Here is a 113021-nt window from a genome sequence, read left to right on the forward strand (position 1 = left end):
GCGCGTTACTGGCCGCGGTGGTCGTAGACGCGCTGGACCTTTCCGACCTCGGTGCGCGCGATGTCGCCGTACTCGACGAGGTTCAGTTCGTCGGGCGTAAACGAGAGCACGTTCGAGAGTCGCTTTTGAATCCGCCCTTCGAGGTCCGACAGCGACCCGCCGAACTCCTCGACCAGTTCGACCGTGATTTCGACCCGGTCGAGGTTCCCCTCGCGGCGGAGGTCGATGCGGTAGTGCGGCGCGATTTGGTCGAACTCGAGGACGACCGACTCGACCTCGCTCGGGTAGAAGTTCACGCCGCGGACGATTATCAGGTCGTCCGACCGGCCCGTGATGTTGTCCATGCGGACGCAGGTTCGGCCGCACTCGCAGGTGTCGTAGTCCAGCGTGGTCAGGTCGCCCGTCCGATACCGGAGGACCGGCAGCGCGTCCTTCGCGAGGGTCGTCAACACGAGTTCTCCCTCCTCGCCCTCCTCGACGGGGTCGCCCGTGTTCGGGTCGACCACCTCGGGGTAGAAGTAGTCCTCCCAGATGTGCAGGCCGTCCTGCGCTTCGCACTCGACGGAGACGCCGGGACCGACGATTTCCGAGAGGCCGTAGATGTCGATGCCGGTCACGCCGAGTCGCTCTTCGATTTCGTTTCGCATCGGTTCGGTGCAGGGCTCCGCGCCGAAGATGACCGTCCGAAGCGGCAGGTCGCGGATGTCGATACCCATGTCGTCTGCGACTTCGGCGAGATAGAGCGCGTACGACGGGGTACACGCGATAACGTCGCTTCCGAGGTCTGAGAGTAGTTCCACCTGTCGCTGGGTGTTGCCGCCGCCGATGGGGATGACCGTCGCGCCGAGTTCTTCGACGCCCTGGTGGAGGCCGAGACCGCCGGTGAACAGGCCGTAGCCGTAGGCGTTCTGAACCACGTCGTCCGAACCGACGCCGGCCGCGACGAGACACCGCGCGACGGCCTTGCTCCACACGTCGAGGTCCTCGCGGGTGTAGCCGACGATTTTGGGCTTGCCGGTCGTACCCGACGACGCGTGGACGCGAATCACGTCGTCCATGTCGACCGCGAACATCCCCGTGGGGTAGTGGTCCCGGAAGTCCTCCTTCGTCGTGAACGGCAGTTTCGACAGGTCTTCGACGCTCTCGATGTCCGCGGGCGAGAGTCCGGCCTCGTCGAACGTCTCGCGGTAGAACTCGACGTTCTCGTACGCGTTCCGAACCGTCTCCCGCAGGCGACCGTCCTGCACCTCGCGGAGTTCCTCCCGCGAGGCGGTCTCCGTGCTATCGAATACCATATACGTTTGAAGTCGATGATAGAATATGATAAAAATGATGCGGTCACCCGACTGCACTGCGGGGCGAACCTATTTCGCGAGGGATACGTAATCGACTATCATGCGAGACGCATACATCGTCGGAGCGGGCCAATCGAAGTACGGCGCGTTTCCGGACGAGAGCTATCGGTCGCTGTTCGCGACCGCGTTCGAGGAGGCGCTGGGGAGCGCCGGCGGTGTCGAGGCGGCCGATATCGACGAGGCCGTCGTCGGGTCGCTCGGCGTCGGCGGGCGGCAACTCGGCTTATCGGGGCCGGCCGTGACGGAGCACGTCGGCCTCCACGGCGTCCCCTGTTCCCGAATCGAAAACGCCTGCGCCGCGAGCGGCTACGCGGTCAGACAGGCGGTGCAGGCGGTCAAAAGCGGGATGGCTGACGTGGCCCTCGCGGGCGGCTACGAGGTCATGACGGACATGAGCGGCGACGTGGCGAAGTACTGGCTCGGCGTCAGCGGCGAGACGGAGTGGGAGCGACTCACCGGGACGACGTTCGCGGGCGTCTACGCCCAGATGGCCTCGGCGTACCTCGACGCCTACGACGCCTCGCCGGACCACTTCTCGAAGGTCGCGGTGAAGAACCACGCGAACGGCGCGAAGAACCCGAAGGCGCACCTCGGCTTCGAGTGCTCGCTCGACGACGCGCGGAACGCGCCCGTCGTGGCCGACCCGCTGAACCTCTATCACTGCTGTCCGACCTCCGACGGCGCGGCCGCGGTTCTCGTCGCCAGCGAGGACGTGGCGAGCGCGTGCGACGACGCGGTCCGCGTCGCGGGCGTGGGTGCCGCCTCCGAGCGCGTCGGGCTGTTCCAGCGCGACAGCTACACCGCTATCGAGTCGTCCGAGCGGGCCGCCACGGCCGCCTACGAGATGGCCGGTCTCGGCCCCGACGACGTGGACTTCGCGGAGGTCCACGACTGCTTCGCCATCGCCGAGTTGCTGGCGTACGAGGACCTCGGCTTCTGCGAGCGCGGACACGCGCCTGAACTGGTCGACTCTGGGGCGACCGAACTCGGCGGCGACCTGCCCGTCAACCCCTCCGGCGGCCTGAAGTCGAAGGGCCACCCCATCGGCGCGACGGGCGCGGGGCAGGTCGTCGAGGCGTACAAACAGCTCGCCGGCCGTGCTGGGGACAGGCAGGTCGCGGGCGCGAACGTCGGCCTCACCCACAACGTCGGCGGGTCCGGCGGGGCCGCCGTCGTCCACGTCCTCGAAGGAGGCGCGCTATGAGCGCCGACGACCCAGCCCGAGCGACCCTCGGAATCGCCGGGGTCGGCGCGTACGTTCCCAGATTCTATCTCCCCGCGTCGGCCTACCGCGAGGCGTGGGGCAAAGGCGGCACGCCGGGCGTCGACCGGGTCGCCGTCGCCGACGCCGACGAAGACACACTGACGATGGCGACCGAGGCGGGCCGGCGCGCGCTCGACGCGGCCGGCGCGGACGCGAACGATATCGGACACCTCGCGTTCGCCACCACGACGCCCCCGAACGACGAAGAAGAAAGCGCAGTTCGGCTGGCCTCGCTTCTCGGTGTCGACCCGTCGGTTCCGACCCGGCAGTTCGGTGGGAGTACCCGCGCCGGCGCGGTGGCGCTGTCGGCGACGGTCGAGGCGACACAGAACGTGGGTGACGGCGCGAGCAGTCCAAGGCTCGTCGTCGTCGCCGACAGCCCGCGAGGAGCGCCCGAAAGCGACGAGGCGGCCGGTGCCGGGGCAGGGGCGACCGCACTCGTCCTCGCCGAAGACGGACCGCTCGCCATCGACGCCGTCGGCGAGTTCGGCGACCCCGCACCCGGCACGCGGTTCCGAGGGTTCGGGAACGCCGAGACGGAGTCTATCGGCGTCACGCAGTACGAGCGCGACGTCTACACGCGGACGGTCGCCGGGGCGGTCGAGGCCCTCGGCGTCGACGCCGCCGAACTGAACCCCGACGCCGTGGCGCTCACCGCGCCGGACGGGAAACTCCCGTACCGCGCGGCCAACGCGCTCGGCGTCGAACCGGCGCGAATCGCGGCCGGGAGCGTCGTCTCACGAACCGGAGACACCGGGGCCGCCGGACCGTTTCTCGGACTCGCGTCGGCGCTCGACTCCGCGGGCGACGCGGGAGGCGACGAGTCGGACGGTCGGTCCCCCGCGACCTCAGTACTCCTCGTCGGCTACGGCGGCGGCGCGGGGGCGACCGCGCTCGCACTCGGCACGGAGGCGACCACCAACTCCGCCGCCAGTTCCGTCGTCCCGGTCGAGGCCGTCCTCGACGGCGACGTGGAACTCTCGTACGCGGAGGCGCTCCGGCGGCGCGGGACCATCACCGGCGGGGAGCCGGCGGGCGGGGGTGCGTACGTCAGCGTGCCGACGTGGAAGCGGACGATTCCACAGCGACACCGCCTCGTCGCCGGCGAGTGCGCCGAGTGCGGCGCGCTCTCGTTCCCGCCGGAGGGCGCGTGTCCCGACTGCGGGTCGCTCGCGGGCTACGACGACGTGACGCTCCCCGGTACCGGAACCGTCGAGGCCGCGACCGCTATCGGACAGGGAGGCGCGCCGCCGGAGTTCGTCGAACAACAGCAGCGCGCCGGGTCGTTCCCGGTCGCCATCGTCGCCTTCGACGGGCCGGGCGGCGAGGCCGACGGCCGAACCGTGAGCGCGCCCGCGCAGGTCGTCCATTCGCCCGCCGGAACGCCCGCAATCGGCGACCGCGTCGAGGCCGTGCCCCGCCGCATCTACGAGCAGGAGGGCGTCGTCAGATACGGGTTCAAGGTCGTCCCGACCGCGGCGCGACGGTAGGTCAGGACACCGCCGAGGTCGTCGGGATCGGATCGGCCCTAACGAGGGCAAACGATTATGATGGTTCCCGAACCCCTTTCGGTGATGCAAGTGAGTGTACTCGGCGCGGGAACCATGGGCCACGGCATCGCGCAGGTGGCCGCGATGGCCGGTCACGAGGTGACGATTCGCGACATCGAAGCGGCGTACATCGAAGACGGACTGGGCGCCATCGAGTCGAACCTGCAGGGCGGCGTCGACCGCGACAAGGTGACGCCCGACGAGATGGCGGCGACGCTCGACCGGCTCTCGGGGACGACCTCGCTGGAGGTGGCGGTCGCCGACGCCGACCTCGTCGTCGAGGCAGTTCCCGAGGATATGGAACTCAAGCGCGAGACGGTCGCGGAGGTCGAATCCCTCGTCGACGACGACGCCGTCATCGCGTCGAACACGTCGTCGCTCTCCGTGACCGAGATACTGAGCGCCCTCGAACGTCCCGAGCGCGGCCTCGGACTCCACTTCTTCAACCCGGTCCACATCATGGGACTCGTGGAAGTCGTCGTCGCGGAACAGACGAGCGAGTCGACGCTGACGTTCGCCACAGAGTTCGTCGAAGGCATCGATAAGACGGCCGTCGAGGTCGGCGACTCGCCCGGCTTCGCCTCCTCGCGGCTCGGCGTCGCCCTCGGCGTCGAGGCCATGCGCATGGTGCAGGAGGGCGTCGCCTCGCCCGCGGACATCGATACCGCGATGGAACTCGGCTACAACCACCCGATGGGCCCGCTCGAACTCGGCGACGTGGTCGGCCTCGACGTTCGACTCGATATCCTCGAGTACCTGCGCGAGGAACTCGGCGAGCGCTTCCGCCCGCCGCAGATTCTCAAGCGAAAGGTCCGCGCCGGCAAGCTCGGCAAGAAGACCGGCGAGGGCTTCTACGTCTGGGAGGACGGCGAAATCGTCGGCGTGAGCGAGGATGTGATGGACCGATGAGCGATGACGACCCGAGCGCCGACGACCGAGAGGTAGGCGACCCCCGAGCCGACGGCGGAACGCCGACCATCGAGTCGGTCGCCGCCGAGTGCGAGACGGTCGACGCCGTCGTCGGTGACCGCGTCGAAGGCGTCGTCACCGTGACGCTGAACCGCCCCGACGCGCGGAACGCGCTCAACGCGACGCTCCGGGCAGAACTCAAGCGCGTCCTCGACGCCATCGAAGAGAGCAGCGCCCGCGTCGTCGTCCTCACCGGCTCCGACGAGGCGAAGGCGTTCGTCGCCGGCGCGGACGTAACAGAGCTCCGCGAGCGCGATATGCTCGAACAGCGCGAGGCGAGCAAGCGCCCGCGAGTGTACGAGCGCGTCGACGACCTCCGACAACCGGTCATCGCCCGCGTGAACGGCCACGCCCTCGGCGGCGGCTGTGAACTGATGCAGGCCTGCGACGTGCGCATCGCCCACGAGCGGGCGAAACTCGGCCAACCCGAAATCAACCTCGGCATCATGCCCGGCGGGGGCGGCACCCAGCGACTCGCGCGCCTCGTCGGCGAGGGCCACGCCATGCGACTCATCCTGACGGGTGAGCTCATCTCCGCCGAGGAGGCCGCAGACATCGGCCTCGTAGAGGAAGTCCACGGCGACGATACCTTCGACGACCGGGTGTACGAACTCGCCGAGCTGATGGCGACGAAGAGCCCTGTGGCCCTGGAGTTCGCCAAGAAGGCCGTCAAGGCCGCGTCGCGGACGGACCTCGAACAGGGCATCGAGTACGAGGCGGAGCTGTTCGTCCAACTGTTCGGCTCGCCAGACAAGGACGAGGGTATCGACGCGTTCTTCGAGGACCGCGAACCCGAATGGCACGAGCGCGAGCGATAGACGCCTTCGCCCGCTCGTTCGAACTGCTCGAACGGCTTCGAACCACCGTGACCGCCCGGCGAGAACTCGCAGCGCAGGCACGAGCGCTAGTTTCACGCCGTGAACACGTCTTCGGGAGCGGCCCGCCTGCGAGCGAGGCCGAATCGGGGGCGCAACGGCGGTAGACCAAGCGTTCCGTCCTTTCGAACGCGAATCCGTAATCGAGTGACGCCGCCGTGTCGGCAGTCGCTATCGAGACCGTCTCGCGTTCGAACCGAACACCGGGTCTCGAATCACCGATAAACGGCGGTTTCGGGACGAACGAGGCCCAGCGACGACGTATCCTCCCCACAGGACAGCAGACTGACGGTTCGTCTCCCACGCCACACTCCGTGACAGGTGTAATTTTGTAATTACTCGCGTTCCCACCGCGACAGTCTACAATGATATAATAAGTATATAACCACAATATGTTCGAGCAGTTCGAACAGCAATCGTTGGGATTGAATCGTCGTCTCAGAACCTCGAAAGCGTGAATCTCGGAGTTCGTACGAGAGAACGTCCGCTGAATAAGTTCGAAAGGTTCGAACGAACGTTCCGCATACTCGGTTCGCCGGCGGGACGAGACACCGGGTCAGGAGAAGTTGAGGTTGATCTCGACCTCGTTAGCCGCGCCGAGGAGGAGGTCCGCGAGGTCGCCGGTCAGTCGGTCACCCCGAAGCCGGTTCGAGGGCCCCGAGATGCTTATCGCCCCGACGGGGTGGCCCTCGTTGTCGGTGACGGCGACGCCGACGGCGTGGAGTTTCGGGACGATTTCCTCACGATTGAGCGCGAACCCGCGCTTACGAATCGTCGCCAGCTCCTCGAAGAGCGCGTCCGAGTCGGTTATCGTCTGCGGCGTCTTCGCCGGGAGACCGTGTCGGTCGACGATGTCGCGGACGCGCTCGTCCGGGAACGCCGACAGGATGGCCTTGCCCGCGGCGAGTTGGTGGAGGTACGAGCGCGTCCCCTCCCGCGCTGGCGTCCGGACCGAGTGCGCGCCGGCCGCGCCGTAGAGGTGGAACCCGCGGCCCTGCTCTTCCGTGACGCACCACACTTTCTCGCCGGTCTGCTCGGCGAGTTCGTCCAGTTTCGGCTTGGCCACCTCGTACAGCTGGTGCTGGTTGCGCGCGTAGATGCCGAAGTCGAGGAGCCGAAGGCCGACCCGGTAGCCGTCGTCGTCAGGAACGACGAACCCCTCGCGTTCGAGCGTCTTCAGATGCCGGTGGACCGTGCTCTTGGCCAACCCGAGCTCCGAGGCGAGCCCCGTCGGCCCCATCGGCCCCCCTGATTTGAGCTGTTCGAGGATACCGAGCGACGTGGCGGCCGTCGTCACCGGTCGGCGCTGTTCGTCGTCTGTCATCACCTATCTTCGGTGTTCATTCGTGATAAATCTTGTTCGAACAGTTCGAACGGCAGTTCCACTCGTTCGAACGACTCTGACGGCCGCTCGAACCGCGAATCGGCGATAGAGCAAAGTATCGTCCGATTGGATAGCAGACGTGCATGATTAAATTGGTGAATATGCTCGTCCGGGACGACGACTACACGCACGAGGAGTTCGTCGAGCGGTGGCGGGGGAGCCACGCGGACCTCGCAAGAGAGCTTCCGGGACTCGTGAAGTACGCGACGAGCGTCCCGACCGACCCCGAGCGGTCCGAGTACGACGGCATCGTCGAACTCTACTTCGAGGACATGGCAGCCCTGAAGGCGGCGTTCGACTCCGAGGCTGGCCAGCGCGTGAACGCCGACGCGGCGTCGTTCGCCGACATGGAACGGGGACCGACGCTCTACGTCGAAGAGACGGTCCACCTCGACAGGTCCTGAACCCATGAACACGAGCGAACGACTCGTCGAGAGCCTCGAACGGCTCGGCGTCGAGCGAATCTTCGGCTACCCCGGCGGCCGCGTCATCGAACTGTTCGACCTGCTGCCCGAGTCGGACATCGACCTCGTGCGCCCCCGCGACGAGCGCGAAGCGAGCGTCATGGCCGAGATGCACGGTCGGCTGACGGGCGAACCGGGCGTCCTCGCCGGGCAGGGGCCGTGGATAGGGAGCCTCGGCCTCATCGGACAGATGGAAGCGCGCCTCGCCTCGTCGCCGATGGTCACCATCACCGAGGCCTCCGAGCGCGGGAACTACTCGACGCTCGCGCCCTACCAGCAGTCCCGCGGCGACTACGGCGGCCTCGAACTCCCGAAAATTCTCGACGCCGTGACGAAGGAACACTGGTTCCCGCGGACGCCGACCGAGACGGTTCGGAGCCTCCAACTCGCGTTCAAACACGCCGTCGCGGGTCGCCCCGGCCCGACGGCCGTCATCCTCGACGGCGACGCCGTCACCGAGGCGTTCCCCGACGAGTCCGTGCCGCCGGTCTGGGACGACGAGACGCAGACCAGAACGTGGACCGCCGCGCCGACGGCGCGCGACGTCGCAGCCGCCGCCGAGGCGCTCGAAGCGGCCGAGCGACCGGTCATCGTCTCGGGCAACGGCGTCCACGCGTCGGGCGCGTACGACGAACTCGCGGCGGTCGCCGAGGCCTACGAGGCGGCCGTCGTCACCTCCTACCTCGGGAAATCGACGTTCCCCGAGACGCACCGCCTCGCCGGCGGCGTCATTGGCTCGTTCGGTCACGAGGGCGCGAACCGACTCGTCAGCGAGGCCGACGCGCTCCTCGTCGTCGGCTGTCGCATGAACCCGATGGACACCAACTGGCAGGCCCCCGACTTCATCCGCCCCGACGAGCAGACCATTATCCACGCCGACATCGACCCGCGGAACGCCGGGTGGGTCTACCCCGCCGACGTGGGACTCATCGGCGACGCGTCCGAATCGCTGCGCGAACTCGCGGCCGCCGGCGGTACCGACAACGACTGGGCAGCGGACCGAGCGCGAGAGGCCCGCGAATCGTTCCACGCTCCCGAATGCGAGTCGGACGCCGCTCCTATCCTCCCCCAGCGGGCCGTCAAGGAAATCGAGCGCGTCGTCGACGAGGATACCATCGTCACCGCCGACTCGGGGAACAACCGCTTTTGGTTGCTCAACTACCTGCAGGTACCTGCCGTGCAGACGTACTACGGTTCCGGCGGCGTCGGCGGCATGGGCTGGGCGACGCCCGCCGCGGTGTCGGCCGCGCTGGCAACCGACAAGCACGTCGTCGGCGTCGCGGGCGACGGCGGCTTCGCCATGACGATGACGAGCGTCGAGACGGCGGTCGAACACGGCGTCGCGCCGACGTTCGTCGTCCTCAACGACACCAGTCTCGGGATGGTCAGACAGATGCAGCACGCGCCCGACGACATCGCGGGCGTCGAGTTCCACGACACGGACTTCGCGCAGGTCGCGGAGGCGTTCGGCGCGACGGGCGTCCGCGTCGAGACGCCGGACGAACTCGGCGACGCGCTGGCCGACGCGAAGACGCACAGCCTCCCGACGGTCATCGACGCCCGCATCGACCGCAGTCAGGACATGGCCGCGACGCTCCAGTCGTCGTTCTACGCGTCGGTCGGCGGGCTTCACGAGTAGCACGCGTGACGAGTCGGCCGTCGCCGACCCGCTCGGTGGTCCGCTCCCCGGGAAACACTTTTCTCGCGCGCAGGTAGAACTACGATAGCATGTCATCATCGACCGTGATGGTTACGGGCGGGACCGGTTTCATCGGCTCGTACGTCGCGTCGGACCTCGTCGCGGCCGGCCACGACGTGGTCGCCTACGACCGCTCGACCGACCCGCGCATCCTCGACAGACTCGGCGTCGCCGACGACGTGACGATACGCCGCGGCGACGTGACCGACCCGACCGACGTGTTCCGGGCGGTGCGAGAGTCCGGCACGACGCACATCGTCCACCTCGCGGCGCTCCTGACGACGACGGCGCGAGAGAACCCGCGGGCCGCGCTCGACGTGAACATCCAGGGGACGAACAACGTCTTCGAAGCCGCGCGCGCCCTCCCCGAACAGGTCGAGCGCGTCGCGTGGGCGTCGTCGGCGGCGGTGTACGCCCCGCCCGCGAACTACGGCGGCGACTTCGTGAACGAGTCCGACCTCGTCTACCCCGACACGCTCTACGGGGCGACCAAGGAGTACAACGAGCATCAGGCCCGAGTGTACTACGAGGACTTCGGCGTCTCGCACGTCGCGCTCCGGCCGACGGTCGCCTACGGCCCGTACCGCGAGACCGGCGGGTCCGCGTTCCTCGCGAACATCGTCGAGAAACCGGCGCTCGGCGAGCCGTTCAGCGTCGACTACGGCGACCAGATTATCGACTGGCAACACGTCCGCGACATCGCGCAGGCGTTCCGCAAGGCGACGTTCGCGCCCGAAGACGACCTCACCCAACGCGTCTACAACGTCCGCGGGGAGTTGGCGACGATTCGCGAGGCCGCGGAGACGGTCCGGCGACTCCTCCCCGACGCCGACCTCACGGTCTCCGACGAGGGCGAACTCCCGTGGACCCAGGAACTCGACATGACGAAGGCGCAAGCCGACCTCGGCTACGACCCGGAGTACGACCTCGAATCCGGGTTCCGCGACTACCTCAACGTGCTGCGGAAGGAAAACGGGTTGGAGCCGGTCTGAGCCGAGACCCGACGAGCCAAATCCAACCGCCGAAACGCCGCCGCGGAGCCGGTCACGGCCGCCGAGCGTCGTCGGCACCCTCGGTCTCGGGACCGTCCAGCAGGTCGCGGATATCGTCGGGGGACAGCAGGTCGACGAGGCTCTCGCCCGAGTCGTAGCGCTCGCGCTCGGCGGGGGTGAGATAGTCCGCGAGGTCGCGTTCTGTGAGCAGTTCCTCGAGTCTGTCGTCGAGGTCGTCCGGGTCGTAACCGGGGATGACCATACAACCGAATTGTCGCGAGCGCCCTTATAACACGGCACTCGTCGCGTTTCCGACGAGTGCGGAGGGCGCGCCGCTTACTCACTCCACGACGACGCCGTCGTCCTTCGCGTTCGGCGCGCCGACGACGAACACCTCGCCCGCCTCGACGCAGCGCAGTTGCCGAACCTCCTCGGGCGAGACGACCACGAAGTCGCCCGGTTCGAGGTCGAGGGCGTCGGTCTCTTCGCCGTCGTCGCCGGCGAAGGCGAGTTCGAACGCGCCGGAGAGGACGTGATACAGCTCTTCTTGTTCGCGCTGGTAGTGCATCGGTCCCGACCCGCCCACGTCGAACGACCAGACCGACGGGCGCATCTTCCGCGGGCGAAGCTCGTAGCCGACGGCCTTGACTCGGGCGTCGGCGTTCTCCACGTCGTGCGGTTCGAGGTCGGCGAGGTTGACGCGCTCGTACATCGGCACGAGCTACGAAGCGCGGGGTAATAGGTATGCTGACGAGTGTCGCGGCGGTTCGCGTCGGACTACTGAGTCTGGGAGTATCGTTCGACCCACTCTTGGAGGCTGATTCCCATCGCGGCCTGCGTGATGGCGTTCGAGGACGCCGAGTTCGCGCTCTTGACGAGTTCGGCTTCGAGCGTCCGGGTCGGAATCTCGCCGATGAAATGGGGGATGGCGCGCTGGACCGCGAGCGGGCAGCCGACCTCGTGGGCGAGGGCGTAGCCCGAAAGCGAGTGCGGAATCTCCTGTGTCGCGTACTCGGGGTCGGGGTCGTCGAGCGCGTCGTCGTCCACGAAGTCGACGTACTCGTAGCACTTGCCCACGTCGTGGAGGAGACAGGCCGCGCGGACCACGTCGAAGTCCGGGTCCGCGCCGTGGAAGTCCCGCTGTTCCTCGGCGGCACGGACCGCGATGCGCGTCACGCCGCGGACGTGCTCGACGTTCGACACCTCGTGGATGTTCCACGCGTAGGGGATGTCTTCGATGTCGCGCCAACCGCCGCGGGCGAGACCGAGACACCACGCCTCGCTGACCCGGTCGCGGAGGCCGTCGTCCTCGATGTCGGCGAGTTCGGGGAAGGCGGCCTCGACCTGCGCGCGGTAGTCGTGCGACATCGCTCAGCGGTCCCCCGTCACGTCTTTCTGGACCGTCTCGCGGCCGACGAACCGCGGGCGGTCGCCGATGGAGAGGAAGTTGTCCACATCTTCGCGGGGCGCTTTCGCCTTCGGGTGGTCGGGGTCGTAGTCGCGCGAGGATTCGTGGCCGAGGCCCGCCCGGAGCGCATCGAGGCTCTCGAAGTAGAGTTCGGCGACACCGTCGAACTCGGCGCGTTCGGGGTCGGTCGGGACGACGCGGGCGTACCGGACCACGCCGGGAATCTCGCGGGCGAGGGGGACGTGCGTGTTCGCCCAGTGGTCGAGGAACTCGTCGTGGCTCATGCCGTCTTTGCGAACGAGAAACGCCGAGTGCTTGTAGAGGCCCGTCGTGTCGCCGCCGGTCTCGTCTTTCTCGACGACCTCCTCGCCGATGATTCGGGGGCGTCGCTCGACATCGAGGAAGTTGTCCACGTCGGCTCTCGCTTCTCTCGCCGTCCCTTTCGCCGGGTCGTAGTCGCGCGAGCCCTCGCTGCCGAGCGCGTCGTGGAGGGCGTCGAGGTCGTCGAAGTAGAGTTCCGCGAGACCGTCGAACTCGGAGGCTTCGGGGTCGACCGGAAGCACCGTCTGGTAGCGGACGACGCCTTCGATGTCGCGGGCGATGGGCGTGTGATTGTCCTGCCAGTACGTGACGAACTCGTCGTGACTCATCCCCGCCTTGCGGACAAGCAGGGCTACGTGCTTGTACATGCGTACACCTGCCGATTCACGTATAAGACAATAAATCATGAGGTATGTTCCCAACGCCTGTCTACAACAAATTAATGTGATAGTCACGAGTGGTGGACGTATGCCTTTCCACGAGCGGGGGTTCATGAGCGGGACCCGCGGGACGATGGCCGTCGACTGGGAACAGCGCATCGACGTGAAGCGGATGCGCGAGGAGCGGAAGGACCGCGCCCTCTCGCGGATGCGCGAGGCGGGCCTCGGGAGCATGCTCCTCATCGACGACCCGAACATCCGGTACGTGACCGGGTTGGCGATGACCGGCGGGTCGGGCGCGGACCACTACTCGCTGCTTCTGGAAGACGGCACGGTCGTCCACTGGGACACCGCCGACCACGCGAGCAACCAGCGGTACAACTGCCCGTGGCTGACCGACGTTCGCTACGCCTGTCCCGGACTGGGGAACGTCCCGCGGGCTTCCGGCCGCGACTCGGCCCGGTCGTTCCTCCTCGACAAGATGGCCCAGACCGTCGTCGACGCCCTCGACGAGTACGGCCTCACGAACGAGGCGATGGGCATCGACACCGGCCACGCGGGGTTGCTCGACGCCTTCGAATCGAAGGGCATCGACGCCCGGCCAGCGGAGTGCGCGGCGGTGATGGAGGACGCCCGAAAGACCAAGACCGAAGACGAAATCGAGTGTCTGCGGCAGGTCGCAGCCATCTGCGAGGCGGGCTTTCAGGCCATCGTGGAGAACGCGAAACCGGGCGCGCGGGAGTCGGAGGTGTGGGGCGACGCCGTCCGCGAACTCTGGCGGCACGGCGCGATGGCGCAGGGCGGCTACCTCACGTCGGGGCCGAACACCTGGCCGAAGCATCAGGCGAACACCACGGACCGGCTGATTCGCCCCGGCGACCTCGTTTACGCCGACTTCTACAACGTCGGCTACCTCGGCTACCGGTCGTGTTACTACCGGACCTTCTCGATGGGCGAACCGACCGACGAACAGCGCGACGCCTACGAGACGGCCCGCGACAACCTCTACGCCGTCCTCGACGAAATCGAGCCGGGGAAGACCACCGACGAAATCGCGGCGGCGTTCCCGGACATGGCGGGCGAACACGCCGACTGGTACGACGCGGACGAACACTGGCAGTTGACGACCAACCACTGGGCCCACGGCCTCGGCCTCCAACTGTACGAAGTACCGCTCATCTGGCGCGGCCTCTCGCCGGACCACCCCATCGAAATCGAGGCGGGGATGACGATGGCCGTCGAGACCCAAGAGCCGGCGGGGAGACAGGGCGTCCGCGTCGAGGAGATGGTCGTCGTCCGCGACGACGGCGTCGAACTTCTCAGCCAGTGGCCGGTCGAGGAGATGACGGTTATCAAGTCCTGATTCCTGACACGACAGATGGCCCGTTCACAAATTTTAAAAATTGTAGAATTTGTTGTCTAGATTCGTCTGAACACAGTTTCATCGGGCCAAATCTAGTCATGAGAGATTACGACACAGAATATCGAACGAGTAGTCAGTAGTATGGAATATCTATAACGGCTGATTACGGCGGGGGGAGGACTCCCTGTGTCCCCGCACCAAAGCCCAGCAGACCGACCGCCACTACTCCGCCTTGCCGTCCTCGCGGTCCCGTCGACGTGCGTCGGCGTCGCGGTCGTCGAGGTCACCGTAGCCGCCGCCGCCCGGCGTCCGAACCGTGACGGTCGTGCCGGCGGACACGTCGCGGGTCGTCTTCGACGGGACTGTCTCGCCGTCGACGAGGTTCTGTCCCGTCGCCCCGTCCTCGCCGCCCGCGATGCCGCGGGGGGCGACCCGCCGGCGCTCGGTGAGAAGCGAGACGGTCGCGTCGGCCTCGACCGTGACCGACCGGACGATGCCGAGGCCGCCGCGGAACTCGCCGCGGCCGCCGCTTCCCTCGCGGAGGCCGTACGCCTCGACGAAAAGCGGGTACTCGGCTTCCAGCGCCTCGACCGGCGTGTTGAGCGTGTTGGTCATCCCGACCTGCACGCCGTCCATGCCGTCGCCGCCGGCGCGGCCGCCGAAGCCGCCGCCGATGGTCTCGTAGTAGGTGAAGCCGTCCGAACCGCCGGCGCGACTGCCGATGGTCAGGTTGTTCATCGTCCCCTGTCCCTGCGCGGGAACGCGCTCGGGGGCCGCGTCGGCGAGCGCCGCGAAGACCACGTCGGTCACGCGCTGGCTGGTCTCGACGTTGCCGCCGACGACCGCCGCAGGGGCGTCGGGGTTGAGGAGCGAGCCGTCGGGAACCTCGACCGAGATGGGGTCGTAACAGCCCTGGTTCGGCGGGATTTCGGGGTCGGTGACGCAGCGAACGACGAAGTACACCGCGCTCTTGGCGACCGCGAGCGGGGCGTTGACGTTGCCGGCGACCTGGTCGGCGGTGCCGTCGAAGTCGAACGTGACGGTGTCGCCGTCGACCGTCGCGGTCACCTCGATGGGGATATCGTCGTCGGTCACGCCGTCGCCTTCGAGCACGTCGCTGGCACGATACTCGCCGTCGGGCAGGTCGCGCAGTTCCGCGGTGACGCGGTTCCGGGAGTAGTCCATCACGGCGTCGAACGCCGCGAGGACGCGGGAGCGGCCGTGTTCAGCCACGAGGTCGGCCAGTCGCTCCTCGGCACGCTCGTTCGCCGCGATTTGCGCGCGGATGTCGGCGCGGCGCTCGCCGGGGTTGCGGACGTTGGCGAGGAGGAGCGACAGCACGTCGTCGTTGGTCTCGCCGCCGGCGACGAGTCTGACCGGCGGGAGTCGAAGCCCCTCCTGATAGATTTCGCGCGCGCCGGCGGGCATGCTTCCGGGCGTCATTCCACCCACGTCGGCGTGGTGCGCCCGCGAGACGGCGTAGCCGAGCACCTCGCCGTCGACCGAAAGCGGCGACACCATCGTCACGTCCGGGAGGTGCGTCCCCCCCTCGAAGGGGTCGTTGAGGACGAACACGTCGCCCGGTTCCGGGTCGTAGTCGAGGACCGTGTCCACGGCTTCGGGCATCGCGCCGAGGTGGACCGGGATGTGTTCGGCCTGCGCGACGAGGCGGCCGTCGGCGTCGAACAGCGCCGTCGAGCAGTCGCGACGCTCCTTGATGTTCGGCGAGTACGACGAGGTGATGAGCACCTGCCCCATCTCCTCGGCGACGCTCTCGAACTGGTTGCGCATGATTTCGAGCGTCACGGGGTCGACCTCGCGGTCGCTCATTCGCCGTCACCCCCGCTGGTGAGGACGAGCGTTCCGTCGGCCCCGACCGTCCCGCCCCACGCCGGCGGCACGACGACGGTACTCTCGTGCTGTTCGAGGATGGCCGGCCCCTCGACGGTCGTCCCCGCGCCGAGGCCGTCGCGGTCGTAGACGGGCGTCTCGCGGAATTTGCCGTCGAAGAAGGCCTCGCGGGTGTCCTTTCGGGCGTCGCCGCCGCCGCGGTAGGTCACGTCGAGCGGGTCGCGCTCGACCACGGCGGTCGCCCGGACGTTGACGAGTTCGACAGGGTCGTCGAGGCGGTAGCCGTAGGCGCTCTCGTGGGCCTCGTGGAACCGCGCTTCGACCGCCTCGGTGTCGAACGTCTCGCCGACGGGGACGGTCAGTTCGAAACTCTGTCCGACGTACCGGAGGTCGGCGGCGCGCTGGACCGCCGCGTCGGCGGGGTCGGCTACGTCTTCGAGCGTGTCGGCTTCGAGGTCGGCGTAGGCGGCGTCGACCGCCTCGGCGTCGAGGCCGGACAGGGGTCGGCGGAGCGTCCGCACCGAATCGTGTTTCTGGTCGGCCGCGAGCAGGCCGTACGCCGAGAGGACGCCGCAGGCCCGCGGAACCACCACGGTCTCGATGTCGAGGCTCTCGGCGAGCGCGGCGGCGTGCATCGGCCCGGCACCGCCGAAGGCGACGAGGCCGAACTGTCGCGGGTCGTGGCCGCGCTCGACCGTCACGGCGCGAATCGCCCGCGTCATGTTGGCGTTGGCGACGCGGTAGACGCCGCGGGCGGCCGTGAGTGCGTCGTCCAGCCCGGCCTCGTCGGCGAGTCCCGCGAGCGCGTCGCGGGCGGCGTCCACGTCGAGAGAGAGTTCGCCGCCGAGGGCGGAACTGCCGCCGATGTAGCCGAGGACGACGTTCGCGTCCGTCACGGTCGGGTCGGTGCCGCCGCGGCCGTAGCAGGCCGGACCGGGGTTCGCCCCCGACGAGCGCGGCCCGACCCGGAGCGCGTTGCCCGAGTCGACCCACGCAATGGACCCGCCGCCCGCGCCGACGGTGTTCACGTCCACCATCGGCGTCTTGATGGGCCGGCCGTTGATTTCGGCGTCGGTGGTCCGCTCGACTTCGCCGTCGCGGACGAGGCTCACGTCGCTGGAGGTGCCGCCCATGTCGAAGGTGACGAGGCCGGCGAGGTCGTCACCGGAGCCGGTCGCGGTCTCCGCCGCACCAACGACGCCCGCGGCCGGGCCGGACATCGTGGTCGTCACGGCGTGTTCGCGCACGGTCGACGCCGGGGCGATGCCGCCGTTAGCCTGCATGATTTTCGGGACCGGGACGCCGAGGTCCGTGGCCCGCGATTCGAGGCGGCCGAGGTAGCTGTCGATGGCCGGCGTCACGTAGGCGTCGACCGCGGTGGTCGAGGTGCGCTCGAACTCGCGGAACTCGGCGAGCACCTCGTGGGAGGCGGAGACGGGCGCGTCGAGTTCCTCGCGGAGCACGTCGGCGACGACGCGCTCGTTTTCGGGGTGCTGGTAGGCGTGCAGGAGCGAGACGGCGACGCTCTCCGCGCCGGAGTCACGGATGTCGTCGGCGAGCGCGCGAACCTCCGACTCGTCGACTTCGGTCTGAACGCCCTCGACCGTCGCGCGCTCCGTCACCTCGAACCGGCGGCGGCGCGGAACGAGGGGGTCGGGCTTGTCGGCGGTCACGTCGTAGAGGTCGGGGCGGGCCTGTCGGCCGATTTCGAGCACGTCGCGGAAGCCCTCGGTGGTGACGAGCGCGGTCTTCGCGCCGTCGTCTTCGAGGAGCGCGTTGACCGAGACGGTCATCGCGTGGGTGAACGCGTCGACCTCGGCCGGGTCGATGCCGGCGTCGTCGCAGGCCTTCTCGATGCCGCGGACGACGCCGACGCTCTGGTCGCCCGTACTCGGAACCTTCGCGGTGACGAGGCGGCCCTCGGGAGTCAACAGCGCCACGTCGGTGAAGGTGCCGCCGACGTCGACGCCGATGCGGGTTTCTGCGTCCATCAGAACACCCCCATATCGGTCGCGACCATATAGAGCGTTCGGAGGCCGAGCCAGACGACGACGAGCGTCACCAGCCCGCCGACGACGTTCTGGAGCGCGGTGTTGGCGTACGACCCGAGGATGTCGCGGTCGTTCATCACGTAGATGAGGAAGACGGCGACGATAGGCAGGAGGATGCCGTTCGCGACCTGCGCGAAGACGATGGCCTGCACGGGACTGTAGCCGACCGCGGAGAAGACGATACCTACGAGCAGAATCGAACCCCAGACGGCGCGGAACTTCGTGGATTTGAGGTCGGTGTCCCAGCCGAGCGCCCCCGCCGTCGCGTAGGCGCCGGCCAGCGGAGCGGTCGTCGCGCTGGTGAAGCCCGCGGCGAACAGCCCGATGCCGAAGAACACCTTCGCCTGCGTGCCGACGAGCGGTTCGAGCTGTTCGGCCATCGTGCTGACGTTCTGGATGTTCGTCCCGACGGGGAACGCCGCCGCGGCGGTGACGAGAATCGAGATGGTGATGAAGCCGCCGAGGACGATAGAGAGAATCGTGTCGGCCCGCGACTCGTTCAATTCCTCGGGGCCGGCCCACCGCTCTTGGACGCTCCCGGCGTGGAGAAAGAGGTTGTAGCCGACGACGGTCGTCCCGATGAGGCCGGTGATGAGGAACGCCGACCCCTCCGGGACGCTCGGGACGAACCCGCGGGCGAGCGCGCCGAGGTCGGGACCGATGAGAATGGCGTCGATGAGGAAGGAGACGGCCATGATGGAGACGAGGCCGACGAGCGCTTTCTCGATGAGTTTGTACTTGCCGGACCACAGAAGGGCGCCGGCGACGAGGCCCATCGCGGGCCCCCAAAGGTTAGCGCTGATACCGGTCAGGCCCTCAAGTCCGGCCGCGCCGCCGAGGATGTTCCCGGTCTCGTAGGCGGCCGTACCGATGCCGATAGCACTGACGACGAGCACGATACTCACCCCGGACAGTACGGGGTTGTCGAACTGCCCCCGGAGCGCCTCGCCGAGCCCCTCGCGGGAGACAAGGCCGAGTCGGGCGCTCATCTCTTGGAGGACGACGGTGGCGATAATCGAGAAGGCGATCGTCCAGACGAGCGCGTAGCCGAATCGAGCACCCGTCACGCTCGCGGTCGTGACCGTGCCGGGTCCGATGAACGCGGCGGCGACCATCGCGCCCGGGCCGATAGATTTCAAGCGTTCGATGAAGTTCATGGTTCTACCTGTGAGGTGGATTGACGTATCAAACTCTGGTTGATAAATCCCGGTTGAGAACGCCGTGTACGGTGGGGAGAGCTCGTATGAAGGAGTATGAACGAGTATGAAATCAGCGGTGAGTATAGACCAGCGACCGAACCGGGTCGGCGCGGAGTTCGAACCTCACCGGACCTCGGTGAGAAGCACCTTCGAGACGCCCTCTTCGACCTCGATATCGAACGGGGACTGCTCGGTGCTGAGCGCGATGAACCGCGACATGAACCACTTGATCGACTCGGTGGGAAAGACGACGTGATAGGTGTCGCCCTCGGAGGCGCGGACCGTGAGAAAGCCGCAGAACGACAGCCAGTCGAGGAGTTCGCCCAGCGATTCGAACCGGTCGCGGTACTCGTGGGCGTGGAACGCTGCGACCCGGTCGACGGCGTCGAGGAACGCGGGGTCTGGGTCGCCGTCGTCGTCCTCCACGTAGTCGAGAAACGTGTGCAGGAAGTCCACGTCGAGGAGGACGTGCTCGCCGCTCGACAGCATCTGGTGGTAGGCTTCGAGGTTCGGCCCGGCGTCGGTCGTCGCCGCCTCGAAGTTAGCCGCGTAGAAGACGAGCGCCTCGCGGACGAGTTCGCTCTGCGCCTTGTCGGTCCGACCGGCGAGCCCGTCAAGCGCCGACTGGGCGTCCTCGTCGAGCGACACCGTGATGCGATTCGTGACCATGAGTGTCTAACTCTCGGAGGGGTTCTTAAGGATGTGCGGACGACCGCCACGAGCCACGAGCGCGTGACGAACCGGGCGCAGTCGCCCGAAAAGTGTGGAAATTGTAGAAATTGTAGACGGAGCTGTGTCAGTCGTCGCTCCGCTGTCGCTGCACGGACGGCCTCGCGGCCGTCGCCGACTCGGTGAAGACGAACCGAGCGCCACCGGTCGAACCGCGCTCCGCGGTCGGCGTCCAGTCGTGGGCGGCCGCGATTCGCTTGACGATAGCGAGGCCGAGGCCGCCGCCGCGGCGCTCGCTCACGCCGGTCTCGAAGCACTCCGCGGGCGAGCGGTCGTCGGGAAAACCGTCGCCGTCGTCCTCGACGTAGAAGCCGTCATGAGTCCGACCGACAGTCACCGTCACCTCGGAGCCACCGTGGTCGACGGCGTTCTCGAACAGGTTTTCGAGGAGCTGTCGGAGCCTGCTCTCGTCGGCCGCGACGGTCGGTGACGCGCCGCCGTCCGTCCGGTCGAACCGCAGTTCGGCGTCGGCGGTCGGGACGGTCTCCCACGCCCGCTCGGCCGCGTGCCAGAAGTCGAGCGGCTCCGTCTCGACGACAGTCTCGCCTTGCGTGGCGAGCATCGTCAGGTCCGAGAGCAACTCCTCGACGCGGTCCAGACTCTGACCGAGCTTTCGGAGGTCCTCGGGGTCCGCGTCGTCGGGCGACTCGGCGACGATGTCGAAGTAGCCCCGGGCGGTCGTGAGCGGCGTCCGGAGATCGTGGGAGACGACGCGCGTGAACTCGCTGAGACGCTCGTTCTGCCGTTCGAGCAGACGCTGGCGGGCGTTGCGTTCCGTCACCTCGCGCTGGAAGCCGATGTAGTTCGTGACGCTCCCGTCGTCGTCGCGGACCGGCGTTATCTCGCATTGGTTCCAAAACGGCGTCCCGTCGCGGCGGTAGTTGAGGAGTTCGATACTGCACGGCACCTCGTCGGCGATGGCTTCGCGGAACCGCTCGCAGTCCTCCTCGTCGGTGTCCGGTCCCCGCAGGACGCGGTGGTTCTCGCCGAGAACCTCGTCGGCGTCGTAGCCGGTGAGCTCTTCGAAGGCGGCGTTCGCGTAGACGATGGGACAGTCGTCCTCGCTCGGGCCCGTGATAGTGATGCCGACCGAGGCCTCGTCGATGGCGCGGCGCATCAGCGACAGTTCGGCCTCCTGTGCCAGTCGCTCGGAGATGTCCCGGAGGATGCCCGTCGTGCCGACGACCTCGAAATCGTCGTCGTGCAGGAGCGCGAGATGACACTCCATGGGCACGCAGTCACGGCCGTCGCCGTCCGCCGCGAGGAGCGTCGTCTCGAAGGTGAGCCGGTCTGTCTCCGCGCCGTCGCCGAGCGACGCCCGGAGCGACTCGTAGGTCTCGTAGTCCGCGTCGGGGAGGTACGACGAGAGGTGCGAGCCGAGGACGCGCTCGCGGTCGTGGCCGACGAGGTCGGCGAAGGCGTCGTTGACGTGCTCGATGCGGTCGTCGGCGTCGAGGGAGTAGACCGGGTCGCCCGCGGCGCGGATGATGTGCTCGTCACGTGCGAGTTCGTCCCGGCGGGCCTGCTCGTCGGAGATGTCCCGGAGGATGCCGACCGAGCCGCGGAACTCCTCGCCCTCGTAGGGCAGATACCCCATGTGGTCGCGGCACGGCACCGCCTCGCCGTCGGCGGTCCGTATCTCGATTTCGAACTGGGTCGTGTCGGGGCCGCTCGACGAGAGAATCCCCCCGAGCTCGCCGGCCGCCTTCCGCACGTCTCCGTCGTCCTTCACGAGTTCCGGGCCGCCCCCGAGAATCTCCTCGACGGCGTAACCCGAGAGGTCCGCGAAGGCGTCGTTCACGTAGGTGAACTGCCCGCGCTCGTCGACGACGTACACGGGGTAGCCGAGGGCTTCGAGGACGGTCTCGTAGCGCTCCGCGCGACGGGTCGCCCGGTGCTCCGAGACGCTGTTTTCGATGCGGTTGACGAGCAGTTCGTACTGCTCGGAGGAGGGCTGTTTCTGCAGGTAGTCGGTGACGCCCGCGGAGATGGCGTCGCTCGCGACCTCCTCGCTCCCCTTGCCAGTAAAGAGGATGAAAGGGAGCGAGCCGTGTTCCTCGCGGACCGTCTCGAGGAGTTCGACGCCGGTCATCGCCGGCATGTCGTAGTCGCTGACCACGCAGTCGATGTCAGAATCACAAACGATATCGAGTACGGCTTCGGGATCCGCACAGGTCGTCACCTCGAACGAAGAGAGCTTTCGAAGGTACGTCTCGCCGAGGTCCAAGAGCGCCGAATCGTCGTCTACGTAGACGACGTGTGGGGATTCCGAGGCAGTCATCGATAGTTACCAAATAGTAACTACCGGGACGACACATAAGTTCGACCTCTATAGTTAGGGACCTATGGAGACAGGGTCGATTTCGAATCTAATAACGAAGAACCGCGTGTGACGGAGGCGACCGAGTTCTGACGGGCGGCGAGCGACCGCCGGTCGAACTCGGCCGTCCGTTAGAACTCGCCGGCGACGATGTCGGCGACGCGGCCGCGGTCGAACAGGCGTTCTCCCGCCGGAATCTTGGGGTACGACTCGCCGTCGCCGTAGCCGGGCCACGCGCCGAAGCGGTCGGGAAAGAGCTGTTTGGCGGTCATCTCCAGCTGGAACAGGTTCATAATCGGTCCCTGCATCCCGTTTCCGGACGGGTAGTACCGACCGTCGCGGAACGCAGGCACCTCGTCCGCGAGGGGGTCCGAAAGCACCTCTTCGCGGTTCGAGCGAAACGAGTCGCCAAGCGCGGTCCCCCAGTACCGGAGGACGACGTCGGGCGCAGTCTCGACCATCGCCCCGTAGTCGTACGACCCGTCCGACCCGGTCTGGGCGTCGGTCGCCGCGAACGCGTTCTGCATCCCGAACGGGCGGAGGTGCGCCCAGAGGTAGCCGTCTCCCGTGAAGTCGTACGGCCAGAACGTCCCGCCAGTGTCGGCGACGACCGCGAGGGACGGTCGCTCGGACGCCGGCGGGAGGTCCGCCCGTATCCGGGCGACGAGGTCGTCCCGGAGCGACTTGAACGCCCGGTAGCGCTCTTCCTCCCGGAACACCGCCGCGATGTGACCGAGGTACTCCCAGAGCGTGTAGTGCTCGTAGCGGTCGCGGCAGGGTTCCGGCGGTTCGGCGTTCGTCCGGCTGTAGTAGTTGCCGAACCACGGGCCTACGTCGGTCGCGATTGACGCCACCTCGTCTTCAGTCCAGTCGAAGGAGGGACTCCGGAGAAGACACGGGTCGAGGAAGTGAACATCGCTGTCCAGTTCGTAGAACAACTCCCTATCGAGGGCGTTCGGATTGGACGCCGGCGTGACGCGGCCGAGTTCCTCCCACTCGAAGTCCACGCCGTCGAGCGCGTCGTAGTAGTAGTCGACCGTGTTGCCGAACAGTTCCTTGTCGTAGCCGATGCCAGTGATGGCGTCGCCGTGGCCGAAGGCGACCGCCGCGTCGGCCGAGACCGGGTAGTAGGTCAGGGCACGTTCCGGCACGGCGTCGAACTCGACCGCACCGACCGGGGCCATCGACACCGAGTACGACCCGTCGCTCGTCTCGGTTTCGGTCGGAGGTTCCGTCTCGGCGGTCGACGCCGTCGCGGTCGCATCACCCGTCACGCCGGCGGTCTCGGTCGTCGTCGAATCCGTTGAATCGCCCGTGCAACCGGCGAGCAGTCCGCCCGCGGCGACCGCGCTTCCGTACTTGAGATACCGTCGCCGCGTTGGCTCCGGTCGGTGGCTGTCTTCGTCTGCCATATTTTTAGGCTAGCCTAAAGTAATAAAGATGCTTCGGACGTTCGGCTGTCGGGGAGAGTCTCCCGCGACGACCCGAAAGCGACACCTCCGTCCAACGAGAACCCCCTGAGCATGACGCGGGACGGGCGCGCCGAGGAGCTGGAGCCGGCGAAGCGGCGTATCATGGAGGCGACGTACAGGGCGCTACAGAAACACGGCTACGGCAATCTGACGATGCAGGACATCGCCGACGAGTTCGAGAACAGCAAGGCGCTCCTGTACTATCACTACGACGGGAAAGACGAGCTACTGGTCGACTTCCTCGACTACGTGCTCGCGGAGTTCCTGAACGGCCTCCCGCGAGGGGACCGCACGCCCAGAGAGGAACTCGAAACGGTGGTCGAGACGCTCCTGCCCGAAACGCTCTCGGAGGAGGCCTACCGGCTCCAGCTCTCCATGTTCGAACTGCGGATGAACGCCCGGCACGACGAGGACTACCGCGAGGGGTACCGCCACATCGACGAGGAACTCACGGCGCACCTGCGGGATATCATCGAACGCGGAATCGAAGCCGGCGAGTTCGAGGCGGTCGACCCCGACGCCGAAGCCGAACTGTTCCTCTCGATTCTGACCGGGACGCGCGCCCGCCGACTGACGGTGTTTGAGCCCGACGAGCCAATCGAGTCGCTCCGGGCGGCTATCGACTCGCACATCGACCGCATCTCGGCGTAGCGACCTCGACCCCGGCATCGACCCCGACCGAACGTGGCCGGCTGGTCCACCGGAACGTGAACCCTTATTCGCCCGGCGTCCGTCGGTTCCGACCATGACACCGCGACCGTCGACCTTCTCAATCGTCGCCCGCGACCCCGAACAGGACGCCGTCGGCGTCGCCGTCCAGTCGAAGTTTGTGAGCGTCGGCTCCGTCGTCCCGTTCGTCAGCGCTGACGCCGGCGCAATCGCCACCCAGAGCTTCGCGAACGTCGCCTACGGCCCCGACGGATTGGACCTCCTGCGCGAGGGGCACTCGGCCGAGGAAGTCGTCGCCGAACTGACCGACGCCGACGACGAGGCCCCGAGCAGGCAGGTCGGCGTCGTGGGGACGGACGGGAGCATTGCGGCGTTCACCGGCGACGAGTGCTTCGACGTGGCCGGCGACATCCAGGGAGACCACTACACCGTTCAGGGGAACATCCTCGAAAACGAGGCGACACTCGACGCGATGGCCGAGGCGTTCGAGACGACCGACGGCAGCCTCCCAGAACGCCTGCTCGCGGCGCTCCACGCCGGCAACGACGCCGGTGGCGACAAGCGCGGTGAGCAGTCGGCGGCGATGTACATCGCCAAGCCCGAGGGCGGCTACGACGGCGGCAACGACCGCTGGGTCGACGTGCGCGTCGACGACCACGACCACCCGATAGACGAACTCGAACGCGTGTTCAAGCTGTACGACATCACGCTCTTGGAGCGCGAAGCGCCCGCCGAAACCATGTCGCTGTCGGGCGAGACTGCCGAGGCGGTCCTCGAAACGCTCTCCGAACTCGGCTTCTACGACGGGACGACGAGCAGCGAGTTCGACGACGAGGCCGTCGCGGCGCTCGAATCGTTCCGAGGCATGAACAACTTCGAGAACCACTCGCTTTCGGTCCTCGAAGACGCCATCGCCCGCGGCTGGGACGACGTTGATAGCGGGGAGACAGCAAGCGAGGGCGAGGGCGAGGCAGCGGACAAAGACGATTCGCCGGACGGACTCGACGGAGAAGCGCGGCTCATCGAAGCGATTTGGCAGGGCCTCAGCAGGCTCGATAGGAAGTAATCGGAGAAAATCAGTCGCGTCGTTCGTCGTGTTCGTTCGTTCGTCGAAGCGCGCCGGGTGCGATGGCGTTGGTGGGTCACCGCGGCGCACCGACAGGGCCGCGCGGGGAAGGACGGTCCCGCTCAGCCGAGGAGGTACTTGAGCGCGGGGCGCTGGCGGACGAACTCCATCTTCTCGATGATGGTGTCGAGGCCGAGGATGCGGCCCGCGGCGAGGGTGCCGACGATGACGAACATCATCAGCCCGAACAGGTCACCGTTGACCAAGCCGTGGCCCCAGTCGGCGTTCCCGAGGTAGAAGAACACCATCAGGACGCCGCCGAAGAAGGCGGCGAGCCGGACGAGTGCACCCACGATGAGTCCGAGGCCGATGAGCGTCTCACCCCACGGAATCATGAAGTTCGTGAAGTCGAGGAGCCACGGAGTCGCGGCGGCCCACGCGAAGAAGCCCTGCAGCGGCGAGGCGTCGGGGGCGTTCGCGAGGTAGCCCGCGGCGTTGAAGCCACCGATCTTCGTCACACCGGCGTGGAAGAACCAGTAACCGGTGATGAGGCGGGTCAACACGAGCACGTAGCCCGTGACGCCCTGCGAGTAGTCGAAGTCCATCTTGTTCCCCAGCATCTCGATTTGTGAGTTAGCGGCCATTGTCTTTCACCTAACAAGTGAACGAACGACCCCCCAGAGCATATAAAGAGAGCGTGATTTCCGAATCTAAGGAATCGAGAACGACCGAAATCGAAAGTGTGGGCCACGATACCGTCCAGTTCTGTCGTCGTTCGAACTCGGAACTCAGCTGTCGGTCGAGTCGAGCACGGTGTGGCTCGGGACCGCCGCCACGGAGTCCGCACCCTCGGCGACCGTCGTATCCCTGTACGCCGCGATTCGCTCGGCGATGGCGACCTCCATGTCGCGCATGAAGTCGTCGACGGTGTTGCCCATCAGGACGACCGGGTCGCCCTCGGCGAGCATCTCGTCGAGGACCACGCCGGCGTCGTCGTCGGGGGTGTGTTGGGTTGTGGGCACGTCGACGGCGCGGGCGAACGCGCCGGTCTCTGCGCCGCCGACCCTGACGCGGTCGATGCAGTCGCGCTCGGCGAGGAGGTTCACGTACTCGGCGAACGAGGCCGTCCGTCCCCGGCGGTCGATGCGAAGGTAGACGAACGGGAGGATTTGCTCGTCGTCCTCAGTGAGGGCGCGGCGGACGAGTTCGGTGCTCTCGACGTCGTTGACCTCGGCGGCGTTGTAGACACGGCCACCGGGGACGCGTGACCACTCGGGTTGCATCGCGTCGAGGTAGGCGTCGAGTTCGCCTGCGGGGAGCGGGTCTTCGCCGAGCCACTCCAACACGGCGTCGATGGCGTGGACGGTCTCCGCGCCGATGAGGTCCGCGTGGCGCGGCGGGACCTCGACCTGCTCGATGGTCGCACCGCGGTGTTCCAGTTCCTCGCGCATATAGTCGTGAATGACCGGATGTTGCTCGCCGCTGATGACGTGGGTGTCCGCCGGGACTGCCCGGGCGAGCGACCGAGCGATGTCCTGTCGTCGCCGGCCGAGCGTGTCGTTGTGGTCGTTTCGGACGTTGGTCAACACGAGCACGTCGGGGTCGACGAACGTCCGGTTGACGAGCCCCGTCGTGTACTCGGTAATCGCCTGGTTCTCGAAGATACCGATGTCGTCTGGGGCGTAAGCGTCGAGTTCGGGGGCGAACTCGCCGATGACGTTGATGTTCTCGTAGAGCGTCGTCCGCGGACCGAGCCGCGAAATAGGGTAGACTTCGCCGTTGTGGATGACGACGGGGTAGTTACCCGTTATCTTGGTGAACGTGTCGTAGCCCCGGCGGTTGAACACGTCGTCGAGGCGGCGGGTCGTCGAGGACTTCCCGCGCGACCCGGAGACGACGATACGGGTGTCGAAGCGGTCGAGTGCCTCGCGGTGGCGGCGGCCGCGGGAAAGCTCAGAGAGCAGTTCGCGTATCGACGGCAGGCCGACGCGAACCGGGTCGGGGTCGGCCTGCCAGTCGTGCTCCGCGCCGACCATGAACACCGGGAGCGCGCCCTTCGCGACCGCGGCGAACCGCGTAATCGACTCGCGGGCGGCGTCCTCGGAGGGGTACTGCTGGGCGCTGTGTGCGAGCGTCTCGTCGTCAGTCTCCAGTCGCCAGACCCAGTCGTGTCCGTCGGCGGCGTACTCGCCGGCGGCGTCGGGGTAGCGCTCGGTCACGAACGCGGCCGACCGAACTGCCGGTCCCGCGAACGTCGCCGCGGCGTCGCCCTCGGCGACGGCGCTTCTGACGCGGTCGACGGCCATCCGGGCGTCTTTCGAGCGGTCGTAGTGGCTCCCGCAGTGGGCGACCGGTTCGCTCCCGTCTCGGAGCCGCCAACACCAACCGAAGCCGCGGCCGTAGACCTCAAAAGCGGTGTCGCTCACGACCCGTCACCTCCCGAGAGCACCGACGCCGAGAGCACGGCGTCGTCGTCCGGTTGCCGCACGGTCTGGACATACGCGAAGGCGAACGCGCCGAGCGTGACGACGACCCCGGCGGTGACCACCGGCACCGAAAGCGCCTGCGGGAAGCCGTTGGGTCCGGGGGCCGCGAGCGCGCGGACGAGAAGCAGCATCGGGACGAACACGGCGAGTTGGAGCGGGGCGACGAGCTGCCGCTCTTTCGGCGCGGTCGCGTGAGCGTTGTACGCCATGACGCCCGCGACGACGCCGACGAAGAACGCCGCGAGGCCGCGCGAGATAGGGAGCAAAACGGTGAACCCGAGAGTAACGACGACGGCGAACGCCGACCCCGCACCCAAGAGCACCCGCCCGTACCGGAGCGTCCGGCGGTGGACGGCCGTGATGAAGAGATACGACAACGCGGCGACGACGACGTAGAGAACGAACAACCAGCGGCTCTCGACCGTGAACACGGCCACGAGTGCGGCGGCGATAACGCCGGTCCGCACGTCGAACTGTGAGCGAAGCCACTCGGCGGCGAGCATCCCGACGACGAGCACGAACACGAGGCTCTGGCGAGGCATGAGCGACGACTCGGGCGAGTCGAGCACGACCGCCCCGCGGAGGACCGCAATTTCTGAAGTCTCGCTGAACAGCACCGCGGGCGTGAGCCCGCCGACGGCCCGCGCGATTCCCGGCGAAACGAGCGCCGCGCCGACGGCCACGAGGCCGGCGAAGACGACGAGCATCGCGAGCGCGTCGTTCCGGCGGTGGCCCGGTTTCATCTGGTGGTAGTTGTAGGCAGCCAGCCCCGGCAGGATGCTGCCGACGAAGGCAATATTTCGAACGTCGCCCGAGAACTGAGAGAGCGTCGCCAACAGCGTCACCGGGATGAGTGTCCCGACGAGAATCGCCGCGAGGAGTTCGCTGCGGCCGTAAATGAGCGTCCGGCGCTTCAAGAAGTCGAGACCGACGTACGCGAGCAGGGTGCTCAGGAGGAACACCGGGAACATCGCGAAGTTCTTGAGCGTGTAGACGGCGAGCACGCCGAGCGTAATCGTGCCGCCGAGTCGGTAGCCGCGAAGTTGGGTTACGCCGGCGACGACGAGGAAGCCGAACGCAGCGACGAGAGTGGCGATTAGCATGACGAGACACCGTGGTTACGAGCGTGTAGTCGGCTCATGAGAGGATTCGTTCGACGCGGGCGCGCAGTTCGAACGGTCTGAAGGGTTTGGTCACGAAGTCGGTAGCATCGAGGTCGAGCGCCCGGAGCACGTCGGCCTCGCGCCCGCGGGAGGTGAGAACGACGACAGGGAGCGACGCGAGGTCGTCGTCGTCCGCCCCGCGAAGTCGTTCGAGCGTCCCGAACCCGTCGAGTTCGGGCATCATCACGTCGAAGATGGCGAGGGCGGGGTCCGGCGCGTCGTCGTCGGTCAGATACGCCCACGCGGCCTCACCGTCCTCGACGGGCACCACGTCGTACGCCGAGAGCGTCTCGACTATCATCTGTCGCATCGGTTCGTCGTCTTCGGCAATGAGTATCGTGTGTGTCATTCGTCTGGTTCCTCGGAATCAGTCGTCTGCGGCCGTCCCGGCTGCGTCACGAACTCGAACCGCGCGCCGCCCTCGGCCGATTCGGTGAGCGAGACAGACCAACCGTGCGCATCGGCGATGTCGCGGACGATGGCGAGGCCGTAGCCGGTCCCCCGCGGCGTCGTGGTGTAGCCGTGGTCGAAGACGTGTTCGCGCGTCTCCTCGGGGATGCCGACGCCGGTGTCCTCAACGTAGAACCCGATTCGGTCGTCGAGCGCGCCGACGCGGACGGCAAGCGGGTCGTCCGACGAAGCAAGCGGGTCGTCCGACGAAGTTCCACTACCCGTCGAGCCGTGCTCGACAGCATTCCGAAAGAGGTTCTCGAAGAGCCTGAGCAGGCGGCCGTCGTCGCCCTCGACGACGAACAACTCCTCGCGGACGAGTGTCGCGTCGTCGGTGTCGACGAAGCGCCACGCGTGGTCGACGACGCGGGCGAGGTCGACGGGTTTGGCGTCGACCACGGGCGTCCGCTGGCGTGCGAGGTCGAGGACTTCCTCGACCAGTCCAGACATCCGCTCGACCGCGTTGGCGGCGCGTTCGAGGTGCGCCCGCTCGCCCGACTCCATCCCGAGGTCGAGGTAGCCGGTCGCCACCGCGAGCGGGTTGCGGAGGTCGTGGGCGACGATGGAGACGAAGTCGTCGAGTCGCTCGTTGGCCGCCGCGAGGTCGGCCTCGCGGTTGCGAAGTTCCTGTTCGCGAACGGTCGCCGAGAGCGCGGTGGCGACCGTGGAGCCGAGGAGTTCGAGCAGGTCCACGTCCACCTCGAGGAACGCGTCGGCGTCGGTCGAGACGACGAGGAGACCGTGGCTCCCGAGCGGGACGCGGAGGGCCGACGCTGCGTCCGACTCGGGGGGAAGGAGTCGGTCATCGACGGCCGCGGAGTCAACTCGGGTGATCGCGTCCGACTCGGAGCCGCCCGGGACGGTCTCGATTCGAACCGCCGACTCGAACCCGTCGCCCGTCGAAGCGGCCGGCGACAGGCCCCCGCCGTCGTCGGCGAGCCAGATGGCGGCCTCGGTGCCGGGGACGAGTTCGGGGACGACCTCGACCGCCAGCGACGCGACCTCCTCGACGCTCTCGGTGAGGATGAGGTCCCGCGTGACCGCCTGTAGCGCCCGGAGACCGTCCTCCAACCGGGCGCGGTCGGTGACGTCGATGGCGACGCCGAGGAGCTTCGACACCTCGCCGTCGTCGTCGAAGACGGGGCGGTACCACACGTCGTAGACCGCGCCGCGGTACTCGATTCGCGTGTCGACCGCCTCACCCGACAGGCCGCGGGCGATGGCGTCGGTGGCCGCGGGCGTGTCGTCGTACAGGTCGAAGGCTGACTGCCCGACCACCTGGCCGGGTTCGCGGCCGAGCGACTCCAGACCGGCACCCTCGGACAAGGTGAACACGCCCTCGGAGTCGAACGCCGAGAGGATGACCGGCAGGTTCTGCAGCAGCGTCTCGAGGCGCTGGTTGGTCGATTCGAGGGCCTGGAGGTAGCGCTTCCGCGTCGTCACGTCGCGGAAGTAGACCGACAGTCCCGACGGCGAGGGGTACGCGCGAATCTCGAACCAACTGTCGTGCTGCTCGGCGTAGGTCTCGAACGTCACCGGCTCTTGGGTCCGCATCGCCTCGTGGTACTTTTCGTACAGTTCGGTGTCGGCGACCGACGGGTAGCGGTCCCAGATGCGCTCGCCGAGGACCGGCTCTCGAACCTCGCCGAAGACGGTTCTCGCGCGGTCGTTGAAGTAGACGAAGCGCCAGTCGGTGTCGAGAGCGAAGAAGGCGTCCGTCATGCGTTCGAGCAGTTCGCCCCGTTGGGTGGTGGCGACCTCGCGGTCGGTCACGTCTCGCGGGATGCCGACGACGCCGGTCACCTTCTCACCGTCGGCGGCCGGCGAAAGCAGGAGTTCGAACAACCGCGGGTCTCCCTCGGCGTCGACGAACCGAACGTCGAGGCGCTCGGTGGTCCCCTCCGAGAGGACCCGTGAGACGGCGTCGCGGTACCGCTCGTACTCGCTCGCGGGGAACAGGCCGGCGTCGACGAGCGATTCGAACTGCTCGCCGCGGAGCGACTCGGAGGTGCTGCCCGTTATCTCCTCGATTCGGGGGTTCACGTACTCGACGCGGCTGTCCTCGTCGAGGACGAACGCGCCGTCTTCCATCGCCTCGACGATGACGCGGTGACTCCGTGTGCCGGGGCGGGAGTCACCGACGTCCGGGTTCACGAGCGACCGGACAGACTCGACGAGTTCCGCGTGGGAGTCGTCGGCGTCGTCGCGGACCAGATAGTCGTCGACGCCGAGCGAGACGGCGCGGGCGGCGAAGGCCTCGTCGCCAGCGGCGGCGTAGACGACCACCGGGTACTCGGCGCGAGAGCCGCCGTCGGAGGAAACGAGCGCGTCCAAGTCGGTTCCGTCAGGGAGAGAGGCGGCGGCGACGAGACAGGAGACGGGCCGGTCGGCGAGCGCAGAGCGCGCGGCGTCGGCGCTCTCAGCATGCGCGACCGGACGCTCGAAGGCGTCCCGAAGCGCTGAGACGACCGAATCGGAAGCAGCGCCGTCGGCCGCAACGTAGAAAATCGCGCCGGCGGAGATGCTCCCTGAACTCGGGGGAAACATGTTAGATACGAGATATTCGGAGAGCCAATAATATCTTGCGGGCGAAGCGGCCGGCTCACCGGGAGACGGTGGTCGAACGCGACCGGATGAGCGGACGGTCGAAGCGCCGTCGCCGCCTACCCCTGTCCGACCATCCGCTCTTCGTCGTCCCACTCGCGCTTGCGGAGTTCGTACTTCTGAATCTTTCCGGTCGCGGTTTTGGGAATCTCCTCGACGAACTCGAACTCGCGGATGGCCTTGTAGCCGGCGAGGCGGTCGCGGGTGTACTCGGTCAACTCCTCGGCGGTGACGCCGGGGTTGTCCACGTCGCCGTTCGCTGGGACGACGAACGCCTTCGGCGTCTCGCCCCACTTCTCGGACGGCGCAGGGATGACCGCCACGTCGCCGACGGCGTCGTGGTCGAACAGCGTGTCCTCCAGTTCGACCGAGGAGATGTTCTCGCCGCCGGAGATGATGATGTCCTTCTTGCGGTCCTGAATCGCTATCATGCCGTCCTCGTTGACGACGGCGAGGTCGCCGGTGTGGTACCAGCCTTCGAGGCGGTCGTTGAACGCGTCGTGGGTCTCGTCGGGCTTGTTCCAGTACTTCTCCATCACCTGATTGCCGCGGACGACCACCTCGCCGATGGTAGCGTCGTCGCGCGGGACCTGCTCGCCGTCCTCGTCGACGACGCGCAGGTCGGTCCCGAGCGGGGCGACGCCCTGCCGCTGTTTGAGCGAGAAGCGCAGGCCACCCTCGTCGGGGATGAGGCGGTTCGCGTCCGAGGTGGCGATGAGCGGGCCGGTCTCGGTCGCGCCGTAGAGTTGGGTGAACTCCCAGCCGAACTCGGATTCGGTGTGACGAATCGTCGCGCTCGGCGCGGCGCTCCCGGCGGCGGTCACGCGGACCGGGTTGTCGCCGGTGTAGGCCGGGTCGTGCTCCTCGGCGTACTCCCGAAGGATGGACAGCACGGTCGGCGCACAGCAGAAGAAGGACACGTCCTCGGTGGCGATGGCGTCGAACACCTGCTCGGCGTCGACCCCGCGGGTGCAGACGTGTTTCGCGCCGCGGCCGGTGACGGCGTAGATGTGGCCCCAGCCGTTGACGTGGAACATCGGGAGCGTCCAGAGGTAGACGTCGTCGTCGGTGATGTGGTGGTGAATCGTCACCAGTTGGGCGTGGAGCGACTCGGTGCGATGGGTCCGACAGACGCCTTTCGGGTCGCCGGTCGTGCCCGAGGTGTAGTTGATGGTGATGAGTTCGTCCTCGGACATCTCGGGGCGCTCGTAGTCGTCGGCGTCGGCCTCGTCGAGGAACGCCTCGAAGTCGAGCCAGTCGCCGTCGACGGCGGCGGGGTCGTTCGTCACGAACACCTCGGCGGGCACGTCGTCGCGGACGGCTTCGATTTTGCCCGCGTACTGGTAGTCGGCGTAGACCACGCTCGCGCCGGAGTCCGAGAGCAGGTACTCGTAGTCCTCGGTCGTGAGTCGGTAGTTCAGCGGGACGTGGAGCGCGCCGCACTGCATCGCGCCGAAGGCCGCTTCGAGGTGGTAGTGCGTGTTGGGGTCGAGCACCGCGACCCGGTCGCCCTTCTCGACGCCGCGGGATTGAAGCGCCGCCGAAAACCTGTCCACCCGCTCGCCGAACTGCGCGTAGGTAAAGCGCTCACCGTCGACGCCGACGATGGCCTCGTAATCGCCGTAGTACGTCCGAGCCCGGTCGAGGAAGTCCGTCACGAGTAACTGTTTCTTCATTCATGATAGACCGAGCAGTCGAGCGAACTAAACGCACCACTTCCGGCAACATTTCACAGAATCGACGTGACCACCACAGTATGGCGGGGGACGTCGTCGGCGAGTGGTTTGGACCCTCCACTGGAGGAGGTTCGGACTCCCCTTCGCGCCGCCGAAACGAACACCTTTGAACCGCGCGGCCCTGACTCCCGGCAGATGACGACGCCGACCCTCCTCGTCGCGGGGACCGCGAGCCACGTGGGCAAGAGCACCGTCGCGGCCGGACTCTGCCGCCTGTTCGCCGACCGCGGCCTCTCGGTCGCGCCGTTCAAGGCGCAGAACATGAGCAACAACGCCCGCGCGGTCGCGACCGCCGACAGCGACGACTTCGGCGAAATCGGCGTCTCGCAGTACGTGCAGGCCCGCGCCGCGCGGGTCGCGCCGACGACCGACCACAACCCGGTCCTGCTCAAGCCCCACGGCGACGGCACCTCGCAACTGGTCGTCCACGGCCGAGCGGTCGGTCTCAACTCCGCGGGCGACTACTACGCGACCCACTGGGAGGACGCCCGCAAGGCGGCGGTCGAATCGCATCGTCGGCTGGCGACCGAGTCGGACGTGGTCGTCGCCGAGGGGGCCGGCTCTATCGCCGAGATAAACCTCCACGACCGCGATTTGGCCAACATCGAGACCGCCCGCTTCGCCGACGCCGACATCCTCATCGCGGCCGATATCGAGCGCGGCGGCGTCTTCGCCAGCCTGCTCGGGACGCTCGAACTGCTCCCCGAAGACGTACGCGAGCGGGTCGTCGGCGCGGTCATCACGAAGTTCCGCGGCGACCCGAGCCTCCTCGAACCGGGGCTCGACGAAATCGAGGAGCGAACCGGCGTGCCCGTCCTCGGCGTGCTTCCCTACGACGACCCCGGTCTCCCGGAGGAGGACAGCCTCGCGCTCCCCGCGGAAGGCGAGCGCGCCACCGTCGGCGACGACGACGGCGTCGCGGCCGAGCACGCTGTCACCATCGGCGTGCCGCGACTCCCACGCATCTCGAACGCGACGGACTTCGGCCCGCTGGCCGAGACGCCGGGCGTCCGGGTCGCCTACCTCCCGCTCGACGCGACGCTGGACGGCATCGACGGGGTGGTCCTCCCCGGCAGCAAGAACACGGTCGACGACCTGCTCGCGCTCCGCGACGCCGGCTTCGACGACGAACTCGCCGGCTTCGACGGCCCGGTCGTCGGCATCTGCGGCGGCTACCAACTGCTCGGCGAGACCATCGAGAACGCCGACATCGAGGGGACGGCGGCCGACGAGACGGTCGAAGGGTTCGGGCTGCTGCCGATAGTCACGCGATTCTCCCGCGACAAGCGAGTCGAACCCGTCTCGGTCGAGTTCGACGGCGCGGGACCGCTGGCCGGCGCGACGGGGACCATCGACGGCTACGAGATACACATGGGCGACAGCCAAATCGTCGGCGACGCGACCCCGGTTTCGGGCGACGGCGCGGCGCTCGGGCGAGTCGCAGGGACGTACATCCACGACCTGTTCGCCAACGACTCGCCGCGGAACGCGTTCGTGGACGCCGTGTACGAGTCGGCCGGGCGCGACCGGCCGGCGTCGGAGACGGCCGAAGCCGACGCGGACGCCGGCGCGTCGGGCGACCCCTACGACCGTGCCGCCGCGCTCGTCGACGACAACCTCGACGTGGCGGCGCTCTGCGACGTACTCGGGCTAGAGTAAGGGGAGTCGCCGGTAGTCGCCGGGAGGGCAGTCACCGCATCGGCGACCGGTCGCCAGCGAGCCCGGTAACACGTCTGTAACCACCTGACACCACCGTCAGCGAGCGTTTAACACCCGATAGGCGCTACACACGTTCGTCGGAGCACCCACCGAACTCCACCACCACACTCACATATGTCTCAACAGAAATCCGACTACGCAGACGACGCCGATATCGACGCCGAACTCGACCAGCTCCCCGACGACGAGGTCGTCGAAGCGACCGTCGAGAACCTCGAAGCGAGCGGGTTCGACGTCGTCGTCGTCGATACGGCCGACGAGGCGCTCGAAACTCTGCAGTCGCACATCCCCGCCGACGTCTCCGTGATGAACGGCCACTCGACCACCCTCGAAGAAATCGGGTTCGACGACTACCTGAGCGAGGGCGACCACGAGTGGGAGAGCCTGCCGGACCAGATTTGGAGTATCGACGACGACGCGGAGCGACAGGCCGCCCGCCGCGACTCCCAGACCGCCGACTACTTCCTCGGCGGCATCAACGCCATCTCGCAGACGGGCGACCTCGTCGCCGCGGACCTCTCCGGGAGCCGCATCGGCGCGTACCCCTTCGCCGCCAGCAACGTCGTCATCGTCAGCGGCGTCAACAAAATCGTGCCGACGCTCGACGACGCGCTCGACCGCCTCGAATCCGTCGCGTACCCCCTCGAAAACGAGCGCGCGAAGGAGGCCTACGGCGTCAAGTCGATGATTGCGAAGCAGCTCATCTTCCGGCAGGAAGTCGAGGAGGGCCGCACCACCGTCATTCTCATCCGCGAGCAACTGGGCTACTAAGTCCGACTCGCCGTTCCCTCGACACGTTCCCACGCTCCTCCGGGGAGCTTCCTGCGCCCGGGCAATCCATCACCATCACCACCACCACACCGGGCACCCCACCACAATTCCCCCGGAATCCACCGTTTTGCGGTCCCGCATCGTGAGCCGCGTCTGTTGCCGGCGAAACGCCGGCTCGAACTGAATAGTTCTCGTTGCTCTGTTGAAATCATTAGACCTTGACAGAATCCGCGTGGCACAGACAGAGGGTGTATCAGTCATTACTGAGACCATCGAGACACTGGTAAGTCTGGGCGGCTTACTGAATACTAAACAGAGCGAGACAGGTTATCCAGTCGTCAGTACTTGGGTCGGGAACGTTAATCTCTGCAGTGTACGTACCTGAACCGATGGCCTCTGCTTCGTTGATGTATCCCACGGCCTCTTCAAACGACCACGCCACCGTATCCTCGGGTGCGACTGTTACCTTTCCGCTGCTGGAAGATTTCTGTTCAATCCCAGTCCATCCGGACGAATCTTTGAATCGTATTGTCCACGAGAACGGATTGAATGTTAGTTCTGTCTCAGAGGTGTTATAGAAGGTCAACGTAATCAACTCAGGAGATTTACCAACTGTCTGTGAGGGAAGTAGATACACCGAGGCAGAATCGGTCTCAACCGTGTGCGAACAGATACTGTTGTTTTGGTCCCCGTATGGAGGACAGTCATACTCCGCGATTTCTTCTGCTGACGCTGGTGGGGCAGGAGTAACCGTTTGTCCGACTGACTGCTGTGGACTGAGAGTATTACAGCCACTTAGGAATACAATCCCTGAACCAGCCAATTGGAGGGCCGCACGACGAGACCAAAATCGTGCCATGGCAATTCATAAAAAACCAATCTTGTTAGTTCTTCTGTGAATTAGGTAGAACCGTCTGCAACATACACGCCGTGTATGTAGCACGGCCGCTGAGTTCTATTCAGGTGCTGTCAGAAGCGTCGTGCAAGATCGAGAGGATATGTGCAGTACAAGGATTCCAGCAAGTTCATTGCAGACTCCGACACATCCCATCGTCGCCTTAGGACTCTAAGACATGTCCTCTGCCGATTCACAGCTAGAGTGGACGAGCCCGGAACACGTCGCAACCGTTGCTGTTACTCTTTATATAGGAGATACTGGTAGTGTCCACTTGGATTATCGAGGTACGACCCCGACTCACACCGCCTCACGCCGACTCGCGCGTAACAGGAGGATGCCGAGGCCGACGAACCAGACAATCTGGGTAATCCCGAAGATGCCGCCGCCGACTTCGCCGAGTGCCGGGATGGCTGAGAGGATGCCTGCCGTACCGACCACGAGACCGACGTAGTTCAGCGCTCGGTGTAGTGCCCGTGCCCGTAGTGCGACCACGCTCACCAGAAGGGTCCAGATACCGCCGACGATCTCGTTGCCGCCACCGAGCCCGTCGATGACCGGACTGACCGCCAGCCAGACCGTCGTCGCTTGGGTCGGATCCGTGCCGTACAGATCTACGACGACGCCCGTGGCGATGTTGGCGACCATCCCACTAGCGATGACGAGCCCGGCCCAGATCAGTCCGAACGCGGTCGTTGCCCCCATCAGCATCGGTGCGTTGTTCTTAAGGCGCGCGTGGAGTGACAGGACGAGCGCTACCAGAACGACGCCGAAGACCACGTAGATGAGTAGGTACATCGCGTACAGACTCGTCTGGTTCGCCACGAACAGTTCGACCTGCTGGCGTGGCGCGGTAACGTTCGCAAAGTCGAGGACCACGAGGAAGTACACGATGCCGGCTACGTAGATCGCCGCCTCGGTGAGCGCTGCCAGACCACCGACCCGCAGGTAGTTCCACCGACTCACACTGGCCGGCCGCTCAATACTCTCGACTGCTTGATTAGTAGACGATGCCACTATATACCACTGAGGCTACAATAGCTATCTGAGGAGATAAGGGTGCTGCAGGTGCCTCCACTCGTCAATCATACTGTCCTCGTCCCTGTCCAGACGATTCAGACGAGCTCGCCGTTTTGCCCGATAGTCGAGAAACAAGATCGTCCACAGCATACCGGGTGTGTCTGGACTGCGGACTACCTGATCGGATTCTGACCGAGCACTGTCGAGATCTTGGCGAGCACGCTCAAGAGGGGGCGCTGCAGCCACCAGGGGATCACCGCGAGACGCACGTCCGCCCGGTAGTGGGATAGCACCGCCGCCACCGCGAGTAAGTCCGGCTCCCCACCTGCACTGGCTTCATAGAGCGCCCGAATCGCGCCTTCGAATTCGCCTGGCGGGCGTAGCGTCGTCCGAACGACAAGCGTGTCGGTGCCGCTGTTTCGGATACTATGGGCCTCACCAATCTCGATAGTCAGCGACTCGCCAGGAAGCAAAGTGTGGATTTCGCCGCGTACCGTTACGTCGGCTTGACCCGCTACGACCTCCGAGTGAGCCTCCGCCCTCGGGTGAAGACGGGCGGGCCCACTGTCGATTCCCGGTGGAAGAACACCTTCCATCAGCAAGTACGCGCCTTGTTCGTCAACACTGTCTTCAAGGAACGAGATAGACGCGCCTGTCGACACGTCCTCAATGGTATTCGGATACCCAGGTAGATCGTCGTTGCTAGATCCATCTGGTACCATCGACTGTTGCGTGTCTGTCCGAGATTCCATCCGATCTAGTAGCACTCCGGCCAGCCTAACCATTCCGCACATTCTGTCCCATACGTACTCCTCTCAGTCCCTTTGATTTGGACGAGTCACTCATTAGCGTATTAACAAGTACCAGGAGCCGACGATGGTAGCAACAAATCTCTAACTGACGGTTATGTATATCTAATACAACTGCCAGTTGACGCAAACGATTATTTCGTCTCACATCCTTCGTCTACAGTGATCCTTAGCAGACATACACAGTTGATTGGACTGCGATTCTCGTCATATCGCCATCCCAGTATCTGGTGTCGCTCAGTCAGGATTCCAAGGGGTACACCTAATGTCAACTACAACCGCAGAGCCCGTCGGTGTCGAGCAGACGCCGAACAAACGACCGATCTCAACCAAGAGGATAGCCCGAATAACCGGGCTCCTCTATCTACTGATCTTCGTCACTGCTGGCTTTAGCGAGGGGTTCGTCCGCGCCTCGCTCATCGTCCCCGGCGATGCGACAGCGACTGCCGCAAACATCGTCGCTTCCGAGCAACTGTTTCGGCTCGGTATCGTCAGCGACTTGATCGCCTTTTCAGCTGACGCCGTCGTAGCAGTCCTACTCTACGTTCTCCTCAGACCGGTGAGCCGAACGCTCGCAGTGATGGCCGCATCCTTACGCCTGATTGCCCACCCGGCGATAGCGAGCATCAACATGCTCAACCAGTACATGGCACTCCAGCTGCTGCGCGGCGAGGAGTACTTGACCGTCTTCAGTCCCGAACAAATTGACGCGCTCGTCTTGCTCTTCCTCACCGCACACACCTACGGCTACCTGATCGGTGGGATATTCTTCGGACTGCACCTCATCGTCTTAGGCTACCTGCTCTACAGATCCAGCCTGTTCCCAGCGATTCTCGGTGGGCTAGTCGCCCTCGCAGCAATCGGGTACCTGACCGAGAGCTTCACGTTCTTCCTCATCCCCGCCTACGAACCGGTCGCCACCACGATTGTCATCGTGACTGCCGTCGTCGGTGAAATCGCCCTCGCCCTGTATCTCGTGGTCAAGGGCGTCAGGACGGAGCGGCCGGCAACCCAGGAGGCGGTCCAATGACGGCCAGGAAACAGCGGGCCGAATCGCCCCACTCGACGACCGGTCACGAACCGACCACGATGACTGCGGTCGTCTACTCGGAATACGGAGGTCCTGAGGTGCTCCGACTGGACGAGGTAGACCTGCCCACGCCGGGCGACGACGATGTCCTGGTTCGCGTGATGGCTCGATCCGTCAACGCTGGTGACTGGCACCTGCTGCGCGGAACGCCGTTCCTCGTCCGTCTCGTTTACGGCGGCTACCGCAAACCGAAGTTCCCCATTTTGGGCGTCGATATCGCGGGACGGGTCGAAGCCGTCGGCATGAACGTCGTTGACTTCCAGTCCGGTGACGAAGTCGTCGCCGATCTCTCAAAGAACGGGTTTGGCGGGTTCGCAGAGTACGTCAGTTTGCCAGCCAGCGCTGTCGTGCGCAAGCCGGCCACGGTCTCGTTCGAGGCAGCAGCGGCAGCCCCAACTGCAGGTGTTGCCGCTCTACAGGCACTCCGAGATGTCGGGAAGCTCCAATCAGGTGAAACCGTCCTCGTCAACGGTGCGTCGGGAGGCGTGGGAACTTTCGCCGTGCAGATCGCTAAGTTCCTCGGCGCAGAGGTCACAGCGGTGTGTAGCACAGCGAAGATGGAGACTGTCCGTGCTATCGGGGCGGACCACGTCATCGATTACACGCAGGAGGATGTTACCGAACGCGAGACAGAATACGACCTCATCCTGGACGCGGCAGGTACCCATTCGATGCGATCGTACGCACGAGTCCTTCGCCCGACAGGACGATACGTCTTCGTTGGAGGACCCACGCGACGATTCGTGACCGCACTCCTCGCGGGGCCAATGCTCTCTATGACGGGCGGAAAACGGTTCCGTACCTTCATGCTCAACCCCGACCGGGACGACCTAGCATTCGTGATGGAGCTCCTCGAATCCGGGGATGTCGAGCCCGTTATCGACCGACAGTATCACTTGGGCGAGGTGCCAGCGGCCATTCAGGATCTCGAAGCAGGTCGTGTTACCGGAAAACTCGTCGTCGTGTAGAAATTCGAGATACACGTAATAATTCCTTCTGATGAGTTTGGAAATGAAACCGATTAGGAGAGCCGTTTAGATGCCAACAGAAGCAAAGATTGACCAAACCCTTGAACCTCGGAGTTGATTGCTGCATTGCGTGCATACAGAGCGCGCGTCCGTAACTGTCGCTATGGCTTATCCACTGAGCCGATACTGAGTTCGTCAGCCTGGAGCTGTCGCGCTTCTGTTCCTCCAATCAGTTGTTCTCGGCCGAAGTGTCGGCCACCCAGTGCCAGTTCGTGAAGAACAACTGGTCGCCTACTGTCGGTCGGTGTTCAGGCTGCTTTGACCGCCTCACCCAGTCGCTCCTCAACGAACACAGCGAACTCACCGGCAAAGGACGCGACCGATTCCCAGTCGGTGAGTTCGGCGTCTCCTGACTCGTCCATCTCGAATTCCTGGTTTCTCACGATGAACTTCAGCAGCGCTCGCTTGAGAAAGCCGTACTCTGAGAAGCGTAGCGCGCCGCCGAAGAGAGTGATTCTATCGGGCTGCCAGTTCGTGTCGTCGATAAACTTGTCGAGGTATCCCGTCGCCTCCGAGAGCCCCTCTTCATTCTTCGCCCCGGACGCACCGGAGACTTGGAAGAATCCGTTCGGCTTTCTCACCAGTACGTCGCGGTTCGTTTTGACCCACCTCCGAACTGACTTCTGTTGTCTCCCATAGTGGACTGACGCACCGACCAAGACGGCGTCAAACTCGTCAAGATTGAGTTCGGGATCGATCTCCGCGACGTTCACCGTTGTTGCCTTGTGGTCGCGGGCTTTGAATCCCTCCGTGATGCTGTCGGCTATCTTTGCGGTCTGTCCCTCGCCAGTTCCAAACACAGTGAGAATGGTGGCCATACCAGAGATAGCGTCGCCATCAATCAAATACTAGCTGCAGATCTTCGTGGGCAAACAACCTGTCATTGATGCTCTACGCTGCGTCATTATTCTGATTTTTTATCGAGCAGAACTCTCCAGTGAATCCCGTCGCTCACTTGATCCTCTGTACACAGAGCAACTCGACGACCTACTCGAAGTCTACCAGAAGGATGTGACCAACTCGGCGCGCGAACTACACAACCATTCCCGGTGATCAGAGCCGTGACTTTGTCCGTAATGGTGAGGAAATGGGACACGAGAAAAGGGTGTTCTTAAGAAACGAGTACCTTCGAAAGACCACATCACAGCCGCCGCTTGTTGTTCTCATCGTATGCTCGGAGATCCTGCGCCGCGAGTGTGACCGTTCGTTCGATCCGCTTTTGCCTGGTCTCGTCCGTCTTAGCCTCCTCGACGGCCGCGATGAAAGCATACTGGTCCGAATTCGAGAAGTTCTGGAAGTTCTCCCAGGCGGTTTCATCCGCACGCAGCGCTGCCTCAAGTTCGGCCGGGACCTTGTGGTCGTCGCCGAGGCGATAGGCAGCCGCCCACTCGCCCGTTTCCTTCGCCACTTCGACGAGTTCCATTCCGGCCGGGGTCATCTTTCCCGCCTGGATCATCGCGCCGACCCGCTCCTTGTTCGCCTTCGACCACTTGCTGTCGGGGCTCCTGGGCGTGAACCGACGGGTGTATGTCTCATCGTCGATGCCTTTGACCAGGCCGTCGACCCACCCGAAGCAGAGCGCTTCCTCAACTGACTCGTCGTATCCAATACCAACTCGCTCGGCATCGGCCTTGTAGTAGCCGACCCACAGTTCCTCTGCCGTGTCGTGGTGCTCTTCTAGCCAGGTACGGAACTCGTTCTGAGACTCGAAGAACATCGGGTCCATGCAGTAAGAAAGGCACCATATATCAAGAACCCTACTCTAAATGTGAGCACTAATGAGGATTCTTAGAGGATTCGGGGTGAGATAATGTCTACAGTAACACCGTCGCTACTACTGACCGCCCCGAACACGTCTTAGCATAGCGACCTCCCGTGCTGAATTCGCGCACTCTATTCAGCACGGCCTCAACAAACTATCAGTGACTGAGGATTTCAACAGAGCCGTTCTCGTGAGTGTCACGGACCGCGATATATCGAACCGGAGAAATGTTCTTACGACTGGAGCCGAATCGTCGGATATGCCCGAATCCGCGTACCTGCTCGATTCGTTCGACGAAGAGGACTGCACCTACTGCGACGGCGACCTCGTGACGGGGAGCTACAAGGACAACGACGCCATCGTCTGCGACGACTGCGGGACGCCCGCGGTCCAACTCTGGTAAGCGGTCGCCGGACCCCCGGTCGGCTCAGTCGTCGGTGACGATGTCGGCGACACGCTCGCGGTCGAACAGTTGCTCGTCTTCGGGGATTTCGGGATAGGCACCGCCGGTGTACTCCGGCCACGCGCCGAACTGGTCGGGGTGGAGCTGTTTGGCCGTCATCTCAGTCTGGAACAGGTTCATAATCGGCCCCTGTACCGGCGTCCCCGAGGGGTAGACGCGGTCGTTCTGGACCGCGCTGAGTTCGCTCCCGATGGGGTGGTCTTCGAGGGTTTCGCGAGTCGACGCCACGTCGTAGTAGGAGTCGATACCGTAGCTGTGGAGCAACACGTCGGGGTCGATTTCCAGCATCGTCTCGAAGTCGTAGGAGGTCTCGAACGTCACGTCGCCGGCCGCGAAGGCGTCGGTGACGCCGAGCGGGCGGATGTGCGAGGTCGCGAAGCCGGGGGCGTTGATTTTCGTCGGGTAGAACGTCTCGTCCATGTAGATGACGACGCCGACGGTCGGCCGCTCCGACTCGGGCGGGAGGTTCGACTGAATCGTGTCGATGAGGTCGCTGTGGACCGCTTCGAGCGCCGCGTAGCGGTCTTCCTCCTGGAACACCTGTCCGACTTTCTCGACGATTTCCCAGAGCGTGTAGTACTGGTAGTCGGCGGCGTACGGCTCGGGCGGCTGGGCGTGCGTGCGACTGTAGGCGTTGCCGAACCACGGCGCGACCTGCTCGCGAATCTCCTCGACGTCCGACTGGTCCCAGCCGTCGAAACTGGTCACGAGCGCCGGGTCGACGAGGTGGAGGTCGGAGTCCAGTTCGTAGACGAGTTCCTTGTCGATGTTGACGTTCCCGGACCCCGAGTTGAGTTGCGTGAGCTCGCTCCGGTCGAACGAGACGCCGTCGAGGCGCTCGTAGTAGGCGTCGAGCGTCCGGCCGCCGGCGTCGCTGTCGAAGCCGAGGGAGTTCACCGCGTCGCCGTGGCCGAAGGCGACCGCCGCGTCGGCGTAGACGAGGTTGTACACCATCACGTCCTCCGGGACCGACTCGAACGTCACGTCACCCGCCGGTGACATCGACACCGTGTACCCGGCCTGTTCGGCCTCCGTCTCTGTCTCGGTAGATGCTTCGGTCGTGGCCTCCGTCGCCGCGGCCGTCTTGGTCGCGTCCGGAGATGGCTCGGCGTCGTTCTGCCCGGCACAGCCGGCCAGCAAGCCGCCCGCGAGAAGCGCGCCGCCGCCCTTGAGGTACGCTCTGCGCGTGCGCGTCGCCTGGTCGACGAGGTCTTGGTCCATGGTTTTAGCCACTCCCAGACGGATAAATCCGTTTCGGGATTTCGGACGGCCTAAATCGGTACGCCTATATGTATTAGGTGGACCTAAAAATACGATGGCAGATAGCGACGGACCAACGCGCAGGAAGTTCTTGACCTACGGCGGTTCGGTCGCCGCCGGCGGACTGCTCGCCGGCTGTACCGGTTCGTCCGAGTCGGACGCGACGGCGACGGACGCGGCCGCGACGGACACCACCACGACCGCCGAATCGACGGCAACGAGCGAGTCGACCGCGGAGTCGACGGCCGAAGGCGACTCGTACACGGTGTCGATGGCCCCGATGGGCGACGTGACGTTCGAATCGGTCCCCGAAAGCATCTTCACGCGACTAACCCACCACGCGGGGATGGCGTTCGCGCTCGGTCACGGCGACGCCGTCAACTCGATGCACGCCCCGGACTACTACGACGCGCTGTGGAACCAGTTCACGCCGCGACTCCCCAGCGTCGAACTCGACTGGACCGGGCTGTACTCGTCGTGGGAGCCATCGAAAGAGCGGCTCTACGAACTCGACAGCGACGTACACCTCGCCGACCCCGCCAGCGTCTCCGCGCTCGGCAGTTGGAGCCAGGACGACCTCGACGAAATCGAGGAGAACGTCAGTCCGTGGTTCGGCAACAGCTTCAGCGCGCGGCACCAAGCGCCGCCGACCGAGTGGACCGACGCCTACGAGTACTACGGCCTCTGGGAGATATTCGCCAAGGTCGCGCAGGTGTTGCAGGAGGAAGCGAAGTACGAGGCGCTCACGGCGGTCCGCGAGGAACTGCTCGCGGCGATTGCGGCGGACCTCCCCGCTGAGGACGACCGCCCGACCGCCGTGCTCCTCGGCCCGAGCGACCTCGAGTCAATCTATGCGTACAACCTGAGCACGCCGGGCTTCCTGACCGCCCACACTCGCCCGCTGAAGCCGGTCAGCGCGTTCGGCGACGACGTGGAATCCGGCTCGACCGTCGACTTCGAGACACTCCTCGAAGCCGACCCCGACGTGATTCTCACGCTCGGCGGGATGCACCCGAACACGAGTATGTCCGACATCCGGACGGGCTTCCAGGACGACCCCGTCGGAGCCGAAATCGCAGCGGTGCAGAACGACCGCGTCTACGCGCAGGGCGGTCGCTATCAGGGGCCGATACTCAACCTGTTCCAGTTGGAGATGACCGCCAAACAGCTCTATCCCGACCAGTTCGGCACGTGGCCGGAGTACAGCGAGGGGCCGTACCCCGAGATTCCCGAGGAGGAACAACTGTTCGACCGACAGCGCGTCGCGGACATCATCAACGGAAACCTCTGAGCCGGCGACCGGCGGTGTCGGTACCACCGTCGGCGTCGGCGACACGGTACGCGATGGATGTTTTTTGCAGTCGGGGACGACGGTCGCTCGTCGGCCTCGGATTCGACGCCCGCAGTTCTGTCCGATAACAGACGAGAGCGCGCCCGCTCAGTCGGCGAGGCCGGTGTCCGCTAGAGCCGCGCGAATCGCGCCGAACCGAACGAGGTCGGCCGCGGTCTCGAGTTCGCCGTCGAGGCGGCGGTCCTCGTCCAGTGGCGGCACCACGGACCGAACCGCGTCGCGGACGGCACCCGTTCCGGTCCCGAGTTCGAGGCCCTCGTCAAGGAACTCCGCCGCCTGCGAGCCGCAGAGGAGTTCGACGCCGACGATGGTCGCGGCGTTCTCGGCGACCGTGCGGGCGTTGAGCGCGCTCTGACCGCTCATGCTCACGTGGTCTTCCTGCCCGCCGCTGACGGGCGTCGAGTCGATGGAGGGGCGACCGAGCGAACGGCACTCATTGAGGAGCGCCGCGGCGGTGTACTGCGCAATCATGTAGCCGGAGCGAAGCCCGCTGCGCTCGGTCAGGAACGGCGGGAGATAAGACTCCTGTACGTCTGGGTTGAGCATCCGGTCGGTCCGTCGCTCGGAGATGGCCGCGAGTTCGGTCAGCGCGCCGGCGGCGTAGTCGAGGCGGAGCGCTAGCGGTTCGCCGTGGAAGTTGCCGGCGGAGACGACGGCGGCCACGTCGGTGCCGGGGGCGCGCTCGTCCACCGCGCCCGCCGGGAAGACGAGTGGGTTGTCCGTGACGCTGTTGAGTTCGACCTCGACGGCCTCGCGGAGGTGCGAGACGGCGTCTCTGACCGCGCCGTGGACCTGCGGGAGACAGCGAATCGAGTAGGCGTCCTGCACGCGCTCGCAGTCCTTGTGCGATTCGAGAACGGTCGATCCGGCGGTGAGCCGGCGAATCGCGGCCGCGCTCTCCTGCTGGCCGGGGTGGGGGCGAACCTCGTGGATGGCGGGGTCGCAGTTCGCCGTGGTTCCCATCGTGACTTCGGTTGCGAGCGCGCCAGCGGCGTCGGCCGCCTCGACGGTTCGCTCGGCGTCGACGACGAACAGCGCGGCGAGGCCGACCGTGAGTTGCGTCCCGTTGATGAGCGCGAGGCCCTCCTTGGAGGCGAGCGTCACCGGCTCCAAGCCGGCGGCGCGGAGGGCCTCGTCGCCCGGTAGTCGCTCGCCGTCGACGCGGGCCTCGCCCTCGCCGATGAGGACGAGCGCCATGTGCGCGAGGGGCGCGAGGTCGCCGCTCGCGCCGAGGCTCCCGCGGGAGCGGACGACCGGCTGGACGCCCTCGTTGAGCATCGAGACGAGCAGGTCGACCACCGAGGGTCGGATGCCCGAAAATCCCTTGGCGAGCGTGTTAGCCCGGCTGACCATCATCGACCGGACCTCCTCGCGGGTGAGTTCGCGGCCCGCGCCGGCGGCGTGGCTGCGGACGAGGTTCGTCTGGAGGCGCTCGATGTCCTCGCGGTCGATGTGCGTCTCCACGAGGTGGCCGAAGCCGGTGTTGACGCCGTACACCGGTTCGCCGGAGTCGAGGACGGATTCGACGCGCTCGCGCGACTCGCGCATCCGCTCGCGCGACTCGGCGGCGAGTTCGACCGGGGCGTCGTGACGGGAAACGGCGGCCACGTCTTCCGGCGTCAGCGACGCGCCGTCGAGGACGACCGAATCGGGGAGGCGTGGGCGGTCACTCATGGACGACCACCCCCGATTTCAGCACGGTCGAAACGGGGTTCGTGTCGAACCGGTACGAGAGGTGTGACGCGGTCGGCACGTCGAGTACGATAGCGTCGGCCGGAGCGCCCGCGCGAAGCGTTCCCGTGCCGTCGTCGAGGTCGAGCGCGCCCGCGGCGGCGCTCGTGACGCCCCGAATCGCTTCGTGAGGAGTCATTCGCATACCGACGCTCGCGAGGGTGGCGACGAATCCCATGCTTCGAGAGAAGCAGTTCGGGTTGAAATCGGTGGCGAGCGCGACCTCGTGGCCCGCGTCGAGGAAGGCGCGGGCGTCGGCGTAGTCGGCTCCGAGACCGAACGCCGTGCCGGGGAGCATCACGGGAGTCACGCCGGCTTCGACGAGCGCGTCTCGGCCCGCGTCGTCGGTGTGGAGCAGGTGGTCCGCGCTGGCCGCGCCGACCGCGGCCGCCACGTCGGTGCCGCCGATGGCGGCGAACTCGTCGGCGTGAATCTTCGGCGTGAGGCCGTGGTCGCGACCCGCCTCCAGAATCCGACGGGACTGCTCGGCGGTGAACACGCCGCGCTCGCAGAACACGTCGCAGAACTCGGCGATGCCCTGTTCGGCGACCGCCGGGAGTTGGTCGGCCACGACCGACTTGGTGTACTCCTCGGTGTCCACACCGCGCGGGACGGCGTGCGCGCCCATGAACGTCGGAATCACGTCTACCGGGTGGTCCGAGCCGGCCGCGTCGATGGCCGAGAGCATCCGCAGCTCGGTCTCGGTGTCGAGGCCGTAACCGCTCTTCACCTCGACCGTCGTCGTCCCGTGGGTGAGCATCGCGTCGAGGTGTTCCGTGAGGTTCGCCACCAACTCGTCGTCGGAGGCCTCGCGGACCGCGTCGACGGTTCGGAGGATACCGCCGCCGTCGGCGAGAATCTCCTCGTAGGTCGCGCCGCGGAGCTTCGCCACGAACTCGTCGGAGCGGTCGCCCGCGAACAGCGCGTGGGTGTGCGGGTCGACGAAGCCCGGCAGGACCGTCTTGCCGGTCGCGTCGATGGCCGTCTCGGCGTCTTCCACAGGGTAGTCCGCGAGCACCTCGTCCGCGGGGCCGACGGCGACGACCTCGCCGTCGAGCGCGGCGAACGCGCCGTCTTCGAGGACGACGACGCCGGTCCCATCGTCGGGGCCGACGACCAGTTCGGCCGCGTCGTGGACGACTGTGAGGCCGGCCGTGGAAGCCGTGTTAGTCACGCGACGTCACCCCCGCGAGGAAGTGGGCGACTGCACGGGCGGCCGCGCTGACGGTTCGACCGTCTTCGTCGTCCAGCGGCGGCGCGCACTCCACGACCTCGAAGCCGACGACGCGGGGGTCGGCCGCGACGCGGCGGAGCATCGAGAACAGTTCGCGGGTAGTGACGCCGCCGGGGGTCGGCGCGCTCGCGCCCGGCGCGGCCGTCTGGTCCAACACGTCCACGTCGAGGCTGACGAAGACGCGGTCGCAGGCGGCCAGCGCATCGAGGGCGAAGTCGGCCGTCTCGACTGGGCCGCGGCCGACCTCGTCGGCGGTGAGGATGGTGCCACCCGAGTCGCGCAGGAAGTCGGCGTAGGCCGTCGAGGTCTCGAAGTGTCGCGCACCGACCACGGCGAGGCGGTCGAGTCCGGCGTCGAACAGTTGGCGGTAGGGCGTCCCACTCGTCGGCCCGTCGGCGGGGTCGCGGCAGTCGAGGTGGGCGTCGAAGCTCACGGCCCCAACCGAGTCGTCGCCGCCGAGAAGCGGCGTGACGTTCCCGACCGTCAGGGAGTTGTCGCCGCCGAGGAAGACCGGGAGCGCGCCGCGCTCGTAGACGGCCGCGGCTTCGTCGGCGACGATAGCCTGTACGTCAGCGACGTGGTTCTGGGGGTCGTCCCCGTCGTTGTACGCCTCGACCGGGAGGTCACCGAGGTCGGCGACGCCGGCGACGCCGGCGACCGGCCCCTCGTCGAAGTGGTGGGTCTTGACGCCGGCGAGGGCGCGCCGAATCGCGGCGGGGCCCTCGCGGGCACCGCGCCGGCCGATGACGGCCCCGTCGTACGGCTCGCCCACGAGGACGGCGCGGAAGTCGCCCACGTCCTCGATTTCGGTCGAGGTGACGACGTGTCCGAACTGCTCGTCGTTCGGGTCCGACGATGTTCCCTCCCACGCGGGCGGGTCGGTTCGGGTCATTCGTCACCTCGGTCGATGGATTCGCCGGACTCGGTCGCGTGGCCGCCGTCTTCGGCCGCGCGGTCGGCACGTTCGGCGCGGTCGGTCGCGTCGTGGTCCCGCATCGGGATTCGGACGTTCGACCGGGTCGCCTCGTCTAGTGCGTCCTCGTAGCCGGCGTCGGCGTGGCGGATGACGCCCATGCCGGGGTCGGTCGTGAAGACGGCGCGGGCCTTCTTCGCCGCGAGGTCGGTGCCGTCGAGAACGACGTGGTTGTTCGTGTGCAGCGAGTTGCCGATGCCGACGCCGCCGCCGTCGTGGACGCTCACGATGTCCGCGCCCGCGGCGGTGTTGAGGAGCGCGTTCAGGATGGGCCAGTCGGCGACCGCGTCGGTGCCGTCGCGCATCGCCTCGGTCTCGCGGTACGGGCTGGCGACCGACCCGGCGTCGAGGTGGTCGCGGGTGACGACGACCGGCGCGGAGACCTCGCCCGAGGCGACGAGGTCGTTGATTTTGAGCGCGAAGCGGGCGCGCTCCGTGAGCCCCTCGTCGTCGGTGGTGTAACCGAGCCAGCAGACGCGCGAGGGGAGCCCCTGGAACGACACCTGCTCCTGTGCGAGGTCTATCCAGCGCATGAGCGACTCGTGTTCGGGGAACAACTCTCGAATCGCCTCGTCGGTGCGGTGGATGTCGGCGGGGTCGCCGGAGAGCGCGGCCCACCGAAACGGCCCGCGCCCGCGGCAGAACATCGGTCGGATGTACGCCGGGACGAAGCCGGGGAAGTCGAAGGCGGTCGTCATTCCGCGGTGGTTCTGGACCTGCCCGCGGATGTTGTTGCCGTACTCGAAGGCGATTGCGCCCGCGTCCTGCAGGTCGAGGATGGCCTGCACGTGGCGCTCCATCGTGTCGAGGCTGGCGTCGACGTAGGCTTCGGGGTCGTCCTCGCGGAGCCGGTCGGCCTCCGCGACGGTGTAGCCGCTCGGGTAGTAGCCTTCGAGTTCGTCGTGGGCGCTGGTCTGGTCGGTGACCACGTCCGGAATCTCGTCGCGCGCGAGCAGTTCTTCGAGCATGTCGGCGGCGTTCATCTGGACGCCGACGCTGTAGGGTTCGCCCGCGTCGATGGCGGCCTTCGCGTTTTCGAGCGCCTCGTCCAGCGAGTCGGCGAACTCCATCAGGTAGTCCGTCTCGACCCGGCGCTCGATGCGGTCGGCCTGCACCTCGGCGGCGATGCAGACCCCGTGGTTCATCGTCACCGCGAGGGGCTGTGCGCCGCTCATGCCGCCGAGGCCGCCGGTGACGACGAGTTTGCCTCGAAGGTCGGCGTCGTAGTGCTGGCGGGCGAGTTCGGCCAGCGTCTCGTAGGTGCCCTGAATGATTCCTTGCGTGCCGATGTACGCCCACGACCCGGCGGTCATCTGGCCGTACATGATTTTCCCTTCGGCCTCCAGTTCGTGGAAGTGCTCCCAGTCGTCCCAGCGGCCGACGAGGTTGGAGTTGGCGATAAGGACGCGCGGGGCGCGCTCGTGGGTCGGGAACTTCCCGACCGGCTTGCCCGACTGGACGAGGAGCGTCTCGTCGTCGTCGAGGTCGCGGAGTTCGGCGAGAATCGCGTCGTAGGCGTCCCACGAGCGGGCGGCGCGGCCGGTCCCGCCGTAAACGACGAGGTCCTCGGGGCGCTCGGCCACCTCGGGGTCGAGGTTGTTGTTGAGCATCCGGAGCGCCGCCTCCTGTCGCCACCCCTTGCACTCGATGTCCGTCCCGGTGGGCGCGCCCTGGTACGCGCGCCACTCGTCGCTCGGGTCGCCGAGTCGGTCCCGACGCGCCGACGATTGCTGGTCGTGCATACCATAGACTTCGGGCGCGAGACGGGTAGCGATTCCCCCACCACACGGTGCGTGGTTTATATGTGCACGCCGAACCACAGTCCGCGCATGTACGAGGCGAGCCTCCGAATCAGGGACGACAGCGCCTACGCGGCGGCGACGGCGGGCAACGCCGCGAGCGTCGAACTGTGGTGCAACGAACACTGCGACATGCTCCACGTGAGCGGCGGGGTCGGAAGCGACGTGCTCGACCGCGTCGGCGACACCGTCGGCGTAGCGGCGTCGGTCGAGCGCGGCGACGAACTCGTCGTCGTCACCGCAGACTGTCTCCGAGACCACGAGATAGACCACATCGAAGGCTACGTGCGGAGACACGGCCTGCTCCTCGTGCCGCCGCTTCGCTACCGCGACGGGGCCAAAGTGTGCCGCCTGCTCGCCGTCTCCGCCGACGACCTGACGGCGTGCTTCCGCGACCTCGTGGACAGCGGCTTCGACGTGAGCGTCGAGTCCAAGCGCGCGGTGTCGTTCGCCAGCGGGAGCGGCCCGCTTTTGGCCCCCGCCGACGCGATGCCCGCGCTCACCGGCCGCCAGCGCGAGGCGCTCCGACTGGCCCACGCCGGCGGCTACTACGACCTCCCGCGCGGCATCGAGACCGCGACCATCGCCGACGAGATGGGCGTCTCGCGGCGCACCGCCGAGGAACACCTGCGCCGGGCGGAGCGAAAAGTGATGGACTCGGTCGCGCAGTACGTGCTGTAAGGCTCAGTCGCCGGCGGGCGCGGCTTTCAGTTCCAGCGTGTAGCCGAACGGGTCGGTGACGTACACCGCGGGCGCGACGCCCGTCGCCCCGAGGGGTTCGAGCTGGCGGTCGATTTCGACGCCCGCCGCTTCGAGGTGGTCCCGGAGTTCGTCGATGTCGTGGGCGAACTCGATGGCGACGTGGTCGAAGGCGGTCCCAGCCGGCGGTTCGAAGTCCTCGGCCGGCCGGAGGTGGATGACGCTCGCCGGGGTGAGTCGCACGGAGAAGAAGGGCTTTTCGCCCGGCTCGTACAGGTCGCGGTTCTCGATGTCGAAGCCGAGCGCGTCGCGGTAGAACTCGACTGCGGCGTCGAGGCCGTCGGCGGGGATGCGGAGGTTCACGTGGTCGATTGCCGTCGCGTCCATGCTCGAATCGTCGCGACTGTGGGTGGTAAAAATTTGTGCGGCGGCCATCGAGGTCAGAGGGGAGTTCCGAACTCAATTGAGTAAACTATATTGTGTTTAAAACTGTAAAATTTTTAGAAATTGTGAAATTTGTGAAAATTGTAGCAGTTCATGCGGATTGGTAGCCATTCCAGAGCATAACATCGCCTTCGTAAAACCTAAAAGTAAACTCTATAGGGTTTATTTATTCATAGCTCGACGTTCAGAACCGCGACACCGACAACCGGAACCGACGTTCCGCAATCGTAACCCATTGGTAGCAGGTCGGTGTACGGAGGGTGTGAACCAACAGCCGACATCCGACGAGCGCTTGCTTGCGGGCTACCCGGGTCGGATGTTAGTCACCGTGTCGCTGGCGTGGGCGGTCCTCCAGACGGGTCGGTTTCTCTTGTCGCCGCTGCTGCCGACTATCATCGAGGAGCTCCAGATAACGGAGGCGACCGCCGGCATCGCACTGGCGCTGTTTCAGGGCGTCTACGCCATCACGCAGTACCCCGGCGGTGAGTACTCCGACCGGTGGACGCGAACGACGCTCATCGTCCCCGGACTGGGCATCCTCGTCCTCGGGTTCGCCACGTTCGGCCTCGCCGGCGGACTCGCAGGCTTCGTCGCCGCCGCGGTCATCACGGGACTCGGGAAAGGGCTGTTCGCCATCCCCTCGCGGGCGCTCCTATCAGACCTGTTCGTCGAACGCCGCGGCCGGGCGCTCGGCCTCTACGCCGCCGGCACCGACCTCGGCGGCCTCGTCTCGTCGGGGCTCGCCATCCTCGCGCTGACCTACGCGACGTGGCGGACGCCGTTCCTGCCGGTCGCCGTCGCCCTCGCCGGACTCACCGTCCTCTACGCGTTCTGGTCGAGAGACGGCTACGCCGTGGGGTCGCCCGAACTCCACGTTTCGGGGACGCTCCGACGCCTCTTCGCCAGCGCGGAACAGCGCCGGACGCTCCTCGCGTTCGGGCTGTTTTACTTCATGGTCGGCGGCTTCATCAACTTCTTTCCGACCTACCTCATCGAGGCGAAAGGTTTCGACCAGCAGTTGGCGAGCGCGACGTTCGCCATCGTCTTCGCCGTCGGCATCACCATCAAGCCCGTCGCCGGCGGCCTGAGCGACCGGTTCCGACGCGAATCAATCGCCGTCGTCGGGATGCTCGCGGCCGCGGGGGCGCTCGCCGTCCTCTCGGCCGTGGAGGCGCGCCCGCTCATCTACGTCTCCGTCGTCGCGCTCGCGGCCGGCTACAAGACGGAGTTCCCCCTCGCGGACGCCATCATCATGGACAACGCGCCCGACGCCGACCGCGGAGCCGACCTCGGGGCCGCGCGGGCGCTGTTCCTCGGCGCGAACGCGCTGGGGCCGGCCTACGTCGGCATCGTCGCCACCTACGCGAGCTACGTCGCCGCGTTCGCGGGGCTCGCGGTCTGTCTCGTCGTCGCCGCCGGACTCCTCTACTGGGACGCGCGCAAGCGGTGACCGGTCGTTCGGAGCGTGAAAATCGTGGAAAACAGCCGTCTCGAAATGGCGTTCGCGGGTGCCTCTGTGCGGTCGTCGGTCGATGCGGCGGAAGCGGTATGACGTCGAGCCGAGTGCCTACTCAGTCGTCGAGTTTCGCTTTCGTGTAGGCTTTCAATCCCCCCTGTTCGACGAGCGATTGGAGGAACTCGGGGACGCCTCCGCCTCGTAGGTCTCGTCTCGTGGTGAACCGAGTCGACAGAACGTGGAGTGAAATCACACACTTACGCTTGTAACGCCGATTCAGGAGAGCCGATTCCGACAGCGGTAACACGGGGCGACGGCCTCGCGAGTCAGCGGCTTCGAGGTGGTTCGTTTTTCCAGCGAATATATAAGAAATCCATATACAGTTTGTAATTTGATAATTCACTTCATTACTGACGTCGAAACGCGAAGAGAGTTGGCAGTCAACCGTAGTAACACCACTGTGGACCGGCCGAGAGAGTGCCTTTGGTACCCTGAGTGAACTGTGCTTTTCAGCCCCAAACGAATATTTTTATGGCGTTATGTTCACAACGTCATCGCCGAACTGTCCCGAACAGTTGGCGCTGAACGTCCGTTCGACTCGATTTATCACGCAACCATTTATTGTCTGGTTCATATATCAGTACATCAGATTATTGAATAACGTATCAGATCAGTATTGATATATCAGGTGTGACTCCAGCGACTGCCGAGAGGGGACGTGGCAGCGGTCGAGAGCGCCGCCGCTCGGGGCGGTCGGCTACGCCGGGGGACCGCGCGTGACCCGGTTGCCGGCCGCGGAGTGAGTCAGTCGGCCATCGGGGCCTGCAACTCGCGTTCGGCCTCCTCGTCGACTTCGACGGGGCCCTCGGCGAAGACGACGCCGTGAGCGCCCTCTCGTTCCTTCGCGCTCGCCGCGACACGGACGAACGACGCCTTCTCGCGGGCGTCCGGGATAGTGTGACCGCCGCAGTAACTCACACCCGAGCGAACTCCACCGAGGAACTCCTCAACGAGCGGTTCGACCGGTCCCTTGTGGGGCGTGAGCGCCTCGACGCCCTCGCCGGCGTCCACGTCGCTCTGTTTGTCGTCGCGGTCGTCTGCGGCCTCCGTGGAGGCCATCCCACGGGAGCGCTTGTACGTCTCGCCGTCGACCTCGACGACCTGACCCGGTGCCTCGTCGGTCCCGGCGAAGAAACTGCCCATCATGACGGTGTCCGCGCCGGCCATGAGCGCCTTCGCGGCGTCGCCGGAGGTCCGAATCCCCCCGTCGGCCATGACGTGGATACCGAGGTCGTGCGCCCGCTCGGCACACTCCGAGACAGCCGTGAGCTGCGGATAGCCCGCGCCCGCGACCTCGCGAGTCGTACAGTGCGACCCCGGCCCGACGCCGACTTTCACGCAGCCCGCGCCGGCCTCCCAGAGGTCTTCGACGGCCGCCGGCGTGACGACATTACCCGCGACGATTTCGGGGTCGAACTCGTCGCGAATCCGCGCGACCGCGTCCAGACACCGCTCCATGTGGCCGTGGGCGATGTCCATGACGATAGCGTCCGCGCCGGCGTCGAGGAGCGCCTCGGTCCGGTCGAGGTAGTCTTCGTTGATACCGACCGCGCCCGAGACGGTCCCGCCCGCGTCGGCGACGCGGCGGACCTGTTCGGCCTGCCCGTCAACGTCGAGGAAGCGGTGGACGACGCCGAGGCCGCCGAGCCCGGAGAGCGTCTCCGCGAGGTCCGCTTCGGTGACGGTGTCCATGGCCGCGCTGACGAGCGGCGTGTCGAGGCGCAAGCCCGGCGTCACGTTGGTCGAGAGGTCCACGTCGCTCCGGCTGTCGACCGGGGAGCGCTGTGGAACCAGCAATACGTCTCCGTAAGAGAGTCCTGTGCGAATCTCCATCGTAACCCTCCACAGCCGAAGGGTGGAACGGTAATAACGCCCACGAACGCGGTTCGCCTCGCCGCGGAACGAAACTATTACGCGCTGGCGCTCGTCTGTTCACTAACACACGGCGCCGCGTCTCGTGCGAATCACCAACCCATCGTAACCCCAAGACATTCGCCGTTCGCGGGCCGTGTGGCTCGAACCGTCCGGGAGCGACAGCGTCGCGAGGGAGCGAAGTATCGGACTCGAACCTGGGCCGGAGTTCGCAAGCGTTTTGTCAGACTGATAGTGACAGATAGTTGCCGTACCGACCGCACCACCTCGAGTCGGTACCGGTAGGTGGAACAGAGGCAACCCACAGCGTCGCGATTGGTCCTCGCCTCGCACTCACTTCCCGGACCGAAGGAATTTCTTCCGGGCAGTTCCTTACGCAGGTATGCAGACTGTCATTCTCGCCGCCGGCCGCGGCACCCGGATGCGTCCGCTCACGGACCGCCGACCCAAGCCGATGCTCCCCGTGGCCGACCGGCCGCTCGTCGCGCACACCGCCGACGCCGCCGTCGCGGCCGGCGCGACGGACATCACGCTCGTCGTCGGCTACGAGGCCGATGACGTGCGCGACTACTTCGGTGACGAGCGCGGCGGTATCCCGGTCGAGTTCGCCGTGCAGTCGGAACAGCGCGGAACGGCCGACGCGGTCCGCGCCGCGGCCCCTCATCTCGACCCCGACGAACCGTTCGTCGTCCTCAACGGTGACGCGCTGTACGACGTGCCGTCGCTTTCGACACTGTACGAGGGAACGCCCGCAGTCGGGTCGTTCCGCGTCGACGACCCGAGTTCCTACGGCGTCCTCGACACCGACGACGAGGGCTTCGTCACCGGCGTCGTCGAAAAACCTGAGCACCCGCCGTCGGACCTCGTTAACGCCGGTGCGTACGTCTTCCCGGCGGAGGCCCACGGCTGGCTCGATGTGGACGAGAGCGACCGCGGCGAACTCGAACTGACCGACGTACTCGCAGCGACCTGCGAGGCCTACGACGTGCGCGGCGTCGCGTTCGACCGCTGGCTCGACGTGGGCCGACCGTGGGAGCTTCTCGAAGCCAACGAGTGGAAACTCGGCGAACTCGAACCGCGAATCGACGGCGACGTGTCCGAACGCGCCGAACTCGACGGGCCGGTCGTCGTCGAGGAGGGCGCGACGGTTCGCTCCGGAGTGGTCATCGAGGGGCCGGTCCTCGTCCGCAGCGGGGCCACCGTCGGGCCGAACGCCTACGTCCGCGGGCACACGCTCGTCGGCGAGCACGCCAAGGTCGGCCACGCCGTCGAGGTGAAAAACAGCGTCCTGATGGAGGGCGCGACGGTCGGCCACCTCTCGTACGTCGGAGACAGCCTCCTCGGCCGCGACGTGAACTTCGGTGCGGGGACCAAGGTCGCGAACCTCCGCCACGACGGCGAACCGGTCCGGCAGATGCTCAAGGGCGAACTCGTCTCCTCGGGCCGTCGGAAGTACGGCGTCGTCCTCGGCGACGAGGTGAAAACCGGCATCAACGCCTCGCTGAACGCGGGCGTCAGAATCCCCACCGGCGGCACGGTCAAACCCGGCGAGTCCGTGCTCTACGACCGCATCGACGACGGCGCGAGCAGCGAGGCGGACGGCGACTCGCCGACCCCCGACGACGACTGACCGAGACGCCACGAGAACGCTCGCCCACCGTTTCGTGACATTAGGATAACATTTAATTCTCCAAACAGTTATCAGACACAACAGCGAAGAATCACGACAGTACATGGACGGGACCGAGGGGGAATCACCGACGATACGCGTGCTCTACGTCGACGACGACGAGGGGCTGTTGGCGCTGACGAAGCGGTTTCTCGAATCGACGGACGACGGTATCGAGGTCGAGACGACCGACTCGCCGCGGCGGGGGCTGGCGCTCCTCGAGAGGGAGTCGTTCGACGCGGTCGTCTCCGACTACCAGATGCCCGAGATGTCTGGTCTCGAACTCCTGTCGGTGCTCCGCGACGAGCGCGGCTCCGACATTCCCTTCGTCATCTTCACCGGGCGGAGCCGCGAGGAGGTCGCCATCGAGGCGCTGAATCTCGGCGCGGACAGCTACCTCCAGAAGGGCGGCGACCCGACGGCGCAGTACGGTGTCCTCCGGCAGACACTCGTCAGAATCACGGAACACAGGCGCGCGGAGCAGCGGCTCCGAGAGCGCGAGGCGCATCTCCGCGTCACCCTCGACTCCATTGCCGAGGGCGTCGTCGCCACCGACGCCAGTGGGACGGTCACCCAGCTGAACCGAACGGCCGAGGAGATAACCGGCTACGACGCCGACGTCGCCGTGGGCGAGCCGCTTTCTGACGTGTTCCACCTCGTCGACGCGGAGACCGGCGAACGCATCGACCCGATGCAGCGCGTCGCCGAGGCGGGCGGACCGGTCGAGCTCGGCGCGGGAACGAAACTCGTCACGAGCGACGGTGACGAGCGGTACATCGAAGACAGCATGTCGCCCATCAGGACCGACGACGGGGAGGTCGAAGGCGTCGTCGTCGTGTTCCGCGACGTGACCGAGGCGTACCGCGAACGGGAACGGCGAGAGCGCCAACGGCGGGCGCTCATCGACCTCGCGACCGACGAGACGGTCATCGCGGGGTCGTTCGAAGACGCCCTCCCGCGCATCACAGAGACGATGGCGACGGTGTTGAGCGTCGAGCGGGCGAGTGTCTGGCTGTTCGACGACGCCGAGACGCTCCGCTGTGTCGACCAGTACGACCAGGTGTCGGGCGAGCACACGGCCGGGGCGACGCTAACTGCGTCAAACTACCCGTCGTACTTCGAGGCGCTGGCGGCGAATCGGTCGCTCGGCGTCGACGACGTTCAGACCGAACCCGCGACCGCCGAACTGCGGAACGGCTACCTCGAACCGAAGGGCATCACGTCGATGCTCGACGCGACAGTCAGGTCGGGCGGCGAAGTCGTCGGCGTCGTCTGTCACGAACACGTCGGCGAGCCGCGGCAGTGGCGGACCGACGAACTGCGGTTCGCCGCGGAGGTCGCCGACAACGTGGTTATCGCGCTCATGCGGGCGACCGACGTCGGCGCGCTCCCGGCGAACGGCGAGGAGGACGGAGCGGGGGAGGCGAACGCGGACGAGAGCGCTGACGAAAACGAAGAGTGAACCGACCGACGCCGGGTCGACCCGCCCGAGTCGGCCGACGCCGGGTCTACTTTTCGTCCGTTCGGAACCCCATCCGGTCAGTTCTCGTGACCGAATTCGAATATCGAACCCCCGATTCGGGTCGGGGGTTGAAAAACGCCGATTCCACGGAGAATCCGGCGAAATCGGCGCATCACCGTGAAATCTAAAATGCCCGTAGCTCCAAAGAACGTGTATGTCGAACAGCAGCCGATTCGTCGTCGCGACGCACGTGCTGACTAACTTGGCGGTGCGGAGCGACGAACGGCTGTCTTCCGACCGTCTCGCGTGGAGCGTCAACACGAACCCGGTGGTCATCCGTCAGCTTCTGTGTTCGCTCCGGGAGGCGGACCTCGTCGATTCCAAGCGCGGCCCGACCGGCGGCTTCACGCTGGCCCGCGAGCCGGACGCCATCACGCTTCGCGACATCTACGAGGCGGTGGAGGACGCCGAGCCGTTCTGCTTCCACACGAACGAACCGAACGACGAGTGCACCGTCGGCGAACACATCCAGCCGGTCCTCGGCGAACTGCTCGAACCGGCGATTCAGGCGATGCTCGACGAACTCGACTCGGTTACCGTCGCGGAAGTCCACGAGGAGATTTTCGAGACGGCTGACGGCGACCCGCTCGAAGTGTAGTGTAGCGGCGCTCAGGCCGTCGACTGGACCGTCTCGGCTTCGGCCGACTCTTCGTGCTCGGCGTCGAGCCACTCGGTGGCCCACTCCTGTATCTCGTCGAACACCGGGCACAGCGAGACGCCCTTGTCGGTCAGCGAGTAGTACGTCGCGACCGGCGCGTCCTCTTCCATCCGGCGGTCGACGAAGCCGTGTTCCTGCAGGTCGTCGAGGACGCGAGAGAGCGTCCGCGAACTCGCGCCGGTCGAGCGCTTCAGTTCGTTGAACCGCTTTTCACCGTCTTGGAGGTCGTGGAGGACGATGAGACGCCACTGCGACCCGATTTGCTTCAGCGAGTCGATGATGGGACAGGGGGCGTCGTCGAGGTTCATATCCGTGGCCATACCCTTTCCTCGGTTCCGACCCTCTTTAGCGGTTCGGTCAGTTTACCTGCTTTCGAAACGTTACCTGATTCGTCTGCGGACCGAGCGACTGGCTGACCAACCGACGACCACCAATCATCGACCGACTGGCCCACTTGACCGACTGCCCGCTCAGGCGAGCAGCTGCGAGAGGAGGAGAAACACGCGCTTGAGGTTCTTCGAGAGGCTCGACTGGTTCTCCGAGTAGAGTGTCACCTCGTCGTCTAGCGCGTGAATCTGCAGGCACCGACCCCGGTCGGACAGGTCCTTGAGTTCAACTCCGCGGACCGAGTCGAGCGAGACGATGAGGTAGCGGTACTCCTCGTCTTGGATGTCGGCGTTACAGTGGTCGCCGTAGACGTGGATGCTCCGCTCTGTGACCGCGAGTTCGTAGCCGATGTAGCTCATCCCGGCGATTTCGGCCCCGGCACGGCCGCCCTTGACCTTGCCTTTCAGGTGCGAGGCGTCGAGGAGGATTCCGTCAACCATACCGCCCGATTCCGGGCGGACGTTCCTAAGTATTCGCGCCTAGTTCTCTGAATTGATTCTCACCGAGAGAGCTGGACTGTCAAGGTCGGATTAGCGCCCGTATTTCAGTCTTGCGGTTATCTGACGACGGCCGAGCCCGTCGCCGCCCGAGCCATCGGATTCGATAATCGAGTACGACGAGACGAGGTGGTTAACGATGTAGTCGACCGTCGAGGGGTCGTACGTCCAGAAGCCGGTGAAGCCGAACCCCGGTTCGGTCTCCTCGGCGACGAGCGCGCACTTGTAGTCGCCGACGCCGTTGCCGTCGTAGGCGACGAACCAGGAGCGCCGAATCTCGTCGGAGCGCGCGAGGTGCAGTTGGAACTGGTCGGCCTGCGGGACCTCGCCGTTCGGGTAGATGTACGCGTGGACCGACAGGTCGTCGCGGCCGCCGAGACGGCGGTACGTTTCGAGTTGGGGATGGAGGTTCCCGCCGGACTGAAAGCCGGAGTGGAGTTCGCCCGCGCCGACGCGCCACGCGCGGTCCTCGATTTCGCGGGTGGCGTTGAGCATCTGCCGACGGTCGTAGGAGGTAAACAGCGTCTCGTCGAGGTGGTCGAGAACCGGCGCGTACGAGTCGCGTTCGAACCCCGGTTCGACGTCCTCGGGGCGCGTGAGGAGGTCGTCGACCGAGACCGCCGTATGGAACTTGTCACCAGTCCCCAGCACCGCGTAGTTCGAAGGGCCCTCGTCGGAACTCGCAGACACCACCGAGACGTTTCGATCCGCAAAGTGCTCGGCGAGTCGCTCGACGACGCCGGGAGTCGGATTGAACACCGTCAGTGTTCGCTCCGAGGCGGCGACGCCGGAGATGAGTTCGCTGAGAGACATTATCGGTTACACAGAACGCTACAACAGGTTATTATTCTTTGCAATAATATGGGTTCGAGACCCGGCAGTTCAGTACGCGAGACCGAGTGACATCCGGTGGTAAGGAGTCGCTACCAGAGATGTGCGGATTCCTAACTATCCCCCGCGAGTGTGTAGGTTCAGTATGATTTCCGACGCCCCTCACACCCGCTCGCCCGTGGAAGTCGACGACGAGTCCGGGACGGACGCCAGTTCGTGGTTCACCGCCGAGGTGCCGGATATCGTCGCCGGGCTCGAAGCCTCGCAGTCCATCGGACCACTCACCGCCGCGGCCGCCCACGAACTTATCGCGGTCGGACGCGCAAGGGACGCGCTCGCGCTCGTCCTCGGCGAAGTCGACGGGTCGTGGCGGCGGTAGAACAGCGAGAGCCCGCGAGAAGGCGACGCGGCGAACGAACCGGAAGCGGCGGTCGGCGAACTACTCCTCACGCGAATTCGTGTCTCTGACGTACAGTTCCACCAGCGAATCGAGCAGGTGCGGTGCCAGTCGGAACCGAACGTCCACGCTGTTCTGCTCGCGGTCGTACGCGAGCTGTTGGACGTCTATCGCGGCTAGAAGCGTGCGCATCGCGTCGACGACGTAGTTGCTCGACCCCGCCTCGACGCGGAGGCTGTCGCCGAGGTGAATCGAGAGGCCGTCGACGACCGTCTCGTAACACGTCTTGCTCGGCGCGTTGACTCGCTGCGTTCGCTCGATGAGCCCGAGGCTCGAAAGCGTCTCGAGGCGGCGGTAGATGGTCGATTCGGAGACCTCGCAGTTCTCCGCGAGTTCCTCCGCGGTCATCGGCGCGCGGTTGCACGCCAACAGCACGTCCCGCGAGACCTCGTCACCGAGCGCGTCGAGGAGGTCGTCGTCGGACGACTCGGGAGGGATGTCGGTCTCGTCCGTCGCCGGGGAAGCGTCGCTCTCGTCGGTCAGCGGGCCCGGAGGGTCGTCTGCGGCCGAAAGAACGTCGTCCACGAGGTCGCGTCGGGTCATCGCGTGTTACCTGACGCGGGCAGGTAATATGTAATCGGTGCCTACAGTCGAGATAATCTTCGCTTATCGCCGAACGTTCGCGAACACCTGAAAATAGTGGGTCGGACGCAGAAATCGAGCGTCGACGGCGGATTAACGGGAGCAAAATACGGAGAGCCGGCGGGGTTACCCACCACGTCACGTCGCCGCGCTACTCACTCGACGGTGACGCACTTGGCGAGGTTACGCGGCTTGTCGATGGGCCGTTCGAGCAGGTCCGCCGCGTGGTACGCGACGAGCTGGAGCTGGACGTTGGCGAGGACACCGGCGATGTCGGGGTGCGTGTCCGGAATCCGGAGCACGTGGTCGGCGAACTCGGTCACCTCGCCCGAGCGGTCGCTCGTGATGGCGATGACGGGCGCGCCGCGAGCTTGGACCTCCTTGACGTTGCTCAGCGTCGCCTCGTCCTCGTGGCCGGTGAAGATGGCGAACACCGGCGACAGCGGCGTGACGAGCGCCAGCGGACCGTGTTTGAGCTCCGAGGCGGCGAACCCCTCGGCGTGTTCGTAGGATATCTCCTTGAACTTCAGCGCGCCTTCGAGGGCGACGGGGTGGGCGACCCCGCGGCCGATGAAGAAGTACGCGTCGCTGCCCTCGTACTCGATGGCGATTTCGCGGGCCATCGAGGTGTCGAGCACCTCCTGCACGTCGCCCGGGAGCCGCGAGAGAGCCTCCATCAGGTCGCGCGCGGCGGGCGACTTCGCACCGGTCACGTCCTCGACGATGCGCTCCGTGAGGAGCGTCAGCGCCGTCACCTGCGACGAGAACGTCTTGGTGGCGGCGACGCCGATTTCGGGACCCGCGCGGATGAGCAGTTCGTCGTCGCACTCGCGGGTTATCGACGAGCCGACGACGTTCGTGACCGCGAGGGTCCGCGCGCCGGCGGCGCGGGCGCGGCGCAGGGCGTCGAGGGTGTCGGCGGTCTCTCCCGACTGGCTGACCGCGACGACGAGCGTGTCGGGCGTCACCGGCGGCTTGATGACCGAGTACTCGCCCGCCATGAACGCGTAGGCGGGGATGCCCCGGGAGTTGAGCAGCGACGCTGCGTACATTCCGGCGTGGTGCGAGGTGCCCATCGCGAGGAGGTGGACCTGCTTCACGTCGGCGAACGCCTCCGGCGGGAACTCCTCGAGTTCGACGCCGCCGGTGTGAGTGTTCAGGCGTCCCTGGGTGGTCCGCCGGAGCGCGCCGGGCTGCTCGTGAATCTCCTTGTACATGTAGTGCTCGTAGCCGCCCTTCGTCGCCGTCTCGGGGTCCCACTCGACGTGTTCGATGGGACGGTCGACCGCGCGGCCGGCCGAGTCCGTGATTTCGTAGCCGTCCGAGCGGGTGACGACGAAGTCGCCGTCGTGGAGGTAGACGACGCGCGCCGTGTGCTGGATGAACGCGGGCACGTCGCTGGCGAGGTAGTACTCCCCGTCGCCGACGCCGAGGACCAGCGGTGACCCGGAGCGGGTCGCGAAGATGGCCTCCTCGTCGCCGATGATGGCCGCGATGGCGTAGCTCCCCGAGAGGCTGCCGACCGCGGCGCGGAACGCCTCCTCGGGGGTCGCGCCGTCGCGGAGGTTCTCCTCGATGAGGTGCGGGACGACTTCGGTGTCGGTCTCGCTGCTGAAGACGTGGCCGCGGGATTCGAGGTCGCTACGGAGCGACTGGAAGTTCGAGATGATGCCGTTGTGGACGACGGCGATGCGGCCCGACTCGTCGGTGTGGGGGTGGGCGTTGCCGTCGGTGACGCCGCCGTGGGTCGCCCAGCGGGTGTGGCCGATGCCGTAGTCGCCGGCGATGGGGTTCTGCTCGACGGCCGCGACGAGTTCGGAGACCTCGCCGACGCGCTTCGTCAGCGAGATGCCCGAGCCGTTTTTCACGGCGATGCCGGCCGAGTCGTAGCCGCGGTACTCCAGCCGCTGGAGTCCGTCGACGAGCGAGTCAACGGAGTTGTCCGCGCCGATGCAGGCGGTGATTCCGCACATCAGTGGGTCACCTCCACGCGCTCGCGAACGTCGCCGTGTAAGACCGTGCCGGGGCCGACGACGGCCTCCGCGCCGACGCGACTACCCGCTGTGAGCGTCACGTTCGCGCCGACCTCGGCGCGGTCGCCGATGATGCTGCCGAGACGGCGGTCGGTGTAGAGCCGGCCTTCGAGAATGACGTCCGCCCGGCCGCCGGGCGAGACGACGCCGTCGCCGACGGTCGCGCCGGGGCCGACGACGGAGTCGCGGAGGACGACGCCCGCGCCGACCCGCGCGTCGGTCGAGAGGATAGAGCGCTCGATGACGCTGTTCGCGCCGACCGATACGTTGTCTTGGAGGCACGAGCCGGCGCTGATGACCGCGCCCGGTCCCACGTCGCAGTCCTCGCCGACGACGACGTGGTCGCCGACGAGCGCGTGCTCGTGAATCCGCGCCGACTCGGCGACTGCGGAGTCGTGTCTGCGCGCGAGGAGCGTCTCCGTCACGGAGAGGAGTCCCCATGGGTGCGAGGGGTCGAGCCAGCCGCCATTGACGAGGACGGACGTGACGTTCCCGTCGAGGTAGTGAATCACGTCGGGAAGCCGCGTCTCTCCGTCGTGCGGCGGGATGTGTCGGAGCGCCTCGAAGACGGCGTCGTCGAAGACGTAGACGCCCGCGTTGACGAGGTACCCCTCGCTGTCGACGGCGTGTTCGTCGATGTCGGCGATGCGGCCGTTGTCCTCGACGACGACGCCGTACTCCTCGGGCGTGTCGGACTCGGCGACCGCGACCGTCGCCACCGAGTCGGTCGTCGAGAAGCGTTCGAGCACCGCCGAGACGATGTCGGCGTCGACGACGTTGTCGCCGTTGCAGACGACGAAGGGACCGGAGACGAGACCCTCGGCGAGGAGGAGCGCGTGGCCGCTACCGAGACGCGAGTCCTGGTGGACGAACTCGATGTCCGCGTCGGAGTAGGTCGCAGAGAGGTGCGACTGGATGCGGTCGGCGCGGTGGCCGACGACGACGACGACGCGCTCGATACCCGACTCGAACAGCGCGTCGAGGACGTACTCGACGACCGGCCGGTTAGCGACCGGGAGCATCGGCTTCGGTTGGAAAGTGGTGAGCGGGCGGAGCCGTCGCCCCTCGCCGGCCGCGAGGACGACCGCTTCGGTGATGCGATCGTTCATTCGCGACCCCCCGCGAGCGACGGACGTTCGGAACGTGACCGTGACGGTGAGTGAGTCATAAAGGGAACAGGGACCGCGACGGGGATTGTTATACAGAGGGTTCCCCGAACCGGTCGCGCGTTAGGGTCGCGTATGAGACTGTTGCAAACGGCGAAAGCCAGCTTAAATCGGAAGGGAAACGGGTTCGGACGCTCCTAATCGGTGGGGCTCTCCCGGCGGTGTCGCGGCGTGCCGAAGCCGCCACGTCGGTTGCACGGTCTGCGAACCGCACCCGCGGGTTGAGAGCGGGAACGGGAGCGCGAGAGTCAGAAGCGGGGTGGGAGGCGAGAGCGTCTAAGAGAGCGACATCGACGGGCGAGCGGCGAGCAAGGCCGCCGCTGTCAGAACGCAGACCGAAGTAAAATCCGAGTTGTTCGTCGATATCGTTCGCGACGCGGGCGCGTGGGGACCGACTCAGAGGTCGAGGCGGTCTTTGTACGACTCCATCGCGGTGATGGCCATGAGCGTCGCGGTGCTCAGCACGGCCCAGCCGGCGGCCGGAATCTGTTCGAGACCGGGGACGCCGAGCAGGCCGGCGGAGACGGTCGCGGCCACGCCGGCGGCGATGGCGAGGTTCCGTTTCGGCGACGCGGCGAGCGGCGCCGACTGCTCGTCGTCGGTCTCGGTGCTGACGACGTCGCCGTCGAGGTACTGGTCGAGCTGCTTCGCGGTGTCGAGAAGCGTGATGTCACCGCGGTTCTTCTCGAAGTCGACGATGCCCGCCGAGTCCATCTTCGGGAGGTGACATTGGTACAGACCGATGTACACCCGCTTTCGTTGGCTCGACGACAGCGCCTTTATCTCGATGCCGTTTTCCTTCGCGGCGATGAACTCGGCCATGTCGCCGAGCTTCGCCTCGCCGTCGTTCTCCTTGAGATACCGGAGCGCGTCGCGCCGGCGCTGGTTCTTCAGAATCTCGAAGACGATGTCCTTCGAGAGCGCTTCGATTTCGGGTTGTTGTTGCTGCTGTTCGGAAAGCGCGTGAGAACCACCAGTCTCCGCGAGTTGTTCGTTCGTCGTCTGGTCAACAACGTCGGTGTCAGCTTGTAATGAATCGGTAACCATTGTTCCTTCCTCCCCCACTGTGTAGTCGGGTGCTACCGAATGACGTGGTCAGTCGAGAGGGGAGACCACGTGACGTTTGCACAGACCACAACCTTTGGATGCGCCCCACCAAGCGCGCCCCAGATTCAGAGGGTCAACAAGTCAATAGGTTAAACGAGGATATATACTTGTCTGAGAATCCCACACTCTGATTTCTCCGACTGTTAGGATCGCAAAATCTGCGAGTAAAGTAGTTGTAACAATCTATTCTAACTCAGACTTTCAATGTATCCGACAGTAGTGTCGTGCGACCGGAAAGCAGCAGAGTGGCCCGGTTTTTCACCTGTGAGAACCGCTATCGGACGCGACACCAAACTCGACTGAGAGTTAAGTACACGGATACGATAATTCGGCAGTAGCACCGACTGAGAATACGCGAGAGCTCCGGAGTAGCTGTCCACGGCAGTCGCGAGGTGACGGATTATTCCACGAGCGCTTCGAAAGCGTCGGCCGAGGTACCCTCGCGTTGCTCGGAGAGGTACTGCGCGAGCACCAGCACGAGGAGCGCCGCAGAGACGAACACCGCGATTGCGCTCCACGAGACGAGCGCGAATCCCGGGAGTCCACCCCACACTCCGAGTATGAGCACCCAACTGAGCGCGCCGAGAAGCGCGTAGTACCGACTCCACGACTCGCGCGCGTCGGGTTGCATCCAGAAGAACCCCCGCTTGGCGACGTTCGGGACGAGTTCGACGGACCGCTCCTCGTCGTCGTAATCGACCAGCCCGGCGCTCTCGAGCTTCGGGAGGTGCGTCTGGTACAGCGAGATATACACGCGCTGTCGCTCTTCGTCGGTCACGTCCTCGACCGCCGTGCCGTTCTCTCGAGCCGCGACCATCGCCGCGAGTTGCTTCAACGAGATTGCTTCGCCCGCGCGGTGAAGGAAGTAGAGAATCTGCCTCCGGCGCGAGTTACTGAGGATGCGAAAGAGCTCGTCTTTTGATAGTGTTGTCATCGTCGTGTGCGGGGGGTTCTCGCATGCGATGCGAAAGAAGACCAGGCCCGGTTGGGTCGTAATACACCACAACCAACCTTTGTTATCGTGACGTTTCCGGGAGGCACCGACCGAGTTTCTAACGAGAATTAAGCTCATCTTCACGGGATATTTACTGGGCTGCAGACGGTCAGCGGGAGGGAGTTATCTCGGTCTCGGAGATGATTACGTATCTCGTTGGTTTCGAGAAAAGTCCTCGCGCCGGAATGGGAGCAAACTCTCGACAACGGCGGTAAGGAACCCAATTGTCCAGTATAGAGGTGGCTAACAATACCCGATGGAGGCGATACTTAGATTCGAGACAACAATGTTCGAATTGACAGGCTTCCAGCGCGACCTGCTGTACGTGATTGCCGGCGCAGAGCGCCCGTCCGGGCAGGAGATTAAAGAGATGATCAGCAAGGACGTCGGGGAGGTGAACCATGGTCGGCTCTACCCGAACCTCGACGCCCTCGTTGAACAGGGGTACGTGAACAAGGGACAGCACGACCGTCGAACGAACTTCTACGAGATGTCCGAGAAGGGCCGCGAGTCCATCGTCGAGCGCCGAGACTGGGAAGACCGTCACGTCGGATTCCTCGGATAGCACGCCGCCGTCTCCACAACTGAGCGACGAACCGTCCGTTCGAACACCCGAGGGCGCGAGTGGGACGCTCGCCCCGGAAGAAACCGAAGACGAGAACAACTCAACTCGTCGCTGGTGGCCGCATCGGTCCCCGCGGTCTCGTTCGGTCCTCTCCCCTTTTCGACGCCGATTCGAGTCGAGCGACCGCAGCGGCGCTGAGCCGACCGTGTTCGACGAGGCTCGACGCCCGCCGCCGCGGCTCCCGACCCGTCCGCCGCGGTTTCGAGGTGCATAGACGCTCGGACGCCCGAGAGAGCGGCCGCAGCGAACGTCACCAGATCATCTATCAGAAGTTAGTACATTCGGTCGTCGTCAAAAATATCACAAGAAGGACATTCAAATCGACACCGCAAATCAGACATTAATGCAGCCATAAGAAATGGATTAATTTGAGAATAAGAGGTCGCTGTCGGTCGTTTTTCTGGTCAAATTGAATCACCATAATTCGTCGGCGATTCGAACACTAACGATAGCAATAGTATCGTCGATAGATATTCATGTATTCCTACTAATGTAATTATCGCAACATTTATGCGTGTAATCCGCAACCCCTGAGACATGGTAAGTGAACGGTCCACCGGGCAGGACCCAGAAACGACGACGACTGACGACGACGTCGGTAGACGCAAGTACCTCGCGCTGTGCGGGTCGGTATCGGCCACCGGTGCACTCGCGGGGTTCTCTGGGCTCGGCTCGGCGACGGAACAAGCCGACGAACCGGTCGACGACGACGGGCACACGCTCGTCGTCGCGGGCACCGGTCCCGTCTCTTCGTTCGAAGTGACGGTCAGCGGCTCTATCTCACCGCTCCAATCGAACGGCGCGCTCAGCACGACCGGGACGGTCGGTCCCGCCGCCGAGGGAACCGTCGACGACGACTCGCGGCGCTACCAGTTCGCGGGCGACATCACCAACTTCCAATCGACCGACGCGGTGTCGGTCTACGTCGACGGCGTCCGCATCCCCAACGACTCGTTCTGAGGCCGTCGGAACCCAGTTGTTTTCGAAGCGACCGACAGCGGCGGCGCTACGAGCGCATGTAGCCGCTGAGCCACTCGGGCGTCACGTCGTCGAACGATACGGTTTCCCCGCCGTGTTCGGCGACGAACTCGTCGGCGTCGGACTCCGACGAAAAGGGAATCAGGTCTTTACCCATGCCTCCGAGTACGTCGCTTTCGACGACGTACGTCATCTCGGTGGCATCGCCGAACGTGTCCGCGCCGGTGTGCGTCGAGATGAACGTGTCGCCGCCCTCGGTCGAGAGCTCGTAGTCGGCCGTCGAGTAGTCCGTGACGTACACCGCCGTCGCCTCCCAGCCCTGTTCTCGGCGTTCGAAGTAGTACGGGAACAGCCCCATGCTGAGGGTGTGGAACCACGCTGGGTTGTCGTGCCCCTCGGGCGCGTTGTCGCGGTAGAAAATCTGTCCGTTCGGGCCGGCGTGGAGGCCGATGACCATCCCGCCTTGGTCGTCTTCCTTCCCGCCCGAGAGGTCGACCGGTTCGGGCGTCGGCCCCGCGTTCGAACCGCCGCCGAGACAGCCCGCGAGGGCCGCGAGCGCGCCGAGTGAAACGGCTTTCGTCGCGGCGCGGCGCGTGAGGGTGCCGTTCGGGCGGTCGCGGGGCGGAGAGTCGTTGTGCATCGTCGCTCTACGCGAAGTTCGAGCGTCATGGTACATAAACCGTGAGAACGGTCGCTCGCGTGCGCGAACTGAACTACCCTCGCCGAGGAGGCGGACGGGTCACAAAAACGAGCGGGTCAGGCGACGACGCGCGCGCCCTCGACGAGCGAGCGAACGTCCTCGAACAGTCGGTCGGCGTCGTCCTCGTCGCGGGCTTCCGCGGTGATGCGGACCAGCGGTTCAGTCCCGCTGGCGCGGACGAGGAACCAGCCGTCGTCGGTGTCGACGCGGATACCGTCGATGGTGTCGACCTCGTCGTACGCCGCGTGGATGTCGCGGGCGATGCGGTCCATCGCCTGGTGTTTGTCGTCGAACGAGAGGCTCGCGCGGCGGGTAGCGTACCCAGCCCCGCCGAGGTCGGCGACCTGTTCGGACAGCGGCGCGCCGCGGGCCACGAGGTCGGCGAGTTTGAGCGCCGCGTAGTGGCCGTCGGGGGCGAGCGTCTCGTCGGGCCAAATCCACGCGCCGGAGGGCTCGCCGCCGAAGACGTAGCCGGGTTCGGCGACCGCCTCGGCGACGTGGACATCTCCGACCGGGGTGTAGGTGACGCGCCCGCCGGCGGATTCGACCACGTCCTGCACGAGGAGGCTCGTGTCGACGGGGACGGCGACGGCGTCGCCCGGGGAGACGGCGTCCCGCGCGAACAGCGCGAGGAGCGCGTCGCCGGGGACGTACGCGCCGGTCTCGTCAACCGCGACGAGTCGGTCCGCGTCGCCGTCGTGGGCGAGTCCCACGTCCGCGTCGAGCGCGGGGACGGTCCGGCGGAGCGCGGTGAGCGTCTCGGCGTTCGGCTCGCTCTTTCGGGCGGGGAACCGACCGTCCTGTTGGCCGTCGATAGTGTTGACCGTTGCGCCGAGTTCGTAGAGCGCGTCGACCGAGACGCGGCCCGTACCGTTGCCGAGGTCGAACGCGACGGTCACGTCGTCGAGGTCGTCGAACGACGAGACGAGGTGGTTCACGTGGCGAGCCGCGGCGTCGGGCCACTCGCGTTCCTCGCCGAGTTCGTCCCACGGAGCGAGCGACACCTCGTCACGGTTGAGTCGGTGGACGATGTCGCGCGTCTGGGCCTTGTCGAAGGCCCGCCCGCTCGGCGTCCAGAGCTTCAGCCCGTTGTCTGACGCGGGGTTGTGAGACGCCGTGATACCGATGCCGGCGTCCGCGCCGGCCCAGCCGACCGCGCGGGCGACCGTGGGGGTCGAGGCGACGCCGAGTCGGACCACGTTCGCGCCGCACTCGCGGACGCCGGCGCTCACGGCGTCGGCGAGGACGTCTCCGCTGAGGCGGGCGTCCTGCCCGACGACGACGGTGCAGGCGTCGCAGCCGACCGCGCGGCCGATTCGAAGGGCGAGTTCGGCGGTCACGGTTCGGCCAACCGGACCTCTGATTCCACTCGTTCCGAACATACCGTGGGAGACGATGACAGGACGTTTTGGTATGTTTCGCCTACTGTCACGAACGGGTGGTCAGGCGGCACCTACTAGAAGCGAGACGAACCGCGGAGCCGGCACAGCGAACCGCGAGACTGCGTCGCCACTCGCCGGGGTAGGTGAGCGGTAAGTGGTCGGCGATTAAGCGGTGAGTCGCCTCACTGGAGGGGCTGGGCGTCGCCGATGGGGACCACTTCGATAGAACCGAGCGCGTCGAGCGTCACGCGGTAGCCCGCGTAGGAAAACGAGAGGAGCGCGTCCTCAGAACGGCCGAAGACCGTTTCGAGGGCGTCGGGGTCGATAGTCTGTGCGAGCGGCGGGAGCTGCGTCGGTCGGACGCCCTCGATTGCCGCAATACTCAATACAACATTCGTACTCAGGAGCTCGGAAGAGTCGCGGTCGACGCGGTACGACCCGGTCGCTTCGTCGTACGTCACGTGCGAGTCCTTCCAGTCGTTCGTCTGTGCCATCATGGGTGCCTTAACAGGCGTCTGTGTGCGATGGTTCCCCTTAAATCCATGCTATTTGTGAACAGTTGTAATTCGTGAACGTCACGAAATCGAACGGGTACGGCCGTGGTACTCCGCGAGCTCAATCTGGTGCTCACCATACACAATCAAAATTCGTGATGGTTTCGGGAGAGCGACGGTCAGTTCTGCCGGGAACGAAGCGTTCGAACGGTCTCACGCGCCTCTTCGACCGTGATTTCGCGCTTGTAGAGCGCCGAGCCGGGTTCCAGTAGTTCGCCGCCCGGGACGAGACCGCCGACGTCGACCGGGCCGAAGCCGATGTCGCGGATGAGGTCGGCGACGTGCGACTTGGCGTCCGAGTCGTCACCGGCGAGGAAGACCGCGAGACGTTCCGATTCGGGGAGGTCGGGATGCCCGAGGTCGCGGAGCGTCTCCCAGTGAATGGTGTTGAACGACTTGACTAGCTTCGCGTCCGGGAGCTGAGCCGCGACGAGTTCCGAGGAGGTGTCGTCGCCGAGGTCGATGACGTGGAAGTTCTCGGTGTAGGGGTTCATCGCGTCGACCACTATCTTCTCCGCGAAGTGGTCCGCGTCGGGCAGCGACTCGCGTTCTCGGAACGGAACGGCGAGGAAGACCACGTCGCCGAACCGAATCGCTTGCGTCGGTTCCACCGCACGAAGTTGTGGGCCGAGCGTTTCGGAAAGGTCCGCGAGCGACTCGACTCCGCTTTCGTTGGCTATCGCCACCTCGTGGTCCGACTCCACGAGGAGTTGGGCCAACGTCCCACCGAGGCGGCCAGCGCCGAGTATCCCAATATCCATGAACAAAGATGTATGTTAACAAAGTTGAATCTTTGTGTGGTCGGCGACGAGGGACGAGGGCCCTTTTACTCGTGGTTCACTAATCGTAATGGTCCTCATAACCGTATCAGAACTTCTCTATCCCGGAATCTTCAGCTATTCAGTACAATCATAATTTAGTATATATGTGGCGTTGGAAGCGACATGAACAGACGAACATTCCTCGGCGGCGTCGGAGCGGGCGTGGTGCTCCTCTCCGGCTGCCTCGGTGCGGAGGGTAACGCGCTCGACCCGGCGGCCGACCAGAACGACGACCCAGCCGGCGACGAACAGCCCGCGAAACAGGCGACCGACTCGCCCGAGCCGACCCCTGAACCGACGACCGAACAGCCCGCCGAACCGACACCCGAATCGACGCCGGAGCCGACGACCGACGCTCCCGAAGACCGCATCGACTTCGAGCGCGAGGACGACGACCCGGACGTCGTGGGCACGCTCCTGACGAAGGGACCCGTGCCGGGCGTCGTCGTCTCCTCGGACCTCCCGTACGCGAAGGCGTGGCAGAACTACGCCGAGACCGACGAGGAGGCTGGAACCTACCGCGTCGGTCTCTCCGTGGACACCGCCTCGCGCATCGGGCGACTGAGCGTCGTCGGTCGGGTGTACGACGCCGAGGGTGACCTCGTGAGCGAGGACACCGACGTGAGCAACAACGTCCCGTCGGACAAGAACGCGCTCATCCACCTCGTCTTCGAGGGCGACCTCGACGCGATGTACTACTTCGAGGTCGACCTCGTCGTCCCGAACTGAACGTCAGGCCCCACTGGCGTACGCCTCGAACTCTTTTCCGCGCAGGGCGAAGTAAACCACGCCGACCACGCCGACGAGCGACGCGACCGAGAACGCGAGCGTCGGGTCACGCGCGTAGAGCCAGCCGCCGAGCGCCGCGCTCGGGATGACGATGGTGTTCCGCACGAGGTAGTACGCGCCCGTCACCCGCCCGCCGGCGTTTCGCTCCGCCGGGCCGACGATGAGCGCCTTGTGCGCGGGCAGGCCAGCGAACCGGAGCCCGGAGAAAGCAAAGAGACCGACGACGACCCACTGGTCCGCCGGCGCGAAGATGAGGAGGACCGGAAAGACGGCGTACACCGCGAACCCGAGGCCGACGACCGGCTTGAGCCCGGTCCGCTCGGCGAGCTTCGAGACGGGGAGCTTCGTCAGGAGCGCAACGACCATCTCGACGCCGAGGAGGACGCCGAAAAAGGCGTCCGGGCGGAGCGAGACGCCGAAGCCGGTGAAGCCGACTTGGAGGAACTCCGTGACGACGATGACGAAGAAGACGTACACCATCCCGTTGGCGAACCGGATGAGCGTGTCCGCGACGAGGAGCGGGCGGAGCGTCTCCGGGAGCGACCGGAGGTCGTCGCGAAGTTGGGCGAGCCCCTCAAACGACTTGCCCAGCGAGTCCCCACCCGCGTCGTAGAGAACGTGCTGGGCGACGGTGGCGACGATGCCGAACACCGCGGCAACGATGAGGACGTACCGGAACCCCTCGACGAACGTCGCCGTCGCCGCTAACAGCGCGGCCGCGATGAGCGGCCCGAGGAGGAAGCCGACGCGGCGGAAAATCTCGGTGCTGGCGAAGCCCATCGCCAGTCGCTCGGGCGGGACGCTCTGCTTGACGATGGCGAACGTCGCGCCGAGGCCGAACGACTTCCACGCCTGCGTGAGAAAGAGCCCGACGAAAATCCAGAGCCACGGTTCGAGCGAGACGCCCGCGAGCGTCACCTCGGGGACCTGCGGGGCGACGAACCAGAAGAGAAAGCCCGCCGAAGAGACGGTCCCGAACAGCGTGAGCGAGAGGCGCGACCCGAGTCGGTCGGAGAGCGCGCCGCCCGGGTACGGGTACAGCGCCCCGATGAGGTTGCCGACGCTCCCGTAGAGGCCGACGACAGTCGCGCCGGCTCCGAGCACACGGAGGTACTCCGGGACGTACCGCCCAGTCATCTGAAACGAGAGGCTGAACGCGAACATCGCCACCGAGAGGACGAGCACGTCGCGTTCGAGCCCGATGAACTGCCGAAAGGAATCGAAGCTATCGACGGCGTCCCGACGTGTTTCCATCGTCCGAGTGGTTCGCGGGAGCGGCCAAGAAAGTACGGTGCGGTTGGCCTACTCGTCCAGCGGCGGGTCGACCCAGACGACGAGACCGTCGTCGGTCCTGACGACGCCGCGGGTGAGTTCGTCGCCGAACGGCGCGTCGTCGACGGTTTCGGGGTCGATTTCCGTCACGCGGTCGACCTCGTCGACCAGCCAGCCGAACACGGTCGCGTCCTCGTCGGCGGCGTCGAAGACGACGACGCGAGAGGCGTCGGGGTTCGACCCCACGCCGAGGAGCGAGGCCGTGTCGACGAGCATCGTCGTCGCGCCCCGGTAGTCCATCGCGCCGACGACGTGCGGCGGCGAGTCCGGGAGCGAGCGCGCGGGCTTGCGGTCGATGATTTCGGTGACGGCGTCGAGCACGACGCAGTAGCGCTCCTCGCCGATTTCGAATTCGAGAACCTGCGTCGGCTCCGAGAGCGCCGCGTCGGGCGCGTCCGTGAGCGACATCTACGCGCCCCGGGCGGAGAGTCCGCCTTCGGCCGCGTCGAGTTCGTCTTCGAGGTCGTCCACCTCGTCGTCGATGTGGCCGACGAGGAGCGCGACCTCCGAAATCTTCGCCGTCTGCTCTTCTGTGGCCGCGGCGACCTGGTCGATTTCGCCGGCGACCTCCTCTGCGCCCCGGGCGGTCTCGTCCACGAGGCTCGCAACCTCCTCGGTGCTCGCGGCCTGCTGGTCGGTCGCGCGGGCGACCTCCTCCGCACCGGCGGCGGCCTCGCCGACCGCAGAGTCGATGTTCCGGAGGGCGGAGACGGCCGCGTCAACCTCCGAAATGCCGTCGTTGACCTCCTCGTTCGCCTCCTCGATGTTGCCGACGGTCGTCTCGGTCGTCTCTTGGATATCGCCGACGACCGCCTCGATTTCGGAGACGCTGTCGCGGGACTGCTCCGCGAGACTCTTGACCTCGTCGGCGACGACGGCGAAGCCGGCTCCCGCTTCACCGGCCCGCGCGGCCTCGATAGAGGCGTTGAGCGCGAGCAGGTTCGTCTGGTCGGCGATGTCGTTGATGACCTCGACGACGCTGTCTATCTGGTCGACCTTCGCGCGGAGGTCGGTGATTTCGTCGTACACGTCGGTGGTCACGTCGTCGACGGTCTCCATCGCGTCGGCGGCGTTGTCGGCGGAGCTTCGACCCTCGGCGGCGAGGTCGCGCGCCTGGTCGCTCATCGCCTTCGTCTGGTCGGCGCTGGAGGCGATCTGCTCGACGCTGGCGCTCAGGTTCGACACCTCGCCGGCGACCTCCTGCATGTTGGTCGACTGGTCGCCCGCGAGGTCGCTTATCTCCTGTGCGCTGACGGCCACGCTCTCGGAGGCGTCGGAGAGTTCGGCGACGGCCGTGCCGATTTCATCGGTCGCGTCGTCCACGTCGTCAACGTCGTCGAGGACCTCACCGGTCACCGCGCCGGCGGCACCGGGACCGGAATACGCGTCGTGCTGTCGGGAGGCGGCCCCGTCTCCGGCGGCCGGTTCCCGTTCGTTTCGCTCGATTGCCATACGAACGAGTGTGGGAGTAAAGTGATAAGTATTCGCGAACAGTATCAATATGGATAATCACAGATTGCCGCTACTCGCCTCGAAACGGCCAAAAATAACGGATTCGCCGAAGGTATTGCAAGATAGATACCACACTACTGGCTCTGACAGAACCAGAAATCGTCGGTTCGTTTAAAAATCACTTGTCCGGTCAAGGCCGCGGGTCGCGGTGGGGCTCTCTGGAGTCGCTCTGGAGCCGCCGCGGCCGGGGTTCGGTGGGAGGGCCGAGGCGAGGAGCGTTCAGGTCAGTCGGTGCCCGGCGGCGACGGCGACGAAGCCCGCGAGGGCGACGAGGACGATGGAGCCGCCGGCGGCGAGCCCGTAGAGGTACGCGACCGTGACGCCGGCGACACCGGCGAGTTCGCCCGCGAGAACCCCGTACAGGAGCGATTGCTTGAAGCTCCGCCCGAGCCGCGAGGCGGTGACGACGGGGATGACGAGCAGCGCCGCGACGAGGATGACGCCCATGATTCGCATCGCGCTGACGACGACGAACGCGGTGAGAATCGACAGGAGCGTGTTGACGGCGCGGACGTGGAGCCGCGACGCGCGGGCGGCGGTCTCGTCGAACGTGACGTACACGAGCGGTCGGTAGGCGACCGCGACCGAGCCGACCACGACGAGTCCCATCGAGACGAGAAGGCCCACGTCGGCCCGCGAGACGGTCGCCAGCGAGCCGAACAGGTACTGGTTGATACCGACCGAGATACCGCCGCCGGTCAAAGAGATGAGCACGCTCCCGAGGGCGAAGCCGCCGGTCAGGACCATCGCCAGCGCGGCGTCGCTCCGGGCGTCGGTGTACTCGATGAGCGCCTGCACGACGAGCGCCGCGACGACGGCGACGACGAGCGCGCCGAGGAGCGGCGGGACCGCGAGGCCGAGCGTCGCGTCGAGGAAGAGCGCGAGCGCGACCCCGGCGAAGGCGGTGTGGGCGAGCGTGTCCCCGACCATCGAGAGGTCGCGATAGACGAGGAACGACCCGACCAGCGGGCCGACGACGCCGATACAGAGCACCGAGAGGTACGCCCGCTGCATGTAGGGATAGCCGAGGAAGTCGAGGCCGGTGACGCCGGCAAGCCACGAGAACACCCCGCCGACGACCGCCGTCAAGAACCAGTCGAATATCCCCGTGAACGCGTCGGCCACGAGGAGCGGCGCGAGAGAACCGGCCGCGGAGAAATCGACCGCGAGGAAGTCGGTCGCCGCGAGCGCGACGAGACCGGTCACTGCTCGTCCTCCGGTTCGGCGCGGGCGTCACCGTGTGAAGGGCCGTGGTGGTGGTCGTGAGAGTTGCCGTGGTGATGGCCGTGGCCGTGGTCGTGGTCGAGCACGCGCTGGTTCGAGCCGTAGGCCGCGGCGAGCGCGTCGCTGTCGGCGAAGTCGTCGGTGTCGCCGTGGAAGTACAGCTGCTTGTTGAGACAGGCAATTCGGGACGCGCGGGCCGTGACGACGCCGATGTCGTGTTCGACGAGCACGACCGTCATTCCCTGTTCGTTCAGGTCGCCGAGGAGGTCGTAGAACGCCTCTCGGGACTCGGCGTCGAGGGCGACCGTCGGCTCGTCGAGCGCGAGCAGGTCGGCCTCGGCCGCGAGCGCGCGGGCGACGAAGACCCGCTGGCGCTGCCCGCCGGAGAGCGCCCCGACGCGGCGGTCGGCAAGGTCCGCGATATCGACTCGGTCGAGCGCCGAGGCGACCGCCTCGCGGTCGTCGGCCGAAAAGCGACCGAACAGGTTCCGCGGGTATCGACCCATCCGGACGACCTCGCGGACGGTGACGGGCATGTCGCGGGCCGCGTCCGTCGCGTCCTGTGCGACGTAGGCGACGCGCTCGCCGTCAGAGAAGTCGTGGGCGGGTCGGTCGAACAGTCGCACCTCGCCGCGGGTCGGTCGGCGGAGACCGAGCATCAGCGTCAAGAGCGTGCTCTTTCCCGACCCGTTCGGGCCGACGAGCCCGAGAAACTCGCCTTCGGGAACGTCGAGCGAAACGCCGTCCACGACCGGGACGTCGCCGTACGAAAAGGTCACGTCGCTGAGCGAGACGGCCGTCATTGGGCGCCGAGCGCCGTCCGGAGCGACGGCAGGTTCACCTCGCGCATAATGTCCACGTAGCCCCAGTCATTTTCCTCCCACTCAGTCATTACGCCGGGAAGCGGCGTGAGCGGGAGCACGTCTTCGGCGTCCGTCTCGGAGACGAGTTGCTGCGCGGCGCGGTCGGACTCCAGCGGGTCGGCGAGGACGTGTCGGATGCCGTGTTCCGCGATGGTCTCCTGCGCCCGCTCGATGTCCCGCGGAGACGGCTCCTCGTCGGGCGAGATACCGGTGAGCGCGACGATTTCGAGGTCGTATCGGTCGGCGAGGTAGCCGTAGGCGTTGTGGCCGGCGACGAGAAGCACGTCGCGCTCGCGGTCGGCGAGACCGTCCTCGAACGCCGCGTCGAGTTCCGAGAGCGTCTCGCGGTAGGACTCGGCGTTCGCGGCATAGGTGTCGGCGTTCGCGGAATCGACCGACTGGAAGGCGTCGCGGAGCGTCTCGGTCGCGGTGGCGACCCGCGTGGGGTCCAGCCAGAAGTGCGGGTCGTGTTCACCGTGTTCGTCGTCGTGCTCCTCGGCGTGCTCCTCAGTGTGTTCGTCGTCGTGTTCGGTCTCCTCGTGGTGCGTCTCGTTCGTGTGCGACTCGTCGTCGTGTTGTTCCGTCTCGTCCGCGTGGGTCTCCTCGTCGTGGTGCTCCGTCTCGTCGTGGGACTCCTCGTCGTGGACGTGACCGTCGGCACCGATTTCGTGGAGTTCCACGTCGGTGGAGACGTCGACTTCGGCGACACTCGAGCCGTCCGCTTCGAGCGAGGTGAGGATGTCGTCGGCCCACGGCTGGAAGCCGGGCATTCCGTGGACGAATAGGTCGGATTCGAGCACCCGCCCCTGTATGTCCGGGCCGGGCTCCCACCCGTGGCCGTGCTGGCCGATGGGGACGAGCGTTTCGACGGACGCGGCGTCGCCAGCGACGTGTCGCGCCACGTCGCCGAAGACGAAGAACGATGCCGCCGCCGTCGTCTCCGAGGCGGTGGACGAGTCGGTCGAACCAGCCGAGTCGGGCGAGTCATCACCGCCGAGACAACCCGCGAGGCCGACGGCGGCGCTTCCAGTGACTGTCGCGAGGAACCCACGTCGGGTCTTCGTTCTCATGTTAATAGAAATCTCACCAGATATAATAAGCGCTGTTATTCAATTGTCTTCGATTGCTATACGGTACCAATCGCGGGTTCGCCGGTGAGCGCTGCCACTCTCAATGAGAGGCAGAACATCGACGAGAGCGGCGAGGAAACAGCGAAGCGAGCGACCGCCCGCGAATCGGCGTCAGTCCGCGGTCGAGGCGGACGCGCCGGACGACCCGCGTTTGTACTTCCGGATGGCGACGAAGATGAGCGGCGTGCCGACGACGGTCGGCCAGAGCCACGCGGCGACGGTCGGGAGGAAGTCGAAGTTGACCGACGAGAAGGCGGTGACAGTGGCGATGTAGCCGCCGCCCATGCGCCCGATGTGCTCGAAGAACCACTCGCGCGACTCGGCCCGCTCGCGGCGGAAAGCGGCGAGGTCGCGGACGCCGAAGCCGGCACCGGCCGCGCCGAACACGAGCATCACGGTGGCGAAGCTATCGCCGGCGAGGAACCGGAGCACACCCATGACGAGGAGACCAACGCCGGCGGCGGTGAGCAGGCCGACTGCGACCCAATCGAGCGGTTCGGGCCTGTCGGTCGGGCGCTTCCGCGAGAGGACGCGGTCGCCCGAGAAGACGAAGTAGTAGCTGAACACCGCGACGAGCGCGAGGAACGTCCGCCCGCGGGTCGGCGCGAGGGCGAACAGCGCGAGCGACGTGACCGCGACGACGGTCATCCCCACGACGTAAATTCGCCCCGCCCGCCGGTGGCGACGACCGCCCTTCTTCGTGACTATCGCGCCGAAGCCGGCGAACAGCGCCGCGAACCCGGCGACGATGTGGACGCCGAGCGTCGCGTCCTCGACGAGCGTCATCGGGGAACCCCGGGAAGAGCGGGCGACTGACGGGGGGTGACTCGGCTCTGCGGGGCGCGGCTCGTGAGTGGACTCGGCATGGAATCGACTCGTTCGAGGAGCGATATAAATCTGCTGAGTGAGTACTTACTTAGTGCATTAGGGAAATCGGCTCTGTTGAAATCCTTAGACTTTGACAGAATCCGCGCGACACAGACAGAGGGAGAGTTCAGCAGGTAGCAACCCGCCGAAATTGATTTAGTAAGACGTGCGTAATACCAGCGTATGTCTGAAGCAACCACGGGACCAAACGGTGATGACGAGATTGTCACGGTGAATTTCAAAGTCACACAGTCGTTTCTCGACGAAATAGACAGCACATGGCAGGGACGTGGGTTCAACAGTCGAAGTGAATTCATCCGCTACACCCTCCGAGACGCGACCGAATTCCCGACGTTTGACCGCGATGAACTCATCGCGCTCCTCCAAGCAGAGGAGGACATCCGTGAGGGACGGACGATGAGTGCCGATGAAGCCCGCGAGCAGTTCGGAACGGACAGCAATGAGTGAGGAGGACTGGACGTGGGAACTCACATCAACAGCACAGGACGACCTTTCAGCCCTTTCTCCTCCTGAGCAAGAGCGGATACTGAACAAGCTCGACGAGATCGCTGACTCGCCGTGGCGAGATCCACCGGACTATGGCGAACCACTCCAGAACAGTCCGCACAAGAAGGTACGCATCGGTGAGTTCCGATTAGCCGTGACCTTCCGTCAATCCGAACAGCGGATGGTCGTCGCTCGAATCAAGCGTCGTGGTGGAGCATACACTGCCGACGACGATTGACACTCTTTACTGCAGGCGATCTTTGACCGACTCGCGCTCTGTATTCAGCACGGCCTCAACAAACTATCAGTGACTGAGGATTTCAACAGAGCCGGAAAATCACGGTTAGACGGAGCATTCCAGAGTGCCGTGATTATGACCGAGAGAGACAGTCTACCCCTTCACGGGGAGCGAGTACAGGTACAGGTGCGGAGCGCATCGGCTCAGCGCGTGATAGTCTGAAAAATCGAGGTCGGCGTCTGCCGAGGTAACCGGCAGTCGCGTCTCGGTGTTACTGCCGGACGACGTTCGCCGCGCGGGGGCCCTTGGGCGAGGACTCGATGTCGAACTCGACTTCGGTGCCTTCGGTGAGGTCGTCGCCGCCGACGTCTTCCATGTGGAAGAACACGTCTTCGTCGTCGTCGAGGTCGCCGTCGTCAGTAGAGATGAAACCGTAGCCGCCAGTGTCGTTGAAGAAATCAACTTTGCCGTGTGCCATTACGAACGAATCGAGGGGAGCCCGACGGATAACACTTCTGAGAGTCAAGGTACCACGACCCTTCGACAGACGTTTGTCCACTCCAAACGGCCGATTCGGCGAAATGTGCCGGACGGGAAGGCGGTCGGCGAAAGCAGCGGGCCGAACCCGCGCTCACTCGACTAACAGCGAGTCGATGTACGCCGACAGCGACGCCCGGAGGTCGTCGCCGACGCCTTCCATCCCGAGTGCGAGGGCAAAGCCGGTGTAGCCGTCGGTCGCCGAGAGGACGAACGCGGCCGTCCCCTCGGGGTCGACTTCGCGGAAGACGCCCCGTTCGACGCCGTCGCGGACGATGTCGGCGATGACGCCGAGCGTGTGGCGCTCCATCCTGAGCAGGGGTTCGCGGAGCGTCTCGTTGTGCGGCGCGTGCGAGAGGAGTTCCATGACGGCGATGTTGACGCCGGCGGCGGCCGGGTCGTCCTCGTCGACGAGGAGGATGTCGCAAACCGCTCGAAGTCGCTGTTCGGGCCCCTCCGCGTCGATTTCGTCGAGGGTCCGCGCGAGGTAGTCCTCCGACGTTTCGAGGAACGCGACTATCATCTCGTCTTTCGAGTCGTAGTAGTAGTACAGCCCCGCCTCGCTCTTTTCGCTCTCCGCGGCCACCTTCTTCGTCGTCAGCCGAGCGTAGCCGTGCGTGGCGAGCGCCGCGCGGACCGCGTTCGCAATCTGTGCTTTCTGCTCGGGCGGCACGGAGTCGGCGGGCATGGTGAGTGAGTGTTCGCTCGCTCGACTACTTGTGTCCGTTGTTCCGCGGGCGAAACGCGAGACGTGACGGCGGCCTCACTCCGCAGACCGACTGCGCGCACCCGCGACCAACTCCCCGAGCGCCCGGCGCTTGATGAGCGCGAAGCCCGCGAAGATGGAGACGAAGCCGAGCGCGGTCACGGAATCGATGAGTTGGCCGAGGAAGGCCCAACTGAGGAGCGTCGCGGAGACGGGTTCGACGTAGCCGATGAGGTTTATCTGCGTCGGGCCGAACCGGCCGAGCAGTTCGAAGTAGATGAGGAACGCGCCCGCGCCGCTGACGACGGCGAGATAGAGTAACGAGCCGACGGCGACGCCGGACCACTCGATGGCCGCGAGCGATTCGCCGGTGGCGACGCCCGCGACGGACAGAAGCGCGGCCCCGAACAGCATCGCCCACGCCTGGAGCGTCCGGGCCGGGATGTCCGAGGAGAAGGGACGCGTCAGGACGGCACCGAGGGCGAAACACGCCGAGGCGACGAAAACGATGGCGACGCCGACCACGTCGCTGGAGAGGAGCGCGCTCGGGTCCGGTTGGGCGACGAGACCGACGCCGAGAAAGCCGAAACCGAACCCGAGGACGCCGAGCGGGGAGATGCGGTCGCCGAGGATACCCGTCGCGAACAGCGCGGTCAGGACCGGCCCGAGGCTGATGACGATGGCCGCCACCGCGCCGGGGACGTGTTCCTGTCCGAGATAGAGAAACGCGTGGTGCGCGCCGATGAGGAGGCCGCCGGAGACGCCGACGAGCGTCCAGTCGGTCCGGCTGTGCGGCCGCCAATAGTCGGTCGAGACGGCGGCGTAGCCGAGGACGATAAGGCCCGCGAGGAAGAACCGAAGTGCCGCGAAGTGCAGCGGCGGGAAGTACGCGAGGCCGACTTCGATGGCAACGAACGAACTCCCCCAGAGGAGCCCCAGAAGGACGAACAGTCCGGCGGCGACCCGGCTGTTCACCGACACCACGCTCCGCTCGGCGCTCGGCGACTCGGCCACGCCCGGCTCGGCTGCTCCATCGGCTCCGCCGACCGTTGCGGCCCCACCGACCGTTCCGCCCGCGCCGACTCGGATTCGAGACGTCCACGTTCAGTTGCAGTAATATCCAGCATGTGAGCGTATCGTTACCACACAATCGATAATAGTCGTTTTGTTCGGTTCGAATTTCGAACCGGTCGCGACTTAGAGCGAGCTGCGAAGGACCTTCGCCGCGGTCAGAATCGGGTCCCAGACGGGGCTGAACGGCGGCGCGTAGCCAAGGTCGAGACGCTCCACCTCGGCGACGGTCAACTCGGCGGCGAGCGCGGTCGCCACGGTGTCGATTCTGACGGCGGCGCGGTCGGCCCCGACGATGGTGCCGCCGAGCAGTCGTCCGGTGTCGCGGTCGGCGACGAGCGTGACGGTCGTCTCGGCCGACCCGGGGTAGTAGCCCGACCGCGAGCCGGCGGTGATAGTCTTCGAAACGGGGTCGAAGCCCGCGTCGCGCGCCTCGTCGAGGTCGGTAACGCCGGCGCGGCCGCATTCGAGGTCGAACGCCTTCACGACCGAGGTGTTCGCGACGGTCCCGATGGGTTCGGGGTCGCCGGCGACGGTCTGGCCGATGGCGCGCCCGGCGCGGTTCGCGGGCAGGCCGAGCGTGTTCCACGTCGGCTCGCCGGTGACGACGTGCTCGATTTCGGCGCAGTCGCCCGCGGCGTAGACGCGCTCCGCGCTCGTCCGCCCGTAGTCGTCGACCGCGATAGCGCCCGTCTCACCGAGGTCGACCGCGTCGGCGACGAGGTCCGAGTTGGGTCGGAGGCCGATGCCGACCATCGCCGCGTCGACCGCGAGTTCGTCGCCCTCGCAGACGACGGCCTCGACCCGGCCCGCGTCGTCGCCGCGGAGCCGCTCGACCGACGCGCCGAGGTGGAGCGTAACGCCGTGGGCTTCGAGATGTTCCTCGACCCGCTCGCCCACGGCGTCGCCGAACGACCCGAGGACGTGGCCGGACCGCTGGAACAGGTGCACGTCGAGGCCGTGAGCGGTGAACGCTTCAGCCATCTCGACGCCGACGAAGCCGCCGCCGACGATGGCGACCGACTCGGGCGGTTCCATCGCGCCGAAGCGGGCCGCGCGCGCCTCGTCGACGAACCCGCCGCCCCCGAGGTCGGCGACCGAGGCCTCGTCCAGGTCGGTGAGGAACGACCGAATCGCTGCCGCGTCGTCCAAGCCGTGGAGCGTGAACGCGCCGTCGAGGTCGATGCCATCTATCGGTTCGCGGAGCGCTCGCGCACCAGTGGCGACGAGGAGGTCGCCGTAGGGCTGTTCGAACGTCCCCTCGGGGCCCTCGACCGTGACGACCCGCTCGTCGGTGTCGACGGCGACGACCTCGTGTTCGCGCCGGAGGTCGATGCCGCGGTCGGCGGCCGCCTCGGGCGACAGCGAGAGCATGTCGGTGAGCTTCTCGACCTCGCCTTTGACGAAGTAGGGCGTGCCGCAGTGGGCGTAGGAGACCCAGCGGCCCTTCTCGAAGACGACGACCTCGCGGTCGGTGTCGGCGCGGGCGAACTTGCTCGCGGCGGAGAGTCCGGCGGCGTCGCCGCCGACGACGACGAATGGTTCGGCAGACATCGTGGGAGAGTGGTACGCCCGCCGACACGTAATTTCCCCGGCCGGGCGAGGCGGGCGCACGGACGCGCCGACGACGGTCAAGAACACGTTGACGGCCGTCAGAAAGGAAGTAAAAACGAGATTACCGGCTCGTCAGCGGCCGACGCCGCCGCGTTCGGCCGCGAGCGTTCCGAGCACCCACGCGCTCACAGCCGGCGTCTCGCGCGCGGCGAACTCGGTGGTCGCGTACTGCGCGAGCGCGTTTCGCGCGGCCCGAGGGTCGACGTCCTCGTAGTAGTCGTCGCGGAAGTAGTCGTCCCCGCGGCCGACCATGTGGGCGATGTCGACCAACGCGCGCCGCGTCAGGTGCGGGTTCGACCCGTCCGACCGGGCGGCTTCGAGGGCTTCGAGCGCGCCGAGTTTCGCGTCCCTGACCGCAGCCGCGGACTCGACGGAGTCGTACCGGCCTCGCTTGACCGCCGTGACAGCGTCTTCGAACGCGCGGCGGTGCGTCTCGGCGGTGTGGGAGCCCACGAGCGCGGTGGCGAAGCGGTCGCTTCGGAGGGCTTCGCGGACGGTTCGGGCGCTCGAACCGAACTCGACGAACGTCTCCACCAGCAGGTCCTCGGCCGGCGTGAATTCGAGTTCCTCGGGGTCGAACCCTTCGGCTTCGAGGGTGGAGTCGACTCCTCTCACCTCGGAATACTCGGTCAGTCGGTCCTCGACGACCTCGGCGAGCGAGGTCGCTGTCGATTCAAACGCGTCGGTGAAGTCTATCGGGTCGGAAATCGTGGCGAGATAGCGGTCGCGGACGTGGCGCGCGCCATCGAGCGACGCCCGCGCGGATTCGACCGCGTCGAGCAGTTCGCCGACTCCCGGGGCGCTGTCGGCGTAGCGGCCATACTCGTCGGCGTTGTCGAGATATCGGGACGCCGCCGTGGCGAGGCCCTCAACGGCATCGTACACGACGAGCGCCCGGTCGGGGTCATCGCCGAGGTAGCGCGTGCCGAGCCTGAACGACTCGATGTCGGCGCGGACCGACTCAGCCTCGTCGCGCACGTCGGCCTCGGTGAGGTCGCCGACCGCGGCGTCGTAGGTCCCCTTCGCCATCGCCGCGGCCCCGCGGGCGTAGCGCAGTCCCCGAAGCGACTCGAAGGGCGTCTCGCCCGCCGTCGTCCGTTCGAGGTCCTCGGCGGCGTCCGCGTACGCCTCGGCGTAGATTTCTCGGACCGCCTCGTTCGGAACCGCCTCCGAAGACATCGTCTCGGGGACTGAATCGAGGAGTTCGCGGGCGCGAGCGCGACCTCGTTCGAGGAACGACTCGGCAATCGGGACCGGAACGCGGGCCGGGAACGCCGGCGACCCGAGTTCCATGACCTCTCGGAGCGCCGCCGCGTCGAGTTCCGAGTCGTCGGATTCGGATTCACCCGCGTCGAGTGCCGTACAGCCCGCGAGTCCGGCGACGCCGACCCCCGCGAGCGAGGCGAGCACGTCGCGTCGCGTTCGGGGCATCTCAGGCGTCCTCCGTCTCGGTTCGGAGCGACGGTGGGAGGTGACAACTGCTTCCGCTGCCGTGTCCCCAGCCCGACTCGTCCTGCGATGAGTAGGGCAGTCGCACCAGCGAGGCGACGACGTGGCGGTCGTCCACGGAGCACTCGACCGACGCCGGCCGGAGCGGGTAACAGAAGTCGAGGAGGACGGCGCTGTCCGGTGGGTTCGTGACGTACAGCAGTTTCACCCGGTGGCAGGCGTCCGGCCGGTGCTGGGTGATGACGAGCGTCTGCGCGTCGAAATCCGTCTCGTCGATGAACGCGCGGGCCTCGTCGATGCCGTCGGGTTCGACCACGACCGCGACGTTCCCGCGTTCTTCGTCGGTAGTGACGAGGAAGTTGTCGAAGTACGACGACCCCGCCCTTTCGTCGTCGCGGGCGGCGTTTCGGAAGATGGCGGTCTCGGCGTCGTTGCGGAGTTGGAGGTGGTCGTAGTCGGTGACGAGCGCGTCCGGGGAGGGGCCGTGTGGCTCGTCTAAACTGGAACTCGAACCCTCGCCGGAACACCCGGCGAGCGCGGCGACGAGGGACGCGCCGCCGGCGCGGAGGACCTGTCTGCGGGTCGGCAGGGACATATGTCGGTTCTCCAACCGAACGCCCGCGGTATGTGTTTTCCGATGTGTCGGGTCGCCGCCGGCCGAACCGCGGGACATTTCCCCGACGGCCGCCTCGTCTCGACCGACAGATGCGCGAGGACGAGTTGGCGACGCGGGTGGTCGAGCACTTCCGGGCGGCCTTCGACGACGTGGAGATCCACCTCGAAGAGCCGTACGACCACTACGGGAACCGCGGCGTCGCCGACGTGTACGTCAGGGTGCGGACGCCCGAGCCGGTGGACTACCTCATCGAACTCAAGGCCGACGCCGCTGTCCGCCACGCTACCGGCGCGAACGAGGTACTCCGCCAGTATCGCCGCATGGAGCGCTACTTCTACAAGGACGACGAGCACGCCATCCGGACGAAACTCGGCCGCGAGGGGCCGGGCGTCCACGCGCTGTTGCTGTTCGCACCGACGAAACGCTGCGTCGAACACGTCCGCGAACACGCCGCCCTGTACGAGTCGGTCGACCCCGGCGCGACCGTCGAGGGCGTCGAGGCCGTCCGAAAGGTGGCGTTCTTGACCAACCTCGACCGTGCGCCCGAGGGCGAACTCGGCTTCCTCTCGCTCAACGGGCCGCTCGCGTTCGACTCGGTCCCCTTCCGCGAGGCCGTCCCGTCGGGGTCGCGCCTCGCGGACGCCCTCTGGGGCGACGACTAGCGGACACGCTCATACACCCCCCGTTCGTAGGGGCTGGCATGGGAACGATTCGAGAGTCGGTTCGAATCCCGTTGGGGGACCTCCGTCAGCAGGTGGCTGACACCTTCGGCGTCGCGGCGTCGCTCGTCGAGATACACGGCATCCGGCTCGAAGACGGGGCGCTCGAAGTCGACGCGAGCTACCCCGACGGGGAGGACGTGCCGGTCGTCGAACTGTTCGTCACCGACCCGGCCGGGAACACCGAGTCCTACGTCACCGAGTTGGACGGCGCGAAGAACCTCCTCATCGCCGGCGAGGACGTACTCGTCGAACTCGTGGACTACGACCCCGAGCGCGGCGAGGTGTTCGTCTCGGTGAAACACCGACAGGACGGCGAGATGGTGACCGTCCTCGGCTGCGGCGAGAAGTGGGTGATTCCGGTCGAGCGCGACGGCGTCGAAGAATCCATCCGCTGTCGGATTCAGAGCGCCGTCGGGCCGACGGGCGACGGCTCCTGACCGCGACGGAGGTTCGGAGCGTTACCCCTCGTATTCGACGTAAGAGACGCAGTACCCCTCAGGAGCGATTTCGCCCGCGACGATGGCGCACGCGCCCACGCCGTCCCCGTTTTTGTCCTCGATGTAGTACCGGCAGGTCGAACACTGCTTGCCGTCTTTCGGCTCGTCTTGGTACGAGACGGCCTCCTGCGACGAGAGGCTGTCAGGGTTGCGCTGGGTGCCGTCGAGGGACGCGGCGGTCGCGTACGCCTCGGGGACGCCCCCGGTCGACCCCGACGACTGCGTCGTGGTCGCGGTCGCTGTCGTCGTCTCGGTCGCACCGTCACCGCCGCCGGAACAACCGGCCAACCCCGCCATCGCGGCGGTTCCGGTGAGCCAGATGAACCGCCTTCGGGTGCGCCCCGCATCGCGGGTATCCTGACTCCGCGTCAGTCGGTCGGTCGCGTCTCGGCGTGGCGTCCGCTCGTCGTCGTCCATGCCAGTCTCTGACGCGCGGCGTCGGCAAAACCGCGTCAGCCGTTTCTCATGTGGCAAGAATTGCGACCGTGTTGATGTTGTCACGGTACTAAGTAACACGGATACGCGACTCGGGCGGCGAGAGAGCGAAACTCGGGGAAGGGAGGACGACGTGTCCCGTGAACCTCACTCGTCCGGCCGAATCCGAGCGAGTCGCATCGCGTTGCCCGTCACGCCCATAGTCATCCCGGCGTCGCCCGCGAGGACCGCGAGCGCGACCGAGACGTAGCCGAAGGGGACGCCGACCGCGAGGACGGCCTTGATGGCGAGCGACGCCCAGATGTTCTGCCGGATGACGTTGTTCGCCCGGTGTGAGAGTTCGTAGAGGTACGGGAGCTTCGAGAGGTCGTCGGCCATGAGGGCGATGTCGGCCGTTTCGAGGGCGGTGTCGGTACCTGCCGCGCCCATGGCGACGCCGACGGTGGCGGTGGCGAGCGCCGGGGCGTCGTTGATACCGTCGCCGACCATGGCGACCGAACCGTACTCGTCGAGCAGTCCCTCGACGGCCGCGACCTTGTCCTCCGGGAGGAGACCGGCGCGGAAGTCGTCGACGCCGACCTGCTCGGCGATGGCGCGGGCGGTCCCCTCGTTGTCGCCGGTGAGCATGACGACCGAGAGACCGGCCTCGCGGAGCTTTGCGACCGTCTCGCGGGCGTCGGGGCGGACCTCGTCGGCGACGGCGACGAGGCCTTCGAGGTCGTCTTCGGTCCCGACGACGACGACCGTCTTGCCCTCGGACTGGAGGCGCGGAATCGTGTCCTCGACGAGGTTGAGACAGCCGTGGCGGTCACAGAGCTGTCGGATGTCCTCGGAAAGCCCCCCGCCGGGGCCGGTCACGTGGACGTGTTCGAGGTCGAACCCGAGTTCCTCGAAGAACCCGGGCTTGCCGGCGAAGTGCGGGACGCCGTCGAGGTCGGCTCGGACGCCCTTGCCGGTGACGCTCTCGAAGTCGTCGACCTCGCGGGCGGCGACGCCCGTGCCCTCGGCGTGGGAGACGATGGCCTCGCCGATGGGGTGTTCGCTCCGGGATTCGAGGCCGCGAGCGCACCGGAGCACGTCCTCTTCGGAGTTTCCGTTGAGCGGGACCACGTCGGTGACGGTGAGTTCGCCCTTCGTGAGCGTGCCCGTCTTGTCCACGGCGATGGCCTCGACCGAGCCCATCGCTTCGAGGTGCGTGCCGCCCTTGATGAGCACGCCGTTTTTCGCGGCCGACGTAATGCCCGAGACGACCGAGACGGGCGTCGAGATGACGAACGCGCAGGGGCAGGCGAGCACGAGCATCGTGATGCCGTAGACGAACCACGTCACCCAGTCGAGGCCGAACGCGAGCGGCGGTATCGCCGCGACCGCGACCGCGACGACGACCATGACGGGCGTGTAGTACGACGAGAAGCGCTCGACGAACTGCTCGCGTTCGGTCTTGTTGGACTGGGCGTCCTCGACCATCGAGACGATGCGCGAGAGGGTGTCGTCGCCCGCGGCGGACTCGACGCGGACTTCGAGGTAGCCCGCCTCGTTGACGGTGCCCGCGAACACCTCGTCGCCCTCGGCCTTGTCGACCGGGACGGACTCACCGGTGATGGGGGCCTGATTGACCGCGCTGTCGCCGGTGACCACCGTCCCGTCGACGGGAATCTTCTCGCCGGGCTTGACGGCGACCACGTCGCCGAGTTCGAGTTCCTCGACGGGAACGACCGTCTCGACGCCGTCGCGGAGGACCGTCGCCTCGTCGGGCGAGAGGTCCATCAGTTCGCGGAGGGAGTCGCGCGTGCGGTCCATCGAGTAGCGTTCGAGCAGTTCGGAGACGCTGAAGAGGAACGCGAGCGTCGCGGCCTCGAAGTAGAGGCTCGTCGGCCCGGAGACGAGACTCGCGGTCACGGCGCTGAGAATCGCCGCCGACATCAGGAAGTCGATGTCGAGACTGCGGTTCTTCGCCGAGTAGTAGCCGTTGCGGAGGATGGCCTGCCCGCCGAGTGCGGCCCCGACGATGTAGAACAGTTCGGCGACCGTGAACGAGATGCCGAGGACGCTGGCGACGACGAGTTCCAGCCCGAACAGGTACTCGGCGGCGATGCCCGTCGCGAGGAAGCCGCCGCTTATCCACGTCTTCACCGCGCGCGTGCTGCGCCAGACGCTCTCGCGGTCCGCGCCGGCGTCAGCGTCGGCGTCGGTGTCCGCCTCGTCGCCGTCGGTCTCGGTGACCTCGTACCCCGCGGCCTCGATGGCCGAGACGACCGAATCGAGGTCCGCGTCGGCCGCGAGCGTGACGACCGCGGTCCCGGTCGTCGGGCGCGTCTCGGAGGAGAGCACGCCCGGTGCACCGCGGAGGGCGTTTTCGACCTTTCCGGCGCAGGAGGCGCAGTCCATGTCGGGGACGGTGAACGAGACCTCGCGCGTCGAGGGGCCGTCTTCGACGGCGTAGCCCGCGCCCTCGATATTGCCCCGGATGTCGTCCGACGTGGTCCGTTCGGGGTCGTACTCGACGACGAGTCGGCCGGTCGTCGCCCGCGGGTCGATGTCGCCGACGCCGTCGAGTTTCCGGACGCTCGATTCGACCTTGTTCGCACAGGAGGCGCAGTCCATGTCCGGCACCGAGAACTCCGCGCGGGCCGAACCGGCGGCGGGCGACGAGTCTTCCCCCGACTCCCCGACGGACGAGTCGGTCTGCGTCGAGTCGGCCGCTCCCGACGACTCTCCCTCGACCTCGCAGGCGTCGTCGCACCCGCAGCTGTCGCCGTCGGGCGGGTTGGTGGACGCGTCCGCCCCGTCACCGGGGTCGGGGTCGCGTTCGTCGTGTTCACTCATACTCGGCAGTAGTCAGGGACCGGTTAATAATTCACCTGTTAGAAATGGGGGGTTGTATGTTTTAACTTCATAAATTGAGCGACCTAGGTTAACAATCAGAGGAACGGCGGACTCGCGGTCGGCAGCGAGATGAGCCACAGGCTGAGAACCGTGTATAGAATCATCACGGCGACGAAGGGGAACTGGCTCCGGACGGCCTGCAGTCGGCTGGGAAAGGTCCGGTAGGCCTGCGAGTGCGCCACCCACACCGCGAGCAGGTGGCCGACGAGGACGAACACGACGTTCAGGCCGCCGAACCACGCGGGAAGCGTGAGGACGACCGGGTTCGCCGGCGACGACAGCGGCGACGACAACGCCCCCGCCAGCATCGGCGACAGCGAGACGAAGAAGCCGAAGTAGTGCGCGAGGTGGTAGCCCGCAGCGATGGCGAGCAACGAGGGCGCGAATTTGACCGCGAGGTCGAGCGGCGTCTCGAAGGTGTCGATACGGCGGGCGGTCACCCGCGCCGCGAGGACGTAGAGGCCGAGGAAGACCCCGAAGCCACCGAGGTAGAGCAGTCCGTAGACGAGAAGCGGTGGGAGTCCGACGCCCGCGAGCCACCGGATGGCCGCCGCGCCCTGCTCGGTCGTGACGAAGCCGCTGAAGGTGAGTTCCCAGACGAGGACGACCGCGACGGCCACGTCGCCGAGGTCCGTCAGGTCGTCGTCGGTGACGAGTCGCATCCCTGGGAGGCGGAACGAGAGGCCGTCGTCGTCGAGCCGAAGCGGTGCGACGCGGCCGTAGAAGTGCAGGAAGGCGGAGACGGGGTCGACCTTGTCGAACCACGTGTCCGCGCCGACGGCGACCGCACCGGCGAGCGTGACGACCGAGTAGGCGACGAGCGCGGTCGCGAGAACCGACGGCCGGGTCGTGACGTCGGTCGCGGTCTCGACCCAGACGAGCGCGAGAATCCCAGCCACCGCCGGCCAGCGACCGAGTCGCTCGGGATACGAGACGAAACCGTTCGGAACCGCCGAGACGACGGTTCGCCACGGGTTCAGCGCGCGCCACGTGTCGGCCACGAGGTACGAGAACATCGTGTACCCGGCCCGAAGCCCCGCGAAGACGACGATAACGGCGAAGCTGACGGTCGGGACCTGCGGGCCGGTGTAGCCGAGATAGACCACGAGCGCGAGGAGCGCGAGACCGAGGACGCCGCCCACGACCCGGAGGGCGCGCAGGAGGCCGTCCGAGATGCCCGCTTCGAGGCCGGTCTGCCACAGATGGACGCGCTCGATGAATCGGCGGTCGGTGACGAAGCTGGCGAGGAGCGCGGAGGCCCCGACGGTCGCGCCGCCGGTGGCGAGATAGAGCCACCGCGGGACCGCGAGGTTGTCCTCCGACGCGCCCGCGAGGCCGACCGCGGCGTTGCTCGCGGCCGCCGGGTCGGCGAGAAGCGACAGGAGGCTCGCCAGTAGAAGACCGAGACCGAATCGTCTGAGGGAGAGGGGTCGGAGTCGGGTCATGATGCGAAGACGATAAACAGCATGAGGAAGCCGAAGTACAGCAGGACGAGGACGCCGAGCGCGCGGATGCGGAACGACTTGAGTTCGTCTTCCTCCTCGTAGTACGCCTCGCGGTACGCCTCGACCTCCCCGGCGTCGAGGTCGTCGGGGTGTCTCGCGCCCCGGTGGAGGACCAGCAACCGCGCTGTCGGATACGCCTCGCCGCACGCTGTGCAGGTGTGGCGGTCGCGCGTCGCGTCTGTGTCCGTGGTCATCCGATAGTCACTCGAAGTTCGGGGTGGTTGGCATCTGAACGTTTCCATCGCGGGCGTCCGCTCCGGACGGCTCCGGTGGTGGGGTGCGAGTGCGAGCCGCGAGACGCACGACAGCGGCGGGGCGACGCCTCAGACATCGAACCGAATCGGTTCGAAATCCATGAACGCCGTCTCGTAGCCGTCGTGGCGGGCGACCTGCGGCGGCACATCCACGGAAATTGTCAGCGCGTCGCCGGATTCGACGGTCTCGACGCCCGTTCCGTAGTGGTAGCTGAGGTCGGGGTCGAGCGTCCGGGCGAGTCGCGCCCCGTCGAGGACCGCGGTTCCGCCGCGTTCGAGCGTGGCTCTGACGCCCATCATCGGCAGCACGAACTCGTTGTACGGCGTCCGCGCCGAGACGTAGAGGTACGAGCCGTCGACGCCGAATCGGGAGCCGTCGTCGACGACGAAGGCGTCGAACAGGGCGTCGGCGCTCGTCTGTCGGCCGAGGTGGCGACCGGGAAGGTCGCCGACTGCGGGCGCTTTCCCGGTCGGGACGCCCATCATCTCCATCGCGGGGACCGCGCCGCGCGACCCGGCCTCGTCGCCGAGGCGCTTCAGTTCCACGTCGTAGAGGTCGTCGGTCTCGAAGGTGAACGCGAACGTCGCCGTCTCGGCCGCGTCGAACCGGCCGGCGAACGACCCTGTTCGGGAAAGCGAGGTGCCACCGACGTGGACGCGAGCCTCGTAGTCGCCCTCACCGTCGAGAACGTAGTTCGAGCCGTAGTGCATCCCCATCTGCTGGGAGAGCATCGGGTAGGCGACCTCCTCGCTGACGAGGTCGCCGTCGCGGAGAATCTCGATGGAGACGCCGGCGTCGAGCGGGAGGACGGTCCCCGTTTCGGCGTCCCACAGCGACGCCATGAGGTGAATCGAGTCGTCGGCCTCGACGACCGTCTTTCCGAGTTCGGAGCCGGCGGCGGTCCAGAAGCGATGGGGGTACGAGTAGGTGAGCGCGACGCCGTACGGACCGGCTGTCGTCTTGCCGTACATCTTCATCCCCTCGGTGATGGCGGGCAGGTAGACCGCAGCCGGGCGGTCCTCGACGAGCGGCGGGTCGCGCCACGCCGACTGTCGTTCGAATCCGCCGAGACACCCAGCGGTGGCCGCGATAGTGCCGACGCCGAGCGTCTTGATGGCGTCTCGTCGGTTCATGGTGTCTCGCTGGCGTGCCGTCGGTTCATGGTGAGGTGTCGCCGCGCGTCTCCGCGAGACGGGTAGTCACCTGCGCTAGCGGCCCGGTGCCAATGTCGGTTGCGCTTCCGCGTCGGGTTTCGAGGGGTGTGCCGTCGTTATCAACTGCCAGATTACCGCTCCAGTTTATATTTCCGCCCGCGCCATCGCGCTGGTGTATCTCGGCTTCGGGACCGCAGGCGTACTCGGCGGCGAGCTATTCCTGTTGGTCGCGCTGGGTACGCCCCCGGCCCCCGAAGCCGAACTGGTCAAAGGGTTGGCCTTCGTCGCCGCCTCCACCGCGTTCGTTTGGGCGCTCGTCTCCCGGAAGAACCGTCGAATCGAGCGCCAGCAGGCGTCCGAGGGGCGCGTGACGAGGTGGAACGACGCCGCCACGGAGACGTTCGGCTGGGAGCGCGACGCGGTGCTCGGCGGACCGCTCCCCTACAGCGCGGGCGAGGACAGCGAGAGTAGCAGCGAGGAAATTATCCGTCGGACCATCGACGAGGACGGCCTCTCGGACGTTTCGGTCGAGCGACGGCGCTCGTCCGCGTCGCCGATGATGGTCCCGGCATCCCCAACGAGGAGTGGCTGCGCCCCCGAGATTGTACATCTACCACAAGTCCGGATAGCCGAGAGGTGACGCCCGTCGAGCCGAGTGTCCGATTCAGGCCTCGAGAAGTTCGACGAGGTTCCCCTCCGGGTCGCGGACGAACGCGATTCGCGTGCCGCTTTCGGTCGTCTGCGGCTCGCTGAGCGTCTCGGCGTCGGACGGGAGTTCCGCCACCGCGGCGTCGACGTCGTCGACGGAGAGCCCGAGGTGGGTCGCCCCGGGACGGTTGAGCGTCGGTTCGTCCGTGTCGGTACCGACCGGGTCGTACTCGACGAGTTCGACGCGCACGTCGCCGCCGTCGAGGTGGGCGAACCGCGCCGAGGCACCGTCGACACCGACGGCGGTGGCGAATTCGTCGCCGCCGACTTCGAAGCGGGAGACGACCGGCAGGTCGAGCGCGTCGCGGTAGAATTCGAGCGTCGAATCGAGGTCGCGGACGGTGAGACCGACGTGGTGCGCGTTGGAGTTCACGGTTCGTCTGCGCGTGCAGAGACCCAAAGGCGCTTCGCTCGGAACGCGGTCGGCAGGCGGTGACCAACCGAGGCCGACCCGCGTTCGCTGGACAGTGCTTCTCGTGCGCGCCCGCGAGGCGCGACACGGGTCGGGCCCCGTCGCCCAGCAGAGACCGTATCGCATATACCCGCTGGGCCGCCCAGATAGGATACGATGGAACCGACAGGTGCGCGACGCGAGGTGGTGCGACCGTGAGCGAACCGTTCGTCGAATCGCTCCCCGGGCGGGCCGTCCCCAAGTCGTTCGTCGCCGAACTCGAGACGAAAGAGGCGATTCAACAGGCCGTCGCCGTCCGCGGTTACAACCTCGAACGCGACGGCGAGACGGTTCAGCACGCCTACCAACTGGTTGTGAACGTCCGCGGGAAATACATCCTCGGACTTCACCTCACGAACGGGACCTGGCGGGTCGTCTTCGACACCCGCGACTACCCGAAACTCGCACAGGAAGGCCCGCGCGCGGCCTACGAGGCCGTCCACGACGCACTCTACGAGCGCGCGCCTTCCGACGCGGAGATAGACTTCGAGTCGACGCCGCGGTTCTGGAACGCCACGCAGTAGGTCGTTCAGCGACGTTTTCGGCCGTCTTTCCTCTATTTACGACCGCGAACTACGCGCGTGTGAAGCGCGCGCGCCGCGGCGACGACCCGTCCACACCCACACCACCGTGTCCGCAGAAACTCGGGGTGTGAGGGTTTGAGCAGGCGCGTCGAGCGGGGGGTGAGACGAGTTCGAGCGTATAGCGCCTCGAAACGGCGGTTCAACACCGAACGTACCTGCCAATGGTATCCAGATGGGATGGAACAGCTTAAATCCCGAATTCTGGCTTTAGGAGCGCCCTAACCCGTCGAATAGACCGGTAAGTCGCTGCGAAATTAAATATATCCGGAACATACGGAAGGCCAACAGGAGCCGGAACATGTGGCCGCTCGAGGTCCCGTGTGGTGGGCACGAGGTGGGTCTGAGGCCGGTCCTGGGTAGAACAATGGATATCAAGAAATTCCTTAGCGAATCACGCGCAGTCTCGCCAGTCATCGGCGTCATCCTCATGGTCGCGATCACAGTCATCCTCGCGGCCGTCATCGGTACCTTCGTCCTCGGTCTCGGCGACCAGGTCGGCGACACCGCCCCGCAGGCGAGTTTCAGCTTCGAGTACGACGGTGCGCAGGAAATCACTATCACGCACGAAAGCGGTGACGCCATCGCCAGCGACGATCTGAGTGTCGCCATCCCGTCGGACATGACCGCACCAGGCGTGGTGAAAAACGACGGCGCTGACGACAACATGAACGCTGGTGAAACCATCGTTGTGACCCTTGATGGGTCCGAAACGCTCGACAACGGCGACGAAGTGCGCCTGGTCTGGACCTCCGAATCGGGCTCCAACTCCGCGACCCTGCAGAAGTACACCTACAACGCCTGAACGGTCCGCAGCGTCACAGCCAACGAACCTCAATTTTTTCGGATGTTACCCCGAGAGCGACAGCGTTCTCCGATTCTGGTACGGAACACGCATGAGACGTGAAACGTCTTCTCAATACTAGTTTATATCCTCGGAGAACGTCAGACTATCTGTTAGGTTAGCAGGCAAGCGTTCGAGGACCGATTCGAATTTTTCTCAACGGTCGCCTCTCGTCCGGCACACCTAGGAGAGACAACTATGCAAATCAAGAGAATCTTCACAGAATCCCGCGCAGTCTCGCCGGTCATCGGCGTCATCCTCATGGTCGCGATTACCGTCATTCTCGCGGCCGTCATCGGTACCTTCGTCCTCGGTCTCGGTGACCAAGTCGGCGACACCGCACCGCAGGCGAGTTTCAGTTTCAGCTACGATTCAACTAGTGGGTCCGAGGAACTGACAATTACTCATGAAAGCGGTGACGCAATCGATGAGGCCCGCATCGTGGTGACAGATGGTACGACTGAATACACATGGGATGAGAGCGACGACAAAATCCAAGCAGGTGATGATCGTTCCATTGCCCTTTCGTCCTCCCCCCTTTCCGGTGGTGAGACCTACCGCGTCGTCTGGACCTCGGAATCTGGCTCCAACTCCGCGACCCTCCAGAAGTGGACCTACAACGCCTGATGATAGAATCGGCGACGAGCCACACAACGCCTGATTCGGAATAACGATTTCTTTCGGAACTATCTCATAGAGAAACATCCACTTCGAACATATAGTATTGTATTTGTAGCACAAACTTATCTGCCCGAGGGCCGTACACTCAAACAGAGACCTCATGTCCAGCGACTCGCCCGCCGTCGCTTACCTCCGCGAGCACCGCGAGGACATCGTCGACCTCGCGGCGACGCTCGTCGGCCACGACACACAGAACCCCCCGGGAGACACACGGGAACTCGCGTCGTGGGTCGAATCGTTCTTCTCCGACCTCGGTATCGAGACCGAGCGAGTCGCCTCGGACCCGACGAAGCCGAACCTCGTAGCGACGCTCCCGGGTGCGACAGAGCGGACGCTCGCCCTGTTGGGGCACCTCGATACGATCCCGTTCAAGGCTGGCGAGTGGACGCGCGACCCGCTCGGCGAGCGGGAGGGAAACCGGCTCTACGGACGTGGCGCGACCGACATGAAAGGGACAATCGCCGCGATGCTCGCGGTGGCGGAGGCGTACGTCGAAACCGGGACGGTGCCGGCGACGAACCTCGTGTTCGCGTTCGTGAGCGACGAGGAAGTCGCCGGGAAGGCGGGGTTGCCGACGCTGCTAGACCGGCGCGGGCTCTCGGCCGACGCCTGCGTCATCGGCGAGACGACCTGCGAAGGCGACCGGCACTCGGTGACCGTCGCCGACCGCGGGAGCATCTGGCTAGAACTCGAAGCGACGGGGACCGCCGCCCACGGCTCCCGGCCGATGCTCGGCGAGAACGCGATTCACCGCCTCTACGGCGCCGTGAACGACATCGAATCGACGCTCGGAGACTATCGGTTCGAGTTCGACCCCGCGGTGCGGGCGCTCGTCGAGGAGTCCGCGGAGTACTACGCGCCGCAGTTTGGCGAGGATGCGGCGCGAGAGCTGTTCGAACGGCCGTCGGTAAATCTCGGCGTCCTCTCGGGCGGCGACCAGGTGAACGTCGTCCCCACCGCGGCGCGGGCGAAACTCGACATTCGCGTGACGGCGGGCGTCGAGACGGAAACGGTACTCGACGCCGTCCGGGAGGTGGTCGCCGGTCACGACGGCGTCGAAATCTCGGACGCGGACTGGTCAGTCGGGACGTTCGAGGACCCCGGCGGTCCGCTGGCAAACGCCGTGGGCTCGGTCGCGTCGGGCGTCACCGGCGGGCGCGTGTTCCGGCGAAGCGCGACCGGCGGCGGCGACGCGAAGCGGATGCGCAACGCGGGTGTCCCGACCGTCGAGTTCGGTCTGGGAACTGAGACGGCTCACGCGGCCGACGAGTTCACCACAGTCGGGGCGCTCGCCCGCAACGCCGAGGTGTACGCCCGACTCCCCGACGAGCTGTTGCGGCAATTCGATAGTGGTACCAGAACGTTTGATTCGACGGACGTGTCACCAGCAGGCACGACTCCTTCGCGGCGCGACCGACGAGAGAATGACGCACGATGACACCCGATAACGCGCGATGATATCCGATAACGCGCGATGATATCCGAGAACACACTATGACACCCGACGAACTCCGAACGACGATTCCAGCCCTCGACGAAGTCACGTATCTCAACACCGGCGCGCACGGCCCGAGCCCGCGCACCATCGTGGAGCGCGCGACCGAGTTCCTCGAATACCACGAGTACGACTCGCCGGGCGACGACGGCCCCTATCCGACCGCGTTCGACGCCTACGAGGCCGTCCGCGAGGATGTGGCTGCGTTCATCGGTGCCGAGACAGAGGAGGTGGCGCTGACCCAGAGCACCACCGACGGCATCAACCGCATCGCCACCGCGCTCGACTGGGAACCGGGCGACGTGGTCGTCCGAACCGACCTCGAACACCCGGCGGGCATCCTCCCGTGGCGGCGTCTGGAACGCGAGGGCGTGGAGGTCCGTGTCGTCGAGAGCAACGCGGGGCGACTCGATATGGACCAGTACACCGAAGCCGTCGCCGACGCCAAACTCGTCTGTTTCAGCGCCTTGACGTGGAACTACGGAACGCGACTCCCCGTGCGCGAACTCGCCGACATCGCCCGCGACGCCGGCGCGCTGTCGGTCGTCGACGCGGTCCAGTCGTTCGGCCAGTATCCCGTCGATGTAGAAGAGTGGGGAGCGGACATCGTCGCCGGCGCGGGCCACAAGTGGCTACTCGGGCCGTGGGGCGCGGGCTTCCTGTACGTCCGCCGCGACGTCGCCGAGGACATCGAACCGCACGCCGTCGGCTACCGCGGTGTCACGGAGCCGAACGCCGACGGCCTCGACTTCGCGCCGGGAGCCAAGCGTTTCGAGATCGGAACCACCAACCCCGCGCCGCACGTCGCGCTGCGAGAGGCGCTCGACATCGCCGAGCGCGTCGGTCTCGACCGGACCGAAGCGCACATTCGCAATCTCGCGAGCCGGTTCATCGAGGCCGTCCCAGAGGGGCGGCTGTTGAGCCCACACGACCCGGAATCGGGACTCGTCTCGTTCGAAGTCTCCGACCCGGAGGGGACGGTCGAGCGCCTCAAGTCGGCGGGCGTGGTCGTCCGAACGCTTCCCGAGCCGAAAGCGGTCCGCGCGTCGTTCCACAACTTCAACGACGAGTCGGACGTGGCGGCGCTTCGCGACGGACTCAACGGGGAGTGGTAGCTCCGGCGCTCGCAGGGCCGTCGAGAACGCGATTCGCGGGCGGTCGTTGACTCCCCCGCAGAATCTGCCTCGTCAGTGAACGTTCATGTCCGGCGAGAGGGAACCCCTGAGTATGCATCCCACGGCACGAAACTTCGCCGACCAAGTACGCGATTCTCACGGCTTCGAAGTGACTATCGAGGAGTTTCCGGAGGGGACCAAGACGGCCGACGACGCGGCCGCGGCCGTCGGCTGCGACGTCGCCCAAATCGTCAAGAGCATCGTGATGCGCGTCGGCGACGAGACGGTTGTCGTCCTCACGAGCGGCGCGAACCGCGTGGACGAAGCCACGCTCGCCTCCGAATTCGGCGTCGAACAAGGCTCAGTACGAAGCGCCAACCCCGGCGAGGTGAAAGAAGCGACCGGCTGGAGCATCGGCGGCGTGCCGCCGACCTGCCACGCGACCGACTGTCCCGTCCTCGCGGACCCGACGTTCGAGTCGTTCGACCGGATTTGGGCCGCCGCGGGAACCCCCGAGGCGGTGTTTCGACTCACGCCGGGTGACCTGCAGACACTTTCCGCGCCGCGATTCGTCGACGTGTTCGAGTGAGACGAGAGCGAAACGAGCGAACCTCCGGCAGGCGATCCGCACTCGCGCTCGCGTTCTATGTTGCTTGCCGGGCGCGACGAGAGCAACACCACTATGTCCGCTGTTCTGTTCTGTTCTGTTCTGTTCTGTTCCGTTCTGTCGGTACTAACTGAGAATCTGCAGAGAAAACGCGGAGCTATCGGAGAGCCACGGCTGGTTCGTCAGGCGAGATAAACTCTCCTTTCGGAGAAAATGATTACTGGATGTGGCCTTCGCGCCGGAGCTGGTCCGCGTCCTCGCCGGTGTATCGCCATTCGATGTTAGCTTTCTCGTCCTGCCAGTCCCACGGTTCGACGAGCACGACGTCGCCCTCGTTGATCCACGTGCGGTACTTCATGCGGCCGGGGATGCGGCCCATGCGGTTCTTTCCGTCTTCACAGCGGATTCGAACGTGATTGCCACCGTTGTGCTCTGTGACGACTGCGAACAGCTCGTTGTCGTTGGGCATTCGAAGGTTTCGACGCCCTTGATTTTCACTCACATTCTTGCTCGGACCCGGAGACGGATAACTTATCGGATACTCGTGATACCAAATGTCACGACATTGAAATCGCGGTGGTGACGGTTTCGAACACCACGTTGTCCGCTGTTTTCCGACAGATTGGCCGCCAATAGGGATTGGTTCGTGGTCACACACCACGTGGTTTCGCCCGAGGCCTCATTTTAGGATACCGGTCGTGGTCGGTCATCACCGAGTCGTCGCTGAAGCAGTCGGACGGGTCGCGGGGGGTCGAAGATTCCCCTGCAACACCACGATGTCCGCAGTTGTTCGTCGTCTTAGCCCCTGCAAAGACGCTTCCTCCGGGTCGTGAGGTTCCACCGAATCACGAAGGACAAACGTCGTCGGTAAACGAGGCGTCGGTAGACGTAGTCACTGCTACAGTATCACCGCTATCGCCGCCGCGGTTGTTCACGTCCCTCTCGGTCACGTGTTCTCTCTCGGAGCGCTCATAGGAGTCAAGCGGAGCGGGAACGAGAACCGAGAGTACGGATCGGGTGAGCAGGCGAACGAAGCGGTCGAGTCGACTCGGTCGTGTGAGAACCAACGACGCGTCTGTGTGGCAATCGTTTCAGTACGTGTTCAGTGGGTATTTCGTAGGAATTTGCGATTGGTGTTTGATTGGTAGTCGATTGGTTTGACGGTTGATACCCACACCACTTTGTCCGCTGTTCTCGGTGAGTGTGAACGTAGGGACGAGGCGGTCTGAAACGGGGAACACTCACACCACTTTGTCCGCTGTTCTCGGTGTGAGGCGGTACCCCCCGTCGTTGTGAATTGGTCCTCTGCCGTCGGTTTCCGATTAGTCGAGTTAGTTTAGATTTCTGCAGAGGTGAACGAAAGAAGTCGTCTCCAAACAGCCCTAATACAATTACTATAATTGCCTGTATTACGGACTTAGTTTAAGCTATAGTATATTAAATCTTTCTCTATACCAGGACACGCGGTTCCGTCCAGTTGTTCCACCGGTTACCTTCGTTTCCCAGAACAGCGGACAAAGTGGAGGGGGTGTGTTCCCGGCCGAGTATATAAAGAACGAGAACAGCGGACACTCCGGACGCGGTGGTTTTATCAATGAAGTGGTCGAACCGTGGTAGTATGCCCCTATTCGAGCGGGACACCGAGATCTATCGGGACCGGGACGCCCTTCGCGAGGACTACCAGCCCGAGGAACTCGTGGGGCGTGACGAGGAACTCCGCACTTTTCAGGCTGCGCTGCAACCGGTTATCAACGGCGAACAGCCCAACAACATCTTCCTCTACGGGAAGACCGGCGTCGGCAAGACCGCCGCGTCGCGGTACTTACTCGGGCACCTCCGCGAGGACGCGAGCCACTACGACGACATCGACCTCAGGGTCGTCTTCCTGAACTGCGACGGACTCACGAGTTCGTATCAGATCGCGACCCGACTCGTCAACGAGTTCCGGTCGGAGTCGAACCAGATCAGCACGACGGGCTACCCGCTCGGGTCCGTCTACGAGATGCTCTGGCAGGAACTCGACGACTGCGGCGGGACGATAATTATCGTCCTCGACGAAATCGACCACGTCAACGACGACAGTATCCTCTATCAACTCCCGCGGGCCCGGGCCAACGGGAACCTGGACGTCGCGAAAGTCGGTCTCATCGGCATCTCCAACGACTTCTCGTTCCGCGACGACCTCTCACCGAAGGTCAAAAGCTCCCTGTGCGAACAGGAGATTCACTTCCCCGCGTACAACGCCAAGAACCTCCGCGCTATCCTCGAACAGCGCGCCAAGGTTGCGTTCCGCGAGGGCGTCCTCGCCGACGAAGTGATTCCGCTCTGCGCCGCCTACGGCGCGAAAGACGCCGGTGACGCCCGCCAGTCGATCGACCTGTTGATGAAAGCCGGCGACCTGGCCCGCGACGACGACACCGACCGCATCGAGGAGGAACACGTGAAACGCGGTCGGCGCGCCCTCGAACGCGGCCGCATCAAAGAGGGAATCAACGGATTGACCGAACACGGTCACCTCGTCCTCTACTCGCTTCTGACGCTCGAGTTGGAAGACGAGACGCCGATTCGCTCCCGCGACGTTCGGCCCCGATACACCCGGTTTACCGAACTCGCCAACCGCGACCCGCTCGTCCCGCGACGGATGCGCGACCACCTCAGCGAGCTCGCGATGCTCGGAATCGTCTCCGTCACCGAGCGAAACGAGGGTCGACGCGGCGGGACGTACCGCGAGTACGCCCTCGATATGGACGTCGGGCTCATCGTCTCTGCCATGCGCGACACCATCGAACTCGTGGGCGTCCACGAGACGGTCGAACCCTTCCTCGACGGCGAGAAGACGAGCACGCTCGACGATTTCATCCAGCAGTAGGCGACCCGACTGAAATTACTGCGGACACGATGGTGTTAGTCTCGAGCCCACCTCCGTCAGAACGGCTCTCTGCCGTGTTTTGGAAGTGATTGCTACTTCGATTCGTTCCTCAGAAGCATGCGTTCGTTCGGATTCGCCGACCGATTTCGTTACCGATTTCCGACCGCTCGGAACACCACGATGTCCGCAGTAAATCGGCTATTTTCGCCGCTTGTTCGAACAGCGGACAGTGTGGTGTTCCGAACTCACGCGACCGACTATTCACCAGGTAGCGGCCATCTCAGCGGCTCGCTAGCCGTACAACAGCGGACATACCGGTGTTCGATGCCGTGTCTTTCCACGTTCGAAAGCGACGTTCACTCCGCGTCTGCGACAACAGCGGACGCCGCGGTACTCAGCCGTCGGTTTCTCCGTTCCGCTGTCGATTGTCATCGAGCGTTTCGATAACCGGCCAGCGGGCTGTCGATCTCGAACACCACGCTGTCCGCTGTTCTCCGGCTGTTCGAGTCGGTTTTTGCTCGACTCTTCGGCTTCTCACTCCTCGCGAGTTTCGAGGACGGCGTCGGCGATTTTCTCGGGATACTCGGCGGCGACGCGGACGAGAGCGTCGTGGAACTCGCGGCCGGTCAGGTCGCGAACGTCGTATTCTCGGCGGAGGTGCGATTCGACTTCGAACTCGGCGTCGTCCAGTCGGTCGAGCGTCGCGGTTCGGACGTAGATGCTTTTCGCGGTCGTCGCCTCGAACTCGAACGCCGGACCGCCCGCTGTCTCCGTCGTCTGCTCTGTCTCGTCGGTGCTTTCCGCGCCGTCTTCTTCCGCGGTCGACTCGGCCGCTTCCTCGGCCTCGTCGAGTTTGTCGCTTTCGTCGAGTTCGTCGCCTTCGTCTGGTTCCTCGCCTTCGTTACTTTCGCCGTCACCTCTCTGCTTCTCGTCGTCGCCGTCCGATTTCTCGCTCGCGTCTCCCGACTCGGACTCGTCCGCGGTCTCGGATTCGACCGGCGGTTCGGATTCCGACTTCTCGTCCCCGTCGGGGGCGTCTTCGTCCGGGAGCTGCTCGTCGTCGGGTTCTGCGTCTGATTCCGATTCCATCGCCTCGCCGAGGCCGGCGAACCGGTTTTCCTTAGGCATCGTCGGTTCCTCCGTGTTCGACGATTTCTGCGAGCTGGTCGAGTCGGTCGAGCATGTCGTTCGACGGGTCGTACTCCCGGAGGGTCTTCCCGTCGCGCCAGGCGCGACTGAACGCGATTCGGTGTCTGATTCCCGGCCCCTTGGAGTCGGGGTCGTCGAACAGGTCCGAGCGGGCGAACGGCGGGATGAACTGCTCGAAGGGGGAGTCTTCGAGGTCGCGGATGATGCGCTTTTCTTCGTTGTTCCCGGTGAGGTCGTTGGGGACGATAGCGAGAATGTCGAGGTCGACCTCGCGGCGAATCGGTCCGATCTGTTGTTCGAACATCCGCTCGAAGCCGCTCACGCTCGGCTCGCTCATGAGGAGCGGAACGACGACGTTCCCGGTTCCGATGAGCGCCGCGTCGGACAGCGGGCCGAGGCTCGGCGGCGAGTCGATAACGATGTGGTCGTAGTCGTCGTCCAAGAGCGGGTCGACGATTCGGCGGCGGACCCAGAGCACGCCGAACGTCGAGTTCCGGACTCGGTCTTCGATGTCGTCGAGGTCGACGTGGGCGGGAAGCACGTCGAAGCCCTCGCGATCGCGTATCACTTCGCGCACGTCCACGGGCTCGTCGTCGGTCAACACGTCGCCGATGTTCGGCTCCGACGACTCGTAGGCGTCTTTCATCCCGACGCCCTCGGTCGCGTTCCCCTGCTGGTCGAGGTCGACCAACAGCACGTCGTTCCCCCGCGCGGCGAGCGCGTCGGCGAGGTTGATGGCAATCGTCGTCTTTCCGACGCCGCCTTTCTGGAGCGAGACGCTCACGGCTCGCGACATCTATCGAGCCTCCTGCGGAGTGCGATGTTCACAAATTGTACACAGTCTACACTGTGTCTGCCGTTTGGGCGGTGCAAACTCCGTTTGAACTGTGGACTGTGCGGACATTTGAGGGACTTGAACGGACCTTCCGCGGCGTACCACATAATTTTATCCACGACTTTTGAACCGTTGGGACTGCTTCTACATTCTACAACTCCTACAATGTTTACAAATTTTAAAAATTGTACACTGTCGCCTGTCGGTATCCGGTGATTCGCCCGCGCTCTCAGTTTGTGGACCGTTTCAGCTTCGTCCAAGGCGTTCGGTTTCCAAACATCGCTCGCGCTCTGCGAAGCTTTCACACTGTGCGAATCTTTCGCGGTGTAGACTACCTCAACACTCCACACCCTCTATAATTCGTACAAATTCTACAATTTGTACATGTTCTACACGGTCTGGAGCTCGCAAGCAGTGCGAACTTCCTAGACGGTTTCAGATTCCTCCACTGTTCGAACCGTTTGGAGTGCTTCGGCAGTCTGCACTCTCTTCGCTGTTTCCACTGCGCTCGAAGTTCACGCTCTCCTCGCAGTTTGCACTGTCACCGCGGTTTACACCATCCTCGAAGTCTGCACTGTCACCGCGGTTTACACCATCCTCGCAGTCCGCCCGGTGTCGACTGTTCGAACTTCGTTCCGGCCGCCGCCCGATTCAAACTGAACCGAAGAAAGCGATATTCAGCGTCTCTCCCCCGCAGATACTGCGGACACAGTGGTGTTGTCCGTCGTCTCGGCTCAGTTGGCGAGCTTGTCGGCGAACTTCTCGCGGACCTTCTCGATTTTCGGGCTCGCGTGGAACTGGCAGTACGCGTCGTCGGGGTTCTTTTCGAAGTAGTCCTGATGGTACTCCTCGGCCTCGTAGAACGTCTCTAACGGAGCCAACTCCGTGACGACCTTGTCGTCGTACTCCTCGTCGAGGGCTTCGATGTAGGCCGACGCCTGTCGCTCCTGTTCGTCGTCGTGATAGAGGACGATAGAGCGGTACTGCGTTCCCACGTCGGGACCCTGTCGGTTGAGCTGTGTCGGGTCGTGGACCGCGAAGAACACCTCGAGCAGTTCGTCGTAGCCGACGGCCGCGGGGTCGTACTCTACCTGCACGACCTCGGCGTGGCCGGTGTTCCCCGAACAGACCTGCTCGTAGCTCGGGTTTTCCGTTTTCCCGCCGGCGTAGCCCGACGTGACTTCGCTGATTCCGTCGAGTTCCTTGAACGCGGCTTCGACACACCAGAAACAGCCGCCGCCGAACGTCGCAGTCTGTGTGCTTCCCATAGGCCCGGTTACGTCGCCGAGGAATTAAGCCCCGCGGCGGGGGCAGTCGCGGCCGAGGTCTGGTGCTCGCCGACGACCGCCGACCCACGCCGGCGCTCCGACGAGCGAGCCCCGGACGCGTCCGTGGGTTTTCCCGACCGGAATGTACCCGAAGCCAACATTTAACCGCCCTGTCTGTCAGCAATTACTATGGAAGACGTATTCGTCGCGAGGCTCATGTCCACGACCCTCCACACGGTCACCCCAGACACGCTCGTCGAAGACGCGGCGCAGTTGATACTGGACAACAACATCAGCTCGGTCATCGTCGTCGACGAGGACAACCGACTCGAGGGTATCCTGACGACCACCGACTTCGTCGACATCGTCGCGAAGAGCCAGCCGAAAGCACAGACGACCGTCGAGCGCTACATGACCACCGACGTGATTACCGCGGGAGCGCAGGACTCCATCGTCACCGTCGCGGAGTCGATGACCGAACACGGTTTTCACCACATGCCCGTCGTCGACGACGAGGAGGGGGTCATCGGGATGATTACCACCTCGGACCTCGCGGCCTACCTCTCGCAGACCGGACAGCTGGCGCGGTCGTAACGCGTTCTTTTCTGCCGGTAACTCCGCGTTACTCCACCTGTTCGGAGAGGCTCTCGACGACGCTCGCCAGCCGCGGGTCCGTCGCGTGGCCGTGGTGGACCGCGAGGGGCGAGACGCTCACCTCGCCGTCGACCATCGCGCGGCGGTCGCTCCCGACCGGATAGCGGTCGCGGTGTTCGTCGTCGAGCGGGAACGGGTTCTCGAAGCCGACGGCGTCGGGCCACGAGATGTCCTGCAGTCGGACGTAGACCTCGCCGTCGTCGAGGTCGTGTTCGCGGTCGCCGTCCGGGAGCGCGCCGGCGTCCGCGTGGTGGTCGACCTGCTGGTCGTAGTCCGCGAAGGGGCTGGTCACGCGCATCCGGGGGCTCGGCACGTCCGCGGGGGCGTTGACGTTCAGGAGGTCGACCTCGTCGAACACGTCGGTGCCGAAGACGCGCTCGGTCAGGGCGCGGGCGACCCGGGCGGGGCGGGAGAAATCGTACTCCTCGGGCGGGTGGCAGAAGAAGTCCCGCGCGTGGTAGCTGGAGACGGCGATGGCGGGCGTCCCGAGGAACGCGGCCTCGACGCCCGCGCCGACGGTCCCCGACCGGCCGACGACGTAGTTGCCCGCGTTCGGGCCGTCGTTGATACCAGAGACGACGATATCGAAGTCGGCGTCGAGGCCGCGGAGCCCGTAGGCGACGCAGTCCGCCGGGGTTCCTTCGAGGGCGTACCCCCACGGGTGGTCGCGGCGGACCGCGTGTTCGTTTCGGGCGCGGCCGACGCCGCTTTGGTTCTCGGCGGGCGCGACGACGGTCACGTCGCCGACGGCGGTGAGTTCCTCGCGCATGGCGGCGATGCCGGGCGCGTCGATGCCGTCGTCGTTGGTGAGGAGGATTTGGAGCGGAGACGAGGAGTCGGTCATCTACTCGGAGATTTCTGCCGGCCGCCGTAGCTATTCCGGATTCGGACCCGGTGACGTATTCGACCGCCGCGTCCCCGTCGGCAATGGGTCATACTCCACGTCGTCGATGGTCGCCCGCCAGTACGGCAGGTCGCCTGACGGGAGGTTCCACGCCACCTCGGCCGCCGTGGGCACGCGAACCCCATCCAGTTCGCGGTAGTCGCTGAAGTATCCCGTCCACGAGCACCGCTCGAACTCGCCGTCCCCCGTGTCGCGCCACCGGTCCGCGGTGACGCGCACTATCTCGTCGTTCTCGTCGAAGTGGAACACGACGGTTGCGGTCGAGTCGCGGTGGGCGAGCGTCGCCCGGGCCGAACGGTCGTCTCTCGGCTCCCAACTGACGCCGTGGCCGGGCAGAAACGCGGTCGGGAACCAGACCATCTCGGCGAGGTGGCGGGCGAGTTCACCTTCGTCCAACTCGGGTGAGCGCGGGGCGTCCGCGACGGTGATAACCGAAAGAAGCTTCGCCTCCAACGACCCCGCACCGCCGACAAAGGCGTCCACGACCCGAACCGGTAGAAACGGCGCGAGGTCGATTTGGGCGTCCCAGACGAACCCCGGCGGGGCCACCGTGTAGTGCTGGGTCGCCGTCATCGACTTCCACGGCGAATCCGCATCGCCGAGTCTGAACTCACCCGTCTGGCGGAGCCGAACCGACTGGACGTCGGGGTACTCGCCCGGTAGCACGCGTTCGAGATACCGGCGAACTGGGGCGGGTAGGTCGCTGATATCGGCCGTGTCTGTCGCTTCCACATCGTTTGTGGTCGATTCGGCCTGTTCTCGCCGGAGTGCACCGAGCAGTTGAGCGGCCGTATCGTCGGCGCGCGCCCGGATTACGACGAGGAGAGCGCCGACGGCGAGCGCACCGCCGACAAGCGCGAGGCCGAGTCGCCCGAGCGTTCGCTTGTATGACATACCGAACGGTACGCGAGAGATAGATATGAGTCTCGCCGTGACTCTCACGGTCTGACACCGACCGTCTTCCGACTACGGGCGGTGTCGTCGCGAGCGGCGCTCCCCCGGGCAAATTCCTGTCAACGCGACGTTCATATATTCGAGATACTCACGACCGCGTGAATATAATTCAAACGATGACTTTATGTAATTAAGTTCGTACTAACGAATGAATGCGCACCGAACCGATGCGGCCGGCACGCCGGGCACCCGCCGACATCGCGGTTAATATCCCGTTAACTCGTCTCATTTCGGTAGATTCGTCTCTGTCGTGGTCGACGGCTCTTCGGTCTGCGACCGCCACGACTGCCGCGAGCGATGCGGGTCGCCGCCCCCGCCGGGCCGCCTTCTCCACTCGCCGTCGAACTTCCTCGAGAGCGCGCCCCGACTGGACAGCAGACCGACCCGTCTCCCCAAGCGAGGTGGGCGTTGCGTGAGCCACGTCGGCGAGACCGACGACGTGCCGTGGGACGACGTGGGCTTCGTCATCAGCTCTCGCTACCGCATCTCCGTTCTCGATAGACTCTCTGAGGGCCCGGCGACGCCGACGCAAATCGCCACCGACTCCGAGAGCGCGGTCGCTCACGTCTCGCGGGCGCTGCAGGAACTCAGAGACCGCTCGCTCGTGGAACTCCTCGTCCCGGAACAGCGTCGAAAAGGGCGGGTGTACGGCATCACCGACGACGCCGAGAACATCTGGGACGTCATTCAGACACAGCAGATGACGTGACCGCAGCGGTCTTGCGGCTTTCTCGCGGTCGGTCTGGCGCGTCGTGCGACCGACCAACTCACTTACTCACTTCGTCGCGATTCGCTCCGACCCCTTGTTCAGGAGCTGGTAGGTCCGCTTGGCGAGGTTCATCCCGACGCCGGTCGACTCGACGACGTAGTACGGGACGAGTTCGCCGCCGAACTTCGATTTGTAGTTGCAGAGCCGCTCCGTGTTCGCGCCGACGAGGTCGTACTTCGTGACCGACGCGAGCGCCTCGTCCTCGACGATGTCCTCGATGATGGTCCAGTGGAGCAGGCTGTTGATGCTGACGCCGTCGTACTCGCCGCGCGCGCCGCCGAGCCAGAAGTAGCCCACCTCGTCCGAGAAGGGGACGATCATCCCGCTGAGGTACTCGCCGTCTGGGTCGCGGGCGACGTACACCCGACACCGGTCCCCGAGGTTCTCGACCAGCGACTCGACGAACTCCCACGGCATCCCGAAGGGTTCGTCCTGCTCGTCGTACCGCGAGACTACGTCGTCGTAGACGACGCGAGCGCCCTCGAGTCCCTCGTCCGCGATGGTGATGTCCAGTTCGCGCGCCTGTCGAATCTCGCGGCGGAGGCTGCTGCTGAACTGGGCCTGTATCTCGTCGAGCGAGCGCTCTCCGAGGTCGAGCCGGTAGGTGAAGGAGGGCTTGACCGCGAAGCCGGTCCACTCGAACGGGCGGGGGTCGAGATACGCCGGCGAGCAGAGCAGGCGGACGAACGTCCGGTTCGAGCGGATGCCGAGTTCCTCGACCACGAGGTCGGCGAACTCGCGGTTCACCGACTCGTAGGCGCTCTGTTTCGGACTGTTCGGCATCATCACCGGGCCGATGTAGGGAATCGCCATCGACGGCGGCGGCGAGACGACGACCCGTCCGAGGGGGTTTCGGCGGACGAACGTCGGGAACAGCGCGACCGGTTCTTGGCCTTTGAAGACGCCGAACAGGTGCATTTCGCCGTCGAAGTGCTCGTCGATGGCGGCGAGCACCGCGGGGGTGTGGAAGACTTCGGTGCCCGACGAGGGGAGCGCGGCTCCCCACTCGTCGAGGCTCAGGGGTTCGATACGGAGTTGTGACATGTGTCGTAGGCGTGTGATTGGATGGTCGTCGGGCGATACGTCGGTCGGGTCATCATCGGTGGAGGAACCCCGAGACGAGTCGCGACGGGAGGCTCGTCCCGTTTCCTCGGGACAACATCTCGATGCCGGGGCCGAGGCTGCTCTTGTACAGGTGCGCGATGGTTCTGACCGGGAGCGCACCGTGTTCTATCTGGTAGAACGTGACGAGCTCGGGGTTGTACTTGCTCTTGTAGCGGTTGAGCCGGCGGTTGTTCGCGCCGACGAGGTCGTAGCGGCGCATCCCGGCGGCCATGCCGTCGCGCATGATGCGCCAGTCCAGCAGGTCGTTGACGTCGATGCCGAAGTCCCGCTGGGGGCGGACGCCGCCGAGCCAGCGGTAGAGCGTGTCCCCGTACTGGAGGACGAGAATCCCGCTCACGAACGCCCCGTCGTACCGGAAGACGTAGGGCCGGACTTGGCCTTCCGGGAGCGAGTCGTACAGGTCCATGACGAACTGCGGCGGCACGTCGAACGACAAATCCTGTTCTTCGTAGCGGTTCTTGACCAGCCTGAGAATCGAACAGATGTCGTCGCGGTCGCCCTCCTCGATACCCGAGGCGAGCTTTCGGCCGTCGCGGATGTTCCGCCGGGCGCTCCGGCTGAACGACATGAGGAGTTCCTCTTCGCCCCGGGTCAGGTCGACGTTGTAGGTGTACTTCGGCGACACGTCGCAGCCGCCCCACAGGAACGTCCGCATGTCGGTGTAGTAGTCGCCGACGCGGACGTGCGTGTAGTTCGGGCCGATGTGTTCGTCCAGCCACTCGGTACAGCCGTCGATGAACTGGTTGCGGCGGCGCTCGAACTTCCGGCTCTTGATGTTGCCGGCGTCGAGCATCACGGGCCCGAGATACGGGACGCCGATGTGCGGCGGCGGTGAGAACGCCGTCTTGACCAGTCCCTTCCGAATCTCGAAGACGGGGAACAGC

106 protein-coding genes and 2 pseudogenes (1 of these 108 cut by a window edge) are annotated in these 113021 nt (G+C 65.8%); 39 read left to right on the forward strand and 69 right to left on the reverse strand.

Features of this window, described 5'->3' with window-relative positions; all coding sequences use genetic code 11:
- Positions 1–5: 5 nt before the first annotated feature.
- A complete protein-coding gene (gene paaK / locus C5B90_RS16635; RefSeq protein ID WP_115883093.1) occupies positions 6–1295 on the reverse strand; it encodes a phenylacetate--CoA ligase PaaK in 1290 nt (429 codons plus the stop codon).
- A gap of 100 nt (positions 1296–1395) precedes the next feature.
- On the opposite strand from paaK, the gene C5B90_RS16640 reads away from it, so the two are divergent.
- The 4 genes from C5B90_RS16640 to C5B90_RS16655 all read left to right on the forward strand — a co-directional run bounded on the left by C5B90_RS16640 (position 1396) and on the right by C5B90_RS16655 (position 5956).
- Positions 1396–2559: a thiolase domain-containing protein gene (locus C5B90_RS16640; RefSeq protein ID WP_115883094.1), complete on the forward strand. Its 1164-nt coding sequence runs from the start codon at positions 1396–1398 to the stop codon at positions 2557–2559.
- On the forward strand, positions 2556–4109 hold the full coding sequence (locus C5B90_RS16645; RefSeq protein WP_115883095.1) for a zinc ribbon domain-containing protein: 1554 nt from the start codon (positions 2556–2558) through the stop codon (positions 4107–4109). The genes C5B90_RS16640 and C5B90_RS16645 overlap by 4 nt, the downstream gene beginning before the upstream one ends.
- A gap of 84 nt (positions 4110–4193) precedes the next feature.
- A complete protein-coding gene (locus C5B90_RS16650; RefSeq protein WP_115883096.1) occupies positions 4194–5078 on the forward strand; it encodes a 3-hydroxyacyl-CoA dehydrogenase family protein in 885 nt (294 codons plus the stop codon).
- Positions 5075–5956, forward strand: a complete 882-nt coding sequence (locus tag C5B90_RS16655) for an enoyl-CoA hydratase/isomerase family protein (RefSeq protein WP_115883097.1) — start codon at positions 5075–5077, stop codon at positions 5954–5956. The genes C5B90_RS16650 and C5B90_RS16655 overlap by 4 nt, the downstream gene beginning before the upstream one ends.
- Positions 5957–6569: 613 nt before the next feature.
- Here the strand turns inward: C5B90_RS16655 and C5B90_RS16660 are convergent.
- Positions 6570–7337 carry an IclR family transcriptional regulator gene (locus C5B90_RS16660; RefSeq protein WP_115883098.1) on the reverse strand — a complete coding sequence of 256 codons (768 nt, stop codon included), beginning with the start codon at positions 7335–7337 and terminating at the stop codon, positions 6570–6572.
- A gap of 161 nt (positions 7338–7498) precedes the next feature.
- On the opposite strand from C5B90_RS16660, the gene C5B90_RS16665 reads away from it, so the two are divergent.
- The 3 genes from C5B90_RS16665 (at position 7499) to C5B90_RS16675 (ending at position 10552) form a co-directional block, all read left to right on the forward strand.
- Positions 7499–7801 carry an EthD family reductase gene (locus C5B90_RS16665; protein WP_233512110.1) on the forward strand — a complete coding sequence of 101 codons (303 nt, stop codon included), beginning with the start codon at positions 7499–7501 and terminating at the stop codon, positions 7799–7801.
- 4 nt (positions 7802–7805) lie between these two features.
- Complete coding sequence (locus C5B90_RS16670; RefSeq protein ID WP_115883100.1) at positions 7806–9500, forward strand: thiamine pyrophosphate-binding protein; 1695 nt, start codon at positions 7806–7808, stop codon at positions 9498–9500.
- A gap of 107 nt (positions 9501–9607) precedes the next feature.
- Positions 9608–10552: an NAD(P)-dependent oxidoreductase gene (locus C5B90_RS16675; RefSeq protein WP_199517543.1), complete on the forward strand. Its 945-nt coding sequence runs from the start codon at positions 9608–9610 to the stop codon at positions 10550–10552.
- Between the two features lie 52 nt (positions 10553–10604).
- On the opposite strand, the gene C5B90_RS16680 is transcribed toward C5B90_RS16675, so the two are convergent.
- The 4 genes from C5B90_RS16680 to C5B90_RS16695 all read right to left on the reverse strand — a co-directional run bounded on the left by C5B90_RS16680 (position 10605) and on the right by C5B90_RS16695 (position 12649).
- Positions 10605–10814 (reverse strand): hypothetical protein, encoded by a 210-nt coding sequence (locus C5B90_RS16680; protein WP_115883102.1) that lies wholly within the window; start codon positions 10812–10814, stop codon positions 10605–10607.
- A gap of 78 nt (positions 10815–10892) precedes the next feature.
- Positions 10893–11264 (reverse strand): cupin domain-containing protein, encoded by a 372-nt coding sequence (locus C5B90_RS16685; protein ID WP_115883103.1) that lies wholly within the window; start codon positions 11262–11264, stop codon positions 10893–10895.
- A gap of 65 nt (positions 11265–11329) precedes the next feature.
- The gene (locus C5B90_RS16690) at positions 11330–11920 is read right to left on the reverse strand and encodes an HD domain-containing protein (protein ID WP_115883104.1); all 591 of its coding nucleotides are present in this window, start codon (positions 11918–11920) and stop codon (positions 11330–11332) included.
- Between the two features lie 3 nt (positions 11921–11923).
- Positions 11924–12649, reverse strand: coding sequence for an EthD family reductase (locus C5B90_RS16695; RefSeq protein WP_115883105.1), 726 nt, complete (start codon positions 12647–12649; stop codon positions 11924–11926).
- Positions 12650–12749: 100 nt separating this feature from the next.
- Between C5B90_RS16695 and C5B90_RS16700 the strand changes: the two genes are divergently transcribed.
- On the forward strand, positions 12750–14024 hold the full coding sequence (locus C5B90_RS16700; protein ID WP_115883106.1) for a Xaa-Pro peptidase family protein: 1275 nt from the start codon (positions 12750–12752) through the stop codon (positions 14022–14024).
- Between the two features lie 222 nt (positions 14025–14246).
- On the opposite strand, the gene C5B90_RS16705 is transcribed toward C5B90_RS16700, so the two are convergent.
- The 6 genes from C5B90_RS16705 to C5B90_RS16730 all read right to left on the reverse strand — a co-directional run bounded on the left by C5B90_RS16705 (position 14247) and on the right by C5B90_RS16730 (position 23586).
- Entirely contained in the window at positions 14247–15854 is a 1608-nt protein-coding gene (locus C5B90_RS16705) for a hydantoinase B/oxoprolinase family protein (protein ID WP_115883107.1), read from the reverse strand.
- On the reverse strand, positions 15851–17866 hold the full coding sequence (locus tag C5B90_RS16710) for a hydantoinase/oxoprolinase family protein (protein WP_115883108.1): 2016 nt from the start codon (positions 17864–17866) through the stop codon (positions 15851–15853). The genes C5B90_RS16705 and C5B90_RS16710 overlap by 4 nt, the downstream gene beginning before the upstream one ends.
- Positions 17866–19083 (reverse strand): Nramp family divalent metal transporter, encoded by a 1218-nt coding sequence (locus tag C5B90_RS16715; protein ID WP_115883109.1) that lies wholly within the window; start codon positions 19081–19083, stop codon positions 17866–17868. Before C5B90_RS16715 ends, C5B90_RS16710 begins: the two co-directional genes overlap by 1 nt.
- Positions 19084–19248: 165 nt before the next feature.
- Complete coding sequence (locus C5B90_RS16720) at positions 19249–19794, reverse strand: ribbon-helix-helix protein, CopG family (RefSeq protein ID WP_115883110.1); 546 nt, start codon at positions 19792–19794, stop codon at positions 19249–19251.
- A gap of 127 nt (positions 19795–19921) precedes the next feature.
- Positions 19922–22135 carry a PAS domain S-box protein gene (locus tag C5B90_RS16725; protein ID WP_115883111.1) on the reverse strand — a complete coding sequence of 738 codons (2214 nt, stop codon included), beginning with the start codon at positions 22133–22135 and terminating at the stop codon, positions 19922–19924.
- A 170-nt stretch (positions 22136–22305) separates the two neighbouring features.
- Positions 22306–23586: an ABC transporter substrate-binding protein gene (locus C5B90_RS16730; RefSeq protein ID WP_115883112.1), complete on the reverse strand. Its 1281-nt coding sequence runs from the start codon at positions 23584–23586 to the stop codon at positions 22306–22308.
- Positions 23587–23697: 111 nt separating this feature from the next.
- On the opposite strand from C5B90_RS16730, the gene C5B90_RS16735 reads away from it, so the two are divergent.
- On the forward strand, positions 23698–24297 hold the full coding sequence (locus C5B90_RS16735) for a TetR/AcrR family transcriptional regulator (protein ID WP_115883113.1): 600 nt from the start codon (positions 23698–23700) through the stop codon (positions 24295–24297).
- A gap of 94 nt (positions 24298–24391) precedes the next feature.
- A complete protein-coding gene (locus C5B90_RS16740; protein ID WP_115883114.1) occupies positions 24392–25381 on the forward strand; it encodes a DUF1028 domain-containing protein in 990 nt (329 codons plus the stop codon).
- Positions 25382–25503: 122 nt separating this feature from the next.
- Here the strand turns inward: C5B90_RS16740 and C5B90_RS16745 are convergent, their stop codons facing one another.
- The 6 genes from C5B90_RS16745 to C5B90_RS16770 form a co-directional block, all read right to left on the reverse strand.
- Positions 25504–25986, reverse strand: coding sequence for a DoxX family protein (locus C5B90_RS16745; RefSeq protein ID WP_115883285.1), 483 nt, complete (start codon positions 25984–25986; stop codon positions 25504–25506).
- Positions 25987–26169: 183 nt separating this feature from the next.
- On the reverse strand, positions 26170–27807 hold the full coding sequence (locus C5B90_RS16750; RefSeq protein WP_115883115.1) for a Mur ligase family CapB protein: 1638 nt from the start codon (positions 27805–27807) through the stop codon (positions 26170–26172).
- Positions 27804–28970 carry a poly-gamma-glutamate biosynthesis protein PgsC/CapC gene (locus tag C5B90_RS16755; RefSeq protein ID WP_115883116.1) on the reverse strand — a complete coding sequence of 389 codons (1167 nt, stop codon included), beginning with the start codon at positions 28968–28970 and terminating at the stop codon, positions 27804–27806. The genes C5B90_RS16750 and C5B90_RS16755 overlap by 4 nt, the downstream gene beginning before the upstream one ends.
- A 34-nt stretch (positions 28971–29004) precedes the next feature.
- Positions 29005–29379 (reverse strand): response regulator transcription factor, encoded by a 375-nt coding sequence (locus C5B90_RS16760; RefSeq protein WP_008093966.1) that lies wholly within the window; start codon positions 29377–29379, stop codon positions 29005–29007.
- On the reverse strand, positions 29376–32027 hold the full coding sequence (locus tag C5B90_RS16765; RefSeq protein ID WP_115883117.1) for a PAS domain-containing protein: 2652 nt from the start codon (positions 32025–32027) through the stop codon (positions 29376–29378). The genes C5B90_RS16760 and C5B90_RS16765 overlap by 4 nt, the downstream gene beginning before the upstream one ends.
- A 116-nt stretch (positions 32028–32143) precedes the next feature.
- Positions 32144–33760: a long-chain-fatty-acid--CoA ligase gene (locus C5B90_RS16770; RefSeq protein WP_115883118.1), complete on the reverse strand. Its 1617-nt coding sequence runs from the start codon at positions 33758–33760 to the stop codon at positions 32144–32146.
- A 195-nt stretch (positions 33761–33955) separates the two neighbouring features.
- On the opposite strand from C5B90_RS16770, the gene C5B90_RS16775 reads away from it, so the two are divergent.
- A complete protein-coding gene (locus C5B90_RS16775; RefSeq protein WP_115883119.1) occupies positions 33956–35479 on the forward strand; it encodes a cobyric acid synthase in 1524 nt (507 codons plus the stop codon).
- Positions 35480–35653: 174 nt separating this feature from the next.
- Positions 35654–36310, forward strand: coding sequence for a lactate utilization protein (locus C5B90_RS16780; RefSeq protein ID WP_115883120.1), 657 nt, complete (start codon positions 35654–35656; stop codon positions 36308–36310).
- 1195 nt (positions 36311–37505) lie between these two features.
- Here the strand turns inward: C5B90_RS16780 and C5B90_RS16785 are convergent.
- Positions 37506–38171: a DUF4386 family protein gene (locus C5B90_RS16785; protein ID WP_115883121.1), complete on the reverse strand. Its 666-nt coding sequence runs from the start codon at positions 38169–38171 to the stop codon at positions 37506–37508.
- Between the two features lie 227 nt (positions 38172–38398).
- The gene (locus tag C5B90_RS16790; RefSeq protein ID WP_158547234.1) at positions 38399–38977 is read right to left on the reverse strand and encodes a cupin domain-containing protein; all 579 of its coding nucleotides are present in this window, start codon (positions 38975–38977) and stop codon (positions 38399–38401) included.
- A 322-nt stretch (positions 38978–39299) separates the two neighbouring features.
- Between C5B90_RS16790 and C5B90_RS16795 the strand changes: the two genes are divergently transcribed.
- Positions 39300–40064, forward strand: a complete 765-nt coding sequence (locus C5B90_RS16795; protein WP_115883123.1) for a DUF4386 domain-containing protein — start codon at positions 39300–39302, stop codon at positions 40062–40064.
- Complete coding sequence (locus C5B90_RS16800) at positions 40061–41092, forward strand: NAD(P)-dependent alcohol dehydrogenase (RefSeq protein ID WP_233512091.1); 1032 nt, start codon at positions 40061–40063, stop codon at positions 41090–41092. The genes C5B90_RS16795 and C5B90_RS16800 overlap by 4 nt, the downstream gene beginning before the upstream one ends.
- Before the next feature lie 308 nt (positions 41093–41400).
- Here the strand turns inward: C5B90_RS16800 and C5B90_RS16805 are convergent, their stop codons facing one another.
- Both C5B90_RS16805 and C5B90_RS16810 read right to left on the reverse strand, forming a co-directional pair.
- Positions 41401–41970, reverse strand: coding sequence for a flavodoxin domain-containing protein (locus C5B90_RS16805; RefSeq protein WP_115883125.1), 570 nt, complete (start codon positions 41968–41970; stop codon positions 41401–41403).
- 323 nt (positions 41971–42293) lie between these two features.
- Positions 42294–42878, reverse strand: a complete 585-nt coding sequence (locus C5B90_RS16810) for a YdeI family protein (protein WP_199517533.1) — start codon at positions 42876–42878, stop codon at positions 42294–42296.
- Positions 42879–43173: 295 nt separating this feature from the next.
- Between C5B90_RS16810 and C5B90_RS20940 the strand changes: the two genes are divergently transcribed.
- Positions 43174–43317, forward strand: a complete 144-nt coding sequence (locus C5B90_RS20940) for an HVO_A0556 family zinc finger protein (RefSeq protein WP_007276288.1) — start codon at positions 43174–43176, stop codon at positions 43315–43317.
- A 24-nt stretch (positions 43318–43341) separates the two neighbouring features.
- On the opposite strand, the gene C5B90_RS16815 is transcribed toward C5B90_RS20940, so the two are convergent.
- Positions 43342–44598: an ABC transporter substrate-binding protein gene (locus C5B90_RS16815; RefSeq protein ID WP_115883126.1), complete on the reverse strand. Its 1257-nt coding sequence runs from the start codon at positions 44596–44598 to the stop codon at positions 43342–43344.
- A 94-nt stretch (positions 44599–44692) separates the two neighbouring features.
- Here C5B90_RS16815 and C5B90_RS16820 point away from each other — a divergent pair, with 94 nt between their 5' ends.
- The gene (locus C5B90_RS16820; RefSeq protein WP_115883127.1) at positions 44693–45928 is read left to right on the forward strand and encodes an ABC transporter substrate-binding protein; all 1236 of its coding nucleotides are present in this window, start codon (positions 44693–44695) and stop codon (positions 45926–45928) included.
- Between the two features lie 147 nt (positions 45929–46075).
- Here the strand turns inward: C5B90_RS16820 and hutH are convergent, their stop codons facing one another.
- Genes hutH through hutU form a run of 4 tightly spaced genes read right to left on the reverse strand, consistent with a single transcriptional unit; the run spans position 46076 to position 51668 of the window.
- The gene (gene hutH, locus C5B90_RS16825; protein ID WP_115883128.1) at positions 46076–47662 is read right to left on the reverse strand and encodes a histidine ammonia-lyase; all 1587 of its coding nucleotides are present in this window, start codon (positions 47660–47662) and stop codon (positions 46076–46078) included.
- A complete protein-coding gene (gene hutI / locus C5B90_RS16830) occupies positions 47655–48893 on the reverse strand; it encodes an imidazolonepropionase (protein WP_115883129.1) in 1239 nt (412 codons plus the stop codon). Before hutI ends, hutH begins: the two co-directional genes overlap by 8 nt.
- Positions 48886–49845 carry a formimidoylglutamase gene (gene hutG, locus C5B90_RS16835; protein ID WP_115883130.1) on the reverse strand — a complete coding sequence of 320 codons (960 nt, stop codon included), beginning with the start codon at positions 49843–49845 and terminating at the stop codon, positions 48886–48888. Before hutG ends, hutI begins: the two co-directional genes overlap by 8 nt.
- On the reverse strand, positions 49842–51668 hold the full coding sequence (gene hutU, locus C5B90_RS16840) for a urocanate hydratase (RefSeq protein ID WP_115883131.1): 1827 nt from the start codon (positions 51666–51668) through the stop codon (positions 49842–49844). Before hutU ends, hutG begins: the two co-directional genes overlap by 4 nt.
- A gap of 87 nt (positions 51669–51755) precedes the next feature.
- Between hutU and C5B90_RS16845 the strand changes: the two genes are divergently transcribed.
- Positions 51756–52406: a helix-turn-helix domain-containing protein gene (locus C5B90_RS16845; protein ID WP_058566037.1), complete on the forward strand. Its 651-nt coding sequence runs from the start codon at positions 51756–51758 to the stop codon at positions 52404–52406.
- Positions 52407–52409: 3 nt separating this feature from the next.
- On the opposite strand, the gene C5B90_RS16850 is transcribed toward C5B90_RS16845, so the two are convergent.
- Positions 52410–52811 carry a VOC family protein gene (locus C5B90_RS16850; RefSeq protein WP_115883132.1) on the reverse strand — a complete coding sequence of 134 codons (402 nt, stop codon included), beginning with the start codon at positions 52809–52811 and terminating at the stop codon, positions 52410–52412.
- Positions 52812–53184: 373 nt separating this feature from the next.
- On the opposite strand from C5B90_RS16850, the gene C5B90_RS16855 reads away from it, so the two are divergent.
- Positions 53185–54318, forward strand: coding sequence for an MFS transporter (locus C5B90_RS16855; protein WP_115883133.1), 1134 nt, complete (start codon positions 53185–53187; stop codon positions 54316–54318).
- Between the two features lie 121 nt (positions 54319–54439).
- Here C5B90_RS16855 and C5B90_RS21275 read toward each other — a convergent pair.
- A pseudogene (locus C5B90_RS21275) lies at positions 54440–54540 on the reverse strand (3-isopropylmalate dehydratase); the annotation flags it as partial.
- 588 nt (positions 54541–55128) lie between these two features.
- On the reverse strand, positions 55129–56217 hold the full coding sequence (locus tag C5B90_RS16865; protein ID WP_115883134.1) for a guanosine monophosphate reductase: 1089 nt from the start codon (positions 56215–56217) through the stop codon (positions 55129–55131).
- Positions 56218–56638: 421 nt separating this feature from the next.
- On the opposite strand from C5B90_RS16865, the gene glmU reads away from it, so the two are divergent.
- The 3 genes from glmU (at position 56639) to C5B90_RS16880 (ending at position 60045) form a co-directional block, all read left to right on the forward strand.
- Positions 56639–57886 (forward strand): bifunctional sugar-1-phosphate nucleotidylyltransferase/acetyltransferase, encoded by a 1248-nt coding sequence (gene glmU, locus C5B90_RS16870; protein WP_115883135.1) that lies wholly within the window; start codon positions 56639–56641, stop codon positions 57884–57886.
- Positions 57887–57989: 103 nt separating this feature from the next.
- The gene (locus C5B90_RS16875; RefSeq protein ID WP_115883136.1) at positions 57990–59387 is read left to right on the forward strand and encodes a response regulator; all 1398 of its coding nucleotides are present in this window, start codon (positions 57990–57992) and stop codon (positions 59385–59387) included.
- A 214-nt stretch (positions 59388–59601) separates the two neighbouring features.
- The gene (locus tag C5B90_RS16880; protein ID WP_115883137.1) at positions 59602–60045 is read left to right on the forward strand and encodes an Rrf2 family transcriptional regulator; all 444 of its coding nucleotides are present in this window, start codon (positions 59602–59604) and stop codon (positions 60043–60045) included.
- 11 nt (positions 60046–60056) lie between these two features.
- Here the strand turns inward: C5B90_RS16880 and C5B90_RS16885 are convergent, their stop codons facing one another.
- The 3 genes from C5B90_RS16885 to C5B90_RS16895 all read right to left on the reverse strand — a co-directional run bounded on the left by C5B90_RS16885 (position 60057) and on the right by C5B90_RS16895 (position 61802).
- Positions 60057–60425 carry a helix-turn-helix domain-containing protein gene (locus tag C5B90_RS16885; protein ID WP_115883138.1) on the reverse strand — a complete coding sequence of 123 codons (369 nt, stop codon included), beginning with the start codon at positions 60423–60425 and terminating at the stop codon, positions 60057–60059.
- 150 nt (positions 60426–60575) lie between these two features.
- Positions 60576–60932 carry a hypothetical protein gene (locus C5B90_RS16890; RefSeq protein ID WP_115883139.1) on the reverse strand — a complete coding sequence of 119 codons (357 nt, stop codon included), beginning with the start codon at positions 60930–60932 and terminating at the stop codon, positions 60576–60578.
- 90 nt (positions 60933–61022) lie between these two features.
- Positions 61023–61802 (reverse strand): DICT sensory domain-containing protein, encoded by a 780-nt coding sequence (locus tag C5B90_RS16895; protein ID WP_115883140.1) that lies wholly within the window; start codon positions 61800–61802, stop codon positions 61023–61025.
- Between the two features lie 163 nt (positions 61803–61965).
- Here C5B90_RS16895 and C5B90_RS16900 point away from each other — a divergent pair, with 163 nt between their 5' ends.
- Positions 61966–62199, forward strand: coding sequence for a hypothetical protein (locus C5B90_RS16900; RefSeq protein ID WP_042663188.1), 234 nt, complete (start codon positions 61966–61968; stop codon positions 62197–62199).
- A 60-nt stretch (positions 62200–62259) separates the two neighbouring features.
- On the opposite strand, the gene C5B90_RS16905 is transcribed toward C5B90_RS16900, so the two are convergent.
- The 5 genes from C5B90_RS16905 to C5B90_RS16925 form a co-directional block, all read right to left on the reverse strand.
- Entirely contained in the window at positions 62260–62820 is a 561-nt protein-coding gene (locus tag C5B90_RS16905; RefSeq protein ID WP_115883141.1) for a helix-turn-helix domain-containing protein, read from the reverse strand.
- Between the two features lie 194 nt (positions 62821–63014).
- Positions 63015–64832, reverse strand: coding sequence for a glutamine--fructose-6-phosphate transaminase (isomerizing) (gene glmS / locus C5B90_RS16910; RefSeq protein ID WP_115883142.1), 1818 nt, complete (start codon positions 64830–64832; stop codon positions 63015–63017).
- Positions 64832–66001, reverse strand: coding sequence for a sugar phosphate nucleotidyltransferase (locus C5B90_RS16915; RefSeq protein WP_115883143.1), 1170 nt, complete (start codon positions 65999–66001; stop codon positions 64832–64834). The genes glmS and C5B90_RS16915 overlap by 1 nt, the downstream gene beginning before the upstream one ends.
- Positions 66002–66454: 453 nt before the next feature.
- Positions 66455–67105: a hypothetical protein gene (locus tag C5B90_RS16920; protein ID WP_115883144.1), complete on the reverse strand. Its 651-nt coding sequence runs from the start codon at positions 67103–67105 to the stop codon at positions 66455–66457.
- A gap of 460 nt (positions 67106–67565) precedes the next feature.
- Entirely contained in the window at positions 67566–68099 is a 534-nt protein-coding gene (locus tag C5B90_RS16925) for a transcriptional regulator (RefSeq protein WP_115883145.1), read from the reverse strand.
- Between the two features lie 346 nt (positions 68100–68445).
- Here C5B90_RS16925 and C5B90_RS16930 point away from each other — a divergent pair, with 346 nt between their 5' ends.
- Both C5B90_RS16930 and C5B90_RS16940 read left to right on the forward strand, forming a co-directional pair.
- A complete protein-coding gene (locus C5B90_RS16930) occupies positions 68446–68724 on the forward strand; it encodes a PadR family transcriptional regulator (protein WP_004978148.1) in 279 nt (92 codons plus the stop codon).
- Between the two features lie 597 nt (positions 68725–69321).
- Positions 69322–69744: a hypothetical protein gene (locus tag C5B90_RS16940; protein ID WP_042663194.1), complete on the forward strand. Its 423-nt coding sequence runs from the start codon at positions 69322–69324 to the stop codon at positions 69742–69744.
- Positions 69745–69790: 46 nt separating this feature from the next.
- Here the strand turns inward: C5B90_RS16940 and C5B90_RS16945 are convergent, their stop codons facing one another.
- The 4 genes from C5B90_RS16945 to C5B90_RS16960 form a co-directional block, all read right to left on the reverse strand.
- Positions 69791–70402 (reverse strand): nitrous oxide reductase accessory protein NosL, encoded by a 612-nt coding sequence (locus C5B90_RS16945; RefSeq protein WP_115883146.1) that lies wholly within the window; start codon positions 70400–70402, stop codon positions 69791–69793.
- Between the two features lie 116 nt (positions 70403–70518).
- Positions 70519–71844 (reverse strand): phosphoglucosamine mutase, encoded by a 1326-nt coding sequence (gene glmM, locus C5B90_RS16950; RefSeq protein WP_115883147.1) that lies wholly within the window; start codon positions 71842–71844, stop codon positions 70519–70521.
- 182 nt (positions 71845–72026) lie between these two features.
- Positions 72027–72341, reverse strand: coding sequence for a HalOD1 output domain-containing protein (locus tag C5B90_RS16955; RefSeq protein WP_115883148.1), 315 nt, complete (start codon positions 72339–72341; stop codon positions 72027–72029).
- Between the two features lie 176 nt (positions 72342–72517).
- The gene (locus C5B90_RS16960) at positions 72518–73159 is read right to left on the reverse strand and encodes an NADPH-dependent F420 reductase (protein WP_115883149.1); all 642 of its coding nucleotides are present in this window, start codon (positions 73157–73159) and stop codon (positions 72518–72520) included.
- Positions 73160–73342: 183 nt separating this feature from the next.
- Between C5B90_RS16960 and C5B90_RS16965 the strand changes: the two genes are divergently transcribed.
- Complete coding sequence (locus tag C5B90_RS16965; protein WP_115883150.1) at positions 73343–73948, forward strand: twin-arginine translocation signal domain-containing protein; 606 nt, start codon at positions 73343–73345, stop codon at positions 73946–73948.
- 3 nt (positions 73949–73951) lie between these two features.
- Here C5B90_RS16965 and C5B90_RS16970 read toward each other — a convergent pair whose 3' ends face one another.
- From C5B90_RS16970 to C5B90_RS17000, 7 genes are all read right to left on the reverse strand, one after another.
- On the reverse strand, positions 73952–75262 hold the full coding sequence (locus C5B90_RS16970) for an MFS transporter (RefSeq protein WP_115883151.1): 1311 nt from the start codon (positions 75260–75262) through the stop codon (positions 73952–73954).
- A 48-nt stretch (positions 75263–75310) separates the two neighbouring features.
- Positions 75311–75748: a chemotaxis protein CheW gene (locus tag C5B90_RS16975; protein ID WP_115883152.1), complete on the reverse strand. Its 438-nt coding sequence runs from the start codon at positions 75746–75748 to the stop codon at positions 75311–75313.
- Positions 75749–76792, reverse strand: coding sequence for a methyl-accepting chemotaxis protein (locus C5B90_RS16980; RefSeq protein WP_115883153.1), 1044 nt, complete (start codon positions 76790–76792; stop codon positions 75749–75751).
- A 279-nt stretch (positions 76793–77071) separates the two neighbouring features.
- Entirely contained in the window at positions 77072–78058 is a 987-nt protein-coding gene (locus tag C5B90_RS16985) for a metal ABC transporter permease (RefSeq protein WP_115883154.1), read from the reverse strand.
- On the reverse strand, positions 78055–78879 hold the full coding sequence (locus C5B90_RS16990) for a metal ABC transporter ATP-binding protein (RefSeq protein ID WP_115883155.1): 825 nt from the start codon (positions 78877–78879) through the stop codon (positions 78055–78057). The genes C5B90_RS16985 and C5B90_RS16990 overlap by 4 nt, the downstream gene beginning before the upstream one ends.
- Complete coding sequence (locus C5B90_RS16995; RefSeq protein ID WP_115883156.1) at positions 78876–80009, reverse strand: metal ABC transporter substrate-binding protein; 1134 nt, start codon at positions 80007–80009, stop codon at positions 78876–78878. Before C5B90_RS16995 ends, C5B90_RS16990 begins: the two co-directional genes overlap by 4 nt.
- Positions 80010–80180: 171 nt before the next feature.
- Positions 80181–80855 carry a DUF2306 domain-containing protein gene (locus C5B90_RS17000; protein ID WP_115883157.1) on the reverse strand — a complete coding sequence of 225 codons (675 nt, stop codon included), beginning with the start codon at positions 80853–80855 and terminating at the stop codon, positions 80181–80183.
- Positions 80856–81119: 264 nt separating this feature from the next.
- Between C5B90_RS17000 and C5B90_RS17005 the strand changes: the two genes are divergently transcribed.
- Together C5B90_RS17005 and C5B90_RS17010 are read left to right on the forward strand one after the other, a co-directional pair.
- Entirely contained in the window at positions 81120–81404 is a 285-nt protein-coding gene (locus C5B90_RS17005; protein WP_115883158.1) for a ribbon-helix-helix domain-containing protein, read from the forward strand.
- Positions 81397–81681 carry a type II toxin-antitoxin system RelE/ParE family toxin gene (locus C5B90_RS17010; protein ID WP_042662435.1) on the forward strand — a complete coding sequence of 95 codons (285 nt, stop codon included), beginning with the start codon at positions 81397–81399 and terminating at the stop codon, positions 81679–81681. The genes C5B90_RS17005 and C5B90_RS17010 overlap by 8 nt, the downstream gene beginning before the upstream one ends.
- Positions 81682–81952: 271 nt before the next feature.
- Here C5B90_RS17010 and C5B90_RS17015 read toward each other — a convergent pair whose 3' ends face one another.
- From C5B90_RS17015 to C5B90_RS17040, 6 genes are all read right to left on the reverse strand, one after another.
- Positions 81953–82159, reverse strand: a complete 207-nt coding sequence (locus C5B90_RS17015) for a cold-shock protein (RefSeq protein ID WP_004040969.1) — start codon at positions 82157–82159, stop codon at positions 81953–81955.
- Between the two features lie 153 nt (positions 82160–82312).
- Positions 82313–82906, reverse strand: coding sequence for a TetR/AcrR family transcriptional regulator (locus C5B90_RS17020; protein ID WP_115883159.1), 594 nt, complete (start codon positions 82904–82906; stop codon positions 82313–82315).
- Positions 82907–82981: 75 nt separating this feature from the next.
- Positions 82982–83899 carry a DMT family transporter gene (locus C5B90_RS17025; protein ID WP_115883287.1) on the reverse strand — a complete coding sequence of 306 codons (918 nt, stop codon included), beginning with the start codon at positions 83897–83899 and terminating at the stop codon, positions 82982–82984.
- Between the two features lie 222 nt (positions 83900–84121).
- Positions 84122–85549, reverse strand: a complete 1428-nt coding sequence (locus C5B90_RS17030) for an FAD-dependent oxidoreductase (protein WP_115883288.1) — start codon at positions 85547–85549, stop codon at positions 84122–84124.
- Between the two features lie 132 nt (positions 85550–85681).
- On the reverse strand, positions 85682–87040 hold the full coding sequence (locus C5B90_RS17035; protein WP_115883160.1) for a hypothetical protein: 1359 nt from the start codon (positions 87038–87040) through the stop codon (positions 85682–85684).
- Between the two features lies 1 nt (position 87041).
- A complete protein-coding gene (locus tag C5B90_RS17040; protein ID WP_115883161.1) occupies positions 87042–87653 on the reverse strand; it encodes a hypothetical protein in 612 nt (203 codons plus the stop codon).
- Between the two features lie 110 nt (positions 87654–87763).
- On the opposite strand from C5B90_RS17040, the gene C5B90_RS17045 reads away from it, so the two are divergent.
- Entirely contained in the window at positions 87764–88336 is a 573-nt protein-coding gene (locus C5B90_RS17045) for a hypothetical protein (protein WP_115883162.1), read from the forward strand.
- A gap of 38 nt (positions 88337–88374) precedes the next feature.
- A complete protein-coding gene (locus tag C5B90_RS17050) occupies positions 88375–88833 on the forward strand; it encodes a hypothetical protein (RefSeq protein WP_115883163.1) in 459 nt (152 codons plus the stop codon).
- A gap of 21 nt (positions 88834–88854) precedes the next feature.
- On the opposite strand, the gene C5B90_RS17055 is transcribed toward C5B90_RS17050, so the two are convergent.
- The 5 genes from C5B90_RS17055 to C5B90_RS17075 all read right to left on the reverse strand — a co-directional run bounded on the left by C5B90_RS17055 (position 88855) and on the right by C5B90_RS17075 (position 95107).
- Positions 88855–89310 carry a high-potential iron-sulfur protein gene (locus C5B90_RS17055; protein ID WP_115883164.1) on the reverse strand — a complete coding sequence of 152 codons (456 nt, stop codon included), beginning with the start codon at positions 89308–89310 and terminating at the stop codon, positions 88855–88857.
- A gap of 165 nt (positions 89311–89475) precedes the next feature.
- Complete coding sequence (locus C5B90_RS17060) at positions 89476–92154, reverse strand: heavy metal translocating P-type ATPase (RefSeq protein WP_115883165.1); 2679 nt, start codon at positions 92152–92154, stop codon at positions 89476–89478.
- A gap of 95 nt (positions 92155–92249) precedes the next feature.
- Positions 92250–93659, reverse strand: coding sequence for a hypothetical protein (locus tag C5B90_RS17065; RefSeq protein WP_115883166.1), 1410 nt, complete (start codon positions 93657–93659; stop codon positions 92250–92252).
- Entirely contained in the window at positions 93656–93913 is a 258-nt protein-coding gene (locus C5B90_RS17070; protein WP_115883167.1) for a DNA-binding protein, read from the reverse strand. The genes C5B90_RS17065 and C5B90_RS17070 overlap by 4 nt, the downstream gene beginning before the upstream one ends.
- 129 nt (positions 93914–94042) lie before the next feature.
- Positions 94043–95107 carry an iron transporter gene (locus C5B90_RS17075; RefSeq protein WP_115883168.1) on the reverse strand — a complete coding sequence of 355 codons (1065 nt, stop codon included), beginning with the start codon at positions 95105–95107 and terminating at the stop codon, positions 94043–94045.
- Positions 95108–95258: 151 nt separating this feature from the next.
- On the opposite strand from C5B90_RS17075, the pseudogene C5B90_RS17080 reads away from it, so the two are divergent.
- Positions 95259–95666 (forward strand): annotated as a pseudogene (locus C5B90_RS17080) (PAS domain-containing protein); the annotation flags it as partial.
- A gap of 126 nt (positions 95667–95792) precedes the next feature.
- Here C5B90_RS17080 and C5B90_RS17085 read toward each other — a convergent pair.
- Positions 95793–96209: a VOC family protein gene (locus tag C5B90_RS17085; protein ID WP_115883169.1), complete on the reverse strand. Its 417-nt coding sequence runs from the start codon at positions 96207–96209 to the stop codon at positions 95793–95795.
- Positions 96210–96442: 233 nt separating this feature from the next.
- Between C5B90_RS17085 and C5B90_RS17090 the strand changes: the two genes are divergently transcribed.
- The 6 genes from C5B90_RS17090 to C5B90_RS17115 all read left to right on the forward strand — a co-directional run bounded on the left by C5B90_RS17090 (position 96443) and on the right by C5B90_RS17115 (position 101592).
- A complete protein-coding gene (locus C5B90_RS17090; protein WP_115883170.1) occupies positions 96443–96811 on the forward strand; it encodes a hypothetical protein in 369 nt (122 codons plus the stop codon).
- Between the two features lie 424 nt (positions 96812–97235).
- The gene (locus C5B90_RS17095) at positions 97236–97673 is read left to right on the forward strand and encodes a type IV pilin (protein WP_115883171.1); all 438 of its coding nucleotides are present in this window, start codon (positions 97236–97238) and stop codon (positions 97671–97673) included.
- A 237-nt stretch (positions 97674–97910) separates the two neighbouring features.
- Positions 97911–98339, forward strand: a complete 429-nt coding sequence (locus tag C5B90_RS17100) for a type IV pilin (protein WP_115883172.1) — start codon at positions 97911–97913, stop codon at positions 98337–98339.
- 154 nt (positions 98340–98493) lie between these two features.
- A complete protein-coding gene (locus C5B90_RS17105) occupies positions 98494–99831 on the forward strand; it encodes a M20 family metallopeptidase (RefSeq protein WP_115883173.1) in 1338 nt (445 codons plus the stop codon).
- Positions 99832–99887: 56 nt separating this feature from the next.
- Complete coding sequence (locus tag C5B90_RS17110) at positions 99888–101003, forward strand: aminotransferase class V-fold PLP-dependent enzyme (RefSeq protein ID WP_115883174.1); 1116 nt, start codon at positions 99888–99890, stop codon at positions 101001–101003.
- A gap of 112 nt (positions 101004–101115) precedes the next feature.
- On the forward strand, positions 101116–101592 hold the full coding sequence (locus C5B90_RS17115) for a YbaK/EbsC family protein (protein WP_058826434.1): 477 nt from the start codon (positions 101116–101118) through the stop codon (positions 101590–101592).
- Positions 101593–101827: 235 nt separating this feature from the next.
- Here the strand turns inward: C5B90_RS17115 and eif1A are convergent, their stop codons facing one another.
- Entirely contained in the window at positions 101828–102112 is a 285-nt protein-coding gene (gene eif1A / locus C5B90_RS17120; RefSeq protein WP_013035036.1) for a translation initiation factor eIF-1A, read from the reverse strand.
- A gap of 1116 nt (positions 102113–103228) precedes the next feature.
- On the opposite strand from eif1A, the gene C5B90_RS17125 reads away from it, so the two are divergent.
- Entirely contained in the window at positions 103229–104479 is a 1251-nt protein-coding gene (locus tag C5B90_RS17125) for an orc1/cdc6 family replication initiation protein (RefSeq protein ID WP_042665417.1), read from the forward strand.
- Between the two features lie 534 nt (positions 104480–105013).
- Here the strand turns inward: C5B90_RS17125 and C5B90_RS17130 are convergent.
- The 3 genes from C5B90_RS17130 to msrA form a co-directional block, all read right to left on the reverse strand.
- The gene (locus tag C5B90_RS17130; RefSeq protein ID WP_115883175.1) at positions 105014–105607 is read right to left on the reverse strand and encodes a hypothetical protein; all 594 of its coding nucleotides are present in this window, start codon (positions 105605–105607) and stop codon (positions 105014–105016) included.
- Positions 105600–106424: a ParA family protein gene (locus tag C5B90_RS17135; RefSeq protein ID WP_115883176.1), complete on the reverse strand. Its 825-nt coding sequence runs from the start codon at positions 106422–106424 to the stop codon at positions 105600–105602. Before C5B90_RS17135 ends, C5B90_RS17130 begins: the two co-directional genes overlap by 8 nt.
- A 773-nt stretch (positions 106425–107197) precedes the next feature.
- The gene (gene msrA, locus C5B90_RS17140; protein WP_058826438.1) at positions 107198–107731 is read right to left on the reverse strand and encodes a peptide-methionine (S)-S-oxide reductase MsrA; all 534 of its coding nucleotides are present in this window, start codon (positions 107729–107731) and stop codon (positions 107198–107200) included.
- A 189-nt stretch (positions 107732–107920) separates the two neighbouring features.
- Here msrA and C5B90_RS17145 point away from each other — a divergent pair, with 189 nt between their 5' ends.
- A complete protein-coding gene (locus C5B90_RS17145) occupies positions 107921–108325 on the forward strand; it encodes a CBS domain-containing protein (RefSeq protein WP_042665409.1) in 405 nt (134 codons plus the stop codon).
- A 28-nt stretch (positions 108326–108353) separates the two neighbouring features.
- On the opposite strand, the gene surE is transcribed toward C5B90_RS17145, so the two are convergent.
- Both surE and C5B90_RS17155 read right to left on the reverse strand, forming a co-directional pair.
- The gene (surE, locus tag C5B90_RS17150) at positions 108354–109229 is read right to left on the reverse strand and encodes a 5'/3'-nucleotidase SurE (RefSeq protein ID WP_115883177.1); all 876 of its coding nucleotides are present in this window, start codon (positions 109227–109229) and stop codon (positions 108354–108356) included.
- 30 nt (positions 109230–109259) lie between these two features.
- On the reverse strand, positions 109260–110183 hold the full coding sequence (locus C5B90_RS17155; protein ID WP_115883178.1) for a DUF6544 family protein: 924 nt from the start codon (positions 110181–110183) through the stop codon (positions 109260–109262).
- A gap of 472 nt (positions 110184–110655) precedes the next feature.
- Between C5B90_RS17155 and C5B90_RS17160 the strand changes: the two genes are divergently transcribed.
- Complete coding sequence (locus C5B90_RS17160) at positions 110656–110952, forward strand: winged helix-turn-helix domain-containing protein (protein WP_042663898.1); 297 nt, start codon at positions 110656–110658, stop codon at positions 110950–110952.
- Positions 110953–111018: 66 nt separating this feature from the next.
- Here the strand turns inward: C5B90_RS17160 and C5B90_RS17165 are convergent, their stop codons facing one another.
- Together C5B90_RS17165 and C5B90_RS17170 are read right to left on the reverse strand one after the other, a co-directional pair.
- Positions 111019–112056, reverse strand: a complete 1038-nt coding sequence (locus tag C5B90_RS17165; protein ID WP_115883179.1) for a GNAT family N-acetyltransferase — start codon at positions 112054–112056, stop codon at positions 111019–111021.
- A gap of 52 nt (positions 112057–112108) precedes the next feature.
- Positions 112109–113021 carry the 3' portion of a GNAT family N-acetyltransferase gene (locus tag C5B90_RS17170; protein ID WP_115883180.1) on the reverse strand. It continues 176 nt past the right edge of the window, so only the last 913 of its 1089 coding nucleotides appear in the window; the start codon falls outside the window, past its right edge; the stop codon is at positions 112109–112111.

This window comes from Haloferax sp. Atlit-12N, assembly GCF_003383095.1.
GTDB lineage: Archaea > Halobacteriota > Halobacteria > Halobacteriales > Haloferacaceae > Haloferax.

Excerpts from the sequence above, each read along its gene's own strand:
- paaK (WP_115883093.1), bottom strand. The coding sequence starts at position 1,295 with ATGGTATTCGATAGCACGGAGACCGCCTCGCGGGAGGAACTCCGCGAG.
- C5B90_RS16640 (WP_115883094.1), top strand. The coding sequence starts at position 1,396 with ATGCGAGACGCATACATCGTCGGAGCGGGCCAATCGAAGTACGGCGCG.
- C5B90_RS16645 (WP_115883095.1), top strand. The coding sequence starts at position 2,556 with ATGAGCGCCGACGACCCAGCCCGAGCGACCCTCGGAATCGCCGGGGTC.
- C5B90_RS16650 (WP_115883096.1), top strand. The coding sequence starts at position 4,194 with ATGCAAGTGAGTGTACTCGGCGCGGGAACCATGGGCCACGGCATCGCG.
- C5B90_RS16655 (WP_115883097.1), top strand. The coding sequence starts at position 5,075 with ATGAGCGATGACGACCCGAGCGCCGACGACCGAGAGGTAGGCGACCCC.
- C5B90_RS16660 (WP_115883098.1), bottom strand. The coding sequence starts at position 7,337 with ATGACAGACGACGAACAGCGCCGACCGGTGACGACGGCCGCCACGTCG.
- C5B90_RS16665 (WP_233512110.1), top strand. The coding sequence starts at position 7,499 with ATGCTCGTCCGGGACGACGACTACACGCACGAGGAGTTCGTCGAGCGG.
- C5B90_RS16670 (WP_115883100.1), top strand. The coding sequence starts at position 7,806 with ATGAACACGAGCGAACGACTCGTCGAGAGCCTCGAACGGCTCGGCGTC.
- C5B90_RS16675 (WP_199517543.1), top strand. The coding sequence starts at position 9,608 with ATGGTTACGGGCGGGACCGGTTTCATCGGCTCGTACGTCGCGTCGGAC.
- C5B90_RS16680 (WP_115883102.1), bottom strand. The coding sequence starts at position 10,814 with ATGGTCATCCCCGGTTACGACCCGGACGACCTCGACGACAGACTCGAG.
- C5B90_RS16685 (WP_115883103.1), bottom strand. The coding sequence starts at position 11,264 with ATGTACGAGCGCGTCAACCTCGCCGACCTCGAACCGCACGACGTGGAG.
- C5B90_RS16690 (WP_115883104.1), bottom strand. The coding sequence starts at position 11,920 with ATGTCGCACGACTACCGCGCGCAGGTCGAGGCCGCCTTCCCCGAACTC.
- C5B90_RS16695 (WP_115883105.1), bottom strand. The coding sequence starts at position 12,649 with ATGTACAAGCACGTAGCCCTGCTTGTCCGCAAGGCGGGGATGAGTCAC.
- C5B90_RS16700 (WP_115883106.1), top strand. The coding sequence starts at position 12,750 with ATGCCTTTCCACGAGCGGGGGTTCATGAGCGGGACCCGCGGGACGATG.
- C5B90_RS16705 (WP_115883107.1), bottom strand. The coding sequence starts at position 15,854 with ATGAGCGACCGCGAGGTCGACCCCGTGACGCTCGAAATCATGCGCAAC.
- C5B90_RS16710 (WP_115883108.1), bottom strand. The coding sequence starts at position 17,866 with ATGGACGCAGAAACCCGCATCGGCGTCGACGTCGGCGGCACCTTCACC.
- C5B90_RS16715 (WP_115883109.1), bottom strand. The coding sequence starts at position 19,083 with ATGAACTTCATCGAACGCTTGAAATCTATCGGCCCGGGCGCGATGGTC.
- C5B90_RS16720 (WP_115883110.1), bottom strand. The coding sequence starts at position 19,794 with ATGGTCACGAATCGCATCACGGTGTCGCTCGACGAGGACGCCCAGTCG.
- C5B90_RS16725 (WP_115883111.1), bottom strand. The coding sequence starts at position 22,135 with ATGACTGCCTCGGAATCCCCACACGTCGTCTACGTAGACGACGATTCG.
- C5B90_RS16730 (WP_115883112.1), bottom strand. The coding sequence starts at position 23,586 with ATGGCAGACGAAGACAGCCACCGACCGGAGCCAACGCGGCGACGGTAT.
- C5B90_RS16735 (WP_115883113.1), top strand. The coding sequence starts at position 23,698 with ATGACGCGGGACGGGCGCGCCGAGGAGCTGGAGCCGGCGAAGCGGCGT.
- C5B90_RS16740 (WP_115883114.1), top strand. The coding sequence starts at position 24,392 with ATGACACCGCGACCGTCGACCTTCTCAATCGTCGCCCGCGACCCCGAA.
- C5B90_RS16745 (WP_115883285.1), bottom strand. The coding sequence starts at position 25,986 with ATGGACTTCGACTACTCGCAGGGCGTCACGGGCTACGTGCTCGTGTTG.
- C5B90_RS16755 (WP_115883116.1), bottom strand. The coding sequence starts at position 28,970 with ATGCTAATCGCCACTCTCGTCGCTGCGTTCGGCTTCCTCGTCGTCGCC.
- C5B90_RS16760 (WP_008093966.1), bottom strand. The coding sequence starts at position 29,379 with ATGACACACACGATACTCATTGCCGAAGACGACGAACCGATGCGACAG.
- C5B90_RS16765 (WP_115883117.1), bottom strand. The coding sequence starts at position 32,027 with ATGTTTCCCCCGAGTTCAGGGAGCATCTCCGCCGGCGCGATTTTCTAC.
- C5B90_RS16770 (WP_115883118.1), bottom strand. The coding sequence starts at position 33,760 with ATGAAGAAACAGTTACTCGTGACGGACTTCCTCGACCGGGCTCGGACG.
- C5B90_RS16775 (WP_115883119.1), top strand. The coding sequence starts at position 33,956 with ATGACGACGCCGACCCTCCTCGTCGCGGGGACCGCGAGCCACGTGGGC.
- C5B90_RS16780 (WP_115883120.1), top strand. The coding sequence starts at position 35,654 with ATGTCTCAACAGAAATCCGACTACGCAGACGACGCCGATATCGACGCC.
- C5B90_RS16790 (WP_158547234.1), bottom strand. The coding sequence starts at position 38,977 with ATGGAATCTCGGACAGACACGCAACAGTCGATGGTACCAGATGGATCT.
- C5B90_RS16795 (WP_115883123.1), top strand. The coding sequence starts at position 39,300 with ATGTCAACTACAACCGCAGAGCCCGTCGGTGTCGAGCAGACGCCGAAC.
- C5B90_RS16800 (WP_233512091.1), top strand. The coding sequence starts at position 40,061 with ATGACGGCCAGGAAACAGCGGGCCGAATCGCCCCACTCGACGACCGGT.
- C5B90_RS16805 (WP_115883125.1), bottom strand. The coding sequence starts at position 41,970 with ATGGCCACCATTCTCACTGTGTTTGGAACTGGCGAGGGACAGACCGCA.
- C5B90_RS16810 (WP_199517533.1), bottom strand. The coding sequence starts at position 42,878 with ATGGACCCGATGTTCTTCGAGTCTCAGAACGAGTTCCGTACCTGGCTA.
- C5B90_RS20940 (WP_007276288.1), top strand. The coding sequence starts at position 43,174 with ATGCCCGAATCCGCGTACCTGCTCGATTCGTTCGACGAAGAGGACTGC.
- C5B90_RS16815 (WP_115883126.1), bottom strand. The coding sequence starts at position 44,598 with ATGGACCAAGACCTCGTCGACCAGGCGACGCGCACGCGCAGAGCGTAC.
- C5B90_RS16820 (WP_115883127.1), top strand. The coding sequence starts at position 44,693 with ATGGCAGATAGCGACGGACCAACGCGCAGGAAGTTCTTGACCTACGGC.
- hutH (WP_115883128.1), bottom strand. The coding sequence starts at position 47,662 with ATGAGTGACCGCCCACGCCTCCCCGATTCGGTCGTCCTCGACGGCGCG.
- hutG (WP_115883130.1), bottom strand. The coding sequence starts at position 49,845 with ATGACCCGAACCGACCCGCCCGCGTGGGAGGGAACATCGTCGGACCCG.
- hutU (WP_115883131.1), bottom strand. The coding sequence starts at position 51,668 with ATGCACGACCAGCAATCGTCGGCGCGTCGGGACCGACTCGGCGACCCG.
- C5B90_RS16845 (WP_058566037.1), top strand. The coding sequence starts at position 51,756 with ATGTACGAGGCGAGCCTCCGAATCAGGGACGACAGCGCCTACGCGGCG.
- C5B90_RS16850 (WP_115883132.1), bottom strand. The coding sequence starts at position 52,811 with ATGGACGCGACGGCAATCGACCACGTGAACCTCCGCATCCCCGCCGAC.
- C5B90_RS16855 (WP_115883133.1), top strand. The coding sequence starts at position 53,185 with ATGTTAGTCACCGTGTCGCTGGCGTGGGCGGTCCTCCAGACGGGTCGG.
- C5B90_RS16865 (WP_115883134.1), bottom strand. The coding sequence starts at position 56,217 with ATGGAGATTCGCACAGGACTCTCTTACGGAGACGTATTGCTGGTTCCA.
- glmU (WP_115883135.1), top strand. The coding sequence starts at position 56,639 with ATGCAGACTGTCATTCTCGCCGCCGGCCGCGGCACCCGGATGCGTCCG.
- C5B90_RS16875 (WP_115883136.1), top strand. The coding sequence starts at position 57,990 with ATGGACGGGACCGAGGGGGAATCACCGACGATACGCGTGCTCTACGTC.
- C5B90_RS16880 (WP_115883137.1), top strand. The coding sequence starts at position 59,602 with ATGTCGAACAGCAGCCGATTCGTCGTCGCGACGCACGTGCTGACTAAC.
- C5B90_RS16885 (WP_115883138.1), bottom strand. The coding sequence starts at position 60,425 with ATGGCCACGGATATGAACCTCGACGACGCCCCCTGTCCCATCATCGAC.
- C5B90_RS16890 (WP_115883139.1), bottom strand. The coding sequence starts at position 60,932 with ATGGTTGACGGAATCCTCCTCGACGCCTCGCACCTGAAAGGCAAGGTC.
- C5B90_RS16895 (WP_115883140.1), bottom strand. The coding sequence starts at position 61,802 with ATGTCTCTCAGCGAACTCATCTCCGGCGTCGCCGCCTCGGAGCGAACA.
- C5B90_RS16900 (WP_042663188.1), top strand. The coding sequence starts at position 61,966 with ATGATTTCCGACGCCCCTCACACCCGCTCGCCCGTGGAAGTCGACGAC.
- C5B90_RS16905 (WP_115883141.1), bottom strand. The coding sequence starts at position 62,820 with ATGACCCGACGCGACCTCGTGGACGACGTTCTTTCGGCCGCAGACGAC.
- glmS (WP_115883142.1), bottom strand. The coding sequence starts at position 64,832 with ATGTGCGGAATCACCGCCTGCATCGGCGCGGACAACTCCGTTGACTCG.
- C5B90_RS16915 (WP_115883143.1), bottom strand. The coding sequence starts at position 66,001 with ATGAACGATCGCATCACCGAAGCGGTCGTCCTCGCGGCCGGCGAGGGG.
- C5B90_RS16920 (WP_115883144.1), bottom strand. The coding sequence starts at position 67,105 with ATGGTTACCGATTCATTACAAGCTGACACCGACGTTGTTGACCAGACG.
- C5B90_RS16925 (WP_115883145.1), bottom strand. The coding sequence starts at position 68,099 with ATGACAACACTATCAAAAGACGAGCTCTTTCGCATCCTCAGTAACTCG.
- C5B90_RS16930 (WP_004978148.1), top strand. The coding sequence starts at position 68,446 with ATGTTCGAATTGACAGGCTTCCAGCGCGACCTGCTGTACGTGATTGCC.
- C5B90_RS16940 (WP_042663194.1), top strand. The coding sequence starts at position 69,322 with ATGGTAAGTGAACGGTCCACCGGGCAGGACCCAGAAACGACGACGACT.
- C5B90_RS16945 (WP_115883146.1), bottom strand. The coding sequence starts at position 70,402 with ATGCACAACGACTCTCCGCCCCGCGACCGCCCGAACGGCACCCTCACG.
- glmM (WP_115883147.1), bottom strand. The coding sequence starts at position 71,844 with ATGTTCGGAACGAGTGGAATCAGAGGTCCGGTTGGCCGAACCGTGACC.
- C5B90_RS16955 (WP_115883148.1), bottom strand. The coding sequence starts at position 72,341 with ATGATGGCACAGACGAACGACTGGAAGGACTCGCACGTGACGTACGAC.
- C5B90_RS16960 (WP_115883149.1), bottom strand. The coding sequence starts at position 73,159 with ATGGATATTGGGATACTCGGCGCTGGCCGCCTCGGTGGGACGTTGGCC.
- C5B90_RS16965 (WP_115883150.1), top strand. The coding sequence starts at position 73,343 with ATGAACAGACGAACATTCCTCGGCGGCGTCGGAGCGGGCGTGGTGCTC.
- C5B90_RS16970 (WP_115883151.1), bottom strand. The coding sequence starts at position 75,262 with ATGGAAACACGTCGGGACGCCGTCGATAGCTTCGATTCCTTTCGGCAG.
- C5B90_RS16975 (WP_115883152.1), bottom strand. The coding sequence starts at position 75,748 with ATGTCGCTCACGGACGCGCCCGACGCGGCGCTCTCGGAGCCGACGCAG.
- C5B90_RS16980 (WP_115883153.1), bottom strand. The coding sequence starts at position 76,792 with ATGGCAATCGAGCGAAACGAACGGGAACCGGCCGCCGGAGACGGGGCC.
- C5B90_RS16990 (WP_115883155.1), bottom strand. The coding sequence starts at position 78,879 with ATGACGGCCGTCTCGCTCAGCGACGTGACCTTTTCGTACGGCGACGTC.
- C5B90_RS16995 (WP_115883156.1), bottom strand. The coding sequence starts at position 80,009 with ATGAGAACGAAGACCCGACGTGGGTTCCTCGCGACAGTCACTGGAAGC.
- C5B90_RS17000 (WP_115883157.1), bottom strand. The coding sequence starts at position 80,855 with ATGACGCTCGTCGAGGACGCGACGCTCGGCGTCCACATCGTCGCCGGG.
- C5B90_RS17005 (WP_115883158.1), top strand. The coding sequence starts at position 81,120 with ATGTCTGAAGCAACCACGGGACCAAACGGTGATGACGAGATTGTCACG.
- C5B90_RS17010 (WP_042662435.1), top strand. The coding sequence starts at position 81,397 with ATGAGTGAGGAGGACTGGACGTGGGAACTCACATCAACAGCACAGGAC.
- C5B90_RS17015 (WP_004040969.1), bottom strand. The coding sequence starts at position 82,159 with ATGGCACACGGCAAAGTTGATTTCTTCAACGACACTGGCGGCTACGGT.
- C5B90_RS17020 (WP_115883159.1), bottom strand. The coding sequence starts at position 82,906 with ATGCCCGCCGACTCCGTGCCGCCCGAGCAGAAAGCACAGATTGCGAAC.
- C5B90_RS17030 (WP_115883288.1), bottom strand. The coding sequence starts at position 85,549 with ATGTCTGCCGAACCATTCGTCGTCGTCGGCGGCGACGCCGCCGGACTC.
- C5B90_RS17035 (WP_115883160.1), bottom strand. The coding sequence starts at position 87,040 with ATGCCCCGAACGCGACGCGACGTGCTCGCCTCGCTCGCGGGGGTCGGC.
- C5B90_RS17040 (WP_115883161.1), bottom strand. The coding sequence starts at position 87,653 with ATGTCCCTGCCGACCCGCAGACAGGTCCTCCGCGCCGGCGGCGCGTCC.
- C5B90_RS17045 (WP_115883162.1), top strand. The coding sequence starts at position 87,764 with ATGCGCGAGGACGAGTTGGCGACGCGGGTGGTCGAGCACTTCCGGGCG.
- C5B90_RS17050 (WP_115883163.1), top strand. The coding sequence starts at position 88,375 with ATGGGAACGATTCGAGAGTCGGTTCGAATCCCGTTGGGGGACCTCCGT.
- C5B90_RS17055 (WP_115883164.1), bottom strand. The coding sequence starts at position 89,310 with ATGGACGACGACGAGCGGACGCCACGCCGAGACGCGACCGACCGACTG.
- C5B90_RS17060 (WP_115883165.1), bottom strand. The coding sequence starts at position 92,154 with ATGAGTGAACACGACGAACGCGACCCCGACCCCGGTGACGGGGCGGAC.
- C5B90_RS17065 (WP_115883166.1), bottom strand. The coding sequence starts at position 93,659 with ATGACCCGACTCCGACCCCTCTCCCTCAGACGATTCGGTCTCGGTCTT.
- C5B90_RS17070 (WP_115883167.1), bottom strand. The coding sequence starts at position 93,913 with ATGACCACGGACACAGACGCGACGCGCGACCGCCACACCTGCACAGCG.
- C5B90_RS17075 (WP_115883168.1), bottom strand. The coding sequence starts at position 95,107 with ATGAACCGACGAGACGCCATCAAGACGCTCGGCGTCGGCACTATCGCG.
- C5B90_RS17095 (WP_115883171.1), top strand. The coding sequence starts at position 97,236 with ATGGATATCAAGAAATTCCTTAGCGAATCACGCGCAGTCTCGCCAGTC.
- C5B90_RS17100 (WP_115883172.1), top strand. The coding sequence starts at position 97,911 with ATGCAAATCAAGAGAATCTTCACAGAATCCCGCGCAGTCTCGCCGGTC.
- C5B90_RS17105 (WP_115883173.1), top strand. The coding sequence starts at position 98,494 with ATGTCCAGCGACTCGCCCGCCGTCGCTTACCTCCGCGAGCACCGCGAG.
- C5B90_RS17110 (WP_115883174.1), top strand. The coding sequence starts at position 99,888 with ATGACACCCGACGAACTCCGAACGACGATTCCAGCCCTCGACGAAGTC.
- C5B90_RS17115 (WP_058826434.1), top strand. The coding sequence starts at position 101,116 with ATGCATCCCACGGCACGAAACTTCGCCGACCAAGTACGCGATTCTCAC.
- C5B90_RS17125 (WP_042665417.1), top strand. The coding sequence starts at position 103,229 with ATGCCCCTATTCGAGCGGGACACCGAGATCTATCGGGACCGGGACGCC.
- C5B90_RS17130 (WP_115883175.1), bottom strand. The coding sequence starts at position 105,607 with ATGCCTAAGGAAAACCGGTTCGCCGGCCTCGGCGAGGCGATGGAATCG.
- C5B90_RS17135 (WP_115883176.1), bottom strand. The coding sequence starts at position 106,424 with ATGTCGCGAGCCGTGAGCGTCTCGCTCCAGAAAGGCGGCGTCGGAAAG.
- msrA (WP_058826438.1), bottom strand. The coding sequence starts at position 107,731 with ATGGGAAGCACACAGACTGCGACGTTCGGCGGCGGCTGTTTCTGGTGT.
- C5B90_RS17145 (WP_042665409.1), top strand. The coding sequence starts at position 107,921 with ATGGAAGACGTATTCGTCGCGAGGCTCATGTCCACGACCCTCCACACG.
- surE (WP_115883177.1), bottom strand. The coding sequence starts at position 109,229 with ATGACCGACTCCTCGTCTCCGCTCCAAATCCTCCTCACCAACGACGAC.
- C5B90_RS17155 (WP_115883178.1), bottom strand. The coding sequence starts at position 110,183 with ATGTCATACAAGCGAACGCTCGGGCGACTCGGCCTCGCGCTTGTCGGC.
- C5B90_RS17165 (WP_115883179.1), bottom strand. The coding sequence starts at position 112,056 with ATGTCACAACTCCGTATCGAACCCCTGAGCCTCGACGAGTGGGGAGCC.